Origin of the sequence: Anaerobiospirillum sp. NML120511 (assembly GCF_023050955.1) — a bacterium.
GTDB lineage: Bacteria > Pseudomonadota > Gammaproteobacteria > Enterobacterales > Succinivibrionaceae > Anaerobiospirillum.
Window position 1 is genome coordinate 1 of record NZ_JALKIK010000012.1, and the last position, 113,192, is coordinate 113,192.

A 113,192-nucleotide genomic window follows, 5' to 3' on the forward strand; every position below is an offset into this window, starting at 1 on the left:
TGGCATCATACGGTACTCTAGTGTTAGATAAACATATATGTCTAAATATGTATTGTTGATGTCCCAAGCATCTTACAGGCAAAAATGTGATGTCTATCACCTGTAGTAGGATAAGATAGTATATTTTATTCGCATTTGAATCTGTAAATATAAGCACATTTCTGTGTTGTTTTTTTCTTAAGGACCGAATTGTCGGTCTATATGAGATAACAAAGTAAAAATTTACGAGTTATGCAATTTCATTACTGAAGATAATGTAATTATTACGCTGGTGAGAACAGATTATTTCATACAAACATTGATTGGCTACGATGGAACAGCCAATTTTATTGCTCTTTCTGGCACAGAAATAAGCCAAGTAGCCACTTTACTTGCATATAAGCTTGTTTTATTAAAGCACAAAGAAAATGGATTAGATACAAAGCCGACAATAATAGTGGTCAGCGACAATAAACGGAAAGTGCGTAAGCTAAGAAAAAATGTCAAGCTTGCTCATTTCGATGATTATATATCCTTTCAGAGTGGACCTGACTCAAAAGCCACAAACCCATCACTTAAAAACGGTCTTAAGACTTTTGTTTGTTTCGACTTCTTAGGTCATATTGACGAGCTCAACAGGAAACTACGCCAGTTATCACAGACATTAATCAAGAATTTCAGCGGCTGCCGTGTCGGCATGATGCTGATGTTGAAAGATAAGTCTGATGAAAGGTTCGAACTGCATGAAGATCTCAAAAGATACCTTGTTCAATCCCATAACTTTAATCATGGGTTGCCAGAGGGAGTCAAGTATCTCTATGTGATGGTCTTTGATATCCCTGAAGGTGCAGCTGCAGAATACAAACGCAAAGCATCGCTGCAGAGCCTGACTCATACAGACGTCGTGCTAACAGCTGCAGGTGATGGCAGGCCATCAGAGTCCTCAAATGCATCCCATAACCATGACGGCCAGACCGGCAGTGATGCTACCCCCTCTGTCAGCCCTGATGAGGTGAAGAACCAGGACCAGGTTCATGCTGATACCAGTGAAGCAGGAGACAGTGCCCATGAGAGCACAGCGGGTGACCAGGCAGCTGCTTACGCTGCTGCTCCGGCTTCAGGCAAGGACGAGTCAGAGGCTGAGTCTGTATCTGCTGATGACTCTAATGAGTCGGAAGATAATGCCCGTGAGAGCACAGCTGATGCCCAGGCAGTTGATAACGCTGCTGCACCGGCTCCTGGCGAGGACGAGTCAGAGGCTGAGTCTGTATCTGCTGATGACTCTAATGAGTCGGAAGACAGTGCTTGTGAGAACATGGCTGATTCCCAGGCAGTTGATAACGCTGCAGCACCGGCTCCTGGCAAGGACGAGTCAGAGGCTGACTCTGTTTCTGCTGAAGCTCCTTATGAGTCGGAAGACAATGCCTGTGAGGGCACAGCTGATGACCAGGCAGGTGATAACGCTGCTGCACCGGCTCCTGGCAAGGACGAGTCAGAGGCTGACTCTGTATCTGCTGACAGCTCTAATAAGTCGGAAGACAGTGCCTGTGAGCTCACATCTGATGCCCCGACTGATACTGCCAACAGCATGGAGCAGTCGGCCGTTGAGGCTGCAGCCGCTTGCGGTGACCAGTCAGCAGAGCATGGCGGTGATACACCTGTCCCGGGCAGTGTCCTTGAAGGTCAAACAGACAGTGATGATGCAGCCATTGTCAGCCCTCAAGATGAGAGCTGCTGCAATGACAGTGCAGTCAAGGTCGATGTAAGCGGCTCTGAGGAGGTTTCAGCCTCTCATGAAGACAATGAACCTGATCTCGTTCTTGATGATGAAGTTCTTCAGAGATTTGCCACTGAGCTCAACTGTGACAGCAGCAATGCAAGGGACATCATCAGGTCCATAAGCGCCCTGGCAAGCGATCTGACAAACTACCATGATTTTGAGCAGGGCTCAGCATCCGCTCTGGCTCAGCTGCTCAAGTCCAGTTCTGACCAGATGCATGTCCATGTCCAGGGCCCGGGCCAGGACCAGAGCACCTGTGTAGACAGTGCCGCTGCCCCTGCCGTACCTGCAGCTGGCTGTGATGCTGACTGCGCTGCAGACGCCTATGTTCAAGGCGAAAGCGCACTGTTGCATGGACATACGGCCGGCGCTGATGCTGAAGTTAACGTTGATGCTGATGGCGTGTCCGCACCTGCAGAGGCTGCAGTTGAAAGCAGACCATTGAGTGCTCTGGAGCTGCTCAACTCGAGCAGACCGGTCAATGACGAGCAGTTCATGGAGTGCTGCCGCACTCTGAACGGCCTTCTGGAAAGACTGCTTGAACGCATGCCTGCACGTTCCCGCAAAAAGATATTAAGGAACATCAGGTCCAGGCTGCATCTTAATGAAGATCGCGCCACTGTTGTTTTCAACATCCTCTCCAGCATCCTGCTGCAGATGACCCTGCCGGACAAGTTCAATCCGGAAATCATTAACAATCTGGTCAGCCTGTGCGTACTCACCGCACAGGACGGCTCTGCTGCGCCTGCTGCTGCTCCTGCAGCCGCTGGTGAAAGAAATAACAGGGCAAGCGGCAGTGGTGCACCTGCAGCAGCTGCAGTCAGCTCTGACGACAGCTCATCAGGCACAGGCAATGCCGGGGACCAGAGCTCGGATACCCGTCCGGTCGGCTCTGACTCTCAGTCACAGGGTCATTCTGTCGAAACTGTCCGCTCAATACCTTCAGCCGAAACCCCTTCGGGCCAGAAGATTGTCGAAAAGATCTGCAGTGAGCTTGGCTACTCCCGTGGACTGAGCGTCAGACTGCTTGACCATCTGAACGCCCTGTATCGCGATATGATTCATCCAAACAGATTTGGATGCTCATCGCTTAAAAACCTTATTGACTCCATCATTGTCAATGAGGACAGACTGGACAAATGGCGTGAAACCGCATCCCGTGAGCTTGACCTTGGTAATAAAAAGTCCCAGCGCTTCAGCTCAGCCATGGAAGATCTGTGCAGATCGGCATATGGTCCTAACGGACCTGCCATCGCGCATGTCCTGGCTCTTTTCAAATCTCTGACCAGACTGCCAGAGGACATGATGAAGCAGCTTGCTCAAGGCATGCATGCCGAGCTCATCGAACTTGAAGAAATGAATGAGCAGCAGTCAGCCGTGCTGCGTGAGCAGTGTGATCTTCTATGTGACAGCATGGTAAAAATGGCCTTTGCCATTACCAGACCTGACTCTTTCTCACTCATCGACAGCTTCAGCCGGGTAGCTGAAAACGAAGCCCTGGCTCCGCTGTGGCCTCACCTGAACATTGCCTGCCCTGATCTTAAGGCTGATGGTCAGGCTGCAGCTCCAATGCGCCGTGAAGCTCAGGATGAGACTGTCAGAGGCTCGGCCGGGCAGGAGGCTGCCCGTGTCTGTGACAGCAATGAACAGCCAGCTCCTGGTGAGCCTGTATCACCTGCCACTGCAGATGCAGCCAGTGCCACTGCACCGCATCCATCTGCACAGGAGCCTGCTGTGTCGTCCACCAGTCCAGAAAACTCTGCAGCTCAGGCAGCAGAGACTGCTATGCCGGATGAGTCTTGCGTGCCTGTGGAGGCTGACATGCCAGAAGAGGCGGCAGCTCCTGAAGACCATTCATCTGCAGAGTTTACCGCAAGGGGCTTTGACAGCACTGTAATGGCTGCGCCATACATGGCTTCATCAGGCTTTGGTGATGCCGGAGCACAGAAGAGCTTTGCTTCTTTGAGCCTTGAACATGAGCTGTGGGCCGAAGGTGACAACAGTCAGAATCAGGACGGTACTCAGAGCAGTTCAGGCTCACAGAAACTGGCCGAGCCTGTCAGCACAGCCCTTCAGAACTATGGCTTTGTAGATGAAGCTCAGTCACACATACTCAGCTCTCTGCTCAATGCCGCTGCATTAATGGGCATGCCGGTACTGCTGGCCGGACCGGCAACAGGCCGCATCATCAGCACCTTCGGCGCTGCCAGCGGTTACGGCCGCCTGTCTACCATTACTCTGGGACAGAGCTGGAACGGCACTGAGTTCAAAGCTGCCCTCAGACAGTGCTCTGAGGTGGTAAGAATAGAGAATATCTTCTCTTCTGGCTACAGCAACTCAATGCTGACCTCGGCTGCCGAATCAGGCCGCATCGTGTTCCTTGACCACCCGGTTCGCGATGATATTGCCATGAACTCAAAGGGAATACTCAACTTCGCATTGCCGGTGATGACAGAGATGTATGTCGCAAGGCCTTTTATCCGCGCCGCACAGCTGCCACGTTCACCGCTTTGCCCTCTGAGCAATGCCGACATCAGAGCCCGGGCTGTGAAAATGCCTGACAGCTTTGGTCAGCTGGGTCTTGCAGGCAGCACTGTCAGCAATCTTTCCTACCTTATGGGCATTGCCGTCGAGCTTTATCGTCAGCTGCTGCCTGACAGCATCAGCAGTGATCAGGCCTGCTTTAACCTCATCACAGCCGGTGCCCTGGCACCTCTGGCTCTGTGCACTGGCAGGTCCGACCTGCTGCAGACGGCTCTGAACTCCCAGGATCTCTTCCCTGAGGTCAGAGACATGCTCAGCCCGCTGCTTTAGCTCAAATCTCCCAGCTCCCGCCCTGCCGCGCTGTGGCTTTCACTCCGCTGAAAGCCACAGTCGGGCATGCGCTGCGGGATGTCCCCCAAATTGACCTCATACAGCCAATCCCCCATCTGCAGTCAGGCCCCGTCCTGTCCTGCCCGGCAGGCTGCGTCCAGGCAGACTGCATTCGGGCAGCCTGCGTCCCGGCGGCCGGTGCTGCCTGGGCCATGGCCTGCCTTTGAGATGGGCTGCAGGTGCTGCTGCGCATTGATGGCAAGGCCGCATTTCCCGATGAGACACCACTGTGCCGGACGCATGGCTGCCAGCCCGTCTGTAAGATGAGGCTGCAGCTGCTGCATGGCCCACATTGGCTGTACAGCCATTGCGCTGGACGCGGCAGCTATGTTCACAGCTATAAGCTCAGCAGGAGCCGGGCTGATGTTATGCTACGGATGCATAGTGCTGTACATGAAAATCAAAGCTTGCCATAATGATTAATCACAACATATCATCTTATTGATATATGTAATCAAAACCGATTTATATGCCATTTTCGGCTGGACAGACATAAGGACGTACGGCAGTACTGCCGCTGCCGGCCTCAGGCCTGTTGCTCATATAGACCAGATAAACGGCCTGCCGCTGCCATGGGCCCCTCCGATGACGCAGTCTGCGGGCACTATGCAGCGCAGCAGGCCTGAGCTGCTGACGCTGCGGCTTAACATATGGCATGTCCAGTACCTGACACTGTGAAACAGCATAACAATGACCAAAAACCATACTTTCCTTGCAACCTGTAATGCTGCCTTTACCAACCTGCTCTGTAAGGAGCTTGAAAGTTATGTTGGCAAAAAATGCAAAACAGTAACCTCAGGTGTTGAGTTCAGCTGCGACACGACCATGGCCATAAAGCTGTGCATGTTCAGTGTCTATGCCGATGAGATCTACATGTATCTCAAAAGGATCAATCTGGACAATCGCGACTCTCTGGAAACGGCTGTCAAGTCTTTGCGCCTGCGCACCTGCTTTGTCAATACAAAATCCATCAGTGTCGGTGTAGTAAGTGATGACAGCACTGAGAAATGGCGCACCAAAACCGCCTCTGCCTTTGCCAAAGCCATAGTGTCCTATTTTGACGGTCAGGGCATGACTGGCCTGAAAGTCAAACAGAACGATGCAGACCTCCATATCAGAGCCATTTTCCAGGATAACACCCTGAGAGTGGCGATCAGGGTATCAGGCGATCCGGCCTGGACATACAGGGCCCGAAGGGACACGGCCGCCTTTGATATGCGCGAAAGCACGGCAGCAGGCATAGTCACCCTCTCAGGCTGCACTGACAGCACCAATTTCATCGATCCCTCCTGCTCAACACCGATAATGCTGCTGGCTGCGGCCACTCTGGCTACCAGATTCCCTGTGGGCCTGAGCCGAAAGTCCTTTGGCTTTGAGCACCTTGCGGGCTTCAACATGCATGACTATACCCGCATTCAGACAAGTGCAAAGAAGCTTGCAACTGAAAGGATCAATATTGCCAAAACCAGAAAGCTCGTAATCAGGGGCTACGCAGAAAGCAAATCAACTGTAGCCGAGCTTAACAGCTTCTTTGCCGATCACAGGCTCAAGGACCTCATCTCCATAGAGCAGACTCCACTGTCACGCCTGAGCTTTCCTTCCCTGGAAAACCAGAACCGGACCATAGTGGTAAGCACTGTCTCCGATAAGACATCCGACGTCAGCTGCCGCGTGCTCAACAACAGATACTCTCTGCTGTCCCAGACATTAACCAGTCAGTTTGGCGGCTGCCGGGTCGGCATGGTACTGCCATCAGAGCGTGCCTTTAACAACAGCGATCTCATGGGCGAGCTCAGCCGCTACATAGCCGTGTCCGTTGATCTGACCACGGAAAGCCGATTCTGCCGCCTGACAGTGCTTGAACTTCCGGCACGCGCTGCAGCTGACACCGACAGCACTGCCACAGGCAGCACCGCCACCGGCAGCAAGTCCCTTAAAGCTGACCAGGACAAGACCAATACCACTGCCAAAGCACAGAGCAAGGCCAATACCACTGCCACTGCGCAGAGCAAGACCAAAGCCGCTGCAGATGCAAAGACAGCTGCACAGGCCAGCTCCGCCAAAGGAGCCAAAGCTCAGGAAACGGCAGCATCTTCAGCTGCTGTCGCTGCTGCAGCCGCCGGAAAAACAGCCGCTGCCAGGACCGGTGCCGCTGCTGATTCCATGCCTGACCTCACAGCGGCCCAGGCTCAGAGCACAGCTCCAACTGGTAATGGCACTCATGCAAGCAAGAGCAATAAGTCGGCAAAGGCACAGGCCGATGCTGGAAGCAGCAATGCTGCAGCCGCTGCCAATGCCTCGGTAAAGGCCGATAAAGCCGCCTCTGGCAAGGATAAAACCGCAACATCAAGTGCAACAGCTGCAGCTGCAGCTGCAGCTGCAAGCAAGGCAACATCTGCAGCCACTACTGCATCAGCTGATAAGAAGGCGGACTCAGCTGCAGACAGCCTGAATGACGGCCGCGCTGACAGCAACCACAGCGCTGACAGCCGCGCGCCTGCGACTGCGCCTTATCTGGAAGCGCATGATCTGGAGCTGGTTCTGGATGATGATGTGCTTGAGAGCATGGCAGGTGAGCTCAACTGTGAGAGTGCCAATGCCCATGACATCATCAGCGCCATTACCACCCTGGTAAACGATCTCAAAAACTTCCAGGACTTTGAGCGCGGCTCCCTGAGCGCTCTGGCTCAGATGCTCAATGCCGGTACACAGCAAGGCAGGGAAGAGCAAAAACTCGCGGATGACAAAGATGATGAGGCAGAGGATGAGGCTGAAAACGAGCTCCTCACTGCCCTTGAGCTGCTCGACTCCAACAACCCCATCTCAGATGAGCAGTTCATTGCATGCAGTCGCACCCTAAACAGCCTGCTGGGCAGGCTCATGAAGCGCCTGCCGGCCCGCTTCAAACGCAATATCATAAGGAATATCACCTCACGACTGCATATTAATGAAGAGCGCTCATCTGCTGTTTTTGACGTGCTTACCAGCATGCTCCAGCAGCTTACTGTGCCTGACAAGTTCAACCCTGAGATCATCACCAATCTGGTCACCCTGGGCGGTCTTACCGCAGCAGGAAGCACGGCTGCGCCCGCTGCTCAGGCTGCGGCCGGCAATGCAGCCAGGGCTGCATCTGCAGGCGGCAGCGTCGCCACAAGGAGCGCCCAGCCATCAAAACCGCAGACTGCAGCCGAACCGGTCAGCTCCATTCCTGCAGCAGCCAGCACCAATGGCCAGAAAATTATCGAAAAGCTGTGCACCGAGCTTAAGTGCTCCCGCATGTGGAGCATTAATCTGGTGGAGCAGCTGCACTCACTGGGCCGGGAAATGTCCGATGCCAAGAACTTTGACTGCGCCTCACTGCGCAGCTTCATTAAAGCCGTCTGCCTCAATGACGACATGCGCCGCAGATGGAGCTCCACAGCTGTAGAGAAACTTGGTCTGAGCAATGACAGAGCAAAGCAATTCAGCATAGCTGTTGAAGAGCTGTGCGTTTCGGCCATGAGTCCTGATGGTCTGACCATCAATCAGGTACTGGCCCTGTTCAACTCCATGACCAGGCTGCCCCCTGAGATGATGAAACAGCTGGCTGACGGCATGTACGGCGAGCTTGATGACCTTGATGAAAGCGAAGAGCATCAGTCCAGCAGGCTGCGCACCCAGTGCAGTTCGCTCAGCCAGAGTCTGGTAAGAATGGCCTTTGCCATCACCAGACCTGACTCTTTCTCGCTGCTTGACACTTTCAGTGAAGTGGCAGAAAACGAAGCCCTCAGACCGCTGTGGCCGCACCTCAATCTGGCCCTGCCGACACAGTCAGAGCAGCCTGACCAGCAAGATCAGCAACCATCCTCCCTGAAGGAGAGCCCAGGGCCCGACACGGACAAAGCCGCAGATCCGGCCAGCTGGCGTGAACAGCTCCACATTCTCAGGAAAAACCTGCAGAACAGTCAGGACCAGGATACAGACAGACAGGCCCAGTCCGCCGGAGACGAAAGTGCCGTCCATGACCAGGACCAGTCTGCGACCTCGATTGTTGCCGCCTCTTCAGGCATTTCACCTGACCAGAGCACAGCCCCGTCGGCAGCGGTACCAGCCGCTCCGGAAGCTGCTGTTGCAGCTGAGAGCGTTGCTGCGCCCGCAGCAGTTGCTGCGCCTGATGTGCCTGCAGTGCCTGTGGCTGGTGCCGCCGTTGCGGCGCCTGCAGCAGTTGCTGCGCCTGTTGCAGCTGGTGACGACAGATCCAGGAAAAAGAGCTTTGATTCGCTGAGCATTTGTCATGAGTCATGGGCCGCCTCTGCGGCCGGTTCAGACAAGAGCACATCCAATATCGCCATGCCGGCCAGTGTGGCCTTGCAGAAGCATGGCTTTGTCGACCTTGCCAAATCGCGCATACTCAGCTCTGTTCTCAGTGCCGCAGCCATCATGGGCATGCCGGTGTTGCTGGCAGGTCCAGGAAGCGGCCGCATCATCAGAGCTTTCTGCTCGGCAAGCGGCTTTGACGGCCTGTCTACCATAACCCTTGGACATCAATGGGACGGAGCGGAGTTCAAGGCAGCTCTCAATGAGTGTTCGCAAGCGGTCCGTGTGGATAATGTCTTTTCACCGGGCTATAACGACTCGATGCTGATCTCCGCAGCTGAATCCGGACGCACAGTGTTCATTGACTATCCTTTCTGGGATGACATTGCCCTGCAGCCAAAGGGGCTGTTCAACTTCGTACTGCCGGTGCTTACCGACATGTATGTGGACCGTGTGTTTATCCGTGACAGTACCATGCTCAGGGCACCATCATGCCCGCTTGGAAATTTCGTGCTCCCGGATCAGCCCTTCAACCTGCCGGCTGACTTCTCAATGATGGGGCTGTCTTCAAGTACGCTGCGCAATCTTGAGCAGCTTCTTGGCATAGCCACAGTGCTTTACCGCAAACTGCTTCCGGACAATATAAGCAGTGATCAGGCTGGCTTTAACATCATGACCGCCGGAGCTCTGGCCCCTCTGGCCAGGTGCACTGACAATCTTGATCTTCTGGAACAGGCTTACAGCTCGGGCTTTCTGTTTCCTGCAGTAAAGGAGATGATAGAGCCTGTGCTTAAGGCCAGTGGCCTGCTGCCTGATGACTGTGTTCGGGGGATTTACACTGCAGGCACATCGGAAGGCACACCGGACCTGGCGTCTGCACCGGCTGCAGCTACATCATCGGTCAAAAGCAATGAACAACAGTCAGCCAGTGAAAGACTGAAAGCTTTCAAACCGGGACAGTCAAAAACGGTAAATGAGCAATCTGGACATGATCATATGAACAGCCCCATGAGCCGCCTGCTCGACCGGGTAAACTCAAGAAGAGGCTCCTGATGTCGCAGCTGTGGCTGCGGCCTGGCTGAGCGGCGTGGCCGGACAGCCGATGGGACGGCCTGCGGAATTCACCTGGCTGCCAGGCGCTGCAGCCTTAAAAGACCAAAGTATGAGTATGAGCACCTGCATTCTCGAGAGCAAACTTAAAAACAGGATACTCAAGGACACGGGCCTTGATGCCTGCATTGACCTGAACAACAACGACGAACAGTGGCTGTGGCGCCTGTGCATGACGGCTGCGGCTTTCCGTGCCCAGTATGCCCTCTTTGATTATGAAGTTCAGGTTGATTCACAGTGCCCTGATGAGTTCAGGTCCGGCCGGGCCGGCGATGGTGACGACCGCGCCGGCGGCCAGGCCGGCGGCAGCGGCCAGGCCGGCGGCAGCGGCTACGCCGGGGACGCAGGCGAGGACGACCCGCAGCTGCCGGGCACATCAGCCCGTCACTTCAAGTCTGTCATCAGAGATACTGTCAGCAACATACTGCACTGCTGCAGCATCTCAGGGGAGTCCACTGCCGGCCAGGACAGTGATGCTGAGCGCCGGGAGTACATGTTCAATCAGTATCCTAAGGATCTTATTGCGGACTTTATCGACCGCGTCTATGGAGCCTGCGGCTATCACCTCTCTTCAGGTCACAGGCGCATCAGCCCTCCATTTAGCTCGGCTGCCGTCGCCGGCATCACCATCATCAGAGGTGGCATCAGGCCTTACAAGATGTACTTCAGCGGTCTTGCGCCCCTGACCATGTCCGACGATACCGCAAGAACAGCCGATGATGAACATGTCAGGAAGCTGCTGGCCCGTCAGGGCGGCGGTGACGCCGCAGCCGCCGGAGGCGGTGGCGGCTGCGCCGCTGCAGGCAGCAGCACGGAAAGCGGGGCGGAGCAGGTGCGGCGCATGTTCTGTCTGGCGCCGCCTCTGCCTGAGGTGGCTGAGCAGCTCCATGAGAGCCTGGACAGTGCCGATGCCAGTCCCATTGAAAACCTGGAGAACTTTGTCTTTTTGCATACGGGCAAAAACATGGGCTGGGGCCCGATGCGCTCACTTGATGGCTGTACCCGCAAAGCCCCTGCTGCTGCATATCTCAAAAAGGACAAAGACATAGAACAGTTCCGCCAGTACTGCCTGTGCTTTGCTGAGAATGGACAGAACTTATTTGTGCCTGTGCCTGAGTTCATGCTGCAGATGCACAATCTGCCCGATTATCAGGACATCTTGCTGCCGGTCAATGCTCTTATGAATGAGCAGGGCTTGCGCCCGGCTTTCAAGGTCACCGTTCACGAATCAGGCTGTGAGCTGCACAGCAACATGCCTCTGCCGGCCGGCGATCGCTGTCTGTTCTATTTGCTGGCATGGAGTTACCAGAAATACAGCCTCAGTGACCACTATACCGATGGCAATCTGCGGCCGGTGCGTGGCTTTATGACCCATGCGGCCATGATTTTTTTCTACCATGTGATGACTTATGCCGGCTACCGCTTCGAGCTGACACAAAGCACGGCCTGACAGGCATGCGCCTCAGCGGCGCACGTGCCGCCGTGGGGCGGTCCGGGCCGCCGGACTGGCCGTACAGGCAGGGCCTGAGGCCGTAACGGCCCAGGCGGAAAACTGTTTTTTGATTTTGAAATTAGCGGGATGATATGACTCAAGGCGCCCATGCAACTCACCAGGCTCTGGTCAATGAGCTTTCCAACTACATTCAGTCCCAGTATTTTGGCCGCAATCCGGCCCTTTATGAGGCCGTACGTGAGCTCATGGTCCGCGAGGGCATGATCTACCGTGTGCCTTATATTGAGTCATCCCCGGCCTACTGCACCGCCCCTGGCGGCATTGAGGCATCACAGGTACTCGCCCCATGGCTCAAGGAGTTCTTTGAGCGCATGTGCAAGGCCGGCCTTGGCGTCTTTTCCGAGCCCTATGTCCATCAGGTACAGTCGCTCGAGCACTTCTACCAGGGCCACGATCTCTTTGTTTCCACCGGTACGGGCTCGGGTAAGACCGAGTGCTTTCTGTGGCCGCTGCTGGCCCGCATGGCCATGGAGGCTCACGACAGCCCCGAAAGCTGGCAGCAGCGTGCCGTGCGCTGTATTGTGCTCTACCCCATGAACGCCCTGGTTTCCGATCAGCTCAGCCGTATGCGCAGGCTTATGGGCTGCAAAGGCGACTTCCCGTCCATATTCAAAAGCCTTGGCTCTCATATACGCCGCCCTCAGTTTGGCATGTATACCGGACGTACTCCCTATCCCGGACGCCCCTCAAAAACTGAGGACAAAAGACTTGCCAGGACCTATATGGACATCACTGGAAATGATGATATCGAGTGGGTGAAGCGCCTTGAGCAGGAGGGCCGCCTGCCGGCCAGGGTCGATCTCAACCGTTTGATTACCCAGCTGCTCGACGGCATACATAAAGCCAGTATCGATGATGCCGAGCTGGTAACGCGCTTTGAGATGCACATGACCGCCCCGGACATTCTCATCACCAACTACTCGATGATCGAATACATGATGCTCCGTCCGGCCGAAGCTCCTATCTGGTCGTCCACAGCTAAGTGGCTCAGCCTCAACCCGGATCAGAAACTGCTCTTTGTGCTTGACGAAGCCCATATGTACAAGGGCTCTTCAGGCGGTGAGGTGGCCATGCTGCTGCGCCGTGTCATGAACAGCCTCAAGATTGATCGCTCCCGCATTCAGTTCATCCTGACCACGGCCTCCATGCCCGAGGGAGAGGAAGATGACCTCATAGTCCAGAAATTTGCCCGCAATCTCACCGGTGCGCCTGAAGGCCATGATTTTGTGCTGCTGCGTGGTGAGCGTCAGCAGCTCAGTCAGGACAATCTGCTTGAGCTTGATGACGACGCTGTAGCCAGTACACATCCGGCTGACTTTGAAGGCAGCCGTCAACAGCAGCTGCAGGCCCTCAATACCTTCTGGAAAAGACAGCCTGTCAGGGGCGACGAACCATGGCCATGGGATAAAATGGAACAGGCTGAAAACTGGATGTATGAGCATCTGTTTGAGTATGACCAGTTCAATGCCCTGGCCCGCCAGTGCCGTGGCAATGCCACTTCGCTCAAGGAGCTGGCCCAAAGGCTCTATCCTGAACTTTATGAGCACGACCAGGAGGCAGCACTGCACAGAATCAGCGTCCTGCTGGCCATAGCCCCGCTGGCCCGCAGCCGACAGGGCTCAGTGCTGTTGCCTGCGCGCATGCACATGTTCTTCCGTGGCATTCAGGGCGTGTGGTGCTGCACCAACAGCCAGTGCCCGGGCCGCCATGAAACCGCTGCCACATCCAGAGCCGCTGCCGGGGACGGCAGCAGCGCCGGCAGTGGTGCGGCCGGAGGCCCGGGCCGCGCGGCCAGGGGCCTGCGCGGCCTCAGAGGTCTGGCACGCGCGCCTGGCAAGGGCGTGACTGAGCCTGCGCATGCGTCTGCGACTGAGCATGCAAGTGAGAGACTGCCTTTTGGACGCCTCTTTATCAATGACCGCCAGAGCCACTGCCCTGACTGCGGCTCCTCAGTCCATGAGCTGATGCGTGACCGCCGCTGCGGTGCCCTCTTTTTCCGTGGCTATGTCTACACCAGTGAGCTTGAAAAAGGCATGTGCGGCAGTGGCAGCACCTATCTGTGGAAGCATCCTGGCAATATCAATCCAGACAGGTTATCTGAAATCTGCCTTTATCTGGCTCAGCCTGATGAAGTTCCAGATAACAACCAGCAGGTCTGGCTGGACAGCTCCAGCGGATGGCTGTACTTTGATGACAGCTGCACCGGTGCAGGCATGGTGCGCCTGTTTTTCAACAAAAATGCGGTCAACAGCATCTCACGCACCAGCTCCAAAGTGGTCGCCTGCCAGCCGGTACACTTCTCCACCTGCCCGCACTGTCAGCACCGTATCGGCAATGACGGTCTGATGAGCTTCAGCACCAGAGGTAACAATTCTTTCTTCAATCTCATCAAGGCCCAGTTCCTCTCACAGCCGCCAGTCCCGGGCAAGACTGTAAGTGAGCAGCAGCGCCGTCTGACTCTGGCCCAGGAGCGCGCCTATGGCCAGATCCCAATGCCAAATGAGGGCCGCAAGGTCCTGCTTTTCTCTGACAGCCGCCAGCGCGCAGCCCGTCTGGCCCGTGACATGTCTGTTACCTCGGACGATACCGCCTGCCGCCAGATTATGTGCGTGGCCCTCGACCTCATGGAGCAGATTGAGCGCCGCAAAGTACAGTCCGGCGCCGCCGACGGCACAGGCTCCGACGCAGGCGCCGGTGGCGGCGCTGATGGTCAGAGCGTACTTTCGCTGTACAACGTTTTTCCTTATTTTGCCGCCATTGCCAGGCTTAACAATGCGGCCATTTTCCATGATGACAGCTCGGAAAATCGCACCATTCTTTTCAATGCAGGCAATCGGATGATATCTTCGGCCCTGGCCCATAAGAAAAGCCGCCGCAGCGGCAACAGCGGCCTTGGTTCCCTGCTGCGCCGCAGCAGCCAGGCCGCTGCCGGCGGCAGCGACGGCAGCAGCAGTGCGTCCGGTGCCGGTGATGACAGCGCCAATGATGTGATCGACTACGATCTCATAAGCTCTGTTGATGCCCGCTATGTCAACAATGTGCAGATGCACAATGCTCCGAACAGCTTCAATGAGCAGCTGCTCAAGTTCTTCTGCGCACCATTTAACAATCTCATTGATACTGCCATGTGCTGGCTTGAGCCTGATCCTCAGGCCCTTTACAGGCTTATTGATGACCTTGATGAACAGTCCGTTGAGGAACTTGCCACCCTGATTGAGAAGCAGACAGGCAAAACTGGGGATGACCAACTTACTGAAGAAGACGTGCAGCAGTGGCTCCATGAGTTCTTCAGCGCATGGGCCATTGAAAGCCTTACTGACTATTACGCCCTGAGCGCTGAGATCAGTGATGAAACCAGAGCCAGAGCCTCGCCTGACTATGTAAAATTCGGCATTCCCGAAGAGAAAATCATCTCCGAACGCCTGCTAAGCCGTATTGAAATCGATCCCCTTGGCAATCTGGCCGGTTCCCTTGCTGCCGGTCTTAAAAACTACTTTCTTGAATCAGGCAGTGAGTCTACCGGGCGTCTGTATATCAATCCGCGCATGATCCGCGCCCGCAGCGGCGAGCATCAGTGGTATGTATGCAACAGCTGCTCTGATGTGCTGCCTTTTAAACTCCGTAACTGCTGTCCTAACTGTGGCAGGGACAGAGTGCGTGCCATGACTGATCTGGACCTTGAAAGTCTGAGCTTCTGGCGCCGTCCTTCGCTTGAGGCCATCAGCGGCCGGCGTATTCATGTTATCGACACCCAGGAGCATACCGCACAGCTTTCTCACAAGGATCAGCGCGATGACATGTGGTCCCGTACCGAAATGTATGAAATGCGCTTCCAGGACTTCTTATCCAAAGATGAACTGCCTGTGGACATACTCTCATCCACCACCACCATGGAAGTGGGTATCGATATCGGCTCTCTGGTAGCCGTAGGTCTGCGCAACATGCCGCCTATGCGTGAAAACTACCAGCAGCGCGCCGGTCGTGCCGGCCGTCGCGGCTCCTCACTGTCCACCATTGTGACCTTCTGTGAGGACGGTCCTCATGACTCTCTGTACTTCAATCATCCGGCTGACATGGTACGTGGCATCCCGCGCCGTCCTTTTATCGACATCTCAAGCAGCCGCATTATCGAGCGTCATCTGAGCCTGGTAATCTTCCGCGACTTTCTGGCTCAAATCAGCAGTACCATGAGCAACTCAGACAAAAAGGAGCTGCATGTCCATTACCACGATCGTGAACGGCTTGATCCGCAAAGGCGCATTGATCTCAGTCTCGACACTGTGATTGCCACGGAGTTTGTTGAGCGCCTGCGCCTTGATTTCATGGCCTTTGCCCGCAGCTGGCAGGCCGATGAGGTGCTGCTCCCTGAGGACAATAAGGGACTGCTGGAATCATGCATAATGCGCATGGACCAGAAGCTGACTGAACTTGGCAGGAAGATGAAAGCTCATCCGGATCTGTACTACAACCCTGAAGCCGGAGGCCGCAGCTCCTGCCGCTCGCTGCTGGACGTTCTGTACGATGAGAGCCTTATTCCTACCTACTCTTTCCCAAGAGATGTAGTGAGCACATGGATAGGCACCCGATCAGGGCGTGTACTGCATGAGGTCAGCCGTGGTCTTGATGTAGCCATCAGTGAGTATGCTCCGGGCCGATCCATTGTCGTGGACAAGGAGACCTGGCCGCTGGGCGCTATTTACCGCCCGACGCGCAAAAGCAACCTTGCTCCGGCCAGCTCCTACTTTTCAGACGGCTTTTATCTCAAGGAGATTCATACCTGCGGGCAGTGCCGCTGGTTTGGTCTTGCCGATGACAGTCAGGACAGGTGCCCTTTCTGCGGCAGCCTTGAGCTCAAGCGCAGCTCCCGTCCGATGCTGCGTCCCTGGGGCTTTGCCCCGCGCACCGGAGGTCCGGTTACCACCATGCGCGATCATGAGCAGTACTCGGCCGCCTCCGAGCCTCAGTACTCAACTCAGCCTGAGGCTGATGACATGAAGAAGCTTGATGAGTGCCGCCATATCAAAATGGCCGTACGTGACAATCAGCGCATCATCATGGTCAACCGTGGTCCTGACGGCCGGGGTTTCAAGGTATGCAGAAACTGCGGTGTAGCCATGCCCGGAGCCGAAAAGATTGAAAAGAAGCGTATCAACAGTCCGGTAACCGGCAGCAACGGCCGTCCGGCCTTCTGCCGCCATGAATTTGCCGATGTGGACCTGGGCTTTGATTTCATCACCGACATGCTGGTACTGGAGCTGAGCTTTGATCCTGATATTGTGGACACCGAGCACTGGCTCAAAAGGGCAGGTCAGACCATGGCCGAGGCCCTGCGTCTGGCGGCCTGTCATGAGCTTGATATCGAATTTACCGAGCTGGTTACGGGCATCCGCCGCCGCCGCGATCTCAACAGCCGTACCGAGATTCTGGACATATTCCTCTATGACAGCCTGTCATCAGGCGCCGGCTATGCCGTAAGCCTGCAGGACAGGATCATGTCCATGATCTCCTTTGTCCGCGATCTGCTCTCAGGCTGCCAGTGCCAGAGTGCCTGCTATGACTGCATCAAGCACTATTACAACCGCTTTGTGCACTCACTGCTTGACCGCCGTGCCGCACTGGACCTCATTGACTACTGTGTGTACAACAGACTGCCGCAGCCTCTGAGCACTAAGGAGCAAAGCCGTCTGCTAACTCCGCTTACCGGCATAATCAACGATGCCGGAGCCATGCTCATACCTCAAGCCCTGACGGTCACGGGTGTGGACTGCAACAAAAGGTCCATCATGGTCTATCCGGCTATGTACCGCTCTGAATGGGCCATTAATAATCTCGACCAGGCCGACATCATGATCTCAGCTCAGGATCTGCAGTACTCTCTGCCAGACGCTTTCAGAAAGCTTATCCACATCACCGATGCCCGCTGACGCGCACAGCGCGCCGAGCAGTAATGGCGCGCGGTGCCATCGACCGGCCGGGCCATTTCCGGCCCGTTCATAATGGCGCGCGGTGCGCGACGACCGACCGGGCCATCTCCGGCCCGTTCATAATGGCGCGCGGTGCCGGCGACCGACCGGGCCATCTCCGGCCCGTTCATAATGGCGCGCGGTGCCGGCGACCGACCGGGCCATCTCCGGCCCGGTCATAATGGCGCGCGGTGCCGGCGACCGACCGGGCCATCTCCGGCCCGGTCATGCGGCATAGGCCTTAAAGCACAGAACCCGGCTGCACCCTCTAAAGGGTACAGCCGGGTTCTTTTTCAGGCTGCCTGCAGCTGCAGGCAGATGCAGTGCCCAGGAGCGGGCGGCTGAGCCTGCCAGGCAGACAGCCTGCAGAGGCGGGCTCAGGTGCTGTTAGTGGCCGCCAGCCTTCTTCTCTTCATCCTTTGGAATCTGTACCGGGGTAGCATTGTCGCCAAATACCTGCAGCTCACCAATGCCACGGTCAGCAAAGACGCGCTTGCCACGGACGATGCTGCCTACATAGTTTTCGATAATGGCACGGGCGGCTGAATTGTACTCACCGGTAAGCTCGATGACGTACATGTTGTTGACCTCACCAATTATTATGGTAAAGGTGTTGGTATTGATACAGGAGGTGGTATAGAAGCCTTTGCCCTGCATTTCCTTGTCAGCGCAGGAGTGATTATGGACGTAATAGTCCATATATTTTGCTGCATCCATACTGGCGGTCTTGCGGGTATAGCGCATCTTGATGGCGGTGTTCTTCATCGGACCCTTGCCACTCTGATTGACGTAAGTGACAACATTGTCCTGGATGCCGACAGACCAGCCAAAAGGCACAGCAGGGAAGTATACAGGCACGATATTCATCATGTACTTGTAATGTGCCTCGTCAATGGACTTGCCGATGTTGATATCTGCCATGGCAGGAGCACCTGCACCGAGGGCAGCGGCACTTAACGCCACGACAGAGGCAAATCTGGATAATCTGCGTGAAAGTTTAGCCATTATTAAAGCCATCCTGTAATTCCCTATGAAAAGTTGTATTCCCTGACCTGAGATCGCATGAGGACTGCACGTGCCCTGCTCAGGGCATGTACTTGTCTTAATGCAGGTACTTGTCTGCAGCTGAATACTCGCAGAGCGTCAGCGTCAGGCAGGGTTGAACCGCAGTGATACAGCTCTGCCCCGGTTCCCTGCAGTTAACAGGGCCCTTACTGGCAGGAAAACTGAAAAGAAGAGTCTGACAATGCTGTCTGATTGTTACTGGCAAAAGGCCGGTGCCTGTCAGCTTCCAAAAACCGAATAACATAAGTGCACTGCTGACCGGGCGGTACCGGTACCGGGGGCGTAGACCTCGGAGTGCAGCAAAATGTGCACTGTATTGTAACGCCCTTTATGCAAGGGCGCTAAGTATTTGTGCCAAATGCGGGGCCGTGATCAGAAAAAGCCTGATATCTGCCCCGGATTCACGCTCCGCCGTGCGCCATGGCGGGGCATAAAGGCACGCGCCGCCGTGCGCCATGGCGGGGCATAAAGGCACCCGCCGGACCGCTCCCGGGGACTGCAAGGCGACGAGCCCGCGCCCCGGTTTTCGCACTGGCAGGCCCTGGCCTGCCCTGGCAGGGCAGGGCCTTGCCTGTGGCATAAGGCTTACCTGGCCGTAAGGCCTAAAGACCGAAAATCAGTGAGCGCTCCAGGCTGGTAACCTTGCGGCCGCCGGCGCCAGTGTCTGCTGCAGACGGGGCAGCTGCCGGAGCCTGAGGCTCAGGAGCAGCGGCACGCTGACCGGTGCAGCCCTCAGGGCACAGTTCATTGAGCTCACGGGCGCTGATGTCACCGGCTGCGCCTGCGGTGCCGACGGCGGCGGCAGCTGATGCTGCGGCGGCTGCCGGGGCTGCGGCGGCTACGGCTGCGGCCTGCTCGGCAGGTGAGGCGCCGACGGCGGCGGCCGGAATAATGCGCTCAAGAGCGGCCTGAGCAGCGCTGAGCTCATCGCTTTCTGTCGCCGAAGTGACATCCAGTGAGGCGCTGAACTTTTCAAGCAATTGCTGTGCCTCAAAAATGCTCTGAGAACGGCAGAAGATGCGGAAGAATGAAGTCCAGGCGGCATTGTATTTCTGGGCATAACCAAGGAACTGCTTTAGTCTGTCCATCACTGATTTTTCAGGATAGTTGCGTGACTGCAGCTCCTGACCAAGCTCAGAGGCTACGGTAATTACATGCTGCATGGAGCATGGCTGCTCCTCACCGCGCAGCACCTGAGGGATGTTGGGAATGGCAAAGAGAGCACGGCCTACCATCTGACGGTCAGTGCCGGTAATGCGGGCACATTCCTGAGAGGTCTCATAGGAGAGAATGTCGCCATTGGCCACTACAGGGATGTTGTTGCACAGCTCCAGCACTGATCCAATGGCAGGCCAGTTGAGGGCCTCTTTTTTGTAGAGATCCTTGCGGGTACGGGCATGCATGATGAGCTCATCCACACCGTCAACAGCAAGGGCCCTGACAATCTCAGGCAGTTCGGCGGCATCAGCAAAGCCAATGCGGAACTTGACTGACAGGTGAATGGAAGGGTCGAGCACCTCACGCACGCGGCTGACAATGCGGTGCAGCAGCTCAGGCTCCTTTAAGAGCATGGAGCCGCCGTGATGAACAAAGCGTGACGGACAGCCAAAGTTGAGATCAATGGCCTGAGCGCCCACCTCAACAGCACGCAGGGCAGTCTTGGCAACAGGCTCAGGCTCATCACCAAGAAGCTGCACACGGCATGGGCAGCCCCAGGCAGTACGGGCGTTTTCCTTAACCTCAGGAACATCGCGCAAAATGGTCTTATAAGGCAAAACCTCAGTGGTGACGCGGATAAACTCGGAGGTACACGCATCCCAGGCTCCATAATGGGTAAGAACCTTACGCATAGGGGCGTCTGCCACGCCCTCCATTGGGGCCAGATAGATTCGGTCAAGTTTATAAGCCACTTAATCTTTCCTCATAAAGAAAACACATATGCCTGCAGCCCCCTGCCGCAGCTGTTTACAGTCACTGCCTCAGGACACTTACGATACACCGCTGGTACTGTCCCGTTATGCTCAGGGCAGGCGGTGCAGCGCAGAATACTGAGCTTTAAGCTCCGGAATCTGTAAGCCGCAGGGTGCCAGGGCCCGGAGCGGCGCCGGCTGCGCTGCCGGCTCGGGCGCAGGTGGGCGCACTGTACGCAAGCCTGCGCGCTGTCCATGGCAGCCTGGCTGTTATGGCCGCTGCCCGGCTGCGGGCAAAAAGACCATGCATTGTACTCCAGATCGCCTCTGACAGCCATAAATATGCAGCTTTTAATCAATGCCCAGGCAGAGGCAGCCTGCCTGTCTGGCAGGGACAGGCTGCCAGTCAGGCCCCGGGCAGTCATGGTCCTGCCGGGCCGGGTCAGTACGCACTGGGCGCCCCGATCCGGCCGGAACATGCCCGGCCGGCGGGTCCGGCCATGTCGGGCCGGGCGTGCATGGCCTGGCTGTGCGGGGGTGGTGCATTTGCCTGACAGAGGTGATAAAAAATCGGCCCCTGCCCCAACAAAGGCTAATGAATGCTAAAATTAGCGGACCTGTATGCCTTAAATCTGTGTAGCATACAGAGCTGACTTTCAGGCCCGTCAGGACCGGTCAGATTGTGACTTTTATTTTGCGCAGTAAACCGGTGGTGGACTGCTAAGGGGAAGACTGTGTTAATTGCAACTCATGACGGTAGCTTTCACGCTGACGAAACACTGGCCTGCGCTGTAATTTCCTATATTCATGAGCGCTCTGAGGTCATTCGTTCCCGTGATCCTCAGCGTCTGGAAACAGCTGATATCATCATTGATGTCTCAGGCATCAATGATGACAGGCATTTTGATCACCATTCCAATGAGTTCAACCTCAGCCGCCCTAATGGCATCAACTACGCCACAGCCGGTCTGATGTGGCTCAAGTTTGGCGATGAGTACATGCGCAAGATTGCTCAGGACTTCATGACCTACGAGCAGCGCCAGCAGCTTACCGACGAGATCTTCCTTGCTGCCCGTGAGCGTATTGACCGTGAAGTGATGTATGCCGTTGATCTCAATGACAATGGTCAGCTCAACACCTGGCTTGCCGATAATGTGGCCGTCAACAATGAAGGCGAGCAGCGCGTCATGGATGAGCTCAACGAGTTCTACCGCTACTCCCCTGACATTGCCTATCTGGTAGCCATGCAGAATCTGCCCAATGTCTCAGGTGCCGAGCAGGACAGAAACTTCATGAACACAGTGAAGATGCTCAAGAACTTGCTCATAAATGCAGCTGTAAATGCCCTGTACACTGAGCTGGGAATTGCCCGCGTGATGTCTGTTTACGACGGCGGTGAAATCCTCATCATGCACGAGAAGCTGCCATGGACTCAGGCAGTGCTGGCCAACTTTGATGCCTTCAAAAACTGCATGCTGGCTGTCTATCCAGATCGCAAGCGCGGCTGGCGTGTGCAGTCCCTGCCATTTTCCAAAGCCGAGCGCTTCAAGAACAAGCTCACCGCCCCTAAGTCATGGCGCGGCCTTGATTTTGAGGCTCTGGACGCAGCTACCGGTCTTAGCGGCACTATCTTCGTTCACCGTGCCGGCTTTACCGGAGGTGCCATGGACTTTGATACCAATCTGGAAATGGCCCGCATCTGGCTGCGCGAAGGCGAGCGCTGCAAGTAAGCCGCCCTGCTGCGCAGTGCGCAGCCGCGTCGCGCTGCGCCCGGCCGGCCGGGCCGCCCGTGGATTTGCCAGGACCCTTGCCTGGGCCATGCCCCATGAGCCAGGTGGAGCTTGCGGCCGGGCCTGCCCTTGCCATAATGAACAAAGCCCTGACGGGAACAGTCCTGTCAGGGCTTTGTTTTTGCAGTCGCTGCCGGCCTTACTGGCTGATAGGACCGAAAGAAATCTGGGCAACGCCATTGGCTGCCACACCACGGACAAAGGATACGGAAGCGTCCGGACGGGCCTGATTCTGGCCATGCACATATTTGAAGGTGCGGTAGTAGACAGGCAGGTCGAGGCTGCCATTGCCGCCTGATACCTCGTGATTGCCCTTGAACTCTCCGTAGATATAGAAAATATCGTTGGAGCTGTCCAGTTCGATATTGGCACGGGCACCGGCATCAAGATTGTACCAGCCCTCTACCATCCAGGTCTTGCCATCGTAGTCAAGGTAGGAAACGGCCACGGAAATAGGGACATCGGCCACATTCTTACACTCAAGAACCAGAGCCTGGGCGCTGGTCATTACGGTCATTGTTCCAGCCAAAGCCGCAGCAGCTGCAATCTTGCGCAACACATTACCTCCAAACAGATAGATTAACTGAGCACCGCCCCGCTGAGCTGACTTATGGCTATCCATACCGGGCGGTACTGCTCCTCAGTTCTGTCAGCAAAGATCCTGCAGCCATGCCTGTACGGCCTCAGGGCATCTGCTGAACCTGGCAGCTCCCGTGAGGGGGACAGCAGGGCCATCATATGGGCAAATATTAACCTATGGCCGCTCAAAGCGCAAAATCTTTCTTGCCTGTCCCTGTCACAAAACCCTGTGCTCAAACCATGGCAGCACACCCGGCCATGCAGCTGCAGTGCAGCCGTCAGCGCTGCTGCAGCAGGGCGCAGCCAGCTGCAGCTGCATGGCAGAGCGCAGGCATGAAAAAGCCCGGCGGGGCCGGGCTTTTTGCAGTGAGCAACTGTAATTGATTAAGGGGTGAAGCTTGAATCCTCACCCTTGGCTCCGGAGCGTACCTGTCCACGCTCAGGAGCATTTTCCATGTGCTCCTTGAAGACAGGGTCATCAGCGCCGGTCTGATCGTTAAAAATATAAGGATTAGGAGTCTTGCCTTCCTGAGCATTGTGCTCACCCGGGCCGTCACTGTCATTGTCCAAGGAGCGGGAGTCATCATCAGGGCTGATACCTGTCTGATGAGGATGATCGTCATCATCCCTGCGGTCCTGTGGGGCGCCCGACCAGGAGTCCTGAGACTGACCTGACTGCTGCTGACCACCATGAGCGCCCTGTGACCAGTGACTGCCCATGTCGGAGTGGAAAGCAGAGTTTACTGTATGCTGGGCATTGTTGCGGAAAGAGTTTTGCAGATTGTTGCGGCGGCGTGCCTGATCCTCAGGTGACAGGCTCCAGTAATCTGGGCTGCGCTCGATATTACCGTTTTCATCAATACGGCTGCGGGCCTCAAACCACATGTAGAAAGGATTGTTCCTGTTAAGCGCGTAATCTACGCTGTTGACTGAATTGTCGAGCACACGGCGTACATTGCCAAGGAAGGACAGGCAGTATACGGCCGGCACGGCGCACAGCAGCAGATAGGACACGGACATGTTCAGGAAGAACTGGGCCAGCATAAAAAAGCCCACCACTGAACTGGCAAAGGCATTAAGACGCAGTACTACCGTAAAAGGGACACGCACTCTGACCACTACAGGCATGAAGACGCGGGTCAAAATGGCGGCGGCCAGCACCACAAAGGTCATGGAAAAGAGAATTCTTACGCCCACCACCAGCCAGACCAGAATTATACTGGCATTAAAGGCCTCATCAAGTACCTGAGCGGCAGCCAGAGGCTCAAACTGGGCACCTGATGAGCCATAAAGCGAGGTCCATGGGACACTTATGGTGCCATCGGTAGTATCGATAATGGCAGCATGAGAGGCAATGGTGATAGGGACGTGAATCGGTTCACCATCTATCCTTTTGTTTTCCAGATTCCATGCCATTACCACCTCACCGCTGCTGTTTTTGATTAAAAAGGGCTCGGTATTGGCAGGATCGGCAGGGGTCAGTACACCCTCAGGGGAGATATTGCTTGCCGGAATCTGAGCTACTACAGTTGACAGATCCAGAGTCTTGAAGCGGTTGAGAATTTCCTTGACCTGAAAAGAGGCAGGCAGGGCCAGAGCGAGGCTGAAAAGCAGCAGGTAGCGCAGGCCGGCTCCTCTCATTTTAATCAGGACATCATAATAAAATCGTCGTGAAAACAGGGCCAGAAAGGGCCAGGAGAGATACTCCAGTATTTTTACAGGCTGCATAAGCAAGTTGAGCTCACCATAGTAATTGCTAAAAGTCAGGTCATTATAGCAAGTCTAAATCCCACTGTCTGGACGCCCGACCGCATGCCTGTGCAGTGCACATACCATGGAACACAGGACTGTCAGGGCCGCTCCTGCACGCTGACAGCGCCCTGTTGACCCATAACACTGTCGCCTGCCGATCAGGCGCCCGCGCCTGCCACAGACCCTCACCTTCATACGCATAAGCCGCCATATTGCACCACCATAAAAAGCTGTCCGGGCATCCCCGGGTCAGTTATTCATTGCGAAAACTTACCACGTGAATGCCCGGACAGGGCTGAAAATAATCGCGCAGCGCGCTCTGAACCAGCTGCCGGCACCCGCCACCGACCTCACCGTCTCCCGCGCCCCTTGAGCATGAGGCCCGCAGTGAGCTCAGGCAGCGGGGCCGCCCCGAAGCATTGCTATACCATGCCAGCCGGCGCGGCCTGGGGCGCTGACCAGGCTGAGTCTGTGGGCTGAGCTGTGGGCCGTGCGGTGGGCTGAGGCTGTGGGCCGTGCAGTGGGCTGAGGCTGTGGGCCGTGCAGTGGGCCGTGCAGTGGGCTGAGTACGTGCCCGGCCTTTAGCTGTTGCGTACTGGCTCGGCCTTGCTGCTGTTAAGGCCCAGGTACTCAAAGGCACTTCTCAGGCCCTTAAGCACAGTGGCTCCACCAGGCAGCTTCTGGGCAGCTGCAAGGGCTGAGGCTCTAAAGCCGCCTGGACGCTCAGTGCCAGTTGCGGCAGCTGCAGTGACCGGCTCAGAGGCTGAAGCGGCAGTGGCTGGCTCAGCCATGGCAGCAGTGCCACTGAGGGTGCCGCTGCCAGTGCTGGCTGTGGTGGTACCTGAGGCAGAGGCTGTGTTACTGCCCATGCCCTGCCTGTCAGATGGGGCGGCACTGTCAGTGGCAGCCAGCTGGTCGTGGCCGCTGGTCAGAAGCCACTTGCCTGCATTTTCAGGAGCTGCGCCTGAGTTGAGGGCGGCGAAGATACTCAAGGTGTAATCAATACCGCTAAGGTCCAGCACTGTATTGTCAGTAAGCCACAGAGCAGAGCCCAGGTCGGCGCTGCTCAGGGTATGGCAGTTCTGGCAGCGGGTCTCAACGCCGGCGGCATGGTCAATAGCGGCCATGGAGCTGCTGTCATTGTTATCAGGCTGTACAGGCAGTGATGGTACTGCAGGCAGTGATGGGACATTGCCGTGGTCCGGCTGTGGCTGTGGTGCCGGTTGAGGCAGCGGCTGTGGCTGTGGCAGCGGCTGAGGTTCAGGCTGTACCGGTTTGGCAATGACACTTAATCTGGCATCGACTATGGTGATGTCGTAATTGCCATTGTTATATGAGGCGGTAATCTTGCCGGTCACAGGATCGGCCTTGAGGGTGAGATTGAGATCGGCAAGGCTGTCACCGTCAGCAAGTGAGGCACTGATATCACCAGGGTTTACCAGGGTATTGCCGCCGACAGTGAGATCAGGGAGCTGACCTTCGGTAATGACCTGATCCTTAAGGGCTATGGTCAGAGGCTTTTTGTTGATATTGAGGGTGCCCACACCGCCAATAGAGTCGACACGATCGTTACGTATCTGCAGATCGGCGCTGCCACCTGCTCCCCTGTCCCAGGTATCACCGGCATGAGCATAGGTGAAGAAGTAATCATGGCCACCGGCCTGATTGTCCTTGTGGGTGGTGAACTCAAAGCCCCACTGACCGGCATTTTTCTGATCCCAGGAGGTGCCATTGACAAGGGTCAGCACATTGTTAATGTCAAAGCCCTCGTTGTTGACCAGATCGGCATAGTTGTGGTTTTTGCCATCGTACATGAAGTTAAAGTCCTCAATGTAGAAGGCATTCATAAAGCCCTTGTCACGACCGGCCAGGGTACCGTCATGAGCTGATCCTGAGGTGGCCCATACAGAATGCAGACGGCCCAGAGCCTCGTCATGAGAAAGTCCTGAGGCTGTCATCTGCTCAAGGCTTTTATTCCAGGCCTCGGAAAATGATGAAGCCATACCATCAGCATTGCCCTCACCCACAGCTGCAAGTGCCCTGTTGCCAGTACCTGCGACCATAAGTCCCTGGACCATGCCGCTGTTTGAACCTGTTAAATGACCTGCCTTAAGACCATTGCGTGAGCCCAGCTGATTTGCTGTGTTATCACTCCATGAACTCATGACGGCTGTAAAGCTGTTATTGCCCTCAATGCGGCCGGCCAGAGCGCCCATATAATCTCCGGAACCTGCTGAGGCAGCAGAGATACGAACATCAGCCCTGTCTATCTCAACATTGGCAAGAGTGCTGTCCTTGATGGTTCCTGCCAGCAGACCAAAGTTGAAGTCCTGACCGCGAAGTGAGCTGTCAAGAGCAAGGCCGTCCGTCATGATTTTCATATTGCTGATCTCAGCGCCATCAAGGCTGGCAAAAAGACCGTGATTACGGTTGCCAGTCACAGTGCTGCCTGAGGAGTCCCTGACCTTTCCGGTCAGAGTCACAGTGTGGAAAGCACCGTCTAAAGTGCCTGAGAAGGATTTGTTAAGCGCGCCCATGCTGTCGCGTTCATAATCAAGGGTAATGTCATCGGTCAGCCAGTAGTCACCTGAGCTGTTCTTTGAAAAGGCATTGTAAAAACCATCGGCATTGTAAACAGCCTGCTGAGCAGAATGGTCGACGAATTTGCCACTGTCATGAGTGCCATTGAATTTGATATCACCCCTGGCAGCTGCCTTAAGACCATTGACCCTGAGCAGCTCGCGGTAGGTTACGGCATTGCGTCCCGGTGCAGTGCTGCCGGCAAGACTGTCCTTATTGTCAGCTGCGCCATTCTGCTGAGGACGGCTGTCAAGGCGCACACTGTCGATGTCACCGCCAATGTCGATACGGCCCTTGCCGCTGTGCAGCTCGAGCACGTCACCTGCAGTGGTGGACGGCAGCACCTTTTCTATCTCGCCAATGACAATCTGATCGCCATTGACCTTGATAGCGGCACTGTGCACGCTGCCATAGAGTTTGACATCGCCCATGGCCAGGGTTTCAGGCAGGGCATTCATGCCAACAGGAGCGGCATTACCGTCCTTGAACCTGTCCAGGGTCTGCTGACTGAGACGGGAGGTACCAAGATAGGTACTCTTCATTCCCTCAATAGAGCCTGTGGTGCCTACTCTGACACCATTGGGATTAACCAGATAGAAATTGATATTGTCATTCTGACCTACCACGTGACCATCGATACTGGTTCGTCCTGGTCCCTTGACCACATTGAGGAAGGATACAGGCTGGTCTCTGGCGGCCTTGAAGTAGACGTGACTTCCGGCAGCCACATTAAAGTCATCCCAGATAAGCAGGGCATTGCTCTTGTCTGAGACCACAGTCATGGCGCTCACTGAGGTGTCATTGCGCTGGATAGTGGCATTCCATGCCTTGTTGAGATCAGGCAGATTTACATTGGCGGCATGAGCCTGGCCCATGACCATGGTGCCCATGCCGGCGGCCACTACCGTACCCAGAGCACGGGCCAGAGGAGTGCGCAGCAGCGCCATGGCACGGCCCATCACGCCCTCACAGAGACCGCCTCTGCCCCTGCGGCCACCAGCTGCCCCACGGACCGCACGGGCACGGCCAGCGCTGCCTGCCCTGTCTGGCCAGCCGTCCAGGGCAGCGCCCGCACCACAAAGCTCATGGCCTGCGCCATGGCTCTGGTGGCCCTCATGGCCGGCATGGCTGTCATGGCCGGCATGGCCCTCAACAGCGGCACCAGGGCCCATGGCAAACTCAGAGTGATGATTGAAAGCAGATGACTTGTCCATTGGATAAACTCCTTGATTTGTTTGTTCGATTTTCAGGCCGTCGCTCAGACCTGCGCAGGAAGATGACTTTGCCGGAAGATGCGAATCTGCTCTGTCAGTGCTGCAGGCACTGAGATGAGCAGACAGGTTGATGGCAAAAGCCTGATCAGCGTCGTGACGCTGCTCCTTATGTACTGTTCTCTTACTGGACATAATTCCACCATGGAAATGATCGCTGACCGGCCTTAAGGCCCATCAGCATGCTGTTATCTCACCGACCGGCAGTAAAGCCCGGCCTGTATGCTGTTATCTGACTGACCTGCAGCGTGGCACGGCCAGGGTGCTGTTATCTCACCGGTCCAAGGCAAAGCCCTGCCAGGTTGCTGTTATCTCACCGGCCGGCAGTAAAGCCCGGCCTGAATGCTGTTATCTGACTGACCTGCAGCATGGCACGGCCAGGGTCCTGTTATCTCTCTGACCGGCATATGGCCCTGTCAGCCTGGCTGTCATTAATTACCTGCTCTGTCGGCAAAGCAGGTAAAGATCAGCTCTGCAGCTTACGCTTTGACTGTAGCGGCAGAGCACTGTGCTCATGCAGGGCCCACCAGAGATTATGGTAAGGCTGGCGGCACAAGGCACAGTTTGCTGGCTGCAGGTTGCAGGTGCAGATTGCAGAAATGGGAAAAGTGGTGGTCAGACTGAATAATAAAGGCTGACTGTTATCTCAAAGCCGCGCATCAGGCGGCAGGTTTTCAGGCGCTGCAGGCGCCCGGCTTTTCATATAGGGTCAAAGGTATAACCGGGAGATCACCTCTCACTGTAAGGTCATGGGCCATCAGGTCTCCTGCTTAACCTAATCTTAGCAGTGGTCCGCGCTGTTATCTTACCGCCAGGGACATTCAGGAGCTCCCGGCTTATGCCTGCACGCTCATGCGGCCAATACGGCTGCGCAGTGCTGAGGTGTTAATACCGGCACAGTCAGCAAGCAGGAGCAGCTTATTGCAGACTTTAAGTACTCCGCCCCACCAGCGTGAGCCTTGAAAGGAGCGACGACGATTAATAGCCGCAGTCTGCTCCTGTTCCGAGCCTGATGCGCTTGAGTTTGAGGTAAATGCCTGGGGAGCAAAATCAACCTTAAGGTCACTGGTGCAGGCACGGTCGGCGGCACATCCGCCATGCAGCGCTGCTGAGTGATGGGACTCCTTATTATCAGCTGTGAAATCAGCTGCATTGTCTGACTTTATAAAATACTTTAGAGCGCATGAGCTTTCTGTGTCAAGCACATTTTGTGTCTCTGCACAAAATTGTGTCTTCTCCTTATGCTCTGTTGCAGCGGTCCCGGAACAGCTGCCAGTGACAGGCTCAGTGAATCTGCCCTGAGCCAGGCTGTTATCACAGCTGTGCTCCAGCTGGCTGTCATGACTGTGGACACAACTGGCATCCCCGGCGGCGCTGTTATTGCTCTCAGCGTCGTTGACCAGGGCAGCGGCGCAGCCCTCATCCACACCAGACATTACCGGACAGTGACTTACGCTGCAGGCAGCATGAATCTGACGGCCAGTGCTGTCATTGAGATAGCGGGCGCATGAGGCAGTGCTTAAAGCTGAAGGGGAAACACAGCTGGCTGAGCACAGACCTTCAGGCAGCTGCAGCAGGACAGTGCTGTTTTCCCCTCCAGCAGCTGACTGATCCTCGGACACAGACACGGTCGCAGACACAGGAACTGCAAAGGCCCCAGTCACTGACCCTGCCAAGGCACCGGTCACTGCCCCTGCCTCTGTCACAGTCACGGACTCAGCTCCAGTCACTGGCTGTTGGCCCGGCTCACCTGAGAGCAGAGCACAGCCATAGAGCTCATCAACAGCAAAAAGGTCATGATCACTGTATGGATCAGCCGTCTGCAGTCCGTAAAAGTACGCATCACTGCAGGAGCTGATGAGATAAGACTCATCATCGGCCCCCAGAACACTGTCATGTAAGGCCTGAGAGCACTCAGTTACGCTATCCCTTAAGACGGCACTGTCCTCACAGTCCAGTGCAGACTCGCAATCATCATAATGCTCTATCAGAGCAACCTGTGCATCTTTGCCGTCTGCATCAGTAAGTGTACTGAGATCAAATGATGTTGCAGCCTCAGCGCACTGGGCTTTGTCAGCGCTCTCGTCATGCTGTTCCTGATCCGCACAGGCACAGGCACAGTCGCTGTCATCCGTCTGCGCAGCAGCAGACACTAACAGGGACACAGCTGCAGGCAAAGATGCAGACAGGTCAGCAGGTTCTGGTGCAGGCGAAGATAACTCTGCAGCTGCGGCAGCTGCCTCAGTGCCTGCGTCAATCAGGCACTCCTGGTTAAGGGTGTTGACCGTATCGGCTTTTGTCAGCTCAGAGCTGCTCCTGTCCTGCTCACCATTACATACAAATGTAAAATCACCATCAGCTGCAGATTTAATTGTAAGTTTGCTCTGGCTGGCTAGCCGCAGCGCAGCCGATAAAAAGCATTCCACAGCACCGACCTTACGGCCGCTCTCATCAAGATCAAGGTTCAGTTCACAGCAGTTATCAAGCTGTCCAGATATCAGGCTGTTGCGGCTGATGCTGAGCAAAGCCGATGAACTGTCAGCTGCTCCCACACTGCCGCCTGCTGATACACAGCCCCGCTCATGGCTCCTGCGCTCAGAGCCGGAAGAAACTGACATAAACAGGCTGTCATAGAGATCAGTAAGCCTTGCTATGTCCAGCTCCTGGTCCACGACCCCAGGATTTACGTCCTTGCTTTGTATATGGTCAGCCGCTGTCAGATAAGATAGCTCAACCTCAGCCTCTGCCTCAGACTCAGCTGCAGTACTTTGCCCGGCAACATGGTCCTGACTGCCACATAAATCAGAGCGAACGGCCATACTGCCTGAAGCAGGAACACAACAGGAAGGGGAGCGGCAAGATAGCCGTGACTCCAGAGATCCATCAGCTCTGAGGTCACTGGCAGAGATTTGCGCTTTACTGTTAATTGCTTTCATAACTGTTATCCAAAAAGAGCATGAGCCCGAGCTCATGCATTACTGTTATCCTGAACAATGGACCATGGCCCATTCATTACTGTTATCCTGAAACATGGGCCATAGCCAATGAACCCCTTATGTATTACCAGACGGACAAGACCCGTTGACTGTCAGGGAGGTCCTGACCATGTGGGCCGGCATCCTGCCTCCTTATGTTTGTGGAGCCTTAAAGACAGGTTATGGCACGCAGCTCTGAGCTGTGGCCTGACCTTACGGTCCGGCTACCAGCCTCCTTATGTTTGCTGCTCAGATAGGGCATCTGATGTCAGGCTGCTCTCTGCTGTGGTCATGGCTATGCAGTCAGTACAGAATCCCATGCTCACGTAGCCTGGGCTTTGGCGCTGACCTGACTGGAGCCGGACGAAGCTGTAAGGCAGCTGCCCCAGAGCCAGAATCAATATAGCAGTGCCAGCTGCCGGGGCGTTGCAATCATTATCCAAATTGCAGATCTACCTCGATTTACGAAACACGTTCTTTTCCGGGCAAAAATTTGAGCCATGTCACACTAAATTCGCCCCTGTTTTTCCCTGATGGAAAATTGCGTGTTAAGCACTGATAAACAGGCCCTTTTTCTTCTCCAGGCAAGCTTTTTCCAAAAATTTGATCTCGATCACAAACTAATTTTCGAAACGCCAGTTTGTGATGGAGTTCAAATTTTCTTTGAAATGTTACTAACAGATAATCTCACTTGAACTTTTAACCTGGATTTAAGCCCGTTTTGGCTGCAGCACTTTCCTGGTCCAGTACGGCAGCTCAGGCACTGCTGGCGCCTGATACGGGCTGCAGCGCTGTATGCGGGCTGCGGCGCTGTACGCTGGGTGCAGGCGATGGATGCTGGCTGCCGAATGCAGACTTGAGGACAGGTAACTGCGCAGAGGGGAGCGTAATTCAGGATGCGGGGGGACTGGGAACATGTGGACACGGGGACAGACTGTTATCAGGCAGGAGCTCAACCTGGCTTAGCACCTGGGCATGGCTCGTCTGGTTGATATGCTTTCGGCAGCTGCTGCGCAGCGTGACTTTGCCTGATTGTATGGAGACATTATCACTGTGCCTGATGTTGTGTGGGCATAATCACAGCCATACTGTTTTATAAAGCATTTATGATTATGACCCGCCGGTATTGCAGTACCTGGAGATGCGTGGTGGACTTAGAGTTTATGACCATGTACTGTGCAGCTTTTTGCTATGCCTGAAATGCCGGCTGTCAGATCCTGAGCTCAAGAAAAATTCAGGCAGCTCAAAGATGCAGTGTAAGAGGTTGCAAGACTATTGTGGCAATGCTGCAGATGCAGGGCAGGCGGCGAGATTAATAAGCATCACATTGCAATAACTAAAACAGTTTAGATAAAGACAGATCGGTACTGGCGCAGCAAGGTACTTTGACTCGTAAACAGCCAGTCGACAGGCTGTTGAGCATGACTGTGGTGATTAGCAGGCCAGGCTGCGATTTTGGGTGATGCAGTTTTTCTTTGCAGGCCATTATTTTGCCAATTTGAGTTTATAATCTAAGGTCACTTTCTCTCTTTATTTCTGAGGCTTTATTGAGCAATGCCTTTATTTATCTCTCTTTGTAAGGGTACTCACTCTGCCTGTGAGCCTGCCCCATGCTCTTATTCTTCCTCACAGTCCCGTACATACGGTGACGCTCATCTCAAGGCAGAAAAGTCCAGCTGTTTATCTGCGGATGCTTTTTCTGCTGTAAGATCCTCAGCTCTTTTAAGACGAGCCGCTGCTGCAGCTGCAAGACTTACAGCTGTGGGAGCCATGGCCCTTATGATCACTGCCTGCTCCTCATCAGCCCAGGATGAGGGCGAGACAGCCAGGGAATATACTCAGAGCATATTGCTCATCAAAAACCCTCCAGCCTATAACGACTTTTCTTCCCTGAGCCGTGCCCTTGAGCTTGCTACCCTGCAGGGATACAAATACCACGGACCATTTACTCCCTACACAGGATCCTCAACCCGTATTTACGGTACTACCTCAGCAGGATGTATTGCCGGTGCTGACATGCTCACTGATGAGCATCAGGACTTTCAGCTGCAGCGCTGGGCCAAAGGTCGCAACTACGGCCATCCTATGATGATGCAGTACCTTCAGGATCTGCGTGCCCGCACCACCCAGATGGGACTGCCACCGCTGCTCATTGGCGATATCTCCCGCAGCCTGGGCGGCCCGTATGGCCCACGATCCAACCATGCCTCCCACAATACCGGCATTGATGTGGACCTGCCTTTTGACTTTGCAGCCCCACGCAAAAGTGATGCAGAGCTGCGCAATCCCAAGGATGTCTACATAGTGCGTGGCAGCACTATCAAGCCTGAGTTTACCCGTGACATAGAGCTTTACATCAAGGCAGCTGCCTCTGATCCGCGCGTGGATCGTATCTTTGTGGCCCCTATGATCAAAAAGCGCATGTGCGCTGTCTTCGAGGGCGATAAAGACAACGGCTTCCTGCGCAAGCTGCGCCCATGGTTTGGTCACCAGGCCCACATGCACGTACGCCTGACCTGTCCTTTCGACAGCCCGGAGTGCATAACTCAGGCACCGGTACCAGAAGGTACAGGCTGCGGCTATGAGCTCGAGAGCTGGTTCCTGCCTCCACAGAGCCAGCCTAAGACCACAGCCAGGAAAAAGCAGCGCATCATGCCAGCCAAGTGCGCCAGCCTTCTCAAGGGTTACAGTAATTAAGCCCAGCCCCATCCCCTGCCCCACATCACTGAAACTGCCCTGACCCGAACCTCAGGGCCGTCAGTCCGCCCCGCCCGCCTGTGCGGGCGCTGCCAGATCACCTGTGCGGGCGCTGTCAGAGCACCTGCGCGGGCGCTGCCAGACCACGATATACGGACATCTGGCAGCTACAAGGGCGCGGGCGCTGCCCGCCTCATTCCGCAGCACAGGCTCTCCCCACCAGGCCATCCCCCAAAAGCCACCTCCACTCCCCCACTTGATGCTGATAAAGTGATCTGTATGAGCTGATCGCCAGACTCTTCTTTCAGCTCCTGCCTTTGGCCCTCACCCAGGGAAAAGTAAGTCACTGCCATCAGAACTCACACTCCATAATGACTCAGACTTCATACAGGAGTATTGCCTGTACCAGTAACAGGTAGCGTTTCTCTGTACTGTGTGCCGTACTGTGTGCCGTACTGTGCGCTGTACTGTGTGCCATGCTATGTGTGCCGTACTGCGTCTGGTTCAATGACTTTGACTGGTCTCAGCCGTCCGCGCATGCTGACATGAAACCAAGTTGAGCCGGCCAGCTTTATCCCTGCTGGCGCAACGCCATAAGTAGCAGCTCACATCCTGGGGAATACATTTAAGCCTGAGGCTTCTTAGCATGGCCAGCCCCTGCCTGGCCAGCAGCCCACTCGTTCTAACCATGGTGTGCAACGGGCATTAACTGCAGTCAGTTCAGCTTCAGGATAGCAAAGGTGATAAGAGAGGGGATAAGGAGATGCCATGCGTACCGAGCTGGTACGTTAAGACAGTCGAGACTGGCAGTGTTTGGAAAGGCAGACAGCCCAATGCCTGTTCCAGGAGCTGGACCTGGAGCTGGAGCTGCACAGGGCAGCTGGATTGAGAATACTGATGCGGGCTGCCGGGCTGGTCAGTATGACTATGCTGCTGTCTTGCTGGTAACAGCTGATGAGGCGGGATGTCGCTCACGCGGGACTGCGGGCCGGGGTCATGTTATGAGGTAATGGTACGATTTAGCGGGCGGTGAGCACCTGCTGATGCACCATGATGAGGTAGTGGCGCGCACAGCCCGTAGATAATGGCTTTTAAGCCATGACAAGGCTGGCTGCAAGGTCAGTCGCCGGGAACAGCCAGGGCGACCGCTTGCCGGGAGGGACATTTTTTGCCGAAAACGGAAATAACAGAGGCTGGCACCCCGTAAGGGATGTCAGCCTCTGCATATAGAGCACCGGCCCCGTTTTCAGGGCCTTTGTGCTTTAGAAAATTGTTGCGCTCTGGTTATTGGTGTGGGACAGAACCTGCATCAGAGCCATGTCGCTCTGGAAAGTGCTGTTAACCTCACGCTCAATGGAGCGCTCCTGTAAATCTGCGCCATTGGCTACGGCAATGGTGTTGCCGAGGCTGTTGCTCTCATTGCGCAGGACGAAGTTGTAGTCCTGAGCATTAAAATCTGCTGAATTAATCTTGGCAGCATTGAGAAGGCCGTTCATACGCTCGGTTAACTGAGAGCCGGTCAGGCTGGAGGTACCGAAGTAATCAGCAGCGTTCTGGCCGTGAGGACCGTTGTTGGAGCCAAAGATCATCTCATTTACGAAGTTGTTCAGCTCGCCCTTGCCACAGTTGAGGTCACTTAAAAATGATCTCATGCCCTGAGGGAGCATGGTGGAGAAATCAAGGGTCTTATCCTGAAGGTCAACTACGCTGTTAGCCTCCAGAGCTGCAATAGCCATGGCCTTCTGGCCTTCCATGATCTTTACGGAGTCGAGTGCACCGACGATCTGGGCAGCCTGAGCGGCAATGTTATCACCCTGGAAAGCTGCAGGAGCGGCAGCGGAACCAGCACCGGCTTCGGCACGCATCAGGGCATCAGTGGCTCTGACGGCAGAGGTCGAAACAGTCTGACCTGCAGGTGCAGTGGCACCGGCAGCGCTGGAGCTGGTAATAACCTGGCTGCTGGAAACAGTGGTCTCAGCTGCTCTGGCAAGAAGCTGCGCAAAGTGAGCACCGTTGTTGCCAAACAGAGCAGAATTAGCACGATCAACATCTGAAGCAGATGCAGCACTTACACCTCGTGCCCCTACAGCCTGTACTGGCTGAGGGTTAACACCCTGAATCTGCTCTACCCCACCAGCATTGCGCAAAATAGCGGCAAAGTCGCCTGGTCGGGAGGCAGGAGTATTCTGAGTACGGCTCAGGATATTGCCAAGACCGATAGGACTTGAGTGGGTAACGTTGCTAATGGACATAAAAAGCTCCTTCTAAGCAAGCCAGGAAAATAGAGCCGGAACCGGAATACTGCAAATTGCAGTCAGCTATTTTCATGCTTAGCACTTAGGACTTTGCAGTTAGTGTGCCAGAAATACATTGATAAATTTTTAGCCATAAAGGTATTGATGTATTGCCAGCTCAAGGCCCGTAGCAACGGGGCCATCACGTAGCTGCCATGCTCATGATAAATGCGATATGCATGCCATTGCAAGCCTTTTTACAACCGTGGCCAAGCAGGGCAGAAATGTGCACTTTCAGGGCTCAGAACCGGCCCGAAAAACACCTGCCCCAAGCCGGTTTGCACTCCCATGTCCGTTTTTATCTATCAGAGCGCTTCAAGCCTTAAAGAAACAAAGCGGACAAAATTTGCCGATCGATCGTTAAACAAGCAAAAGCACCCAGGCCTGCTTGCCAGGGGCGGCAAAAGATCCCGGTACTGCACTCCTGCCTCAAACTCCCGCAATCCCCATCACAGCGCCACTCTCTTCAATCCCCTGTGCCTCAGCCCCTGTGCAATGCAGCCTGCCCTGCCGGCCACTGCCAGCAAGCGCCCTGTCCCTCCTGGCATACTTGCCTGAAGCTGCAGCACAAACAAGGCAAGCAATGGGCTGACTCACAAACCTCAACCCTCACATCGGCAAGCATAACCACACGTCGGCAGCATCACCTGCCCCATAACCGTCCGGCAGCACCGCTGTTTGCCGAAAACACTGCCCGCCTTAATCCCAGACTGTCCGTCTCACCAGCCTGCCTCCTCGCATGTTTGCCTGCCGGTCTCACCTGCCAGCCTCACCTCCCTGCTTCCATGCATGTTTGCCTGCCTGTCTCACCAGCCAGCCTCACCACCCAGCCTCCTCGCATGTTTGCCTGTATGCGTTCATTGCTCAGCTCACAGGATCTGGACAAAACGAGCAATCAGACAGAGAGCTTGCCCGGCATCAGCGAAAGCGCATGTAACTGCTATCAGATGTGACATTGCTGCAGGAGTGTTTGCCGATGGCAGCCACAAGACTCATGTCTTATCCCCAAAGGTACTGCAGTTACGACTTATCCTCGTGGTAGTAAGCATATGAGCTGCCCCCTGCCTCTGGCTTTGCGCTGCAGATCAGAGAGGCAAAGCAAAGGACTCCCAGCGGGCACTGGTTCGGATATTAACCAGACCAGGTGCTCACGTGCTTAGGAAGAATGCTGTTCACTCTTTGGCTGCAACCAGGACACAGCCCGAATCTGAGCCGGGAGGAGGACCGTTACTGGGCTTGCAACCTCACATTTGCTGGCGGCCATGGCTGTAGTGCTGTGACAGATACCTGTTGTCTGTGCGTCCCTGAACGGGGCATGCGCCATTGCCCCATGTCTCAAGCGGCAAATCTCACCATCCAAGATGCTTTCGGGAAAGCCAGGCTCTGCCGAACCTCTGGCCGCTGCAGGCAGGTGCTGATCCTTGAAGCTGAGCGCATGCTGATGGGTGCAGGGTCTGAGCCCCGAAGCTGAGCGCATGCTGATGGGGGCAGAGCCAGATCCCCGAAGCTGAGCGCATGATGTTCGCCGTGGATGAGTGGCAAAGCAGCAGTGGTAGAAATCTTTGCCGCCATAACATGCCCGGCAATTCCCCGTGTATCCTGGCATGTCCCGGCGTATTGAAGTCAGTGGCCAGCAGTGAGGTCAACTCTTACCAGACGATCATATATATGCAGTAACACATTCATCGTTGCAGTGTGACTCTGTCAGCGGTGGTACAAGGCAGCGGCTGCGGCTATATGTACCAGTAAGTGATCTATATATAGCAGGGACAGCATGATGAGGCGCTCAAGTCATGCCCTGGACAGCTGGATGTATCTGCAGCTGGCAGGATCTGCGGCTGGGAGGAACTGCAATTGGTTTCCCTGACATAAGCGCAAAGATATGAGATGTGAACAGGCCGACTCTTACAGGGCAGGGATTAAAAGGACGCTGTTACGGGCACTTTATGGGACACATAATGGGGTACTTGATGGGGCTTGATGTGGCAATTGGCGGGGCTTCATGGGGCACAGACATGAGAAATCCACATTATTCATTTCAAATCGTTTTATGATGCATTTAGCAAACCGGCCACATATTTCATCTCTTTAACAGGTTAAGGTACTTTGAGTTAAAACCACATGGAGTGATCTACTGCACCTGGGGGCCAGAAGTGTCAGGCAATAACACTTTATAAAACATTACTGTATGTGTTGCTCTATAAATTTCAGCGGACAGCTTTGACGATGTACACGCGGAGAGCAGGTGCCGGTGTATTGCGCCAGCAGCGTGGGCACGGGCGTATTGCGCTGCCTGCAGCACAGATGAGTTTTGCTGGTGTATATATTTAGCGGACATGGTAACTTTATATACTTTCTAAAACATTATGTCATGAGCTTATAAGGCTGCACCAGTCAAAATGATTTATAAAGCATTTACAGGTTAACATGCAGGCGCCATTATGTTTGTGACGTTACTTTCGTACCGTGATGATCCACAGTTACAGGTATTCATCCTGTTATTTTCATATACGTGAAAAGTAAGTACTGCAGCAGGATGTCTGTGATTTATGAGGCTGTAAGAAGGGATTTGGTGTGATGCGCCTGCTGTGGGCACAGGGCAAGGCCTGCTGGACGCAGGTATGAACGGATATACTGATATGGCAGGGCTGGGGCTGCCTGGGAATGGCAGCGCATGGCCTGGATTGCCCGGGAATGGCAGCGCATGGCTCCGGCCTGCCAGGGAATGGCAGCGCATGGCCCGTATTGCCCAGGCAGGCTGGCATGACAGCATATATGGCTGTGAGGATTAAGCTGGTTGCTGGTTAAGTGATTTCCTGGGAAATAATAAGGCCGGGCAGCTATTGCTGTCCGGCCCTGGGCGCTTTGCCCTGAGACTGCCAGGGACCTGGAGGTACCCGGGCAGCTGTATTATCTGTTCTGGCGGCATATGGCAGCCCTGCTGCCTGCATGGGCGGCGGGGCGATTGGCCTTAGTGCTCTCAGCAGGAGCGAGGCAGAGTGGCGCGGATATTGTCGTCGAGGCGGTCATAGCAGGCCAGAACCTCGGTGGCAATGTCCTTAGGAGCCCAGAGTTTGACCTTGGCCTTGCTCTCTTTTACACGATCCATGACGCTCTGGTCAAAACCGGACATGGATACCAGCACGGCGTGTCCGGCGCTGTGGAAGGTCATCATGGTGCTCATAAGATCAAGGCACTGCTCCTTGAGAGGGCAGGCGTAATTCTGAATCTGGATGCCAACCTTTACCGCTCTGTTGGTTCTTGAGGAGGCAATTAAAGTGGTATTGCGAACATTGCCCTCGGAGCTGATTGAAGTGCTGAAGCCCTTGGCACGGATGATGTTCTCGATAAGGCTGGTGAGGTTTAACTCGTGGCTTCTGACCTTCTGGCAGATAAGGGAGGCAAGACGCTCCTCAAGGCTCTTGCGGCTCTCTTCGGCACGATCAGCGGCCTTGCTTGCCGAAGCTGCTGCAGCCTCTGCAGTGCGTACTGCAGCAGCACGCATCATCATCATTTCGCGTGCTGAAGCAATATCAGGAGCAGCATTGTACAGACGGGCAGCTGCAGCGCTGGTAGCAGTAGCACCACGCTCAACTGGAGCAATACGCTTCTTTGGAGCCTCAACACGTGGAGCAACAATGCGCTGGCTCTCTGGTGAGCCAAACTGACGGACACGCTCAGGTGATGAGCCGTCGGTATCAACAGTCAGGGCAAAAATCTCATCGGCGTTGGTACCGTCAAAGACAAGGCGACGGGTGGCGGCTGCAGGAATTACGTACTTGTAAGCATCGATAATGGTGTCGAGGAAAGCGTAGCCGTCAGCTTCGCTGATCTGCTCCTCAACATCAAAGAGCTCACGGCCCTTTGCAGACAGGGCGGCACGGGAAACCCCACGGGAAAACCATACTACAGAGCGCTCATGGCGGTGGCGGGCTTCCTGCTCTTCATTGAAATTGTACTCGCCGGTAATGCGGCCAAAATGGATATTGTCACAGCCATGGGTGATAAGGGCAACGTAATCGCCCTGGAACATGGAATGGGCAAATGGCCAGCACTGCTCGCTCCAGCTAAGAGCGGTAGCGCTGTCTACACCACACTCATCCTCAATATGCTGGGACAGATCTCTGGCGGCATAGAAATCAAGAATAGAGCACTGAACACTGTCCTCAGTGCAGCAGATGCGGGAGGAATTTATGAAGTACTGCTCTTCCTGAGCATCTTGAGCCTGAACTAACCAGAATGCCATTTGAATATACCTTTAGACTGGGTACTTTAGGACGCTGTGAACTGCAGGTTATGGCTTACTGCCCTGATATGCAGGGGGTGATATAAGCACGCAGCCACCATACACACTTAACATACGTCTGCAGACAAGCTGGATGGTCTGCAGGTCAATTAATGACGTCCTTATTTCTACTTCCAACTTCTTATCTCATTCCAGAATTTCTTATCGTTCCTGCAGGATGTTGTGCACGTAATACCCAGGAATCTTTGCACGTGCATCCGGTAAATACAGAATGATCTGTACTGTGTGTGAGTTTTTCGCAAACTTTTACAAGGATAGAGGCCGGTAAAAAAGACAGTAAAAAATGCTCTGAACTGTCACGGGACTTGCGCCTGCTGCTAGGCATATTAAAGCGAAGTCCGGTCTGGAAATACCTATCATTATAGATATGAATTGCGCTTATGATATAGCTCAATAGTATCTATTGCAACTGGTGTAATATAACTTTTTCCGTACTTGTGTAAATAAGTCTGTTTACAGCATATTTATGCCATTTGTTACAGTAACAGCCCCTGGCCCGAATACACGGGCACGAGGGTGTAAAAAAGCTTGATTCCATATCAGTGTTTAACAGTCATTTTGCCAACATAAGACTGCTACAAAATTTGATACAGATCACACATATATTTCTACGATCATAATGGTGCAGCGAATCTGAAAATTCCGGTAAATATATACCTGTTATCAACAGTGAAATCGCTTTCTCACGCATGAAATAGCCGTTCTGGTCCCTCCCCAACCGGCATTTATTTATCCCCGCCTGTACGACAACACAGCCCCCACTTTCTGATTGAGCAGCTGGCAAATTCACCACTGGCATTACCTGCCACTCATCAGCAACAAAACTTACACGCACACACAGCTGATGGCAGCTAAGCCACATCATCTTCTTTCCTCTGACAGCACAAATCTCAAAAGCTGCAGCTGACGTCCAGCCTGTGCTCTGGACTGAGCTGCCCCTGTATGTTCTGGCTCCGGAGCACTGAGGTTCATGTTATGGGGCAGTGGGCACTGCCAGGGTGCAAAACAGGGGTGTATGCCGCCTCTGCCAGCCCATGGCGGCAGTCAGGACACGGTCTGAAATGGGAGCTATAGCCTGCCCTGTTTGATATATATCCCCTTATGCCTGAAAGTTATAGCTCAGTATGCAAAGATAGAATTAGACTATGTCATGGTGCTCGGATACATTGAGTACACCATCAGTCATGACGATGCGTTTAGATTTTTACCGCAGCTTCAAGCTGCCAGACAGAACAGCCCCTGGTCCACAGGAATACTAATCCGCACAGACCCGGGGAGCGCAACCTTAACAGCCTTGCCGGGCTTTATGCCCAAGTGCATGGACTCATCCCTGTGCCATGCAACTGGCTTTACAGCTCCCAGGCAAAGCCCTAGGCATTTGAGGTTGTACCACTTCTGTCTTATCTGTCCCTGACAGGGAAAAGTCCCTGAGGGCGACATGCTGGACAATTATTGAGGAAAATCAAATGCGCAAGTCATCTCTTGTGGTGTGCTGCGTCAGTCTGTGCCTTTTTCTTACCTCATATACAGGTAATGCCCTGACTGTTGCTGTGCCTTTTCTGGTCAAACATTTCAATACCCTGCCGCAGTATGCCTCTCTGGCTCTGACCGGCTACGCTACCGCCCTGGCCTGCTTTTTACTGCCGGCCTCATTACTGGCCCGTCGCTTCTCCAACCGACGCATCTTTTTAACCGGTCTGATTTCCTGTGCCGCTATCACCGCTGCCATTCCTTTCAGCCCAAATCTGTGGGTCATGGTGGCAGCCCGTATCGCCCAGGGCGCTGCAGCCTCTTTATGTCTGAGCACTGCCATGGCACTGATTTCATCCCATGTTGAGACCAGCCGCCGCTTTATTGCCATTGGTATTGCCGTCTGCCTTACCTATACCGGTGTATCCTCATCACTGAGCTTCAGCGGTGTCATCATTGACGGTATTGGCTATCAGTACATGTTTTACGGCTCCGCCATCGCCATGGCTGCCCTTATTTTCCTTGCTGTACGTATTCCTCAGGAAAGTGCTGACAGCACTGTAAAGCTCCCTTACAGCCGCATCATAGTTTTCGCGTTTTCCATTGGCCTGTGCCTGCTCAGCCTGTCTTGTCTTGCTTCATGGCATTACGCCCGTTACGGCCTGATCCTGGGTCTTGCTCTGACTGCCGCTCTTGTCATCTACGAGTACAGTCTTCTGACCCGCAGCAGTGGCAATAAAGACATTACCAGCGATAAAGACATCTCCGGCCGTGCTCACAGCATTATCTCTCGTGATCTGTTGCGTCGCGCTCTGCGCCTTGGCCGTCGCCAGCATGCCTTTGAAAGTGAGGCTGGCCGTACCGGACTTAATTCCGGAGCCGCTCTGGCGCCTCTTAATTCAGGCTCTGCCCTGTCAGCTGGCCGTGCCCTTCAGGTCATCCCTGTGCAGCTCTTAATTGGCAACCGTCCTTTCACCTGGTGCTTCCTTGTCAGTATTGCCGCCTACGTCTCTGTTATGGCTGAGCCTGTTCTTTTGGCTCTGTTCTCCCAGTACACCCTTGGTATTTCAGCATCTCAGGCCGGATTTATCATAGTAGTACAGCCAGTTACCATTGCCGTAGTCTCTTTCTTCACCGGCCGTATAGCCCGTATCCTGGGAGGCAATCTTACTGTAACTATCGGACTAATCATTCAGACCATTGCCCTTGCAACCTTTACCATTATTGATGAGAGCACCACCGTAACCTCACTTATCCTGCGCCAGCTGGCTGTAGGTACCGGTTTTGCCCTGTTCTCCGCCCCTAACACCACTATAATCACCCTTACAGTGTCCAGACAAAACTATGCGCTGGCATCCTCAATGCAGCAGCTGGGCCGCTCAATCGGTCAGGGTACAGCCTATGCCCTGGTTACAGTAATCATCGCAGCGGTCGTCAGCGCCAAGCCAGGATCAGCCTCTTTCCCTGAGCAGTTTGCAGATGCCTCAGTAATCATCCTGTCCATCTCAGCTCTGCTGGGCATCGGCGGCATCTTCTTTGCCGCCCTGGGCACCATCGAAGACCGCCGCCAGGCCCGCACAGCCGCTGCCGACCACAGCACAAGCTCCACCACCAGCGGCGTGGCAGGTGGCACCTCTGCCAACGCAGCTGCCAATGCAGCAGCCGCTGCAGCTACCGTCGCAGTTAACAGCACAGCTGCAGAAGCAACCACCGATACAGAGGCAGACGCAGCTAATGCCCACAGTGCATCTTCAAGCTTCAATTTCGAAGCCGGTCGTAATGCAGTTGCAGCGACAGCAGCAGTAGCAGGCAGCTCCACCTGACCATACTTGCAGCGAGAAAGAGCAACAACAGCTGACTGACACAGTCAAACCTTAGTCAGGCAAGAGCACCACGTCAGTCGCGCTGCAGTCATGTCGAAGCCCGGAATGAGTGCTGTTTCGGTATCTCCATAATCAGCACTCAGTCCGGCCTGAACACCACGTCAGTCACGCTGCAGTCATGTCGCAGTAAGGCCTCAGAAACAGCCGGGGCACACTTAAGTAATGTCACTGTAGCCCTGCTGATATCTGAAAAGTTCTACCAGCTGTGACCTTCACTGCTCGAAGACCATGGCTTTGCTGCCACCTCAGAGCGGTGATCTGGCGTGCAGCAAGGGCTCAAACAGCATTAATCTACTGTTTCTGGCAGACTGCAGGCACCTTATGATTCCAGCAATGCCTCCCAGGCATGGATGTAGATCCGGGCAGCTGCCATATTTTTCCTGAAGCACATACATATAGAACAGCCCTTTAGTTGTGCGACAAGCTGCTCGATACAATTCTTGATACTGAATATTTCGGTGTTTCAGCCCTTAACTACTACAATATTCAGCCTGCCTCCTTGTCTGATGGCGCTGTAACAAAGCGCTTATACAGGCTAAAGCCGGTAGTATGCAGCCTGCTTTTTGCAGATTTCTTATTCTCAATCCTCAACTGTCCTGAAAAGGCCCTGCTCTGCAGGGCCTTTTTATTTGCTCTTTACTTAAGGACAGAGCCTGCATACATCTGCGCTCCTTAATGGTGCTTTTAATTTACGAGCAAAAGTGATCATATCCCGCTGTTTTATTTTGCACTTTGTACAGAAATCAAGCTTTGTTTGTAAAAGTAGTTCCCCAATAAAATGAATATTTACCCATAATTAAAATCGCATGCACAGCCATAAAACACTCTGAGAGTGTGAAAATCATTAATAGCAAGAAACTGCAAATGACGCGTCAGCCTGCACAACAAATCCAGTATTTAAGGGAATTTTAAATTTCATATACGCAAATACCAATTTTTTCTAAAATTGCTCATAAATTCTGCATTTATGACACTGGGAGCGCCTGCTTCCATATGGGATGGTTGTTCAGAATCTGATAAATAAGCGATCAGACTTTAAAATCTGGTACTTTTGGAGCAAAAATACGGATAATTTGACTTAGATACAAGTTTTTTAATTCAAATTGTAAAAGTTCGTACCCATTATTGTGTTTTTTTGATACACTGCATTCAATGGAGACAGAGAGTTGACCAGATTACCTGTAAATCATGGTCGTTTCGAAATTACGGGCTCCTTCAATCAGACAGATTCCTACTACATATATTTATGGCCTGTCTGACACGCCTTACCGGGCTGACAGAACCAGCCATGGCCAGCAAGTGGAGCTGATTGTTCTATCTGCAATGATTACAGAACGTCTGTATACCCTCCCAGCACCTTACCAGGAAAGAGACAGTAGACAATGTAATCTTACTGTGACCTCAAAAGGCACGCAGTCCCGGTCAATTACAGGCACAGGACTGTCCAGAATGATAAAAACAGGTGAGCACCAGTTATGTCATATACAAATCATCTTAGACCTGTACTCACACTGTAAAACCGCCATTAATTCCTTAACTGACGAGATCAGTCAACACGCTGAATATCAGCACAAGCCGTGAACTATGGATCAGGCCGGAGCGAGACCGGCATGATAAAAGCCCTGACAGGCCACTGCCTGCAGAGCAGGAACAGGCTCGACATGCAAACAGTAAACTGCAAAAGGCAGAATTAAGTGCTAAAGCCTGCAGACAGATAATCAGAACATGCAACCTGCTGCACGTGCAGCCCAGTCCTTGTAGTCTTTTATTTTGCAACCGTCCCCAGACACACACCCGGACAGGCTGACCGCAAACGGCCAGAACTGCATTAACACGTCTGTACAGCCCCGTAAACATGAGGCCGGACATTGCACATCTGAGGATAAGCGGAGTTCAGGCAACAGGCCATGCAGAAGCGGCGTATGACACTGACAAGCTGATTTAACAGTTTTTCCCATGGGCCTGACAGTGATTCTTATGGCAGGAACACCAGCCCAAACTTGGTTGAAATTAAGATGAGCGAGAAGTTTTATAACACCTTTGCCTCTGCCTCTGGAAACAGAGAAAGAGAGGCCAGCAAGACAGTTGTTGAGCTGACACCTGCCGTATGCAGAACTGTAGTTGACAAGTTCATCCCACAGATGAACATCACTGACCTCCGTCAGGGCGGTAAAATCCGCTTCTCCGGTATTTCCCTGATCGTTACCACTGTTCTTGCTTACATGTGCGGCTACCGTTCAGCCTGCGCCATTGGCAAATACTGGTCTGACTTCCATCAGGAGCTCAATCAGATCATTCCTGATTTCCCTGACAAGCCTGTCTCCCACGACACCATCAAGCGCACCATTGAGTACCTGCTCTTCCCTGAGTTCACCGTATTCATTGAACAGTTCTGCCTGAACCTGCTCTTTGAGTCCCTGTCCGAGCAGCACGCCAACAATCAGCTGCCTGACAATATGGTGCCTTTCTTCAAGCGTGTTCTGCTTGAGTACAACCAGGCAAGCCGTGACAACACCCGCAAGATCAGCGGCCGCAACTGGATGGGCTCTCTGGTTCAGGACGATGACTACAAGTTCATCGAAGATCGTGACAGAGCCTCTGGTGCAGCTGATCGCCGCTTCAAGGCAACCATTTACAGCAGCTCCATGAAGCTCAACATCATCAGCAAAGAAGAGCTCGAACAAAGCCGCGCTACCGGCTCTATCCTCAACCAGCTGCGCAGCTTCTCCTTCAAGGGCTGCTGCAACGATGTACGCTTCAAGATTAATCGCGATATCAACAAAGCAGGTATTGAAAACAGATCTGAGAGCATAGTCTCCAGCAACAGACCAGCTGCCAGCGTAAACAGCCGCTCTGCTGCTCAGGCCCGTAATCCGGCTCATTCTGTACTGAGTACCAGTCTCAAGTCACAGGAATCTGAAACGGGCAGCCTGCGCTGTCAAACACCATACATCAACGTTAACTCCGGCCGCTTCCCTAACTGACGGCCACGCCAGATTTACTGGCGGCAAAAGCATCACAGTCCCATGCCAATAACAGAGGCAGCGCGCTTTTGCCCTGTCAATCCGGTCCCTGCCATAACACAAATCGGCCGGGTTCTCGCCACTTAATTCACCTTACACGCAGGGTCGTATCTGACAGTACGACCCTGCTTTTTTGCCTCAAATCCCACCGCGCCATCCACTTTCCCGGCAACGAAAACAGCCTTCCTCCCCTGACACTTCCCAGCCTGGAAATAATACCCGGTACCGGCCGCGCAATCTCATCTCCAGCTCCGGCCACGCCCCATCAGCCGCGCCAGGCCAGGGAAGCTGCGTCACAGCCCACATCTTAATTTCATTAATGTACTTTACCTGCACTGCACTAATTGCAGCCCGGAAATGCTCGTCCCGCATGTTTACAGCTCATCGTCGCACCGGGAGCAGGCCCCACATCACTGGGTCCCAGCCGATGGCCTGCACATTAACATTTCCTGCAAGTGGTCACTGCGGTATTGTGTCCTTGCTTTACTCGTCACAGCACTGATAGTCCCGGCGGTTGCAGCTAAAGCCCGGCAAGGCCGGGCAGGGCAAGGCGATGTCATGGCACTGGTCTGGTTTTTCGCTGGCCAGTATTTCAGTCCATTACCGGCTTGTCCTTGAGCTGCTGTGCAAGGTCATGCCAGGTTATGGCCGCTCCTGTACTCTTGCCTCCCAGCGGTGGAGCCAGGCTCTGAATCTGCAAATAAGCTGTCCTGACTGCTCATGCCAGGTCAATGGCTGCATTTTTCGAGGGCTTCAGGTCCTGCGGCCATGGTGCAGCGCGGCATTTGTCAGTCCCTGATTTGTACTTTGTTAAGGGTAAATCATCGAGCGTAAATGGGGTGCATGTATGACAGGCTGGAGGTCAGTTACACATTGCTTTTAATTTATGTCCTGACTTCATTTTTTCATGCGGAAGCCCATGGGTGCGTGCACCAGGTCAAAATTTAAATAAAATGCCATAAATCTGGCATTTTTCGGCATATTTAACTGTGTCAGCTCCAGGTCAAAAGTAGTAAAATCGTTATATGCCAAAGTGGCACTTCATATACATCGTACCTATGCAGGTACGGTCCAGTTCATGCTGCAGAAGCTGACCTTTCGTCAGTGCTGCGCCCTGCGACCCGTACCCGTACTGATCTCAGGTGATGACATGGCTATAAATGTAAATACTAATGTCTCAGCGCTTAATGCGGTCAGACAGCAAGACAAGGTTCAGAACGTTGTTCAGACTTTGCAGCAGCGTCTGGCCTCGGGCAAGCGCATCAATTCTGCCAAGGATGATGCTGCCGGCCTTATTATTTCTGACCGTATGACCGCTCAGATCAATGGTCTCAATCAGGCCTACCGCAATGCCAATGACGGCCTTGCTCTGGCTCAGACTATTGAAGGCGGCATGAGTGAGGTCACCAACATGGTTCAGCGTATCCGTGAACTGTCTGTACAGGCAGCAAACGGTACTCTGGACTCTTCCTCACGCGATGCCTTAAAGCAGGAAGCTGATGCTCTGGCTCAGGAAATCACCCGCATTTCCGAGCAGACCACCTTTGGTGGCAAGACTGTTCTTAACGGCTACGATGCCAAGAACGGTACTTCCATTTACCAGACAGGCTCTGCCGCACCACAGCAGGGTAACCCTGATATCCGCTCTACCGGCCGTCTTGACCTCCAGGTAGGTCCAAACGCCGGCGATCAGGTATCTTTCGAGGTTGACTCCACCAGGTTCAGCGGCATGGTTCCTGATACCATCTACGACGCCAACACCGGTCTGGCCTTTGGCAGTGCTGACGATGCCTCCTCACTTATCGAGGTTATGGACTCAGTTCAGGCTACCATCGACAGCAACCGTGGTGACTTGGGCAGCGTCCAGAATCGACTTGAAGCCACACTGCGCTCCAACTCCGTTTCAGCCGTTAACCAGGCCGATGCCCGCAGCCGCATCAGTGACACTGACTACGCAGAGGCCACCTCCGAGTACGCCCAGCAGCGTGTCATTGAGCAGGCCGTAATCGCCATGATGACTCAGGCCAACACCCGTCCTAAGTTTGCAGCTCACCTGCTCAAGTAATACTCAAAAACCCTTTACTGAGCACAGTGCAGCTCACGTGGCCGGGCCGCGCAGCCTCGGGCTGAAGGTCCGGCCACCAGCTGTTTTGCTGACAAAAAGAGCTTATCCCTTTAGTGGGATAAGCTCTTTTTTATTGTTCACTTTCAACCCCTGGCGCCAGCCTGTTACTGCGGATCTGCATGATCGACATGCAAGGTCAGGCCATATGGGCCCTGCATACCCCAGCCACAACTGGCCTGGCCTGGCCCGGCCATGACTGGAATTGCCCGGACATAACTGTAATTGCCCGACCAGGACTTGCCAGTCCCTGTGCAGCTTCAATGGGTGTCGGCTGCATCAATTAGACAGGGCCTTACAGTCGCGGCGGGCATATCCAGGAGGTTTTTGCTGTCCTGCTGGTATTGTGATGCATTTCTGGCTGTGACTGCATGCAGGAGAAAAAGCAGATAAACTGAGCTGCTTTATCTGGTCTGCACCCGACAAACAGCCATTGGACGGCACTTTCCTTAGCATTGCCGTGTCATTTGGGGTATTATGGAGACTCGCTCCGGAGCGTACACCGGCCTGCAGAGCTTGCATACTTTCAGGCATTAAGCATCTGAACTGCTTTCTTACAGCGACACTTGATTTGTGCCTGACTGCTACCAGCTCTTCAGAAGCAAAGCCATCCACCTCATCAGCAGCTACCCGTGTCTGTATTCAGTTTGTTGTGGCACCTGTGCATACAGGTTACAGCCAGCTGCAGACCTGATTTACAGCTGGAGCAATACAGGCCATGACATGGATGTATACAGTATCTGAACCGCCAGGACAGGGCGCTGACCAGAATTTGCGCCGGCCGGGACAGGGCGCTGACCAGACTGTGAACCGGCCAGGACAGGGCGCTGGCCAGAATGTGAGCAGGCCAGGACAGGTCGCTGACCAGAATGTGAGCCGACCAGGACAGGGCGCTGACCAGAATGTGAGCCGGCCGGGACAGGGCGCTGACCAGAATGTGAGCCGGCCGGGACAGGGCGCTGACCAGACTGTGAGCCGGCCGGGACAGGGCGCTGACCAGACTGTGAACATAAGTGCATCACAGAGTCTGTACGGTCAGACTGTGCAGTCAGTACGCACCACTTACCTTCTTTATAAGCCCGCCACCGGGCTCAGCCTGCTTTGAGCATATCAGCTGAGCACGCTGTGCACATAATCAAAGCAGACAGAAATCATTAATGCAGGAACTGCCTCCTGCCCTCTGGAGAATCTGAGCCAAATGGAAGAGCAATCCAAACTCCCAGTCAACAGCAACTTCATCAGCTACATCAGGGCTTTTGGCCCATGGCCGGGATCTAACGGCCTGTACAATGAGTACAGCGAGGATCTGCTGGATAACATCCAGAATCCTGACTTCAACTATTTCTTTTTCGATATTGAAGAGCAGAACCTTTTTGCCCAGGAGATTGCAGACATCATTAACAGCCGGACCAGCAAGGTGATCTTCCTTGCAGGCAAGGCAGGTGACGGCAAAACCCACTTCCTGCGCCGTATCTGTACAGCTGAGCAGCCTGTAGGTATGGGCCGTGTTTTCTGGAAAGAAAACAAATCAAACTCAGTCATCAAGTTCACTGATACTCAGCGCAATATCAAATACACTATTGTAAAAGATTTTACAGAGCTTTCTGTCGGCAGTCCCGAGTACAATGATCTCTTTGAGACTGTCAGCCGTATCATGGACACCGGAAATCAGGACGAGAGCAGCAGTACTGACGACAGCTGTGAGATTGCCATTATTGCCGCCAACAATGGCAAGATTCTCAAGGAATTCCATAACCACTACAGCGGCAGCAGCATTATCTCCAAAGACATACTCAACAGCCTTGAGGACTATCTGCTGCGCGGCAACGAGCTCAAATCAGACAGCATAATCTGCAAGAATATAGGCTCAACTATCGACAGTAATGCTATCGTCAACATGTTCCGTCATGTGCTGGAAAATGCGGCATGGAGCAAGTGTCAGAAATGTCAGCATCATGAAGTATGCCCTGTATTGAGCAGCCGCAATGAGCTCAATAACGAGATCTTCTATGACCGTATCAGGGAGATCTTTACCATCCTTATTGATGACGGCACCCACTTTACTACCCGTAACATTCTTCAGCTCATCAGCAACACCCTGCTCGGCTGCAAGGCTGAAATTCCTGAACAGTCTTTCTGGACCTGTGAGGATGTATTTGCTCAGGTTGAGTCAGGAATCGGTACCGGTTTACGAAGCGCCTGCAGTGATGCAGCGGCCAGGCAGTATATGAGTCCTTATGACGGCTTCATGGGTGTTAACGTCAGGAACATGCGCTCCCGTGGTGACGGTAATGCCGTTTTCCGCTTCCTTGAAAACATGCAGCCAGGTGAGCACACTACCAGCCTTATTGATCAGTTCCTAATGTTCGGAGACAGCCCTCAGTTCAGCACCCTCAATGAAGCTTTCTCCACCATGTCCAGTATGCCGTCTTTTGGCGACCAGGGCAGAGTCAGGAACATCCTTGAAGATCTGGCTACCCACAGCGATGTCAAGAGCGTACAGGAAGACAGTGACAGCAGCGCAGATGGCTCTGATGAAATAACTTTGCTCAGCGAGCTCAGGAATATCCTGACCACACGTCGCCGCAGTCTGTTTTTCAGCATGGACGAGCGCCGTTTTTCCCCCATGCCTTTTGATCCGTACAGCCTTTGCGCTTTCAAGTTTGGCCATAAGTACCTTGAGCTTAAGGAACTGGTTTACAGCGGCAGGCTGAAGAACTCCCCGGCCATTGCCGGCACTATGATCAATGGCCTTAACCGCGCCTTTACTTCGCTGATGACCATAGCCGAGACCAGCAAGGTAACGGTCTCTACCAACAACATCATCAGCCCGGCCGATCTGTGCATGATTTATGACAAGGACTATGAAAAGCCTTGCGACTTTGACCAGAAGATAGTCAATGACTGCATCCGTCTTATCCCGTCAAAAAAAGCCGGCAACTGCTCAGGCCTGATATGCATTGCCTACTACGGCCCTGGTGATGGCACCAGCGATTTGGACGAGGAAATCAGGCTTGTTAAAGAAGAGCGTGATGAGTTGTTTAAAAAAGAACAGTATAACGATCTCAAAAAGCTTACAGATAAGATCGAGGAGCTCGAGGCCAGGAAAAACAGCAGCAATCAGATTGTTTCCTATCTGAGCATTACTCCCAAGATCTTTGAGTATCTGATGAGTCTGTCACACGGCATGGTTGGAATCTCATTCTCTCAGGAGTGTGCCTACGAAATCATGACCTTCAAGTCCTCTCTTGAGGCCTTTATTGTCAAGAACAGAAAGGTAGAAAGGGACCATGATGAAGATATTGGCAAACTCATCAACAGACTGCAGTTCTGTATGGTCAATGATGACGGCTGCATAAGAAAATAAACCTGCTGACAGCCAGACTGACGGCCCCCTGTGGCCTGCACTGCAGGCCCTGGCCGACTGCCCGCTCAAAGTCCGCCATGGCGGCTGCAGGACGGGCAGCACCTGCCCACATTACTATCATGAGCCAGGCATCTGCCCCTGCTCTTTACAGGCTTAAAACTATGAGTACTGATACCAGATTAGTGGAAACTGCTGCTGACAGCGTTGCTTACGGCAGCAGCCAGGAAGACAGCATTGATACTTTCAGGCGCCAGCTGGCAAGCTCAGGTGAGGTCTTCAACTCTATTGAAGAGTTTGTTGACGGTATTGGATCACCTGACTCAGCAAAAGAAATCAGCCAGTGGCTCAAGCCTCATGCAGAGTCTGAGAAAGTTCTTGAGGATCGTATCCTCGGCAAACGCTACGACTCGTCGGAGTATTTCAAAAACCACCGTCAGAACAAGTTCATGGTCGAAGAACTGGTCTTTGGAGACAGACTCCATCAGGCTGAAAGTAAAGACTACGCCATGCTCACTTTGCTCAACGTGCTGCTGTCACAGAACAGTTCCAATCCTTTTGAGCAGAATCTTCAGGGCCGTAAGGACAAGTTCCCGGGCAATGTCGATGATTTTGTATTCATCAAGCCCAAGCGCCTTCTGCTGCGTCATATTCTGTTCAACAGCCCTTTTACTGACGAAATAGCTCTGATGTCGGGCACAGATAACAGCCGTCAGTGGCAGGTATGGCGCCGTCATTTTGAAACCAGCAATCAGTGGGACAGCTCCAAGTCAACTGACCAGCATGTATCAGATGATGACGAAGAGAGCAGGGGCAAAACAGGCAAGTCCTCAAAGAAAAATGTCAGCTCCACTGCCAGAGGCTTTGACAGATCGGTGCTCAAACAGATTGAGACCGTTTTTCAGGACATTACCACTTTTGCCAGTGCAGTACGCATGCTGCGCGCCTGGACTCTGGATAACAGCGCTGAGCGTCAGTGGTGTTACAAATTCACCTTCCCTTACGGTCCTGAGGGCATTTTCTGGGAGATGACCAAGGAGCACTCACTCAAGGCCAACTTCATGCGCGGCAGCGGTCTGGTGGCTTTTAACATGCTGGCCCGCTCCTGGCGTAACGCCATGACTGACAGTAAAACGGCTGCCAATCTCGGTGCTGAGTTCTATGATTACTTCTTCACCCGCGCCGACGAGATTAATGAAGTCTCCCGAATTATCTGCAAGATCCACCCTGATGATGTGGCAGAAAGCCAGAACATTGCAGACCTGCAGAACTGCCATCCTGAAGCCATTAAAAATGCCGGTTCGGCTATTACAACTACAGGTTATCTGCCCTACCGTCATCTTGATGTTTATGATCACTTAAGCCGTGCATGCTCCAATATCATGCAGCTTAACCTCAACAAGCAGGAGCGCCTGTCAGCCCTTAATAACATCATCTTCCTGGCCATTATCTGCTATATGCTCGAGCAGCAGCAGAAAATGCTCAGGCTCAACGGCTGCCGCTGCAATATCGACATGATTGTCTGCATGGATAACCTTATCACTCAAGATCTCAAAAACGCCTCACGCAAGTCTTTTAAGGACAACAACGAACTCTTTGATGAGTCTATAAAAGCTTTTATCAGCGCCCGCACCCGCAACATGACTGCCATGGCCGCCCCTTTCCTTCTGGACAGAGAAAACTGGAGGGATAAGGGAGGGGAAAGAGTGCTCAGCGCCCAGGAGCAGCTGTTGCTGGTCTCAATCATGCGTCACGCTTTTTCCATCAAGAGTGATTTCATGCTGGATCTGAGAAAGAACCCTGACGGTGATCATGAGCCGGGTGTCTTTACCGTTGCTGGCAGCGAGGAAGATGAGGTTACCTACAGCGCTGTTGTGGACCACTTTACCTCTCTGGCACTGGCCCGTGACAAACATATGGACCGCCTGCACTACACCTATGCCCGTGAAATAGGTCTGCTCAAACAGAACCCACGCTCAGGTCACCAGTATCAGATCAACGATGATCTGCTGCGCACCCTGATTTTTGCAGTTATGGGCAACCGCTCCAACATGATGCTCGATCATTTCCTTGAGAGAATCTATGAGGACTGGCATCTGATCATTGGACCGGCCGAATACAGCCGCTCTGCTGGAACTGATTGCAGCTCAGGTGAGAGTGGTCCTGCCAGGCTCAAGAGTCAGGTGCTTGAGCTCAATGTAAGAGCCCTCAAGGAAAGACTGAACCGTCTTGACATGATAGTCAGTCTTTCCGACGGCTGCGACTATGTGCGCAATCCATTCTCCAACGATTTACAGCAGCAGTAATGCTCATCAGCCCTTTGATACCGGAGCTACAGGCACCGGTATATGCAAGGACAGGTCACTATGAAAGCAAATTCCTTTGTCAACATGGGCAGCAGATATGAGCTGTTGCCTCATCATGCCCGCAACGCCTTCAGTCTGGATGCTGAGCGTTTTTATACAGCTGCTCAACAGCGTGGCGCTGAATGCCACATAAGCTATGACTATACCTCCGACCTGCACGGCGCAGGCTCTGCTCCTGTGCAGGCTGATACGCCGACACTGGCTGATGCGCTGATGTCTGCTGATGCACCGGTGCTGGCTGATGCGCTGGGACATGCTGATGAGCCGACACAGTCCCGTGCCGCAGCTGACGGCGTCCCAGCTGACGGCGCCGCAGGCAGCGATGCCGGTGGCCAGGCTGTCCAAAAGGCTCTGGATCTGCGTCTTACTCCCAAGGAGGAAGAGGAGCTCAATAAATATTTTGGAGAGTATCTTCCCGTAATCAGGAAAGAGCGTGAGCAGATTGCTCAGCAGCTGCTGGGCTTTTGTGGCATGCAGCTTATTGAGTCCCTGCTTCCGGCCAGCAAGAAAGATTACGACAGTCGCTCCTCCCGGGGAAACACATCCCTGGGCTTTTTCATCGTGGCCGGCCTTGATGCTGCTGACATCGATACCATCATCTGCCAGATAGACGCAGAGCACCAGAATTTCACCCGATCTTTCAATCACTGGAACTTTCTAAACATCATTGTAGAGCAGTCAGGTTACAGAGAGGATCTTGAGGGCCGTTCAAAAAGCTTTACCAGCCGTGTAGCTCAGAAAAACTCAGCTCACCTGCGCAATCACCAGCTGAGCGGTTACCTTACCGTGCTCTTTACCCGTGAGACTGCCAGTATCGACACCCTGGGTGATGTAACCCAGTTTACTGAGGAGTCAATTGCCGGTCAGTTACATAAGAGCTTCAGAGACTTTACTGAAAGCAGATACCCTGAGATCAGTCATTCCATTTTCCCGGACTCGGAAAAGAAGAGTGCCCTGATTTTCTTCCTCAAGACCCTGTCAGATGGCTACTTCAGTGAACTTTTCATCGACATGCACCTTCTTATGTCCTATGCAGCCGAGATCGACCGTGCCTTTATTGCTCTTGATAAAGCCGGTGGCGAAAAGGACACTATCCATGGCATAGCAGGAAAATCCCTTCCTGTACTGGGAGTGCCGGCTTATGATGGCCTTTTCTATCAGAACAGCGCCAAGAAAAAGGACTCACGTTATAAAAACACCTTTGAGTCCTGGCTTACCCATGTTCAGCCTCTGCAGAACCGCTTCCTGAGCTCAGGCAGTGGCCCTGATGTCAATGAAATTACCGCCTGCTTTGAAGGCTATGTCAAAGACAGCCAGTATAAGAAGATTAAGGACAGCTGGGTCTCAGCTGTGCTTAAGAACTTCGTGCGCACTTCTGCCAGTGACAGCCGCAGCTCAGGCCAGATCTATGACCAGCTGTGTCATGCTGACTGGGAAGTGATACGTGCGGCCCTTTTTACCAGGGTTGCCCGCAAGGCTGAAAAGAAATCCCTTTTTGACCGCACCATGGAGCTGTTCAGGCAAACGGTCAGTGACGCTCATGAAAACATGAGTGATGCAGACGAAGCTCTGGCAAGTACTATTCTTAACAAGTCTGCAACCGCCATCACTGAGCAGGAGCGCAATGATCTGTACCGCCTGTACAGTCAATACCGCAACATACTCACCAAGGACAGGTCTATTAATAACAGCTGGGAAAAGCTCATTTACACAGGTGAGCGCATTAACAGCGACAACTTCCTGGTATCTTTGCTGCGCGTTATCTCCCAGCATGCCGACACCCATGATCAGGAAATCACCAGGGTTACGGTCAAGCTCAACAAAAACGTCAATGACGCACTCAAAATCAACTACCAGTGCGCCATGCAGTTCAGTATTCTCTACGGTCCTTTTCTCAAATCTCTTTCAGAGACTCTGGGCAACCGTATAGTATTTACCTGCAACAGTGCCGATGACAAAGCCGGGTTCCCGCTGTTTAACTTCAACGAGTTTCTGCGATCCCGTCATGGGGATTCTTCGGCCAGTGACACCTCGATGCGTTCTACTGTCAAGGACCGCAGCCGTACCACTCTGGCCTTTACTGTTCTTATCGAAACCAGCGATGACAAGTCTCCTGCCCCACGTATTATCGAGTGGACAGGCACACCTGGCAGCGCCGGTCATCTCATGCCTGTGGATCTGGAGCTGCTTGCCTCCAAAAAGGTTAAAGCCATGCAGCTGGGCACCTATACCAGAAGCAGTGAGCTGCTCAGAGGCAATGCCCAGTCAGTAAAGCTTGAGAGTATCGAAGGCGCAGGTATGAATTCCGGCTTTTTCAGACCTGATGCCAGTACCGAAGCCTGGTGCAATATCCATGGCTGTGTTACCAGTGCTCTTAAGAGTATTGAAGAGCGCATCCCTAAAGACAGTCAGAGCGATGCTGATGAAAAGATGCTCAAGGATGTACGTGACATCAGACGCACTTTAAAAGATTTTACAAAGCAATGGAAAAGCTGTCTTGCCAGCATGTTTGCCTGCAGCCTGAACATTACAGAGGTTCGGGCTCTGTCAGTGCTGTACGGCAAACTGCAGTGGCGCATCATGAACTCATCACTGATAAGCTCATCTGAGCAGACAGTTTCCCAGCTTGCCCTGAGCATGCTGGAACTTATCAGTATGACCGGCATGGCTGTACCTGAAAAGGCCGCCCATCTGCCTGCCCGCTATCTGCTTGAGAATGAAATTATTGAAAGCGACAGCAGCTGGGCTGATACCATCTTCCCTGCCGGTATGCGTACTGCCGCCATTGCCACACCTTTCCATCCTGACAGCATGCTCAGCCTGTTTTCACGCAATGAGGGCCTGTGCCGCATGATACGCTCTGTGGTGATGTACAAGTCATCTCTGAGCGATCACAAGCAGTTCAGCAACTTTATCGAAAACAGCGAGGATCGCTGCTGGGGCCCTGAGACCATTGCCATGACACTGGTGCGCAACACCAGACAGAAAGGCAGCACCATGGACAAGTCTGTGGTTACTGCCTGTGCCTGGCAGCGTGGCTATACCCTTTATGATGAAATTGCCGGTCTGCAGATGCAGTATGGCGCCATTCACGGCGTCGACAGCCGCTCAGGCAGTTTTGCCATTACCACCGATGGCAGCTCGGCAAGCCAGTACACCATCAGACTCAAACGCTACCGCGAAGCCTTTATCCGCTATCTGCAGAGGTATATCAGCAGCCGCCCATACTATATGGAAAGCTGCACTGTGATGATTTACTGCTGTGGCATGCTTGATCTGCCTCTTGAGATTTACGAGGCCATTGCCGAAAGTGAAGAGCTCAGATCCTGCAGCTTCCGTCTTATTGTCGTCAACAACAGCCTCTATGACGCTCAGGAGATTTACCGCTCCTTTGAGAAGAAGCGTGTACAGCTTTCACGCAATGACAATGAAGGTCACTTCAACCGTCAGGTCCAGGTATCAGTGCTGGCCAGTACCGCCCAGTCTGCCCGCAGCAATGACAGCGTATTCAAGATGAATACCTACAAGTCTACCGGTACCTACGACAAGTGGCTGGATCTTGAGATTCTGCGCACCAGCAATGGCGAACCTGATGAAGAAATGAGACGCATGGTGGATATCTGCCTTATGCCTCATGTATTTGACAGCCGTGCCCAGTACCGCCTGACCTCTGGCAGTGTTGATGTAATTCCGGTCAGTGATGAGTTCAACTACTGTCCGTCGCTGATTTCTCATGTCGACTTTGAGCATAACAGCGGCCTCCAGGCCGCCCGTTTCCTTACCACCCCGGTGCTGCCGCTCAATCTCATTATCCAGAATCTCAGCTCGGTATGTATTGTTGAAAACAGCAATGAGCACTTCGCCGTATCATCAGATACGCTCAAAAAGATGCTCGAACAGTATGATGCTCAAAGCTCTGATGGCGCTGCTGCTTTCCACTACGATGCCCAGTTTGTCAAAACCCCTCTGATGCGTCAGTTCATCAAAGATGCCGTACGCGACTCAGGTGAGGTGGCCAGCCTGCAGAACTATGCCCACAATGTCATCTATATCGATGACCTCATGTGCCGCCAGAGCATAGACAGCAACAGTCATCTTATCTACTTTGACCGCTTCAGAGACTGTCCGGTCAACTTCATGGTTACTACCCGCAAGCTTAATGTCCGTGACATGAAGTTTGCCCATGAGATGCTCAACAAAATTTCCATTACCGAAAATGACAATAACCAGTGCTGCAGCCTGATCAGCCGCGATGCCACTGTTGTCTCGGGCAGCATACTCATGCGTGCTCTGCTGCGCCGCAAAAACACCTATGAGATGACAGGTCTCGTACTCAGCCGCTGGCTGATGATTAAGCTGATGAGCAGACTGGCCGCCAGCATCAACGCCAGCCCAGTACTCAAGACTCCGTCCTTTGTCAGCCTTGACGAGTTCAGTGCCCTGTTCAGCTCCGGAGCTGCCAACAATCAGCTCTCCGATCTGATGGGCATCCAGGTTCTTGAGTACAGGCAGGGCCAGGCCGCTACCGCCCCTGACGGCATCACCGCCGCCTCAGCCGGCTCTGCCAGCAGCGGCGCTGCCCGCAGCGGCACCGGCGGCACCAGGCACAGCACCGGCGGCACCTGCGCCAACAGATATGCGCTCATTTTGTACATTGCTGAATCCAAGTTCCTTGACAAGGCCGATGGCGGACTTGCCAAAAAGTCACGCGATCAGTCTTTCAGCACTGCCCGACTGGTATATCAGTCACTGTCCCAGCAGGAAGATGAGTTCAACCTCTCTCAGCGCCAGTGGCTGTGCCAGCTCATGGACATGGTAAGTAACAGCCAGACTTTCAGTGCTGCCCAGCTCAACCTCAAGTATCCTGAGTTTGCCCGCATTGCTCAGCTGATACGTGAAAATCAGGTTGATATATACCTGCGCAGCCTTTCATGTGTCTTTGCCCTGCATGAGAACTCCTCAGCTCAGAGCAATGTCATTTTCAATGCTCCTTCGGGCAGTTCAGGCGCTCCGCTGCTGCAGATGCGCATCTCAGGCTACAGCCTCAGAAATCTGTTCATGTCCTATATCTCGGAGCAGTCAGGTTCTGACGAGACCCTGAACAAGCTGCTTGACCATGACACCGAGCGCAATCTCGAGACCTTCATGGAGGATCGCTCCTACATAGCCCTGCATCCACTGCGTCTGTCCTAGACCGCCCATACCGTACCGCACCGTACCGAACTGGTCCGAGCCCTGACCGCAACGCGCTCAGGGCCGTGACCTGCCCGCTACGGGTACACCAGGTCAGCGCAGCGGCCGACCGGTCGCTGCGGCCGCGCCGCAGCTCTCATTACCATGAGAAGATATAAGAGCCTTTTCCAGGACCAGCTCCCGGCAAAGGCTCTTTTACTTTTAACAGAACAGGGCAGGCTCAGCGCCCCACCGCCCTGCACCGCGCCCGGCTCCCCACATCTCTTCATGGCCGCCAGACACGATATTTCCGCCTCCTGGCTCAGGCAAGGGGCCCATACAGGGACAGACAAGAGCGCAGTCAGTGACCAGTCAGGGCCCATACTGGGCGCAGCCAGAGCGCAGCCAGGCCCCAGTCAGGGCCCATAGTGGGCGCAGCCAGGTCCCAGTCAGGGCCCATACTGGGCGCAGCCAGAGCGCAGATTAAGGATCGCCTGCATCAGGCAGCCAATGACCAGCCATGCTCCATGGTATTCAGCGCTCCAGCATGTGCCCTGCATTCCCTTTATATGCATACCAGCACTGGCAACAGCCACAGCCACAGCCACAGCCACACCGGTACCATAACCGTGCACTCCTGCAACGTTTACGGTGCACGGCAAGACCGCTCTGCTCCCCGGCTGGTGGCCTGAAAATCATGGTGGGTCGCATGAGCTTATGAGCGGTATCCGGACCGATCTTTGAAATCAGACCGGCCCACCTGCGTGCCTGCTTACGTGCGGTAATTACTGGCTTTATCAGGTAAAAAGCCCGCCGTGCCAGGCAAAGTAAGCCCGGTAATCAGGGCATTATTCTGGGGCTTTAAGCCCGGGGAACAGACAGGAAAATCCAGGTGACTGGGCCAGCAGGAGGGACAGAGATTTGCGGGCGCCGGGCTTTTTGGCACACAGTGTGCCGTGCACGTGCATTAGATACAGCGCTGATACTGAAAATTGCGCATTTTTCAAAAGCATGGGGTCATAAGTGGGGCCCGTAACGACGGGCTTTGACTGGGATCCTGCAAATGCTGTAAATATCTGACCACATTGGCAAATATTGCACATATGAGCCCTGCATCCGGTACCATTGGCTGGAGAAAAGTTGTATTATGACTTCAGGCGTAGTCTTAACTGTGTCATCTGCGCCTGCTATATTTTCCGGATACACAGCTTAAAATACCGTCACATTAGAGTATATTGACAGTAACTTTCTGACAAATCCGGAGAGCATTTTCATCACCAGGCGTGTACAAAGCGCTTTTTGATGCTATTTTGAAAACAGGATTATCTGCCTTTTCACTAAACATCCTGATCTTTTTGTCCCGCAAAGCTCAGCAAACAAACCGGGCAGCTACTGCTGCAGGAGAGACATACCTTCCATGATGGAGTCTGTAAGCCCCGCATTCAGACAGGCTTTCTTACCTTTTGTACCATGATGACCTCAGGGGCAGTGCTCCCCTGTGGGCAGCAGCCTGATAAGCAGGAGCTCTTACGAGCATGGCAGCTCACGGTGCAGCAAGGATAAACCGCCTCTGTTACAGTGCGTTGTGAACCTGAAGTGGCACGTTAAATGCCTGCAGTATTGCATACCCCTAAAGGGACAGATAAGAGACAGCGATCAGCTCTCAGAGCATATGATCCTGCTGTGCAGGGCACGGCTTATCGGCAGTCTGTTCATCAGGCCTGAGGCCCATGGCAGAGGCTGCTGCAGTCACCCTGTCAAAACTCATGAATCCATTGGCCACACTGATATGTAATAGCCTTATTACAGCATTTAGGGTAACGTGCCAGACGTTGGCAGGAGAGATCATGAACATCCTTGCGATGGCCATGAATGCCTTTTGCTCACAGCCTATGGACAGTTATAGCGTAATATGTGCACCCTGCAGACGGCACAGACCGCAGCAGACCACTGTTACAAAGACTAAATAAATCAGGCAGCCGTATGGCCTGTACATGGCGGCAGCTCACGATTAAGGTTTGAATTATGGTTAAGCCACCTTCTGACAGCACTATCAGCTGGTTTGTAAGTCAGTGTCATATTCACAAGTACTCACAGAAAAGCACTATTATCCATGCCGGAGAAAAGGCTGAGACCCTGTACTACATCGTCAAGGGCACTGTAGTGGTCCTCATCAAGGATCATGACGGCCATGAGATGATTCTCACCTATCTCAACCAGGGCGACTTTATCGGCGAGCTTGGTCTTTTCAATGAGTCCGAGGAGAATCCGGTACGTACTGCCTGGGTTAAGGCCAAGACCAGCTGTGAGATTGCCGAGGTTTCCTATAACAAGTTCAAGCAGCTCGTACAGGTAAACCCTGAGATTCTGATGCGCCTTGCTTCCCAGATGGCCGTTCGCCTTGCTGATACCTCCAAGAAGGTAGGCAACCTTGCATTCCTGGACGTTACCGGCCGCATTGCCAAGACTCTGCTCAACCTGGCTCACCAGCCTGAGGCCATGACCCACCCTGATGGTATGCAGATTAAGATCACCCGTCAGGAAATCGGCCAGATTGTAGGCTGTTCCCGTGAGACCGTAGGCCGTATTCTCAAGATGATGGAGGAAAACCACCTCATCCACGCCCACGGCAAGACCATTGTGGTTTACGGCACCCGCTGATAAACGTCAGCGTCTGCTCGAAAAAAGCCCGGCTCATTTTAGCCGGGCTTTTTTTTCTGACCAGGAAACCGTCCAGGCCCGCAAGGCCGGGCTGGTCGGCCTGCAGGGCGTGCTCCGCCATGGCACCATACCCCACCTGCCCTGCGATGCCAGGGCCCGAACCGCCACGAAACGCTTGAGCCCGACCATGGTCCTGCAACCTGGCCGCACCTGGCTCATCCCGCCCCTGCTTATACTCATGCTCATAACCATGAATGCCCATGAGGGGACAGGCCGGGCATAACAGAGATCCTTTGTGACCGCGCAACACGTAAAAGCGACTGATGACAGTGTCTGCCATACAGTCGTAACTGCTGAAAAATGCCCAAAATGTGCACTGGGGCCTAAAAATCAGGCCTAATTTACAATACTGCAGCTATTTGTGGCGCGCATACTAGCTAATTTCAGGCCAACCAGTTATAATGCCAATTACTATTAAGAACTGAAGAAAAAACTTCCGTTCGTACTCAAAAATTAAAACCGTAGTGATTGTGTCGAGAGTTACCCACATCTCAGTGCCTCCATGGCGCGCCAGCAGATGAGGAGTGACTCTCGATTTTTTTTGCCCAGACAAAAGTACCACGCGGCTGCAACCTGGAAATTCCCGGCCCCGCCATGCCAATCATCCCATCCCATCCCGGCGGCATTGCCACAAGCCCCATCCATGCCCGCTTATGAGCACCCGCCCCATGCTGTGCCGCCAGGACTCTCCTGCACAGTTCTCTTTCCACGCCACAACAGTCCGGGCAGCAAGGGCTTATAGCAAAGCTCCTTTGCAGTACTTTCCAGTGCCAGTCCAGGTACAGCCCCGATCCCAGTGCTATTGAATACCTGCCTGTCCATGAGACTCCATGGGACCTGTGCTGCCCTGCAGGTCAGTAGCGTCCCGGCGCGTCCACGTAAGTCCCATCTATCAATTTCGTCTTAATAACCAGAATCACAAACCTGGCGCATGATCTAAGAGAACAGAACCCAAACCTGATGTCGCCCCGGAAAGCAGCCGAGCACGGCCAGCCGCACACGCATGCCATGTTGGCAGCCCGGCAGATACCAGTGCAGATACCTGGCATCAGCCTGCGGCGCAGCACGGAGTTGCAGGGAGGGCACGACGTGCTAAGCCGTGGCAGGGCCCGGCTCGATCGTGCCGTGCAAGGCTGGGCGTGGCACGGCTGGTAACAGCTGTGTCGTCTTACCTTGTGGTGGTGTCTCCGGGCATAAGGTGCGTTGGGTGCGGTACCTGAAACTGCTGACAGATAAGGGCGGGGCGTGCAATTTGTTTAAGTGGCGGGCAGGGCTTGTGCTATACTGTTTGAGTTTTTTGCGTGAGCCTGCCCGGGGCTGCTCAGAGCCATAAAAGCCTGATACAGGCGCTTTTAGACGGGCTGACAGACCATGGTACAGGCCGGTCGTGTATGAGGCAGCCTCCTGCCCTGGTCGCTTACTGAATACTGAGCTTTGTGTCAGTAAGGCGGTATTGACGGTGCGGTGCACCGGGTCGGCATCAGCCGGCCGGACCGGGACACGCAATGGTTATATATCCGTCTGCCAGCATGCTCCGCGTCTGTGCTGGAGCTTAATTAAAGCGGATATGGAGTCGTGAGACTAACAGGAGTAACAAATGGCATCACTGCTTGAACGTGGCGTTCATTCCTTTTCCAAAGAAGATCTTTTAGCATGCTCTCGTGGCGAATTATTCGGTAAGGGCAACAGCCAGTTACCAGCTCCAAACATGCTGATGTTTGATCGCATTACCTCTATCCGTGCTGATGATGGCGAACATGGTCTCGGTCAGATCACTGCCGAACTCGACATCACTCCGGAGCTGTGGTTCTTTGAATGCCACTTCCCAGGTGATCCAGTTATGCCTGGCTGTCTGGGCCTTGATGCCATGTGGCAGCTGGTTGGCTTCTTCCTGGGCTGGCGCGGCGGTCCGGGCAAGGGTCGTGCTCTGGGCGTAAAGACCGTAAAGTTCAAGGGTGAGGTTCTGCCTGACTGCAAGAAGGTAACTTACATCATCGATATGAAGCGCATTATCGAGCGCGGCAAGCTCATCATGGGCGTTGCAGACGGCAAGGTACTGGTTGACGACCAGCTTATCTACACTGCCGAAGATCTCCAGGTAGGTCTGGTTCCTCCACAGAAGGACTAAGCTTTAAGCTCCCGTTTCACGCAGGCCGCTGAGCTCACGCTCAGCCGGCTGCGCCGCACACAGCCCCGTAATGATTCCGTTGCGGGGCTGTGGCATTTATATGCACGGCAAATCCCCCTGGCCCCGCCCAGGACAGCAAAGGCTGTCCCGGCAGGCCCGGTACCCGGCACTGCCTGTCTTTCGTCCCGGCACTGCCCCAGCAGATTACCATGACCCTGTCTGCCTGGCCGGCGCGGTACCGCCAGGCTGACAGCACACTATGCGACCGCCACGGCATTGCCCGCCTGCTGACAAGGCAGCCGCATACGGCAGCAGCGCCAGCTGTTCCTGCCTGCAGGTCCGGCTTCAGTAAGGGCTTCGGGCATGGCACATTCAGCATAACGGGCCCTTATAGCCGGATAATTTTCCGCTGTCAGCGCCCGCGCCGGGACATAAATCACCCCACAAGTGCCAACACTACCACCAGTACCAGGAAGAACGTATGGATAATTCTGAACAGCACAATTGCCCTTGCTCCGCTACAGCCTCCAGCACGGGATCAGCCACGGCAGCGCCCCAGAAGGACAAATCTGAACGCAGCACCGGTGAAAACATGCGCCTTACTTTTGATCACAGGCCGGTAGTAGCTTTTGTCTGCGTGCACAATTCCTGTCGCTCCCAGATAGCCGAGGCTCTGGGAAAACTGCTGGCCAGCGCCAGCTTTGAGTCCGTAAGCGCCGGCACTGAGCTCAAGGACAGGATTAACCAGGATGCCGTACGCCTGGTCAAGGCACGCTACGGTATAGACATGGAGGCTAAGGGGCAGCGCAGCAAGCTGGTAGCAGAGCTTCCTGCCATTGATATTGTCATTACCATGGGCTGCAATGTGGCCTGCCCATCAGTGCCGCATAAGTATCTGTTCGACTGGGGTCTTGAGGATCCTTCAGGTCATGATGACGCCTTCTTCAACCGTACTATTGACAGTATTGAGCACAAAATAAGACAGCTGGCCGCCTCCATTGTCATCACCAGCCCATAGGGTTTAAGGCCCCAGCGTCAGACAAACTCTCATGGGACAAGAGAAGAGCAAGGGCAATGGTGCTGGGGAGGATCGCGGAGCGGCCAGAAAGCAGGCCTGCCAGGTGGGGATGAGCTGGGAAAAACAGTGTTGTGAAGTGAGTGCGGGGAATTGGCCTTATGGCCTTGAGTGAACTGCAGGAGTGCCGAAAAAATCGCGTAAATATCAGGAACGACGGTCCTGAGGGCGGGAAAAGGGCACAAAAAAAGCACCTTTGCGGTGCCCTTAATGCGAAATGGTCGGTGATGTAGGATTCGAACCTACGACCCACTGCTCCCAAAGCAGTTGCGCTACCGGACTGCGCTAATCACCGATCTCATTGTCTGTCCCTCATGAAGAACTGGTCGGTGATGTAGGATTCGAACCTACGACCCACTGCTCCCAAAGCAGTTGCGCTACCGGACTGCGCTAATCACCGATCTTATTGTCTGTTCACTCATGAAGAGCTGGTCGGTGATGTAGGATTCGAACCTACGACCCACTGCTCCCAAAGCAGTTGCGCTACCGGACTGCGCTAATCACCGATGGCGCACATTATAGGTAGGTGATATCAGACTGTCAACAACAAGAGCTTAAAAAATATTTAACCTGGCGTCCGCCGTAACGGCCTGCCTGCGCGCTTTGCGATATTTTTCAGCATCAATATGGCCCCTAACCACATTCCCGGTCCTGCCTGGCCTGTCCCATTACTGCCCATGCCACCTGAATACAGCCCACAGAACACCATAGTGGCAGCCATAGAGGCCGCGCACATCACGGCTTCGCTTAATTCCCAGCGGCTCCATCAAACCGCAAATTCCAAGCAGGCTCCATTAGACCGCTTAACTCCCAGCCTGCTCCATTAGACAGCTTAATTCCCAGCGGCTCCATTAAACCACTTAACTCCCAGCGTCCTCCATTAAGCCGTATGCCCGCCGCTGCATGGCATCGACCCAGCCTTTGGGCTGCCTGACCAAAGGCGATTTGGTCACTGAGGGCTTAAGCCTCCATATATTGCAAACAGTCAGATCTACCCTTAATTGCAGCCCTGACGTAATGTACTTTTCCTTGCTGTACTTTTCTTTTCCTGCCGTGCCGTTCCTTCTCTTTACCTGCCGTAGCTTTCCTTTCTTTTCTTTCGTGTCCTTTCACGGTCGTACAGTACTATTCTTTTCCTGCCTGTCTTTTCCCTGACGTACCTTTACTTATCCATTCCTGACCTGACTTCAGTACCGCCGCACCAGGCGTCAGCCAGCAGAGTCACACTCATAGAGGCACGCTCAGCAATGCCTGGCCTGCCTTAACAGCCGATCTTAAGGCAGGTGTTGATCCGCCCCATGATGGTCTTCAGAGAGCTGCGGTATGCATATTTCAACTAAGCTCAATTTAGCTATTAAGTAGCTGAAATATTACCTGTGAACAAGTGAAAATCTCCCAGTGTTAGTACTGACTTAATCATATTATTTACTTAAGTCCCAAATTTTTCCTTATGGCTTTAAAACCAGCACCCGCACATGGCAGCGGGCTGTCACTGGCCTTTCTGCACTGATATAAAGCTGATATTTACGTTATTTATAACTTATATACAGCTGTATTGACACGCACTTTGTCCTGCTGTTCCAGGTGAATGGCGTTTTTAAGCCTTTATCATTCTGAAATGATAAAGTCACAATTTTTCAGTTGACATAAGCCCGGTAATGTTGGATATTTGTATCACATCATGAGAACTGATCAGCCGCCCTGGCATCTGTCCACGTCAGGATCTGTCAATGGCTGTCAGTTCTTAACTTTCAGGATCTGTAAAGCATATGCTGCCTGAGCCTCCCGGCTGGCCTCTGCCCTGACTGTCCTGTGCAGGGTTATGACAACGTTTGCCGCAATACAGCCAGGGTCAGGATGCATATATGACCGGAATTCATCAGCCGCCTGTAAGCAGTAACCTGAGCAGGTCTGCGGTTCAGCCCTGGCCTCACCTCAGAGGGCAGCTGATACCACGAATGTGCTGAACCTGTATCCGCCCCATGGCGTACTGGCCGCACAATGACAGAGTCATGCACGCAGGCCATGATATGCCTGCAGCATGCAGGGCACTAAGCTTATATTCCGGAGGTACGGGCTCTGCCTGTACTGATGATTGACAGCCTGAATACGTCGGTCTTTAGTAAGGAGAGTGTTATGCCAAGCTTAAAGGGTACTCAAACTGAAAAGAACATCTTAACCGCCTTTATCGGTGAGTCTCAGGCCCGTAACCGCTACAACTACTATGCCTCCGTAGCCAAGAACGAAGGCTATGTTCTGATTTCTGCAATGTTTGAAGAAACCGCCAATCAGGAAAAGGAGCACGCCAAGCGCCTCTTCAAGTTCCTCGAGGGTGGTCACACTGAAATCACTGCCACTTTCCCTGCCGGCGTAATCGGTGACACTGCAGCCAACCTCAAGGCTGCCGCTGATGGCGAAAACGAGGAATGGACCGACATGTATCCAAAGTATGCCGCCATTGCCCGTGAGGAAGGCTTCCCAATGATTGCTGCCGTAATGGAGAACATTGCCATTGCTGAAAAGCAGCACGAGAAGCAGTACCGTGATCTGCTGGCTCACCTTGAGGCCGGCACCATGTTCCGCCGTGATGACAAGGTTATCTGGCGCTGCCGCAACTGTGGCTTTATCCATGAGAGCACCGATGCTCCTAAGGTATGCCCTGCCTGTAACCACCCACAGGCCCACTTTGAAGTACTGCGCGCCGACTACTGATTCAGCTCCAGGGCCATGAGATAAGGGCTGCGGGACTGACCCGCAACATGCTCAGATTTACAATTCCATGGCCCGCTCATGGCCCTGTAACCTGCAACCATGACTGCCTGACCTTAAGCCATTGATGAACAGACAGCCATCAGGTCGAACCCTTGCTGAATTATAAAAGGCACAGCTTACTGTTCCCTCAGGACAGCAGGCTGTGCCTTTTGTTTTCCACTCTCCCAGACATGCCAGGGCACGACTGGGCCAGCCCCCGAGCCTGGGCCTCAGCCCAGGCCGCCGCCCCAGGCGGCCACAGATCATCATCCCAAAGAGTACCAGGGCAACATCCAAGGGCAGCTACAGATGCCATGACCTCAGCCCATGGCCGCCACTTAGTACCTCTGAAAAATCCCCTGCCCCACTCAAAGAAATCCTCTGGTAAAAGCTCCTTGCTTACCGGCTGACAAGCAACTTTCAGAGCGTACAGCTCACTGCAACCCAACTCGCCACAATCAATGTTACTGACGTGCAGTGAGCTCCATGCAATTAGCACCCAGCCATTATGAACAAAATACAGGTATTTTACCGTTGAAAACCCTGTATTTATCAGCTTCTCCAGCAAAAGAACTAGATATAACACAATTTGACCAGGTAATACCGCTTTTTTCTATCATTACTGTGTCTTTTTTCATGCCTTGTGACCAGAGACGCAAAATTTGCAAAACCGATAAATATCATCAAATATTTAGCTTGCATGATACAACATAAAGCGGTATTCTAGATACCACTAAACCGAAGAACAGACTGAGGGGCTTTCTCCAACCAGACAGGCCCCTTACTTTTTTCCGGCATCAAAAAAATCGGGTGCACACAGCCCGTTTCTCAATGCAGAGTTAGCCTGCATCTCAATAGAATTTCCGACATAATTCCCTCCTGAAAATACCATTCCCAAAGCAATCTGTTGACATCAAAGGGCCAGTGCCGGCTTGCGCATCATGCGTTACCATGGCATATACCTGCTTTTCTTTGTCTTTTAGCAAGCATCTGACATCATCACCCAATCTGACAGCATAACCCGATCTGACGGATCTGCTGCTTGCCTTATCATTTCTGCGTGATGGGCTGTAAACCTTTCCAGCCATACTGTACCTGCCAGCCTTTTCTGTCATATTTTTCCTGTCATCATTGTTTCCATATCTTCCAGTACATCCTGTCCTGCTGTCTCTTGCATACTTACCAGCCCCTGCAGTCAAATCGACCAAGATCTGGCCATGATCTGCGACCAGGTTGCAGGCCGCACTGTCAGGATCCGTGCAGCCACTGACAACTCTCCAGGTCACAATGGCCCGCAGTGCAAGAGGGGCCCTACACTCATGGTCATTACCTCTTGCCCATGCACACTTGCACTGCCCACTTAGCATGCCCAGGCACAGCAGGCGCCTGTTTTGAGCAGACGCCTGGCTTGAATATCAGGAACATGAGCCTCAATGATGAGAGTTGATGAGCTACATGAAGTTATCCTTGCTGTGGTGATAAGAGGCAGTCTGCAGTGAGCAGAAATACGCGTAAACACATGCAATGGGATCTTCTGGCGCGCTCTGAGCAGTCTGCCTTACGAGCTTTACGGGCAGGATCAGGTCGGGATTGCCTGCCTTCACGGGCTTCAGGGAGGAGTTAGGACCGTGTTGTCAGCCTTCTCGGGCCTCAGGGAGGGATTGGGTGCGTTTTGTCTGCCTTCACGGGCCTCAGAGCGGGATTATGGGGGGCGTTTTATGCCTTACTGGCCTCTGGGTTGGATTGGGTCAGGATTGTCTGCCTTCACGAGCCTCTGGGCGTGATTATGGCGGGGTTGCCTGCCTTGCGGATCGGCAGGGCCTGGTGCGGGCATGAGATGACGGCCTGATCGGGCGGCAATAAGTCGCAACTGAGATCTTAGTATGCCAGTAATAATATGGGCCCTTGTCAGGCAATGTCGGTGCGCTGCTGCGTGGTGATGAGAGCGTGAGCGGGCCTGCCTGGATAGATGGATGGCTGGATGAACTGGGGCTGCGGGGGCTGATGCCCGGTGCTGGCGTATGGCCCGGAATGTAAAAAGGCAGTGCATCGGGGCACTGCCTTAAAGTACAAGGAGATAAACGCATTTGAGCCTGCGTTGGGGCAAAATCTGTAGTCCGCTCCTGCGGTCAGGCTGATGCCTGATGTTCCGGGTCAGTGCCGGCCTGTGATGGCTCAGTCGCGCTGATTGCGGGTGAGCAGCCAGTGAACCAGCAGGGCTGAGATCAGCATGAAGAGTACGGTTATGGAAAGCTGATCCATGGTGTTGAGTATAACACTGCGCTCTCTGTCCCAGGAAAGTTTGCGATATGCAGCTGACAGTACAGCCCAGTAACCTGGTGTGAACACCTGAGTAAGGCCGTTTATGGCAATGAGAGTAAAGCCGGCCATGGTAAGACGGGCAGGAGTGAACAGGGCCATTGCACCTTTACGGACATGAGGCAGATACTCATTGAGCATGTTCAGGAAGCGGGTCAGATAGCAGCCAAGGTGCAGACCGGCAAAAATGTAGGTATAGACGGCGGCAGTAGTATGGGTCTGTCTGGCAAAGCTGCGCTCAATAGGCAGCAGGCCTGGGTACAAATGCTTGGACAGGGCAATGCCGCAAATTACAGTGATAATAAAGGAGACGGCCAGACCGATAATGACGAAATTTCGGTAGTAGAAAAAGGCTCCCTTCTGCTTGAGCATACTGGTGAAATACGAGCGCATCAGCACTATATGCACTATCACCACTACAAAGAGTATGGTTGCAATGATCTCATGGTAGAGCTTGGAGGTTACCTTGGGAAAGTAAAGCTGGGCAAAACCGGCTACAAGCAGTAAGTAGACAGCAAGGGCGATGATAAATGACTTGATATATGGTCTCATGGCATTACCGAAAACAGACTGGACCACTCATTAGAGCCTCATCAGGCTTCAGGATCTGAGCTGGAGCTTATGCCCTTTCAGTCATAGTCTGCTGTTTGAGGGGCTGAAACAAACCCCATGTGATGTACTGAATCCCTGGACATTAATGTCATCTGTCCATTGCCAGCCATGATAGGCCCGAAAAATTTGGAATAACCTGGCAAAATATATTTTGCCCCACAACGATATGAGTGCTTTTCTCAACAAGCTCTGTTCTCAAGTTCAGGCAGCCAGGCCCAGCCACCGCCTCTGGTAGCTGTCATGCTCAAACAAAAGCCCCGGCCTGGTCATTACACCATGGTCGGGGCTTTTGCTGTCATTACTCATCTGCGATGCCTGTGACTGCGTAAGTTCCGGTGCCTTTTACTGATTGAAGTGGTAGCGGCTGAAAAAGGGAAAGCGCATGACTCTGCGGCTTAACAATGTCCTTGAGATGATATAGGAAACTGTAGCTCCCAGCAGGGCCACGGAAATGCTGTCTACAGGGCCAAAGTTGAGTATGGCGCGCTTATAAAGATAGTACTCAGGGCTGGAGGTGATGATGAGATAAGGCTCACCACTGAACACATAAAATACGCCATAGGCCGAAGCTGCAGCCATGATAACAGTAGCCACTGTTGCCGGACTTGCGACCTTGAAGAGCCTGATGTCCATGTCGCGGGCCAGATATGCTGCGGTCAGAACCAGACGCTGGAAATAGCAGCCCACCAGCAGGCCAATGAAGATAAAGGTATAGAGTACGGCTGTTACGTGAACAGAGTAGACATGCTGGTTGTCGTTAAAACCGGCACCTTTGAAGACATTGCCCAGTACCTCAATACCGGTCACGGCTGTGGAAACGGCTGAGAACACCAGCGAGAGCGTGATGAGGTGGCGGTACCAGAAATACAGACGGCGACCTCTGCTACGGTACCTGTCATAGTTGCCCATGAGCTCGAAATTGGTCAGCATGATCACAATCAGTGAGCAGCCCAGAATAACAGTCAGGGAGGTATCGGAGAGCACACAGAAATAATACTGGGAGAACAGCACTGTCAGACCGGCATATATGCTCAGAGCCGGGATAAAGTTTCTGAAGATACTTCTCATGGTAGCTCACTTACCCTGCCTTGCAGGGTGATGATTCAGGCCAGTGACTCTCTGACTGTCCGTCTCAGGTGAGCCTGATGAACAGTGGGGATTAAATCCTGTCTTAAGGCGTTAACACACTGACAGAAAAAGGCCCGCAAACCGGAATCATGGGCAGTCGTGAATCACAGTGACTGCCGTCATGCCCGGCAAGGACCAGCAGGTAAATGCACTTAATAAAAGGACAGGGATAAGAACATGCCTGCGAAAAACTGCGACACAGTGCAGGACGGAAGAGAAAATCAGACGGCGCAGCAACAGGAGCTGATATAAAGAGCATGCCTTAAGCTGCTGCAGTGCTGACACCACAGCTGCAGAGTTTAATCACTCCTGCAGACAGCTGCGGGGCATATACAGACAAAGCTGTAGACAAGCTATGAAACCGGGCTGTTCCTGCACTGCAGCAGGTCCGGTCTTTCCTTATGCTGTAAGCCAGAGCCGGGCTCTGGTGATTTTCCGGCTTTCAGGCGACTGAATCAGCCATCATGCTCTTCGTTTTCCGTAACCTCACAGGTCTTAACTGATACTAGCACAAAGTGCCTTATTTATGGCACTTTGCGTCCTGTTCAGTCGGGCCCGAAGAGCTTAATAAAACTGTCAGATTGTCTGTAAAGCCCATAGATATTAGCTGGCATCCAGATTTGACGGCTGTTGAGATTATTGTTCATAAGCCATCAATTTGTGAGTTAGCTCACAAAAAGCACTGAAGGACGGTCTTTAAGGCAGAGCAAACGCTGCCATACCAGACCTCTGAGTTCCATCATACTTACGCTCCCACAGAACTTGCTTAGGCACTTTTGCAGTGCACGGCACGGTGCACGCTACCACCACAATAAGCCACTTTTAAGCCATTTATAAAGTACATTACCGGGCTTTGTGCGCTGTAACAGTTTACGCACAGGTCTGTAGAGTGAAGTGGACTGCTCCTGCTCCGGCCCGGCCCTCTGCGCTGCACGGCCAGGCCCATGCCCTGCCAGGCACTGCCTTGCTCTGCAATGCAGGGCCTGGCAGGGCAGGCAGTGAGCGGGCCGCTCAGTCAGGTCTGCCATGGCCTCCACTATGCTGCGGCCTTTTGCCTGGGCCCAAATGAACAGCGGCCGTCAGTTATGGTCCTGACGGCCGCCTGAGTGTGGGGCCGGGCTTGATGCCCGTTATGGTTTGCCTCTGATCGGGCTGCCAGTCTGCCTGACAGCGCAATTTATATCAGGCCTATCTGATCTGATTGAGGGCCTTTTCAAAATAGCGCCTGATCTGGCGATCGGTAAGCTTTAGCAGCTCACGACCTCGCAGATCCATGAAAGGAACTACTGTGGCACCATGCATTTCGGTACGGGCCTCTTCAAGGGAGCTGCCCCAGCCGGACTCGCCATATGATGTAAAGAGAAAAACCCTTTTTGCAGTGAAGTTCTGCGATTTAATCCAGGTTGCCACAGGACGGGGATAGGCACGAAACCAGATAGGATATCCGACAAAGACAATATCATATTTGCTGATATCAGGGGTGGTTGCCAGGTTGGGAAAGGCATTGGTCTCACGCTCTTTGCGGGCAATGGCTGCTGTCTCTTTATAGCTGGTGCCATAAGGCTTTTCCGCTATGATTTCCATGACCGGAATATTGAGCTGATTGCCCAGCTCCAGAGCCATACGCTTAACAGCACCCATATATTCGGGGTTGGCATCAGGAACATTGCTCATGGTGGTGAAATAGACCACAGCGGCCTTTGAAAAATCCTGAGCCATGGCAACAGGAGCGCACAGGGCACTGACAAGGGTCAGCACCAGGGCTGCTGCTGCACTGTAAAAACATTTGAACATTGTTAACCCCACTTTGATTGTCAGCTCAGACTGTCAGAGGCAGGACATTGCAAGCCCATGCCATGCCGCTCATACCCGGAATTGCTGGTGATGCGGTCATCGCCTGGGCAGTACGCACATACCCGGAATTGCTGGCCATGCGGTCAATTGCAAGGCCATAACAAGCCGCTCATACCCGGAATTGCTGGTGATGTGGTCATCGCCTGGGCAGGCCGCTCATACCCGGAATTGCTGGCCATACGGTCAACGCCGGTACAGACCGAACATGCCCTGAAAATGCCAGCCATGCGGTCAGCGCCTTGGCAGTCCGCACCCTCCGTGGAAATGCCGGGCTGCCGGTCTGAGGGCTCGATGGCTGCCTGTCTTGCCTGATGGCTCAGGGTGACAGTGCCTCATCATTCAGTTCTTCTGCGGTTATGACTGCTAAAGTCCCCCTTGAGATACTGATGAGCACTGCTCTGATAATTTGCGGACAATAACTGACTGAAGTTCAGGCCTTCCGGGTCTGACTGCAGTACCACACATTTAAACAAGGTCATAAAACAGGGATATAACACAGGCAGCGATACACAAGCCTTTCAGACTGTAATAAGTGAAGTATCGGCTTCTGTGCAGGGTGCAAAAAAGCATAACATCATTAGCGCTGTCGCGACAATTACTCCCGGGGCGCTATACGCGTGAACTTTGAGCCGCTTCACAAGACCACTTCAGCCCGGCTAAGCCACGTATGCAGGGATACTGGAGAGGAAAAATGCGCTTCCAGCTGACGCTGACACTCAGAAGGCGCCCTTCAGGACAGCTTTTAAGGCTGATAGCCGACAGACGGGCCGGGAGCGGGGGACAGGACCAGTCTGGCTGCCCGGTGCAGGCCTGAGGGCCGGGATAGCTTTTATGACAAAAGAATATGCTGCCGCAGGGGACAGCTACTACAGCCTTACTGGCTAAATTAAGGAAGAAATCAGTGCGGGTCTGGCTGCAGCGACACTGCGCTCTGACAGAGATCACGCGGCGTGCAGCAGGTATATTGCGGTGGCGCCGTAAATGGCGGCCGCTGACATGTGACAGGACAGCCTGTGGCCTCGTGCCTGAAAAGTATGGGCACTTGATGAATTGCAGGTCCTTAAGAGCTGTGAGGCTTTGTACAGACCATGAGGGCATGCGGCTGCTGATGGGGCTGTGGGCGTTCTGCCATGGCAGGGCCATAAGCCCGGGGAGGGTGGGATTAACTGTCAGGCCGTGTCCTGATGTAGCGACGGACAGATCCGCCTGTACTCAGATGCGCGCTGGTGCAGTTATTAGTGCTGCCCTTGAATCAGGCAGTTCAGGGAGGGGAAGGTCCGGCTTTAACATTTGCATAGCGGACCATGGCCTTCGGACTCCATATCCAGGTCCTCAGGCACACTGCAGCGGCGTTCCTGTAAGTCGCCGTGAAGCTGCAGAGATGACGGGCATATAAATCACAGCTGCGCCGCAGGTTACAACGCCTGTACTCAAGACAGTGCTGTATGCCATAAGCATTATGGCCGTCGGCAGGGGCACATCGTGGTGATGTATTGAAAATAATTGTCCAGTATTTCCAGAACAGAGGAGCTCCTGAAAGCAACTGTATGGAGCTCCCTCCACATTCAGGAATATCCCCTTTGATGCGCACCTGAAGCAAGATCTTTCTGCTGCCTGAATTTAACAGCAGGTAATGGAGTTTTTGAGGTGCTGCTCCAGGGCTTCCCAGCATCAGGGGAACAGCTTAATTAAACATCTAAACTGTGACCTCTGTCAAACACTTTCTTGCACCTGTGTGCATATTTTTGAGCTCATTGTTACGTAACATCAAAAAAGACTGTAAACAGGCCATTGTTACTCATTAACATTTGACAGGATTTTGCTCCATTTTTAACCTGGATTTTGCCATGGCATCTCCAGGGTGATTTTTTGCTGCAAAATTAGCAGTTCCGCTGCAAAAATCTGACAAAAGCCCATAAAAAAAGCCAGTCATACCCGGAGCAGACTGGCTTCTTCATGAAAAATGATACTGTGCAGGCCCGTACTATGGCACTGTGAGGCTGCCCCATGGCCGCCCTGCAGACCTGGTCAGGACGGCTGGGCTCAGGCCATGCTCTGGCCAGGGCATGGCCTGTGGGTTATGTCAGGTAAGGGCATTGCGGCGGCGACGCAGGGCACGCAGCTGCATCAGGCCCAGAGCAACGACCAGCAGCACTATGCACTGCAGCTGCCCCATGCTCAGATGGCCAATGATATAACCCAGCTGAGGATCAGGCTCGCGGACAAACTCACATAAGAAACGGGCCACAGAGTAGCCTGCCAGATAGGTCAGGGTAATAGTGCCAGGATGCAGACTGAAAGAGATCTCACTGACGCGGGCACGGGCGGTAACAAAGCGTGTCAGGGAAAAGCCCTTGTCACCATGATGAGCATGATGAGCGTAGTAGCTGTGCAGGCCGTTGCTGTGACTGGCGCTGCCGCTCAGTCCTGCAGTGGCGTCAGCTGCGCTGTCAGCCGGGCCTGCTCTGTCAGCCGGGGCTGCGCTGTCAGAGGATGAGAGCATGAGGCGGCGCAAATTGGCTATCCATGCTCTGAAGTATACAAAGCCCAGCAGCAGGGCCAGCAGCGGCCCCTCGGCTATGGCCTCGTAAAGCTGCACAGGGTGACGCGGCTGGAGATCGGCTGTGGAGAAAATAAAGGCCCATGGCAGATCACTTGGGGTACCGTAGAGCTCGGCATTAAGGAAATTGGCTATGCGTCCCAGAGGAATGATGACCAGAGCAGTAATAACAGCACGGTCACAGTAGTGGTAAAAAAGTGACATACGGCTGCGCAGTGGCAGGTTGGCACAGGAGGTATGACTCATGAAGTCTACCGAGCTGCCTGCCCTGTTATTAAGGCGCATCATGACACGGCTGATGAGCAGCAAAGCCACGGCAATACCGGCTACACCGCCCATATAGGACATGCCGCCCAGATCAAGGCGCACAATCATCTCAGGATGGGCAAGGTAATAATGAGGATCGTAGACCACCACATAGCCAAGGCGACCTCCGACAATGGCGCCAATAGCCGTATACAGAGCCACATTAAAGCGCATCAGCAGGGTCTCGCGGGGCCACAGGGCCGGAGTACGCGGCCAGGGCATGAACCAGAAGAGCACAAAGCCCATCAGATAAACCAGGCCGTAATAAGAAAAAGAAAAACCTGGCAGGTCAAAAATCATACATTTTGTCCTGAAAACCGAGAACATAAAACAGTGCCGGGCCTGCAGCCGCACAGCACGGGACAATCCCACAAAAGCCGTCTTCAGGAGAGCAGCTCTCCTGCCAGGCGCCATGCCTGTCCAGCCATTGTGTCCGTGCTGGCTTACTTTCCGGGCTGGCAGCGCGCCATAAGCATAAAGCCGGCTACCTTAGCATGCGTAAGCCGGTGCCATGAGCATGCGTAAGCCGGTGCCTTGACGGCAAAGCGTATAAGGCAGCAGGAGGGCCGGCGGCAGCTGCGACATGATGCCTGAGTCTTGTCTGAGCTGAAACGGCTGCTCAGTGCAGTGCAGCTGACACAGGTATGCTGCGCTGCGCAGCAAAGCTGCACTGTACAGCTGACAGACGGGGATTATCTTAACAGCTGACCGGCCGGTCAACAGTCCCGGCGCTTATAAATTTCATCTGCGCTCAACTCAGTACCAGGCCTGCTGGCCTGCAGGCCGCCCGAATCATACTGCCCGCCAGGGCAGCCTGAATCGGGCGCCCGCCATGGCAGCTGACGGGAAAAACAAAGCCCGGGGCAAGACGGGCTCGCTTCCGGGCAGGATGATGGGCGCGGCGCAGGCAGCTGCGCCAGACCGGCACGGCCGGGCGCACGGCCGGGGCCATCAGCGATCGAGATTGGCCCTGATTTTAATAATGGTTTCAGTGATGAAATCAGGGACATTGTCGCTCAGCTGTCCGGCCAGAGCCTGATAGGCACGCTTGATGGCGTGATAGCCCTGACGTACCGGCTGCTGACAGACCACGAATTTGATGATGCCGGCACTGACCAGCTGGCGTGTGGAGTAGAGATCATCAAAGCCAATGGCAAAGATATCCTTGTTGCCATGGGCAATAAGAGCAGCACCCACGCCCTGTACGGCGGCACCTGAAATGTAGACGCAGTTGATATCAGGATGCTCGGAGAGCACCTTGAAAGTAACCTGCTGGGCAATGATGTCTGAGTCAAGACTTTCTACGGTCTCAACAATTTTAAAATCGATGTTCTGGCGGGTCAGCTCGGCCTTGAAGCCCTCAATACGCTGATTGTGACCAAGCAGCAGGTGCGAGCCGGTAACTACCAGCACTCTCAGGCTGTCCTGGCGGGCAAGAGAGAGCATGCCGGCACAGGTGGCACCGGCTGTCATGTAATCAGAACCCACATAGCAAAGACGGCGGGTGTGCTCGACATCGGTATTGAGCAGCACTACTGTGATTTCACGATCAGCAAGCTCATTGATGCGGTTTCTTACTTTGTCAGTATTAACGGTTGAAAGGCACAGAGCACGGCAGCCCTTGCGCAGCAGCTCGTCAATGGCGTGCAGATGGACATCCTCATCAAAACCCTCAACTTCACGAACCACCACCTCAAGGCCCAGGTCGGCAAATTCCTCCTGAGCCTCACTGATGCCCCTGATAATCTCCTGATAGAAGGCATTGCCCACGCTTGGCATCAGGGCACCAATCTTGATTGGGGTCTTATAGGCAGCCAGCGCACGGCCGGCACGGTTAGGCACGTAACCCAGATCCTTGGCCAGCATGCGGATGCGTTTGGCCACATCCTCGCGTACTGCACCACGGTTATGGAGTACACGGTCAACAGTGCCGCGTGAAACACCGGCGGCCTGAGCAAGGCTCTTTACAGTAACCTTCATGATGTACAAATCCTCAATAATCTAATCTGTGCACCCGGTGCGATCAGCTCTCCAGCCTCATGGGATCGGTGCCCGGCCGGGGTTGGGGACATATGCTGCAGTCCTGGGCAGAGTCTGCGGCCCGCAGTCTGCGGCCAGGGTGAATGCAGGCCATAGTCTGCGGCCAGGGTGAATGCAGGCCATTGCCTGGTCACGGGCGCTGCCCGGCTCTGCTGTGAGCAGGCAAAGGGCCCGGTGATACTGATCTCATGTCATAAACCACGCTCTGTCCTGCGTGCTGCACAATATGACATGGCGTCTGGTGCCGTGGGGAAGTTCAACGTGGTGCAGGTAAGCACCGCCTCCTGGCTGCACTGCAATGCAGTTAATGGATGGGAGCCTGCTTGCCTGGCGGACACCTTCCGCCCGGGTTGAAAATCAAAAGGGCCGCACATGGCCCATGGCAGCGCACTGCCCGACCTGTGGTCCGTGCGGCGCTGCTGTCACCTGTTCCTGCCAGTGCCAGCAGCCCGGGCCCTTATGTCAGCTGCATACATGGGCCGGACCTTGACCTGCGACGCCATGGAGGGCCGACCTGTCGGAGCGCCCGGCGCTGCGCACTGGCGCAGCCGGACGCTGCACACGCAGGTGTGCAGGGCAGTGGCCATGCGCTCCTGTCCCTGGGATATGGGGCGTCAGTCTGTTTACAGACATTCAGGGTTGGGGGTAAAAGCACAGTGGGCAAGTGGGGTGCTTAAGAAATTCCTTAGTTAATAATTCGTCTGATCCTGAAGACCTTAATTGCCGGGCTGCAGCCCGGATATGGGACTGCCTGCAGCTGCAGGTAAGGTACTGAAAACGCCCAAGGCATACAGCAAACGTTTTCATTATCCGTGGGCCGTGATGATATCAGATCGGGATCATGTGTCATGATCTGATACCGTGAGGTAATTTTTCATACCACCATAAAGTGCACAGGGTTGTCATTTAATAAAACGGTGCCGTGCTGCTGGAGGCACTTACATTTAGTAAACCCTGTCTGCGACAAAATCCTGAGCTCATGAAAACTAATCTGCCGTGACTGCTGGCAGTTTCTGATAAGCATGTGGCTGACGTTTTCAGACAGGAGTCCTGTCCGGCATGGTAAAACAGTCAGTTTATCGTTAAGGCCAGGATATCTGTGTCCTTACCTGCAGCAGGGCCTGATACTGTCACAAAGGCACAGCCTTGCGTGTCGGCAGCGTGCGGCATTCAGCCTGCATCGTGTCGGCTGCGTGCCTGAGGCGTGCACATTTGTCCGTGCACTGTCAGGCAGGTGCCTGATGTCATGAGGGCAGTATGCCCTCATGAGAGCCTGGTGCCGGCAGCGTGCCTGCGGCGTGCACTTTTGTCCGTGCACGGTCAGCATGGGCCTGCTGCCATGAGGGCAGCTTGCTCTAAGGACGGCCTGCGTCCCTGGCCACTGCACGGGAAAAGTCTGGGAGCGCGCTCACGACTATGGCACAGCATAATACCGGTCTGAACGGACTTTTTGAAGTAGTGCAATGCACTTTTATGTACAAAAGGTGCCAAAATGTCGGTATTACTGGCTGCAATATTTATTGTACCTGTAACGGGCGCCGTGCAATCTGGCACGTGACAAAAGTTTGAGGTAAGTCGCAATTACGGGCCTCTATTGTGTATTCCTGCGGGCCGCTGTGCCCAAAAGTGCGACTGTATGACCCTTTATGTACCAGTGCACTGTCGGTTTACTGATGCACGCCCGGCACAGTGCACGCATTTAAATGCACAAAAGCGACAGGCCGCACAGTCAAACTGCACAGTCTGTCGCCTTTTGATGGCCCCGGCGGCTTGCCTGCATGCCCAGCAGGGCCGGCTGGCCGCTGCCTGAGAGCACAGCCGCTCAGGCTGGCGGTCAGGGCCGGGGCCTGCCTGCCGTGTCAGTGGCGGGCAGGGCGGATGGGGCCTGCCGATCAGCGGCTGGCAAATGGGTTTTCGGTTTTGTAGAGTACGCCCTTTGGCTGATTGTAGGAGATCTTCTCAATACCGAGCATGGCAAAGACATCAAAGAGGGCCTTGCCGTGGTGACCAAAGGCTACGGCACCGTGGTGAGGGTAGCGGTCAGCAATCAGCACGTGACGGTAGAAACGGCCCATTTCGTTGATGGCAAAGACACCGATACCACCAAAGGAGCGGGTAGCAACAGGCAGAACCTCACCTTCGGCAATGTAGGCCTGCAGCCTGGTATCAGGGGTAGTCTGCAGACGGAAGAAGGTGATTGGACCGGCGGCAATATCGCCCTCGAGGGTACCACGGGTGAAATCAGGCTCATCCTGACCGGCCTCGAGCAGACGGTGCTGAATGATCTGATAGTTGATCTTGCCACAGGCCTGGTCACAGCCGCAGTCCTGGTTTAACTTGCAAAATGGAGTATTGCCGCAGTGGAAGCCCATGAATACATCAGTTGAGGAGTACTGAGGGAACTTTGGCTTAATGCTCTTTTCGTACATGTCAGCAGGTACGGAATTGTTGATGTCCAGAATGGTTACGGCATCTTTGGTAATGCAGGCGCCGATATACTCGGACAGAGCGCCGAAGATATCAACCTCACAGGCTACAGGAATACCACGGGTGGCAAGACGGGAGTTGACATAGCAAGGCTCAAAACCAAACTCCTCAGGGAAGGCAGGCCAGCACTTGTCAGCAAAGGCCACATACTTGCGGGAGCCCAGATGCTCTTCGGCCCAGTCAAGCAGGGTCAGTTCAAACTGAGCCATGCGCTCGAGCAGATCAGGGTAGGTATTACCGGCCCCCAGCTCCTCTTCCATTTCTTTGATAACCTTTGGAATACGCTCATCGCCCTTGTGCTTGCGATAGGCTACCAGCAGGTCAAGCTCGGAGTTTTCCTCAATCTCAACACCCAGGTCATAAAGGCCCTTGATAGGAGCGTTACAGGCAAAGAAGTCCTGAGGACGTGGACCAAAGGTAATGATCTTGAGATTTGACAGGCCGATCAGGGTACGGGCAACAGGAACAAACTCGGAAATCATGCGGGCAATGCCATCGGCAGTGCCTACAGGGTATTCAGGAATAAAGCCCTTTAACTGACGCAGACCAAGGTTGTAAGAGCAGTTGAGCATGCCGCAGAAAGCATCGCCACGGCCGTCGATAAGATCATCGCCGGTCTCTTCGGCAGCAGCTACGAACATGCATGGGCCGTCAAAGAAGCGGGCAATGAGGGTCTCAGGGGTTTCTGGGCCGAAGTTGCCAAGGAAGACCACCATGGCATTACAGCCGGCGGCCTTTGCCTCCTCAACGGCTTTCTGGGCATCGCGCTCATTTTCCACGATGACAGAGATCTCGGTGATGTCAACACCGGCCTTGCGGCACTGGGCCACTACGGCCTGACGACGGCGCTCGGAAAGAGTGCGGATAAAGCAGTCACGGGAAACAGCGATAATACCGAGACGGGCATCTGGGATGTTGTACATTTCCATGATTTTTCTCCAATGTGTGTGCACATAGTGCCTGACAGCAGCCGCTGCAGGGCCGTCCCTGACGGCAGGCAATACAGGGCATTGCCCTGCCGTCAGCCGGGGCCGGGCACGGGCACGCTCTTAACTTTTCTTTGCTGTGCCGGTACCGGGCAGCTGCCAGGGGAAATTCTTAATTAATCTGTGTGAAAAGGCCGCCTCTGGTCAGACGGGGCGCGGCTGCGCAGGGCGCAGGGCGCCACGCCGTGCCCGGGGCCTGCGCATCATGGCCAGAGGCATGGCCCTTGAGGCCACAGGCGCCTGCATGATTAAAGGGTGATATTGGCGCCGGTAAGCACACCTGTTGAGATGTGGTTGCGGCCTTCATTGCTGTCAGGGTGGGCCAGCAGCCACTTGTTGCGGGCGGTGAGCATGCCGCTTTCGGCATCGCCACGGGCATCGATGTGCTCAGGCTTTTGTGTGTTTGTGGAGCGTGGCAGCACTACGGCTACGCGGAATACTGCATTGTCAGAGCTGCTGCATGGGGCATAGTGCAAGGTGGTCTCATAAAAGAGCACAGCAGTGCCGGCCGGGCAGAAGAAGGTCTCTACAGCTGCCGTGTCCATAATGCCATCCCTGATGGCGGTTATTGGAGCAAGCATGAAGATGGTATCAGTGCCGACAATATTGACCTCGCAGTTGCGGTGATACTCAATGGCATTGAGCTTGCGGTTATGACCTGAGCAGTAGCCAATCTGAATATCAAGGCCGCCAAAGACACGATCGCGCAGATCGGCCATCAGATCATCTGTCTGCAGCGCTGGCTCGGAGGCCACGTAGGTGACGCTGTCAGCCGGGCATGGCAGGCTCTCTAGAATTGAGCCCACTTTGGCCGTATCCACAGCAGGAATGACCTTGCCAAAGCGCTCAAATTCCACTGAGTGCACTGAGCTGAAGTGCTGAGCCGAACCGGCCTGAGGAGCACAGCTGCAGCCGCAGCTGTCGGTGGCGCTGCCGGCGGCGCTGGCGGCAGCATCGGCAGCAGAGCTGTCGAGGCGGTCACGCAGAGCGGCAAGCTTGTGGAAAGCCGGACGCATGGTCGGATAGAGGCTCTGGTAGAGCTGGTAAATGTCGTCATAGCGGGAGCTCTGCAGGGCATCAGGCTGAGCCCAGGCTTCACCGCGCTTGACCATGACGGCTACGGCCTGCTCCACTGTTGGATAAATGCCGGCGGCTACGGCAGCCAGAATGGCAGCGCCCAGAGCAGGACCTTCCTTTGATTCAATAGTGGTTACCTGACACTTGAGCACATCGGCCAGCATCTGGCGCCAGAAAGATGAACGGCCACCGCCGCCACAGGCTGCCAGAGTCTCAGGGACAATACCCATCTGATGAAGCACCTCAAGATTATGGCGCTGGGAAAGAGTAATGCCCTCAAGCACGGCACGGGTCAGATGAGCCTTTTTGTGACGGGCGGTCAGACCAAAGAAGACGCCACGGGCCTGGGCATCGAGCACAGGGGAGCGCTCGCCCATCAGATAAGGCAGATAGATAAGTCCGTCAGCTCCTGATGGTACAGAAGCAGCCTCAGCTGTCATGACATCATAGGCATCGCCTCCCTGAGCCTGACAGCGCTCATGCTCGGCTGTATAGAGCTCATCACGGGCCCAGCGCAGGGACAGACCGGCAGCCAGGGTGCAGGACATGGCAGTCCAGGAGCCAGGTACGGCGGCACAGAAAGTGTGTACACGGCCCAGCGGATCGACAGCTGGGCGGGTGGTATGGGCAAAGACCACACCTGAGGTGCCCAGGGTCACAAAGGCCTGACCTTCGCTGCATACGCCTGTACCCAGAGCGGCAGCGGCATTGTCACCGGCACCGCCTGCTACCGGTGTACCCTCAACAAGGCCGGTAGCGGCAGCAGCCTGAGCACTGATGTGACCTGCAATGGCTGACGATTCAATAAGCTCAGGCATGAGACGGGCGTCAATGGAGAGCTTTTCGAGAATCTCTTCAGACCACTGACGGCGGGTAATATCAAGCAGACTGGTACCGGAGGCATCGGAAATTTCCATGGAAGCCTTGCCCGTTAGCATATAGCGCACATAGTCCTTAGGCAGGAGAATGGTGGCGCAGCGCTGATAAAGCTCAGGCTCATGCTCACGTACCCAGAGAATCTTCGGGGCGGTAAAGCCGGTCAGGGCCGGATTGGCATTGATTTCAATCAGGCGCTTCTTGCCTACCAGAGCAGTAATTTCATCACACTGCTTTTGAGTACGGGCATCGCACCATAAAATGGACTTGCGCAATACCTGACCCTGCTCATCGAGCATGACCAGACCATGCATCTGACCTGCTATGGACAGGGCAGCCACCTTGTGAGGGTCAATGCCTGAATCCTCAAGCACGCCCTTAATGGTGCTTACCGCTGCGTTATACCAGTCCAGAGGATCCTGCTCAGCCCAGCCATTGTGGGGCTGATAAAGAGGGTATTCCACTGTTCTTGAGGCAATGGCACTGCCCTTTTCATCAAAAAGAACGGTTTTGGTACCAGAAGTACCCAGATCAACACCTAATAAATATTTCACGATCCGCTCCTTCCAAATGTGCGGCGCTGCCAGGATTTCCTGTCAGCATCTGCCCGGCCTGTCAGCAGCGCCTGCGGCGCTGAGCGCCAGACGCGGCAGCTGTGTGCTGCGTGACGCGCTGCTGCATTGCTAAAATGTTTTACAGAGCACCATGAACTTGCAATGCTCTTTTCACAGTCCGGGGCGCCTGAGCAGCTCCGGGCTTACTGCTATGAAATCTGTGGTTATCTGCATGGCCAGGCGGCGGCCTGGTAAAGCCCATGCTGTCTGTCGGCCTGGTAAAGCCCATGCTGTCCGCCGGCCTGGTAAAGGCATGGCTGCCGCCATGGCCCAGCCGCTCAGCGGCCCGTCCCCGGGTTCAGGGCGCCATGCGCGCTGCCCGCGCGGAAGCTGTGGGGAGTTTTGTCTTATGTTTTTGTGTGCCTGTGCTTACTGCTTGACGCGCTTTTTGGAGAGCACGTCGATAACTACTGCCAGTAAGAGCACCATGCCCTTGACGGTACGCTGCCAGTTGGCGTCGATACCCAGAATGGACATGCCATTGTTAAGTACGCCCATGAATATGGCACCGATTACGGCACCACCTACAGTGCCCACACCGCCGTAAGCTGAGGCACCGCCGATAAAGCAGGCGCCGATAGCGTCCAGCTCGTAGCCGTTACCGGCAGTTGGAGCTGCAGAGTTGAAGCGGGCTACACATACCAGAGCAGCTACGGCTGACAGGAAGCCCATGTTGACGTAGGTCATGAACAGAATGCGGCTGGTGTTAACGCCTGAGAGGCGGGCAGCCTTTTCATTACCGCCCAGAGCATACAGGCGGCGGCCTCCTACAGTGTTATTGGCATAGAAGCTGTAGGTCATGACTATAATGGTCAGCAAAATAAGGATTACAGGAATACCCTTGTTACTGGCCAGCAGCATGCCAGAACCGATGAGGGCTGCTTCCACTACTGCAGTGGTGATAATAAATGTGGTGCTGTCATCAACCTGATAGCCCTTCTTCATCTTGCTGATGCGATCCCATACTACATAGCAAAGGTAACCAAGGCACAGTACGGCGGTAATCACAGTGGTAGTGGCAAAGGCATCGGCACGGGCCTTTGGCACAAAGGAAGTGAAGTAGCGCAGATACTCTGGCGGAAATGGGGATATAGTCAGACCATCAAGTACCAGCAGGGCAAGACCACGGAAGAGCATCATACCGGCCAGGGTCACAATAAAGGCCGGAATGCGCACATAGGCAATCCAGAAGCCCTGCCAGGCGCCAATGAGCACGCCTGTCAGCAGACAGGTGGCAATGGCCAGATAAATATTCGTCTCCCAGTTAACCATCATCACGCCGGCTATGGCACCTACCAGAGCCACAATAGAGCCGATGGACAGATCCACGTTACCGCAGCCGATAATGCAGAAAAGCATGCCTACGGCCAGAATAATTACGTAGGAGTTCTGGGAAATAATGTTGGTAAAGTTGGCCGGTGAAAACATCGAGCCGTGACCTGTGGCTCTGATGGTGATTTCAAAGAGCACCATGACCACCAGTAAGGCCAGCAGCAGAGAGTTGCGCTTGAGAATATTGGTAAATTGTTCCATGACAGCATCCTTCCATGCCTGTCATCTGTCTGCCTGTCCTGACAGCCTCTCATGCGCGGCTGCACCTGCGCGGCCGCACCTGCTGTGCGGCAGCGCCTGCACACCGTAACCTGCGTGCCGCTCCGGCGGCGCAGACGCTCAGTCTGCTGTCGGCAAAAGTCCATAAATATGGATTTTTCAATTGCGTGCACGTGCACGGCTCATCATAATCCAGGGCCTTTAATGAATCAATGACAAATATTTCATTGTTCAGGCTGGCTCACAGTAATGGAGCCTGTTTTATGGAGCTGATGAGGCTGAGGACATATTGCTGAGCCTGATGGGACTGGTAAGCTCCTGAGGGCTCAAAAGAGCCAAGGGGCTTGACTGTCCTGAGGTCTCGTTGCTGCGCTGCGTTATATGCCTCTGGCGCTGACCCTGGCCATATTTTGCTTGCCCCTGAGTTGGGGGCTTGAGCTTTGGCTTTGGCTTGAGCTTTGGCTGCCGGAGCTGGCTTTGGGATCGGGCCTGGGCTTTACAGCTGCTGTTACGGCAGTTGCTGCAGCAGTTGCTGTACTTTATGTTTTGCAGCGTGCCTTTGTTGTCAGGCGGACAGATGAAAATAGTTAAGCGGTTTTAGCCTGTTAAGCTCAGATATCCTGTGTCTGACTGGTATCAGCCCTGTCAGTACCTGCTGCGGCCTGTTGTGCCGCTGTCAGTTCTGACTGTCTGTGCGGATATCAGCTCTGGCCTGATGATTTTAAAATCGCGGCCATAATGCTTTCCTGAGAGGCCTCAGAGCGTGGCATCTGGGCAACAATGCGACCTTCATTCATGACATAAATGCGATCACACATGCCAAGAACTTCAGGAAGTTCCGAGGAAATCATGAGCACTGCCTTGCCCTGAGCAACCAGGGAATTAATGATGCAGTAGATTTCGTACTTGGCGCCCACGTCGATACCACGGGTAGGCTCATCGAGTATCAGAATATCCGGGTCAGCATACATCCACTTGGCCAGCAGCACCTTTTGCTGATTACCGCCTGAAAGATTGCCTACTTCCTGCTCGACACCGGCACATCTGGTCTTGAGCTGTACACGGTAGTCATCTGCCACCGTGGTTTCCCTGTTCTGGTCGATAATGCCATTGGCCGATACCTTGTGCAGGGCTGCAAGAGTGGTATTGCGGGTAATGGAGGTAGCAAGCAGCAGTCCGTCGCCCTTACGATCTTCAGTTACATAGGCAAGACCGTGATTAATGGCACTCTGAACGCTGTTAAGATGTACTTCCTTTCCATTTATGTAAAGCTGACCGCCCAGGAAATCACCGTAATAATGACCGAAGACAGACTGAGCAAGCTCGGTTCTGCCAGCACCCATCAGACCTGACAGACCTGCCACCTCACCACGGTGAATATTGAGGTTGACCCTGTTGCACACCAGACGGTTGCGGTTGAGCGGATGGGCTACAGTCCAGTCCCTGACCTCAAGCAGAACTTCATCTGAAGGCTTTGTATCACGAGGAGGGAAGCGACTGGTCAGCTCACGGCCCACCATGCCGGCTATGATTCTGTCCTCGGAAATATCGTGACCTGAGTTGTCCATGGTCTCGATAGTGGTACCGTCACGGATAACGGTAATGGAATTGGCAATACTGGAAATTTCGTTGAGCTTGTGCGAAATGATAATGGCTGTCATGCCCTCATCGCGGAAGCGGGCGATAAGATCAAGCAGGGCCTGACTGTCAGTTTCGTTAAGCGATGCTGTAGGCTCATCAAGAATGAGCAGTCTTACGTTTTTGGCAATGGCCTTGGCAATTTCCACCAGCTGCTGCTTGCCTACGCCAATATCCTTAATCAGGGTTCGCGGGTCTTCATGAAGACCGGTAAGCTCCAGCAGTTCACTGGCGCGCTGCCAGGTACGTGGCCAGTCTATGACCTGGCCTGAAAGTGAGGAAGTGCGTTCATTACCAAGGAAGAGATTTTCGGCAATGGACAGGAAAGGCACCAGAGCCAGCTCCTGATGAATAATTACAATGCCCTTGCTCTCACTGTCTTTGATACCGTTGAAATGGCAGAGCTCGCCATCGAATTTGATATCACCCTCATATGATCCGTAAGGATAAATTCCCGACAGAACATTCATCAGCGTGGACTTGCCCGCGCCGTTTTCACCTACCAGAGCGTGAACTTCACCCCTTTTGACCTTAAGGTTTACGTTACTCAGTGCCGTAACCTTGCCAAAACGTTTGGTGATGTTTTTCATCTCAAGCAGGATGTCATCTTTTTCAGTCATCTTGCCACCACCTGAAATGACCTGCTCCGACTGCGCCTTTGACCTTGACGCAGCCCCTGTCCTGGGTCAGGACAAGCGGCCGCGACTGCGGCTGCCGCTGTCAAACCCTGGGTCAGGACGGCTGCCGCAACTGCAGCTGCGGCTGCATGAGCCGACCTGCTGCACCTGCCTGACTGCAACACCTGGCCACAGGCATGGGCACGCAGGCCTGGGCATGCAGTCCTGGCCTTGCTTTATGGCCTGCCCGGGCGGCTGCGCTGCCGGAGCTTTATTTTCACTATTGTCCTAATGTCATTCGGCTTACTGTTATCCCGGGCCTTATTGTGCAACCGGGCTCACAGGGTCCAGCACCTGCTGGCCCCTGTGGCCCGTGTACGGCCGTCGGCCCTGTCAGTCCCGGCCCCGGGGGCACGGGACCGGCACTGTATGGACAGTGCTTAGATCTCGTTGGCCTTGTAATAGCCTGAGTCAATCAGCAGGGCCTTGTAATTGTCCTTGGTGGCAGCAATAGGCTCACACAGATAGGAAGGAATTACGCCAGTGCCATTGTTATAGGTGGTGGTATCGTTAACCTCAACTTCCTCACCCTTGTCGATGGAGTCAACCATGTTTACCACCATCTGGGCCAGGGTACGGGTGTCCTTGAACACGGACATGGACTGATAGCCACGGACAATGTTCTTGACTGCTGGCCTGTCACAGTCCTGACCGGTAATTACAGGGATATTGGAGGCGTCATAACCGGTAGCCAGCAGGGCGTTAACTACACCTGAGGCCAGGGCATCGTTCTGAGTGAGAACAGCATCGAGCTTGACATCATCAGGGCCGTAGGAGATGGAGGAAATGATGTTCTCCATGCGCTTCTGGGCTTCCTCCAGGTTCCAGTTAAGGGTAGCGCACTGCTCACGGGTGGTCTGACCGGACTTGACTACCAGCTTGCCGCTGTCGATATAAGGCTTGAGAACTTCCATGGCGCCGCCAAAGAAGAAGTTTACATTGTTGTCATCGGTAGGACCGGTGAAGATTTCCAGGTTCTTAGGCTCCTTGGCGTTTTCAAGGTCAAGGCTGTCAACAATGTACTGGCCCTGAAGCAGGCCTACACGCTTGTTATCGAAGGTGGCGTAATAGGAAACAGCGTCGGAGTTCATGATGAGACGGTCATAGGAGATAACAGGAATGTTCTTTTCCTTGGCGCCCTTTAATACTTCAGTCAGAGCTGATCCGTCGATGGAGGCGATAACAATGATGTCGCAGCCGGAGGCGATCATGTTTTCAATCTGATTTACCTGAGTAGGAATGTCATTGTCACCGGCATACTGCAGATCAACAGTGTGGCCTGACTCCTCAAGCATGGCCTTCATATTGGAGCCATCCTGGTTCCAGCGCTGCAGGGACTGAGTAGGCATGGACACGCCAACCTTGGCGGCACTGGCGGTAGAAGCCATACAGGTAGCGGCCAGAACGGCGGCACATAAAGCACTGATAGTAGTCTTGATCTTCATAGCATTTCCTCACAGTAACAGTATGCGACCATCTGTCAGACAGCCTGCCAGGTAAAACCTGACCACTACAGCTGCCTTAAAGCGGTCTGCTGAGCAGGCGAACACCACATTGCCGCTTCAGCCTCTGTATTCACAACAAATCTTTTCCTGATATCCGCAGGCCCTGCCCCTTCAGGGCAGTCATCTGAGCGCAGGTCAGCGCATCAGCGCAGTCAGGCGCCAGTCAGAGCGGCGCGGCGCGTCCGGCGCGTCCGGCGCATCAGCACTGCTCAGTTAGGTCAAATCCAGTCCTTAACGTCGGGTCTGCAGCCTGGGCTCCTTTGGCCACATGGCTCTGCCTTGCGCCTGCCCGGACCCTGGTCATAGTACGGGACTTACGGGCCTTGCACCTGCCTGACTGCATCTTATGCATCCTGCTGTGCCATGCTCCTGAGATTCCCCTGAGGCTCCTGCCAGACAGGGCTGCAGCATGTGCACTTTCTGCATCTGCATTGCTGCATCTACACTTGCTTCATATGCAGCTGCATTACAGCCGCTCATGGCAGCCTGGAAGTTCAATCTGTTGCTTTCAGCCTTGCGGAATCAGATATCAAATCTTTTGCAAACGGGCATCACCAGTCCCTTTTTTAGGCTGTGTGCCCGGGCACAGTTTCATATTAATCCAAACGCTCTCTCATTTGATAAAAATTTATCAAAAATATGTCCAAACTGTGATCCACATACAACTTATTTCTCTTCTCTATAAGAATCCTTTAAATAAGCCATTTTTGAAAACAATCTTGCTGCATCAACCCGTCCCAGATACAGCAAAATGCCCCTTACACATGAAGATAAACCACGGAAATATTCACTTTGTGCCGCTTTTGTGCTGCCTGCGTATCAGGTGAAATGTTTTTTCATATGTGCATTTTTATATGCGTTGTGCTGCCCTAAAACAGGCTCTACCCAGCCGCCAGAGCATACGCAGGACAAACTAAATAATCCGCACTGTCTGCAGCATAAACACTGCTGTCCCATAAGCAGACCATTTCTATCCGGACATTTAAATAAATCATAAAGTAGCCCCGGTCATTACCGGTAAAACCCCACCAGCCGCTCCGGCTGAAATCGCAGCAGACATTCCGTGTTCCGTAAACGCTTACGGGAAAACCAGCACTTTGGACAAATTGAGCATATGCTCAACACTTTTTGAAACAAATCAGAATGACCACGGGCAGAATGACCACGGGCAGCGACCGGAGGAAACGCCACGGGAACTATTCACAGGCAGTGAAGGCACATAAGCCAGGTACGGCTAATCGCAGCCCTCAGCTACAACTGCTGCCATCGACTGATTAAGGCAGGGGACAAAGGGAGACACAAGCGGTGAACAGGCCTTGCCAGAGTTGGGTGCGGGACATGACCACGAACCGGCACTGGCACTTGCAATTGCAGGGTACTGAGACTGAAATTCGCCAGCGACGGGTGAGCTTGTGCAAGGAGCGGCCAGAGCCGGGGTGAGTTGTAGTCCCTCACCAGTTTTGCCTGCGGACGGATAGAGGCCGCCCTTACAGGGCAGGTTCAGGCCTTCTATGGCTGTTATCAGTTCAAAGCTGCCCGGACTGGACTGAGGTAATGCTCTTCGGACAGGTACTGGCTATATATGCTCAAAGAATGTGCTCCTGATATGTTTCAAGGAGATGTGTGGTGGCTGATGATGAGCTGCGTTGAACCACTTTTATGCGGTTTTTATGCGGTGACCTGTAGAGTAAGGAGCCTGACGGAGTAGGGGCAAGATTGGCTTATGGATGGAGCAGTCATGCCGGGCATGGCCTCATACTTACTGATCGACGCGGCTGATCAGTTCCAGGGCCATGATGGGCGCTGTGTCGGGCATGCCATTTGAGCGGCGGAGAGCGTTTTCTGTGGGCACAAAAAAGCACCCGTTCAGGGTGCCTTTGCTACTTTGTAATGGTTGCGTCCTGACGGCCTTAAGGTCAGCAGCCTGCCGGGCTTTTACCATGCCCTGCGGGATTTGGCAGCCGGCAGGGCTGGCCGCCGGGCGGAGGCCGGGTTCTCTGGCGGCGTCCAGGCTGCCTGGCGGGCCGGACGATCTAAATGATTACTTTTTGTAATCCTGAACGGCGGCCTTGATGCGTTCGGCAAACTGGAAGATATCGTCTACTGATTCAATCTGGACAGCATCCTGATTTCTCTTGCCATCCTCACCGGTATCGAATACGGCTACCTTGTAAGGGAGCTTGTTGAAGTACAGACGGACAATGATCTGAGACTTCTTAGCGTAGCAGATGTTGCAGAAGCCCTTGAAGTCATTGAGGATAACCTCATCACCACCGGCAATGCCATGCAGAATGGACTTGATGATGTAGTAGGCGGCCTTTTCGTCCTCAGTGGTAACAATACCTTCCTCGGAGTTGCTGTCGGCAGCTGCAGCATCATCAGCAACCTTGGAATCAGCCTGAGCCAGGGCCTCCTTTTCCTTGCGGTTAACATCATCAAAGGCACTGGTCAGACGCTCATTGACGCGGTCCTTGATAAACAGACCCAGGGCCTCTTTAAGCACAGGAGTAAAGCGCTCCTTGACGTTCGAGGTAATAGGCCCGTCATAGCACTGCTTTAAGAAGAAACGCAGATAATCCTCATGAGGGGATTCCAGCTGCTCAGCCATGATGCGCTTAAACTCACGTGTGTACTTGAGCTGGCTTGCTGAGGAGATAGCGTCCTCGAGGTTGAACTTGCCCTTGCTGAGCTTCTTGAGTTCCGGAATCAAAGAGGTATCAGGCTTGTCGACGATCAGCTCCATGTATGGCTTGCTGTCCATCTTGTTTGGCTCTTCGAGATCAGAGAAGAACAGGTAGCGGTTGCCGTCAGTGAGCACTGCCACTCTGGCTGGACAGCCATTGAAATAGCTGAGCAGCTGGCTGCACTTCTTGCTGTTGAGCTCATCTCCATAGGTCTTGCACTCAATAATCATAATAGGCTGACCTTCGGACATGATGGCGTAGTCAACACGGGCATCTTTGTACTCGCCTACAGGAGCACTGTATTCAGGCACCACCTCATTGAGATTGAAAGGGTCATAGCCCAGCATCTTAATGAAAGGCATTATGAGGGTATTCTTGGTTGCCTCTTCACTCTTGATGTTAGGGCCGTACTCACGGACACGTTTGCCCAGAGCCTGAATCTCGTCCAATAATTCCATTGAAAACTCCTTGTGTGACTGAGGTCAGAAGGGTGCTGAACCATTGTCAGCCGCTTAAGTGAGGCAGAAGTCGATATTCTCTGAAAAGCGCATAGCAAAGAAAGACTGCTCGGGCTGACCCATAGAGGAGCTGAACAGCTGAATATGCCTGTGAAATGATACTCAGGGAGAGGTCAGATATACATTGAGCTCAGCCAGGACGCTCACAGCGTCTCTGTGTATTCAAATGCAAGCCAGCGTCGTATCACATGGCCCATAAGAAATGACCTTAAGTACAGGTGCCGTGCGGCCCATATGGCCGACATGAAGGCCTGTTGCCATCATGGCGCTGTCTGAGCAGCACGCAGCTGCCATGCGCGACCTGGAGCACAGCATGACAGGCCGGTGCTCAGCATGGCTGGGCAGGCGGGCGGGCGCCGCCAGGTGTTGCTGCACTGACTGGCGCAGGCTTTTCTTAAGGCATATGCTGAGGCAGGAAAGCCCTTATATCAAAAACTGATAGCGCAGAGCTCCTGTTATGCAGGGTAGTGATCCGGGCTGACATACGCCCCCTGGGGCTTCTGTCAGGTTCTGAATAATTTTATCCATGACCCGCATAAATAATATCAGATTGTTTGCAAAGAAACATTGTTCAATGCACGAAATACAGCACATTTTAATTTATTGCTTACGAAACGATAAACAGAAACTCTGAGTCTTTAATTTCTGAATACAGCTTATATACAGGCTTTACGACAGTATTTCCCGCAATTTCACGACAGAATAAAACACAAAATGTAATTTATTTCAGACAGACATTTCCAGAGTTCTTGAAAGAATAATACCTGCTGCTCGGTTGTGTTTTTATATATCAAAAGACATAAAAAAATGGGGATCAGCGATGATCCCCATTTAAGACGATGAATAATCAGAGTAGCGCTCTTTGGCTTGCGTGAGCGCTAACGCTTTTTGCTTATATGAACTTTGTGACCAGACCCTCACTGACAGTGTGACCGGCAAAGCTGCATGAAACTGTCACGACTCTTTGTTACTGCTTTTACAGTCAGCATGACAGCTGTCTGTCCTGCAGCCCCCTGGCCTTTGCCATTGGATAAGGCCGGGCATGACCATCAGCATGCTGGTGACTTGTGACCATGACCAGGCACTGACGGCTGGCAGTGACTGCTGGCGCAGATGCGGGCCACGGCTTCTCTGCTGTGCAGAAAAATCCGTTGTGCAGGGAGGCAGGGAGTGCGGGCGGAGCAAGGTGATGCGGCGCTATGTGGTAAGGGCCTGGTGAATTCTGGTTTTAGACCTCAAGCTCGATGTTCAGGCCGCGCCTGTGAGCCTTGAAGTAGTGGCTCATGATGGACAGACCAAGAGCAATCATCAGCACAGCCATTACCAGCAGGAACATGCCGGAGATGACCAGGATGTAGTTCTTGCCCCACTGCTGGCCTACTACCTGGATAACGCCCCAGACGCTCATGACCATCATGAAGAGCATTGGGACAAAGGCAATGTACCAGCGTGAGCCCTTGGCCAGCAGGTAAATAGTAATGCCCAGCAGGGTCAGGGCTGCCATCAGCTGGTTGGAGGCACCAAAGATTGGCCAGATAGAGCCGGCTGAGCCGGTAACAGCCATTAACAGGGAGGTACCTACTACGATAATGGCGGCAACATAAGGATTGGTGATCTGCTTGCGCCAGGCTGACAGCTTACTGGTATCTACCTCAATCTCATGACCATCCTTGTCAAGGGAGCGTGGGAGGAAGATTTCCTGCCATAAGAAGCGGCCCAGACGGGTAGCTGTGTCCAGAGAGGTCATCATGAAAGCTGAGATGGCCAGGGATATGAACACACGGGCGTAGGTTTCGTTAATGCCCAGAGCGGTAGAGAAGGAGCCGATAGCAGTAGCAAAGGCCATTGGCTGGTTGGTACCGATCTGCTTGAATACGGCAGGGTCCAGACCCATTACGGCAACCAGAGCCATAACGCCCAGTACGCCTTCCATAATCATGGAGCCATAGCCAATCTTGAGCATGTCCTTTTCAGAGCGGATCTGCTTGGATGTGGTACCTGAAGCTACCAGAGAGTGGAAACCTGAACAGGCACCGCAGGCTACAAAGATGAACAGAGCCGGAATCATATCGGTCATTTGACCGTCAGCAGTCACAGCCTGCCAGCCTTCAAAGGCAGGCATCTTAATCTCAGGGTTGTAGAAGATAATGGACAGGAAGCCCAGAGCCAGCATGCCGTAGAGCAGATAGCTGTTGAGGTAGTCACGAGGCTGGAGCAGCCACTGTACCGGTACGATGGAGGCGGCAAAGATATAGACAGCCAGCACAGCAAGCCAGAACAGACGGGCACCTTCAGTGCTCATGCCAAAGAGGGCAGTCATGTCCAGAGGGAAAAGGGCACCGAGGTAAACACTTAAGAACACCAGAGGAACGAAAATCAGAGAGCCATGAGTAAGTCTCATGCCCAGCTTCATGGTACAGAAAGCAAAGACCGGGGCCATAAGGATAAAGAGCACTGAAGCAGTAGCAACCTCTGGCAGCTGTACGAACATGCCGGCAATCAGAATGGTGAAGATACCAACGACGAGAATAAGGCAGGCAATGCAGAAGATTAAGAACAGCTGACGTCCGGTAAAGCCCATAAGCTTTTCCATGAGGAAAGAAATACTGCGGCCACGGTTACGCACGGACATTACCAGGGAGGCAAAGTCGTGGAAAGCACCGATAAAGACGCAGCCTACCAGGATCCAGATCAGGGCTGGCAGGAAGCCAAAGTAGGCGGCCATGATAGGGCCTACAATAGGGCCAGGACCTGCAATGGAGGCAAAGTGGTGGCCAAAGAGCACAATGGCTGGGGTTGGAACATAGTCTACGCCATCGTAATTGGTCTCAGCTGGAACTGGACGCTGAGGGTCTACCTTGAAAACACGAGATAAGAATCCGCCGTAGATGTAGTAGGCAACTACAAAATACGCCAGACACATACAAAACAGTAATGAGCCAGTCATGGCAGAAAACTCCCATGCCGGTGTCCCGTGCCGCTGCATTGTCTCTGGCAGCCTTACGCAGGGAATGAGCCCCGTTCTGTCGGTCAAATGTCTTTTTGTCTGTGACACCCCCACCCCCAGCTGATATGACTGATAAAGCCTGCAGCATGCCTCCGGGCAACACTGCCAGGGCAACAATGCGCTGACTGCGCAATGATGAACGCAGGAGAGCTTAACAGCAATAATGCAGTCATATCCGGCAACACTCTGGCTGACCTGGGGTCGGTTTTCAGCCTCGCTGCCATATGCTTTTGCATGATGAGCCTCTGAAATACCTCAGCTCCTCCGGACGGTTCAGCCATAAACCAGACCAGGACACCGTCATCGCCACGGAACAGAGCTGCAGCTGGCACCGTGTATCAATTGGAGACAGGTATCCTGTCCCGTTATTACAGGCCGGCTGAAAAGGAAGATCAGGGATTGTTCTGAGCAAAAAGCACATGGCAGTGAGGTCGAAGCGCCCATGGGGCCAGAGAGGCCTCACTGTTAAAGGATCAGGGCGGACATTTTCCGCAAACCGGTGAGCCGCACCGGCCGATATCTGGAAAAATAACAGCCTTGTCCCCAACAGCCATATCAGAAAGCAGAAACAAAGTATCTGTCTGCCCGAGCATTGTTACCGGACAGATCCTTACGGTCTTTCCAGCTTAAGGCCGGTGGCCTCACAATGCTCTCAACTGACGCTGCAATTTCGCGCAGGGGGTAAATGCGAAAATCCGGTTGCCAGGCTCCCGGTAAGGAGCAGGCGGGGGCAGCCGGAAGTACTGTCTGTACCGATAGGCACATCAATACTGGGCAGCATGGCCGTTGATAACGGGATACAGTTTGCCGGGAAACAGTCCGGGCCTCAATACATTCTTGTATAGAAGTGTGGCACTGCACAAAATAAATACGCTACACAGGCCTATATCACCTTTTTGATCCAGTACTGCACGATGAATGCACTTCAATCAGGCACAAAATTGCAGTAAAGCTGCAAAAACAACAGGAAAACACCCCAAATCAGATCCATTTTCACTCAACCACCCAAAAGCCGGCCTGAAGCCTCCCTGGCAAGCAGCAACTGAAGGGGTCACCAGGCGTAGCGACAGAACCATAGCCGGGCACTACAGCAGAGCATCTAAAGCATTTCAGTCATTATCCCCACGCACGGGCATACTTCTCCAAAGCATTGCTGACGGAGCACGGTAATGCTTCCATGTTTGTTATCGTCTCAGATGCTTCTGCTACGTAGGCTGATATCCGCAAGCCGTCCAGTGGGACGGCATATGATACACTCACAACGCTGCCTCACGAACGGGGCAAGCTCAGCACAGGGGCGCATCAGCCTGAGCTCAATAAAGGGACCGGAACATGACCAAAGACATTAATAAGCCAGACGGTAACTGGACCGGCATGGCACGCAGTGCTCTTATGCAGGTCTATGAGCCAATGCTGGCTAAGCTTGAGCGCTATCAGGCTGACAGCAGCATGGATGTTTGTCCTTTTGTTATGCAGTGGGGAAAGGGACTCATACCTGCTAATGGTACTGCCATGCATACTTATGGGTTATCTGGCGCGACTTGTGGTGTGGGCGCTGATGCTGCGCACAGGGCCACAGAGTATGGTGCGGGCGCTGATGGTGTGTACAGGGCTGCCGACTATGGTGTGAGCGCTGATACTGCTCACTGGGCCGCAGCATATGGTGCCGGGGCAGCACACACAGCAGATGCAGGTACGGGTACAGAGGCGGGAGCTTACAGCTGTGGCCAAAATAAGGACAGAATACTCAATCAGACGGTGAGGCCGCGTCTGCTGTTTTGTGGACGGGCAACCAATGGCTGGTTAACAAGCTGCCTTGATCCTGAGGCGCTGTTTGATACAGAGTACGGCCCTGACTGCATCTTTAATTTGCCCAGTCAGATAACATGGGTTGAGAGGGATATGCGCAGCAACTGTAAGCGCAGTGCAGGAAATTACCGATGCAACAGCTCGCCATTCTGGCGTGTTATCAGTGCTACAGCCGGGCACTTTTACTCTGACCCGGATCCTGATGACGGCCTTACCTGGTCTCATCACACAGGCTGGACCAACCTGTATAAAGCAGCCCCCATGTCTGGCAATCCACCTCCAGGAATGAAGAGCCTTATCTTTGCTGACTGCCTGCAGATACTCAAATGCGAGCTGGATCTGCTAAGTCCTACTCACTTGATAATGCTGGCAGGATCCAGCTGGTATGAGCCCTTTGTTAAGGGACTGATTAAATGCTGGCATCCAGGCTCTTGTCTCAATGATCACTTTGCAGCAGTGGAGCTCTGGGACAGCTACTGCGCTCATGCCTGGCAAGTTCAGATACCCGGTAAGAGTCATTTGCTTACCATCATTGGCAGCGAGCACCCGCAGCGCAAGGCAGAACTGCCCCATATCAAGGCCCTTACCAGTCTGATTGCTGCCACCATGACACAGGCACCAGAGTAAGAGCATACAGGCTAAAGGTTAAAGAGTAAGAGCGTGCCTGCCACAGCGCTGCGACTGTAAGAAACCGTACAGAAGGGATGCAGCCGGCCGTACCACGGACGATACGTGCAGACCGGTCGCAATCCCATAATTGCAAGTGCAGTCTTTACCAGCGTCCCGAAACAGTCAGGGCTCCTTTCCCGTATGGAGAGGAGCCCTGATTGTTTGCAGGTCATTGACATGCCTGGATGGCTACTGCTTGTAGTAACGTGAGAAGTAAGAGCTGGCATCAGATGCCTCAGTATTGCCCAGAGGTTCATGATGAACCTGAGTGGCCTTGAGCGCTGGATTATTGCCATTGAGCTCATCTGCCACGCTTCTGCCGCCAGAGGTACCTGTGGCCGTGCCTGCAGCAACAGGAGCATCCCTGCCAGCAGCTGCAGCTTCGCGGGCGGCCACTGCAGCTGCTGCGGCTGCCGCAACAGCAGCCTGCTTTTCAGCCTCACTGCGCAGCACTTCTTCCTTGGCCTCCTTGATGGCGCGTTCTGCAGCGCCCTGCTGAGCCTCAGGGGACGTCTGCTCAACTGCCTTTTTGAGATCGTGACGGGTCTGTCCCCAGTCTTCATCTTCATCATCGTAAGGCTCAGGAGTCATACCGGCCCTTTTCTCAAGAAAGCCCTGCAGCTTGCCCTTTTCCAGCTTGCGCTGGTCTTTGACGGCGTTATTGATAACTCCTATGACAAAGAGAAAAGGTACTGCTATGGCAAGGATAAGCAACCAGTTCACGACAACTCCTTAATTATCATTGAGCGCGGGCGCCGCCCATTGAGCAGCCTCAGAAACGCCAGTCAAACGGGGCGACGCAGGAACATCTGCCAGGCATGCGGCGCCTGATGCGCCGACAGCACACAGGGTACGCAGGCCGCAAATTCAGGGACCTGGCCTGTAGTTACTTGCTTTTGGCCTCTTTTTCAGCCTGCTTGATGATCTCCTCAAAGACTGAGAAGTCCTTTACAGCACCACGGATAACCTTGCCATCAAGAATAAAGAACGGAGTGCCCTGCAGACCGATCTGCTGGCTGATTTCCATGTTCTTGCGCAGAGTGTCTCCAACAGCAGGATCGTCAGTTGCTATGGCGTTGATCTTGTCATAGTCAGCACCGGCCTTCTTTACAGCAGCCTTGAGCTGATCTTCAGAGGTGATGCGGGACTTGGGATTCATAAGCTCATCCTGATAGATGAGGTACTTCTCAGGATCCTGCTTGTAAAGAGCAAGACCAATGGCAGAGGCACGCATACTCATAGGAGAAAGGATAGGGAGCTCAACATAATGAATTGCTACCTTGTACTTTTCCTGGAGCTTCTTGGTAAATGGACGTACTACCTTGCAGTAGCCGCAGTTGTAATCAAAGAACTCAATGAGGTAGTGCGGAGACTTGCGGTCACCACGGACAGGAGTGTTCTTGTCATTACGGAAGTGGGTAATGGCAGCATCAAGAGCCTGCTCCTGGCTTGCCATCTTGCGTGACTCCAGAGCCTGAGCAGCCTCGACCAGAACTTCAGGATGGGACACGATATACTCATGCACCATGGTCTCAATTGCCTTTTTCTGCTCTGCAGTAAAAGGCTCTTCAGCAGCGTGACTTAATGGAGAAAAGCTGAGCAGGGCTGAAGCGGCCATGCATGCAGCAGCAGTGGATAAAACTTTCTTGGAGCTGGAGAAATTGAGCATAACTACCCCTATTTAAAAAACCGTGCCCTCTAAATTATCACCATTGGGCTGTTGTTTCTACAGTCTTAATGCCAAAAGGTGCACTTTGTGCACTGCACACGCCAGAAAGGCCAGCGCTGCCGCACCAGCACCAATGCCAGGACTGCCCGAAGAGCTTAACACCGATTGGACAGCACAGGCACAGCTGCACAATTAAGCCCGATAAAACCGTAACTCCAGCAAACCTGACTAACGCCTCCCCTGCCAAAAGAAACAGCATCCTGGCCCTGCCAGACGCGCCCCGTGTCTGACAGCAAATAACAGGTTGACCCCGGCCAGTTGTGAATTTACAGGCCCTGAAATGCGAAAAGGCGGACCTGGGGTCCGCCTTATTGCCAAGAGAAAAGTAATTTTCTCTGGAGATTACTGGCCTAAGAGGCTCAGAGCGATAGTTGGTCGCTGGTTGGCCTGAGCCAGAACAGTCTGGGAGGCCTGCTGAATAATGTTGTTCTGAGTCAGGGCAGCGGTCTCAGAGGCGAAGTCTGTGTCACGAATTCTGCTGCGGGCATCAGCCTCATTTTCAGAGATGGAAGCCTGGTTACGGATAGTACTTTCCATTCTGTTTTGTAAAGCACCCAGCTCGGCGCGACGTGAATCTACAGCCTGGATTACCTTGTCGATGTTTGCCAGGGTGTTGGTAGCTAATGATGCTGAAGAAATAGTCCAGCGCACCTCTGACTTGGCTGTAGCATCAATTACAATACCCTCAGCTGCTGCCTTATTTTGAGCTATATTCTTAGCCTCACCCAAACCCGCCATTTTAGCCAGGCCAGACAAAGTGAATGGATCGGCCCAGTTGAGGGTAAGAGTATCGTGAGCATTGGCGCCAACCTGGAAAACCATCTTTCCATCAGTCGGAATAAGACTGTTTTCGACCTTTAAGTGACCGGTGCCGGTTGGGTTGTTCTTACCATTGATAACAGTGGCGCCTGCGAAGGTGGTCTGGCGGGCGATACGGTTGATTTCCTGGGAGAGCTGGGTAACTTCTTCCTGGAGGGCCTTACGGTCGGATGCTGAGTTGGTACCGTTGGCAGACTGAACAGCCAGCACACGGATACGCTGCAGCATGTTGGTGGTTTCGTCCAGGGCGCCTTCAATGGTCTGGGCCAGAGCGATACCGTCGTTGGTATTGCGGTTGCCCTGGTTGAGGCCGTTGATCTGGGAGGTCAGACGGTCGGAGATCTGAAGACCAGCTGCGTCGTCCTTGGCAGAATTAATTCTCAGGCCTGAGGAGAGGCGCTGGTAGCTTGTATTCAGGCTCAGGGTTGCATTGCTCAGCTTTCTTTGAGCATTAATTGAGCTTACATTCGTGTTTACATATAAGGCCATATTGCTTCTCTCTTGATCAGGTGTCCTCTAACGGGACTTTTGCATAGCCCTGACCTGCAAATAATAATACTGTGGGAGTACGAGACTCTCCTGCTTTCATTTTGCACTAAGCGTGCCAATGCACATCAACACGACATAAATCACCTGCCTGAAAGCGGTATACACTTCAACACAACACCAGGCCCGACCCCGTGTCCGGCAGCACCCACCATTATGATTTCCTGCAAGTTGTAGATTTACAGGCCCACAAACGCGAAAAGGCGGACCTGGGGTCCGCCTTATTGCCAAGAGAAAAGTAATTTTCCCTGGGGATTACTGGCCTAAGAGGCTCAGAGCGATAGTTGGTCGCTGGTTGGCCTGAGCCAGAACAGTCTGGGAGGCCTGCTGAATAATGTTGTTCTGAGTCAGGGCAGCGGTCTCAGAGGCGAAGTCTGTGTCGCGAATTCTGCTGCGGGCATCAGCCTCATTTTCAGAGATGGAAGCCTGGTTACGGATAGTACTTTCCATTCTGTTTTGTAAAGCACCCAGCTCAGCACGACGTGAATCTACAGCCTGGATTACCTTGTCGATGTTTGCCAGGGTGTTGGTAGCTAATGATGCTGAGGAAATAGTCCAGCGCACCTGTGACTTATCACCGCCATCAATTACAATACCCTCAGCTGCAGCCTTATTTTGAGCTATATTCTTAGCCTCACCCAAACCCGCCATCTTAGCCAGGCCAGACAAAGTGAATGGATCGGCCCAGTTGAGGGTAAGAGTATCGTGAGCATTGGCGCCCACCTGGAAAACCATCTTTCCATCGTTCGGAATAAGACTGTTTTCGACCTTTAAGTGGCCCTGACCCTGAGGATTGTTCTTACCATTGATAACAGTGGCGCCTGCGAAAGTGGTCTGGCGGGCGATACGGTTGATTTCCTGGGAGAGCTGGGTAACTTCTTCCTGGAGGGCCTTACGGTCGGATGCTGAGTTGGTACCGTTAGCGGACTGAACAGCCAGCACACGGATACGCTGCAGCATGTTGGTGGTTTCGTCCAGGGCGCCTTCGATGGTCTGGGCCAGAGCGATACCGTCGTTGGTGTTACGGTTGCCCTGGTTGAGGCCGTTGATCTGGGAGGTCAGACGGTCGGAGATCTGAAGACCGGCTGCGTCGTCCTTGGCAGAGTTAATTCTCAGGCCTGAGGAGAGGCGCTGGTAGCTTGTATTCAGGCTCAGGGTTGCATTGCTCAGCTTTCTTTGAGCATTAATTGAGCTTACATTCGTGTTTACATATAAGGCCATATTGCTTCTCTCTTGATCAGGTGTCCTCTAACGGGACTTTTGCATAGCCCTGACCTGCAAATAATAATACTGTGGGAGTACGAGACTCTCCTGCTCTCTATTTAGCACTTAGCGTGCCAATGCACATAAACACGATATAAATCACCTGCCTGAAAGCTGTCTGCACTTCCATACAACTTATATCTATCAACCCTTGCCACAGGCGGCAAAAAGCCCGTAGCTACGGCAACTGCACAGTATCCCCATACTTGCAAAATCACAAATATGACGTTATGCGTACAGTAACCGCAAACGTTTTCAAAAGCTCGCGTGCACGTACCCCAGGTGCACGTAAGTCTGAGTTACCTGCGTACAAATAAGAAAGGCGGGTCAACTGACCCGCCTCGAGATTAAGAGAGAAGAAGAAACTGGTATGAATTACTGGCCTGCGCTGAGCAGATTGATAGCGATAGTAGGACGCTGGTTTGCCTGGGCCAGTACGGTCTGAGAAGCCTGCTGGATAATATTGTTCTGAGTAAGGGCAGCAGTCTCAGCAGCGAAGTCTGTGTCTCTGATTCTTGAACGTGCATCAGCTTCATTTTCAGAGATAGAAGCCTGATTACGGATAGTACTTTCCATTCTGTTTTGTAAAGCACCAAGCTCAGCACGCTTGGAGTCTACAGCCTGAATGTACTTGTCAATATTATCGAGGGTAGCAGTTGCCAGAGCAGCAGTGGAAATGGTCCAAACATACTGACCATTGGACTTGTTTAGTCCGTGAGTTCCAGCCACTACAGCTGTTTGACTAAGAACCTGGGAGATGAGGCCAGTCATGGTGAAGGCCTGGGACCAGTGCATCTGCAGGGTGTCGTATGCGTTAGCGCCTACCTGGAACTTAAGGACACCATCGGCCGGGATGAGGCCGGTCTTGGCGCCGTCGAGGATTTCCTTGCCGGCAAAGGTGGTCTGCTTGGCAATACGGGTAATTTCCTGGGACAGCTGGCTTACTTCTTCCTGAAGTGCAGCGCGGTCACTGGCAGAGTTGGTACCGTTAGCAGACTGTACGGCCAGCACACGGATACGCTGGAGCATTGCTGTGGTTTCGTCCAGAGCACCTTCAATGGTCTGGGCCAGAGCAATGGCATCGTTAGTATTACGGTTACCCTGATTAAGACCATTAATCTGGGAGGTCAGTCGGTCAGAGATCTGAAGACCAGCGGCATCATCCTTGGCTGAATTAATGCGCAGACCAGAGCTCAGTCTCTGGTAGCTGGTGTTAAGTGCAAGGGTCGAGTTTGCTAATTTACGCTGAGCATTGATGGAGCTGACATTGGTATTTACGTATAAAGCCATGATTCTTCTCTCATGTCAGGCTTACCTAAACGGTTTTGCAAATCGTCCTGACGACTGATAACTAACAACTAAAACAAATGGGTTATCCCCACATCAACATAAGGACATATTGCAGCTGGCGTGCCACACCTGAAAAATAATTTATAAAACAGCATATTTACTTCATTTGTTTTAGTGAGCATTCAGATCCGTCCCACTTCAGCTGTCAAAAATAATTGTATCGTGTTACCAGATTATGCCCCTGCCGGACAGTCATGCGCCATAACGGTAATCACTGCGAGCAAATACGTCAAAGACTGCGCAAAGCGGCTTAGACATGCCCCTGACCGGCCACTTATCGGGCTTTAATGGCACAGTTGGCGCCTAAGTGGCAACTTGTTTACATGTACGGCAGATTCATACTTATGATGGCAAAAGACAAAATCGCCTGCACTTCGATCAGTTTTCGACAAAACATCAACCAGGAGCAATGAGTTATGCTTCGTTCTGTAAAGCACAAGCAAAATCACATGTCCTTCAAAGCAAACTGACAAAGATAAGTATTTGTAAAGTATTTGTCCGACTGCGGCAGGTGCACAACAGCCGTAGTTGTTTTGCTATTACGAATTTTGTTTTGCTTTCTAAATGGGATTAAAGCTCATACCTGACAATGCAGCCAATCTTTTCATGGTCAAATGAGGTCAGACCTTGCAGCAAGGCGGGTATGGCTGGCCACGCTGCTTACAGTAGATGATCAGGAGGTGGCAGGTTGTGGGCTGAGCTGATGAGTTGTGGGCACATGTTACCGTGTGGCGGTGCGATTTCGATCCGGGATGGGTCTGGGAACAGATCCCGGTTTGAGGTAGCCACAAAGAAAAAGCCACCTTGGCACTGATGCACCAAGATGGCTTTGCTTTGTCTTCTTATCAGAAACTTGTATTAACGTTTTATCACCAGGAAAAATGCCTGTAAGGTCAGGCGGTGGGCCTATGCTGGGCCCTTACTTACTCCAGTGGCCCTGCTTTGAGCCAGGATTACTGGAGTGCTGGTGAGGTCGTTAACAAATCTTAATTCTTAAACCGGAACAGACCGTATCCTTATAATTGTTCACCTGCTCAGAATATGCGTGACCAGACTTCGCTCCCGGCATGGCGGTTCACGGCATGTCATGGCATTTGACAGCACGGCCCTGGGTTACAGGGCACGGCATGACATGGCATGGCGATGAATGACCGGAAAGATCAATGGCTGAATGTCTGGCAGCATGGCTGAGCGATAAAAGAGCTTTTCAAACTCTTTTAGTTTCGTTTTAGTGTTGATGTTAATGCTTTTAGCACTGTAAAAACTGTAAGTACCTCTCCCTGCTCAGCTGCAGCTGCTGCACAGGTAAAACCCTGAACTGGCAGGCATTGCTGCCTGGCGCTGGGCCCATGAGCTTGGCAGGGCTGGCCGACAGGTCAACCTGCCGGGCTGTAAATTGCCATTTCCGGTGGCAGTGGCGAGGTACCTGTTAAGGTCAATCTGTGAGGTTTTACCTATATTCTGTTCTGGCGCTGAGCGTCCTGAACTTCGGCCTCAACAGTGGCGCAGGCCGGAACTGCGTCGGCTGGCACACAGTCAGCTGGAGCCTCGGCTGCTGCGGCAGCCTGGGCACGCTCACGGGCCTCGTTTTCAGCTTCGTGATCAGCAAGAGAGCTGTTCTTGCAGCGGCTTGCAGTGATGAAGCATACGTAAGCCATGATGGTGCAGACAAACATGGTCAACAGTGTCGGGACCATGGAGTCCTCTCCCATCAGACCTACCAGAGGTGTGGTCAGAGCACCAAAGAAGAAGGTAAGAACACCAAAAATTCCTGCTGCAGAGCCCGAACCTCCAGAGCGAGAGCCCATTACTATGCCGAAACCGGCTGTCTGTGCAACGCCCATCATGGACACGAATACACCAAAGACAGCGGCAATGTTATAGATATTGGCATATGAGGTAATCAGGATGCCTGCAAAGACCAGGCAGCAAATAAACTGAACGACAATGGCTGTAGTAACAATAGCTCTTTCTTTTACAAAGCGTACTGCGCGACCTGCAATATTGGCTGCCACGGTAATGGCAAAAGCATTGATACCAAATACCAGTGAGTAGCCTGAAGGGCTCAGCCCAAAGATAGACTGAAAGACAAATGGCGAAGCTGCCAGATAGGCGAAAAATGAGCCCATGATGAAAGACAGTGCCATGGAGTAAAGCAGGAAACGGCCATTGGTAAGCTCATTGAGCATTTCTTTTAAAGTAACCAGCAGATGGCTTGATCGTTTCTCCTTTGGCAGAGTTTCAGGTACGTTCTTAACCGTACCTCCTATCAGAGCAACACCCCACAGGGCAAGGAATACGAAAACAGCAGGCCAGGTAAAAACAGCTACAATGCCTGAGCCGGCTATTGGTCCAAGAATAGGCGCCAGTGCATTGATGGTCATAAGCAGTGACATAAAACGGGGCAGATCGGCTCCGCTGTAAAGATCACAGGCAATGGTACGGCACAGAACAATGCCTCCGGCTCCTGCAAGACCCTGGAAAAATCTGGCGGTGATCAGCTGATGAACATCAGCGGCAAAGGCACACCAGACTGATGAAATAACGAAAACTACCAGGGAGGTAAGCAGCGGTACTCTGCGACCATAAGCATCTGAAAGCGGTCCGATAATCAGCTGTCCCAGAGCAAGTCCCAGAAAGGAGGTGGTCAGGGTAAGCTGCATACTTGCGGCGTCTGTTGCCAGATCACGGGTAATCTCAGGAATGGCCGGAAGATAGAGGTCTGTTGTAACAGGACCAAAGGCGGCCAGCATTCCAAGGAGGATAATGCCTCCCACACTGAGTTTGCTAACCTTGCCAGGCATGTCCTGGGCAGCTGAAGCACTGGAGCTGCCGTTGTTGCTGATTCTGTCAGATGACTGGCCTGATACAGACGGATCGCTGTTGTTTTCGACAGCGGCTGACTTCTTGTCAGAACTTTCTTGCATAAATCATCACTCGATATCTGGCAGAAAACAGCTGAGTGCAGGCTGTTAATGGACCGAAGCAGAGCCTTATGCTCAGAGGCACTGGATGCATACAGGTCCAGGCCTCAAAAATACTAAATTTCAAGGCTTATTTATTCGTGTCTGGTTGTTAACAGCTGAAAATACAGGAACTGTTCTGAAAGGACCAACTACAATATCCGGTAACCGACTGTCTTAAATCTGGTCACTGAGCTTAATCAGAGAATCATTTTGTTCTGCAGCCTGATTTCACACGAACAGACTGCTTTACTGCCAGCAGTACAAAGAAATTTGAAACAAAGTATAAGGAGACGGCCACTGACCAGGAATAATCTCAGGGGCAATTAAGGAATTCTGGCAGGCTTTGTTTTGAGCTTAAGGTATGGCAGGGAGCTATACACTTTCCAGATAACATTGATGCCCTGAGGCATAATGTCAGGTCCTGATATTGACCTCGATCATCTGTCCCTAAAGGATTGCCTGCCTGAAATTTCCGGACCACAATAATGCGGTCAGTATACAGTCAGGGCAATGCATGGCCTTTTTGGAAGTACCTTAGCAGGTTTTTGAACTGCTGTGGTGGTCAGGGACGATTTGATACCGGAAGGTGCTCGAACTCTGTACGGGAAACGGTGTGTGACACGGATTAAATCCGAAAGATCCGTTAGATAGGTATCATTACACAGGCGTAAACTGGACGCTCAGTGTATACATTGACTTCCTGCGCCCTGCAGGCCCATAGACTGTGCTTTCACTGAAACACTGGTATGGTAGTCAATGATTTCGCATTATATACAAGATTGCTGGTTTTTGGGATCCAAGCTTCAGCATTTACGTGAACTAATGCAAACGGTTGCATAGAATTACGATTGTTGATGTTGTATATATGATAATTATAAAACGCCTGATATTCAAGAAAAATTCAATCAGGTATTTAAAAAATTTTTTGGGCAGCACAGCAAACCGTGCCTTTTCGCAAAAGTGCACACTGTTAAATTTTCACCAAAACAGTGAACATATGATCAGGGGTCTGGCCTTAAAAAATGACAAAACCCCCAGCAGAGAGGCCTCTTTTGGGGGCTGTATACAAGCTTCAGATCATTTGTAAAAGTCGTGGGGCTTCCTGCAAATGCACGCAAAACAATTGCGAACTAAAACGATTGATGATCATTAACACCATGCTGATTAACAGGCGCTTCCATCGCCCACAACCGATTAAAATCATGTTACCTCAATGGTTGTGACGACCTCTCATCTCAATGCCTGGATCAGACAGGCTCTCCTGCGGTGTGGCATGCTGACACTGAGCGGCCTGTGTTCCCAGCCACCATCGCTATTGGAAGAGACAAAAGAAAGCTCAGCAATTCCTGCAAAGCTTAATACCGTACAACTGTGATTAACCGCAGGCGCGTCGCTATAACACCGTCTCAATCAGCTGGGGAGGCGTCGCTCCAACGTGGGCTCAATCAGCTGGCGGAGCGTCGCTGCCGCACCGTCTCAATCAGCTGGATGTGCGTGGCAGCGGCGCGGACTCAATCAGCTGGAAGCGCGTGGCAGCAGCATTGGCTCAATGAAGCGCACGCGGTGGTCATTGCGCTTGAGCATCTCGTAGGCAAGAGAGCCGAGCTCCTCCTCAGGCAGCTTGACTGTAGTAACAGGGGTTGGGAAGAAGCGGCACCACTCAGGATCGCCAATTGATACCAGAGCCATGTCCTTAGGCATTGGAACATTTCTCAGGCTCAGGGCATAGGCTACACCTGAGGTGATGGCGTTATTGGCAGTCAGGATAGCTGTAGGACGATTGGAGTGGCGGGTAAGCATGATGTTGGCTATTTCAAAAGCCTTGGTGTACAGATCGTTGTACTCCAGCGCATCAAGCTCAATGCATTCTACATTGTCGTATGACTGAGCAGCTGCAAGGCGCTCCTTGAAGGTGTACAGAGAGGATTTGCCAGACAGATAGACAATATGCTTGTGCCCCCTGGAGTGCAGATGCTCAACTGCAATCTGAACCACCTTCTGATTGTTAATCAGAGCACACTTGGTCTCCCGGCCCATAAAAGGACGATCGACGGCAACGACATTGCGGCACTCGATGAGAGGTACGGTACTGATACCTGTAGGCATGGCAATCAGACCATTTAAGGAGAACTGATTGAGATCAGAAATAATCTTGCGCTCAACAGTAGGGCTTTCATTGGTTACACCAAGGAGAATCTGCAGACCGTCAGCCTGAGCAAGTTCAGTAACAGATTTGAGGATGCCTGCAGAGAAGTTGTTACTCAGATCAGCAACGATAATACCCAGAAGTCGCTGGCCCTGGCTGATGCTGCGCGCCATTGGCACATCTATGCCCAGCTCCTTGGCCTTGTCGAGAATACGTTCACGGGTTGCTCTGGCAACCATCTCGGGACGAGACATTGCTCGTGAAACGGTAGCTGCTGAAATACCCAGCTCTTTGGCAATCTGAGAAACCTTGCCCATCTAAACGACCTCTGACAATACTATTAATCTAACTGACCCGGACCTTAACCATGGTCCTGCTTACAGTATGCACCCGGCTCCTTGCCCGTAAGTAAACGGCTTACAGAGCAGAATCCTGCTATTTACAGCTGCCATCCTTTGTCATGGCATAAACTGCTATCAGGCCAGCGTGCCCTCATGCCCGGGGCATATTACGTCGTGATCTGGCCAGCAGCATTGATATCCCTGGTTAAAACTGTGTGCGACTGCACTCAGGTGTTGTTCTGTTCCTGTTAATTCATCTTTTATCAATTTGAAGAGGTTATGTGAACCTGTCAACTGAAAACGCTCAGGTAACGCTGACATACGCAATAGCCGATTAAACAGCTGCTGTATGCAGAAGCAAACTGGTTTGCAGGAAAGACACCAGGGAAGGTCAGATCTTTTCCAGTTACTTATGAGGCATTATATACGCTAATTTTGCATAGAACCGTGAACAATTACAAAGGATACTACTTTAATTCTCATATAAATTTACCTGGTTTTCAAGATAAATAAAGTATTTTTTATATAATAAAACACTTGAAATATTACATTAAAATATGCTAGAATATTTTCACGTTCCGTGAAAATTATCCTGGGCATATTTATGGGCTATATTTATCGAAACCTGCACGAAATATCTGTACCTGACTTTGCTACGCCTGACAGAAAAACTAATGAGGTCTCTGTCTACTACAGGGACGCCTCTGGCAAGAGGCGTCGATACATCATTGGCCAGCTGCTTTCCAATGGCAACATGCATCCAAACGATAACTTTCGCAGGATGCACAGTGACCTCTGGGAGGCTCACTATGGCCCCGATAAAAAGCAGGATCAAAGCCTGTCATTAGGTCTTTATGCGTCTGCATTGGCAGTTTCAGAGAGCAGTGGTCTATATCAGGCTGTTCAGGCTGCATTTGGCCCAGAGAAAGGCAATGCCTTCATGGACTACGCCCTGTTCAACATTAGCGAGAACACAAATGCTCTGACTCACTTCCCTTACTATGCCCGAAAGAATGCAACTTTCTCAATCAAGCCTAAGGATGATGCATGGTATTCACGTGAGTTCAACTCAACTGACAGTGATGAGATAACGACTCTAAGAGAACAGTGGTTGTATGCCTGCCGTGACAGGTTCTCTATCAAGAAGGTATGGCTTGCAGTCGACGGCACTAATGATGACTGTAAGGCCACGAAATCTGAGCTTGCTGCCCAGGGTAAGTCAAAGTCGGGTACCTCATCCAACATTGTTGCCCAGATATGGGCTGTTGCAGCCGGGATTAACATGCCTGTAACCTGGCTCGTAAACCGTGGCAACATGACAGATGCAACTGCCTTTGAAAAGATCATCAAGCTTCTTGCACAGGCAGGCATTGAGGTTGAGGGCGTCATTCTTGACAGAGGTTTCAATGGTGATGAGATTATCAGCCTGGTTGAAAGCCTTGGCTATAACTGGATCATGATGCTCAAAGGCGAGACTTATGCACATCAGAGCATGATGAAAGATCACTCTGCCGAGATTTACTTCAAGGTCAACACCCGAGTTAAAGAGGGCGGACTGTTTGGTGTTTCTTCGAAACAAAAGCTGTTCAGAGGAAGCGATAAGGAGTCCTATGTTTCCCTGTTCTTTCATGGAGTTAATGGGGCAGAACGCTTCATCCATCATATGGATAAGGCAATGCTCGAGTATGAGCGGGCCAAGGGTCTTATCGCCAATGGCAAGACCAGTGTTTCAATCAATCCTAAGTTCAGTCAGGTTGTGCAAATTGTCAGCAATGACTCTGGCGGTTATGAGGTGTATCTGGATCGCGAGCAGCTACAGAGAGATTGCGGATCCAAGGGGTATTTCTCCATTGCCTCCTCCGTACCTTTGGATGCGGCAGAAGCCTATGCCATGTACAGCACCCGTGACTGTGTTGAGAAGACTTTCTCTGTTAAAAAGTCCCAAATTGGCCATGACACTCTGCGCTCTCATTTTGACGAGGGCATAAATGCACGAATTGCCTGCAGCTTCATAGCATGCGTTATTCGCTCACTTATCGGATACGCAGCAGACACTCCTGCATCTAACATCAACTCGATTATTAATGGTCTGAAAGAGGTTCAGGTTCATATTGGTGAGGAGGGAAAGCTCCCAACCATCACGCGAGCAACGTTCAAGTCTGCCAGGAAAATCCTTGATGATCTTGGTATAACCACTGTTTGTCTTCAGGCAATGGCTAATGAGATTGCTGATTTGCGCGTAAATTCCGCTATTTCACAGGTAAGGAAGCTGCCTCATATCGATTCTCTGTTTGGCAAGAAAAAGA

At 53.1% G+C, this 113,192-nt stretch carries 45 protein-coding genes and 3 tRNA genes; 18 read left to right on the forward strand and 30 right to left on the reverse strand.

Annotated elements, in window-relative coordinates; genetic code table 11:
• Positions 1-685 precede the first annotated feature (685 nt).
• The 4 genes from MXE39_RS05010 (at position 686) to MXE39_RS05025 (ending at position 17,476) form a co-directional block, all read left to right on the forward strand.
• Positions 686-4,573: a hypothetical protein gene (locus MXE39_RS05010; RefSeq protein ID WP_246978769.1), complete on the forward strand. Its 3,888-nt coding sequence runs from the start codon at positions 686-688 to the stop codon at positions 4,571-4,573.
• Between the two features lie 750 nt (positions 4,574-5,323).
• Entirely contained in the window at positions 5,324-9,982 is a 4,659-nt protein-coding gene (locus MXE39_RS05015) for a hypothetical protein (RefSeq protein WP_246978768.1), read from the forward strand.
• A gap of 115 nt (positions 9,983-10,097) precedes the next feature.
• Entirely contained in the window at positions 10,098-11,489 is a 1,392-nt protein-coding gene (locus MXE39_RS05020) for a hypothetical protein (RefSeq protein ID WP_246978767.1), read from the forward strand.
• Positions 11,490-11,623: 134 nt separating this feature from the next.
• Positions 11,624-17,476, forward strand: a complete 5,853-nt coding sequence (locus MXE39_RS05025) for a DEAD/DEAH box helicase (protein WP_246978766.1) — start codon at positions 11,624-11,626, stop codon at positions 17,474-17,476.
• A 426-nt stretch (positions 17,477-17,902) separates the two neighbouring features.
• Here MXE39_RS05025 and MXE39_RS05030 read toward each other — a convergent pair whose 3' ends face one another.
• Positions 17,903-18,520, reverse strand: a complete 618-nt coding sequence (locus MXE39_RS05030; RefSeq protein ID WP_246978765.1) for a hypothetical protein — start codon at positions 18,518-18,520, stop codon at positions 17,903-17,905.
• A 662-nt stretch (positions 18,521-19,182) separates the two neighbouring features.
• Positions 19,183-20,490: a tRNA-dihydrouridine synthase family protein gene (locus tag MXE39_RS05035; RefSeq protein ID WP_246978764.1), complete on the reverse strand. Its 1,308-nt coding sequence runs from the start codon at positions 20,488-20,490 to the stop codon at positions 19,183-19,185.
• 734 nt (positions 20,491-21,224) lie between these two features.
• Here MXE39_RS05035 and MXE39_RS05040 point away from each other — a divergent pair.
• Positions 21,225-22,220 carry an MYG1 family protein gene (locus MXE39_RS05040; RefSeq protein WP_246978763.1) on the forward strand — a complete coding sequence of 332 codons (996 nt, stop codon included), beginning with the start codon at positions 21,225-21,227 and terminating at the stop codon, positions 22,218-22,220.
• A 199-nt stretch (positions 22,221-22,419) separates the two neighbouring features.
• Here the strand turns inward: MXE39_RS05040 and MXE39_RS05045 are convergent, their stop codons facing one another.
• From MXE39_RS05045 to MXE39_RS05060, 4 genes are all read right to left on the reverse strand, one after another.
• A complete protein-coding gene (locus MXE39_RS05045; RefSeq protein ID WP_246978762.1) occupies positions 22,420-22,902 on the reverse strand; it encodes a DUF1036 domain-containing protein in 483 nt (160 codons plus the stop codon).
• A 341-nt stretch (positions 22,903-23,243) separates the two neighbouring features.
• Positions 23,244-24,500 carry a hypothetical protein gene (locus MXE39_RS05050; RefSeq protein ID WP_246978761.1) on the reverse strand — a complete coding sequence of 419 codons (1,257 nt, stop codon included), beginning with the start codon at positions 24,498-24,500 and terminating at the stop codon, positions 23,244-23,246.
• A gap of 692 nt (positions 24,501-25,192) precedes the next feature.
• Positions 25,193-28,597: a filamentous hemagglutinin N-terminal domain-containing protein gene (locus tag MXE39_RS05055; RefSeq protein WP_246978760.1), complete on the reverse strand. Its 3,405-nt coding sequence runs from the start codon at positions 28,595-28,597 to the stop codon at positions 25,193-25,195.
• Between the two features lie 701 nt (positions 28,598-29,298).
• Complete coding sequence (locus tag MXE39_RS05060; RefSeq protein WP_247073833.1) at positions 29,299-31,281, reverse strand: hypothetical protein; 1,983 nt, start codon at positions 31,279-31,281, stop codon at positions 29,299-29,301.
• A gap of 1,710 nt (positions 31,282-32,991) precedes the next feature.
• On the opposite strand from MXE39_RS05060, the gene MXE39_RS05065 reads away from it, so the two are divergent.
• Positions 32,992-34,134, forward strand: a complete 1,143-nt coding sequence (locus tag MXE39_RS05065) for a penicillin-insensitive murein endopeptidase (RefSeq protein ID WP_246978035.1) — start codon at positions 32,992-32,994, stop codon at positions 34,132-34,134.
• A 1,262-nt stretch (positions 34,135-35,396) separates the two neighbouring features.
• Here MXE39_RS05065 and MXE39_RS05070 read toward each other — a convergent pair.
• Both MXE39_RS05070 and MXE39_RS05075 read right to left on the reverse strand, forming a co-directional pair.
• Positions 35,397-36,386: a hypothetical protein gene (locus MXE39_RS05070; RefSeq protein ID WP_246978036.1), complete on the reverse strand. Its 990-nt coding sequence runs from the start codon at positions 36,384-36,386 to the stop codon at positions 35,397-35,399.
• Positions 36,387-39,408: 3,022 nt separating this feature from the next.
• Positions 39,409-40,674 carry a restriction endonuclease gene (locus MXE39_RS05075; protein WP_246978037.1) on the reverse strand — a complete coding sequence of 422 codons (1,266 nt, stop codon included), beginning with the start codon at positions 40,672-40,674 and terminating at the stop codon, positions 39,409-39,411.
• 1,526 nt (positions 40,675-42,200) lie between these two features.
• On the opposite strand from MXE39_RS05075, the gene MXE39_RS05080 reads away from it, so the two are divergent.
• From MXE39_RS05080 to MXE39_RS05120, 9 genes are all read left to right on the forward strand, one after another.
• A complete protein-coding gene (locus tag MXE39_RS05080) occupies positions 42,201-44,027 on the forward strand; it encodes an MFS transporter (protein ID WP_246978038.1) in 1,827 nt (608 codons plus the stop codon).
• 2,075 nt (positions 44,028-46,102) lie between these two features.
• Positions 46,103-47,071, forward strand: coding sequence for a transposase family protein (locus MXE39_RS05085; protein WP_246978039.1), 969 nt, complete (start codon positions 46,103-46,105; stop codon positions 47,069-47,071).
• A gap of 1,189 nt (positions 47,072-48,260) precedes the next feature.
• Entirely contained in the window at positions 48,261-49,175 is a 915-nt protein-coding gene (locus MXE39_RS05090) for a flagellin (protein ID WP_246978040.1), read from the forward strand.
• A 1,255-nt stretch (positions 49,176-50,430) separates the two neighbouring features.
• On the forward strand, positions 50,431-52,599 hold the full coding sequence (locus MXE39_RS05095; RefSeq protein ID WP_246978041.1) for a hypothetical protein: 2,169 nt from the start codon (positions 50,431-50,433) through the stop codon (positions 52,597-52,599).
• Between the two features lie 161 nt (positions 52,600-52,760).
• Positions 52,761-54,902: a hypothetical protein gene (locus MXE39_RS05100; protein ID WP_246978042.1), complete on the forward strand. Its 2,142-nt coding sequence runs from the start codon at positions 52,761-52,763 to the stop codon at positions 54,900-54,902.
• A gap of 60 nt (positions 54,903-54,962) precedes the next feature.
• On the forward strand, positions 54,963-60,155 hold the full coding sequence (locus MXE39_RS05105; RefSeq protein ID WP_246978043.1) for a hypothetical protein: 5,193 nt from the start codon (positions 54,963-54,965) through the stop codon (positions 60,153-60,155).
• 2,004 nt (positions 60,156-62,159) lie between these two features.
• Positions 62,160-62,795 carry a cAMP-activated global transcriptional regulator CRP gene (crp, locus tag MXE39_RS05110; RefSeq protein ID WP_246978044.1) on the forward strand — a complete coding sequence of 212 codons (636 nt, stop codon included), beginning with the start codon at positions 62,160-62,162 and terminating at the stop codon, positions 62,793-62,795.
• Positions 62,796-64,452: 1,657 nt separating this feature from the next.
• The gene (fabA, locus tag MXE39_RS05115; protein ID WP_246978045.1) at positions 64,453-64,983 is read left to right on the forward strand and encodes a bifunctional 3-hydroxydecanoyl-ACP dehydratase/trans-2-decenoyl-ACP isomerase; all 531 of its coding nucleotides are present in this window, start codon (positions 64,453-64,455) and stop codon (positions 64,981-64,983) included.
• Positions 64,984-65,575: 592 nt separating this feature from the next.
• On the forward strand, positions 65,576-66,001 hold the full coding sequence (locus tag MXE39_RS05120; protein WP_348647468.1) for an arsenate reductase ArsC: 426 nt from the start codon (positions 65,576-65,578) through the stop codon (positions 65,999-66,001).
• Between the two features lie 275 nt (positions 66,002-66,276).
• On the opposite strand, the gene MXE39_RS05125 is transcribed toward MXE39_RS05120, so the two are convergent.
• From MXE39_RS05125 to MXE39_RS05135, 3 genes are all read right to left on the reverse strand, one after another.
• A tRNA-Pro gene (locus MXE39_RS05125) sits at positions 66,277-66,353 on the reverse strand.
• A 28-nt stretch (positions 66,354-66,381) separates the two neighbouring features.
• A tRNA-Pro gene (locus tag MXE39_RS05130) sits at positions 66,382-66,458 on the reverse strand.
• 29 nt (positions 66,459-66,487) lie between these two features.
• Positions 66,488-66,564 (reverse strand) — tRNA-Pro (locus MXE39_RS05135).
• A gap of 1,630 nt (positions 66,565-68,194) precedes the next feature.
• Here MXE39_RS05135 and rbr point away from each other — a divergent pair.
• Together rbr and MXE39_RS05145 are read left to right on the forward strand one after the other, a co-directional pair.
• Positions 68,195-68,770 (forward strand): rubrerythrin, encoded by a 576-nt coding sequence (gene rbr, locus MXE39_RS05140; protein WP_246978047.1) that lies wholly within the window; start codon positions 68,195-68,197, stop codon positions 68,768-68,770.
• Between the two features lie 525 nt (positions 68,771-69,295).
• Positions 69,296-69,523, forward strand: coding sequence for a hypothetical protein (locus tag MXE39_RS05145; protein WP_247073835.1), 228 nt, complete (start codon positions 69,296-69,298; stop codon positions 69,521-69,523).
• Between the two features lie 1,461 nt (positions 69,524-70,984).
• On the opposite strand, the gene MXE39_RS05150 is transcribed toward MXE39_RS05145, so the two are convergent.
• From MXE39_RS05150 to MXE39_RS05240, 19 genes are all read right to left on the reverse strand, one after another.
• A complete protein-coding gene (locus MXE39_RS05150; protein WP_246978048.1) occupies positions 70,985-71,707 on the reverse strand; it encodes a DUF4405 domain-containing protein in 723 nt (240 codons plus the stop codon).
• Positions 71,708-72,082: 375 nt separating this feature from the next.
• Positions 72,083-72,808, reverse strand: a complete 726-nt coding sequence (locus tag MXE39_RS05155; RefSeq protein ID WP_246978049.1) for a hypothetical protein — start codon at positions 72,806-72,808, stop codon at positions 72,083-72,085.
• A gap of 1,248 nt (positions 72,809-74,056) precedes the next feature.
• Positions 74,057-74,662, reverse strand: coding sequence for a flavodoxin (locus MXE39_RS05160; RefSeq protein WP_246978050.1), 606 nt, complete (start codon positions 74,660-74,662; stop codon positions 74,057-74,059).
• A 2,143-nt stretch (positions 74,663-76,805) separates the two neighbouring features.
• Positions 76,806-77,888 (reverse strand): prolipoprotein diacylglyceryl transferase, encoded by a 1,083-nt coding sequence (locus tag MXE39_RS05165; RefSeq protein ID WP_246978051.1) that lies wholly within the window; start codon positions 77,886-77,888, stop codon positions 76,806-76,808.
• Positions 77,889-78,539: 651 nt separating this feature from the next.
• On the reverse strand, positions 78,540-79,568 hold the full coding sequence (locus MXE39_RS05170; protein ID WP_246978052.1) for a LacI family DNA-binding transcriptional regulator: 1,029 nt from the start codon (positions 79,566-79,568) through the stop codon (positions 78,540-78,542).
• Between the two features lie 1,952 nt (positions 79,569-81,520).
• The gene (locus tag MXE39_RS05175) at positions 81,521-83,044 is read right to left on the reverse strand and encodes a fucose isomerase (protein ID WP_246978053.1); all 1,524 of its coding nucleotides are present in this window, start codon (positions 83,042-83,044) and stop codon (positions 81,521-81,523) included.
• A gap of 305 nt (positions 83,045-83,349) precedes the next feature.
• On the reverse strand, positions 83,350-85,608 hold the full coding sequence (gene xylB, locus MXE39_RS05180) for a xylulokinase (protein WP_246978054.1): 2,259 nt from the start codon (positions 85,606-85,608) through the stop codon (positions 83,350-83,352).
• Between the two features lie 429 nt (positions 85,609-86,037).
• Positions 86,038-87,201: a multiple monosaccharide ABC transporter permease gene (gene mmsB, locus MXE39_RS05185; RefSeq protein WP_246978055.1), complete on the reverse strand. Its 1,164-nt coding sequence runs from the start codon at positions 87,199-87,201 to the stop codon at positions 86,038-86,040.
• 719 nt (positions 87,202-87,920) lie between these two features.
• Positions 87,921-89,477 carry a multiple monosaccharide ABC transporter ATP-binding protein gene (gene mmsA, locus MXE39_RS05190; protein WP_246978056.1) on the reverse strand — a complete coding sequence of 519 codons (1,557 nt, stop codon included), beginning with the start codon at positions 89,475-89,477 and terminating at the stop codon, positions 87,921-87,923.
• 437 nt (positions 89,478-89,914) lie between these two features.
• Complete coding sequence (gene chvE, locus MXE39_RS05195; protein ID WP_246978057.1) at positions 89,915-90,979, reverse strand: multiple monosaccharide ABC transporter substrate-binding protein; 1,065 nt, start codon at positions 90,977-90,979, stop codon at positions 89,915-89,917.
• A gap of 2,101 nt (positions 90,980-93,080) precedes the next feature.
• A complete protein-coding gene (locus MXE39_RS05200) occupies positions 93,081-94,181 on the reverse strand; it encodes a type I restriction endonuclease (protein WP_246978058.1) in 1,101 nt (366 codons plus the stop codon).
• Positions 94,182-95,469: 1,288 nt separating this feature from the next.
• Positions 95,470-97,227: a carbon starvation protein A gene (locus tag MXE39_RS05205; RefSeq protein ID WP_348647467.1), complete on the reverse strand. Its 1,758-nt coding sequence runs from the start codon at positions 97,225-97,227 to the stop codon at positions 95,470-95,472.
• Between the two features lie 2,688 nt (positions 97,228-99,915).
• The gene (locus tag MXE39_RS05210) at positions 99,916-100,449 is read right to left on the reverse strand and encodes a hypothetical protein (protein WP_246978061.1); all 534 of its coding nucleotides are present in this window, start codon (positions 100,447-100,449) and stop codon (positions 99,916-99,918) included.
• Between the two features lie 163 nt (positions 100,450-100,612).
• Positions 100,613-101,395, reverse strand: a complete 783-nt coding sequence (locus MXE39_RS05215) for a DsbA family protein (RefSeq protein ID WP_246978062.1) — start codon at positions 101,393-101,395, stop codon at positions 100,613-100,615.
• A gap of 402 nt (positions 101,396-101,797) precedes the next feature.
• Positions 101,798-102,763, reverse strand: a complete 966-nt coding sequence (locus MXE39_RS05220) for a flagellin (RefSeq protein WP_246978063.1) — start codon at positions 102,761-102,763, stop codon at positions 101,798-101,800.
• Positions 102,764-103,075: 312 nt separating this feature from the next.
• Positions 103,076-104,041: a flagellin gene (locus MXE39_RS05225; protein ID WP_246978064.1), complete on the reverse strand. Its 966-nt coding sequence runs from the start codon at positions 104,039-104,041 to the stop codon at positions 103,076-103,078.
• 417 nt (positions 104,042-104,458) lie between these two features.
• Positions 104,459-105,373 (reverse strand): flagellin, encoded by a 915-nt coding sequence (locus MXE39_RS05230; protein ID WP_246978065.1) that lies wholly within the window; start codon positions 105,371-105,373, stop codon positions 104,459-104,461.
• 1,514 nt (positions 105,374-106,887) lie between these two features.
• On the reverse strand, positions 106,888-108,360 hold the full coding sequence (locus MXE39_RS05235; protein ID WP_246978066.1) for a multidrug effflux MFS transporter: 1,473 nt from the start codon (positions 108,358-108,360) through the stop codon (positions 106,888-106,890).
• 1,554 nt (positions 108,361-109,914) lie between these two features.
• Entirely contained in the window at positions 109,915-110,862 is a 948-nt protein-coding gene (locus MXE39_RS05240; protein WP_246978067.1) for a LacI family DNA-binding transcriptional regulator, read from the reverse strand.
• 628 nt (positions 110,863-111,490) lie between these two features.
• Between MXE39_RS05240 and MXE39_RS05245 the strand changes: the two genes are divergently transcribed.
• Positions 111,491-113,192: transposase (locus tag MXE39_RS05245; RefSeq protein WP_247073839.1), on the forward strand; the 1,702-nt coding region annotated here is incomplete at its 3' end.

What these genes read in the sequence shown, in the direction of transcription:
- crp (WP_246978044.1), top strand. Translation starts at nt 62,160, where the DNA reads ATGGTTAAGCCACCTTCTGACAGCACTATCAGCTGGTTTGTAAGTCAG.
- MXE39_RS05010 (WP_246978769.1), top strand. Translation starts at nt 686, where the DNA reads ATGTTGAAAGATAAGTCTGATGAAAGGTTCGAACTGCATGAAGATCTC.
- MXE39_RS05145 (WP_247073835.1), top strand. Translation starts at nt 69,296, where the DNA reads ATGCAATTAGCACCCAGCCATTATGAACAAAATACAGGTATTTTACCG.
- MXE39_RS05025 (WP_246978766.1), top strand. Translation starts at nt 11,624, where the DNA reads ATGACTCAAGGCGCCCATGCAACTCACCAGGCTCTGGTCAATGAGCTT.
- MXE39_RS05045 (WP_246978762.1), bottom strand. Translation starts at nt 22,902, where the DNA reads ATGGATAGCCATAAGTCAGCTCAGCGGGGCGGTGCTCAGTTAATCTAT.
- MXE39_RS05065 (WP_246978035.1), top strand. Translation starts at nt 32,992, where the DNA reads ATGCCTTTATTTATCTCTCTTTGTAAGGGTACTCACTCTGCCTGTGAG.
- mmsB (WP_246978055.1), bottom strand. Translation starts at nt 87,201, where the DNA reads ATGGAACAATTTACCAATATTCTCAAGCGCAACTCTCTGCTGCTGGCC.
- MXE39_RS05100 (WP_246978042.1), top strand. Translation starts at nt 52,761, where the DNA reads ATGAGTACTGATACCAGATTAGTGGAAACTGCTGCTGACAGCGTTGCT.
- MXE39_RS05205 (WP_348647467.1), bottom strand. Translation starts at nt 97,227, where the DNA reads ATGCAGCGGCACGGGACACCGGCATGGGAGTTTTCTGCCATGACTGGC.
- MXE39_RS05230 (WP_246978065.1), bottom strand. Translation starts at nt 105,373, where the DNA reads ATGGCTTTATACGTAAATACCAATGTCAGCTCCATCAATGCTCAGCGT.
- MXE39_RS05155 (WP_246978049.1), bottom strand. Translation starts at nt 72,808, where the DNA reads ATGAGAAGTATCTTCAGAAACTTTATCCCGGCTCTGAGCATATATGCC.
- MXE39_RS05080 (WP_246978038.1), top strand. Translation starts at nt 42,201, where the DNA reads ATGCGCAAGTCATCTCTTGTGGTGTGCTGCGTCAGTCTGTGCCTTTTT.
- MXE39_RS05055 (WP_246978760.1), bottom strand. Translation starts at nt 28,597, where the DNA reads ATGTCCAGTAAGAGAACAGTACATAAGGAGCAGCGTCACGACGCTGAT.
- rbr (WP_246978047.1), top strand. Translation starts at nt 68,195, where the DNA reads ATGCCAAGCTTAAAGGGTACTCAAACTGAAAAGAACATCTTAACCGCC.
- chvE (WP_246978057.1), bottom strand. Translation starts at nt 90,979, where the DNA reads ATGAAGATCAAGACTACTATCAGTGCTTTATGTGCCGCCGTTCTGGCC.
- MXE39_RS05170 (WP_246978052.1), bottom strand. Translation starts at nt 79,568, where the DNA reads ATGAAGGTTACTGTAAAGAGCCTTGCTCAGGCCGCCGGTGTTTCACGC.
- MXE39_RS05220 (WP_246978063.1), bottom strand. Translation starts at nt 102,763, where the DNA reads ATGGCCTTATATGTAAACACGAATGTAAGCTCAATTAATGCTCAAAGA.
- MXE39_RS05075 (WP_246978037.1), bottom strand. Translation starts at nt 40,674, where the DNA reads ATGGCATTCTGGTTAGTTCAGGCTCAAGATGCTCAGGAAGAGCAGTAC.
- MXE39_RS05095 (WP_246978041.1), top strand. Translation starts at nt 50,431, where the DNA reads ATGGAAGAGCAATCCAAACTCCCAGTCAACAGCAACTTCATCAGCTAC.
- MXE39_RS05015 (WP_246978768.1), top strand. Translation starts at nt 5,324, where the DNA reads ATGACCAAAAACCATACTTTCCTTGCAACCTGTAATGCTGCCTTTACC.
- MXE39_RS05215 (WP_246978062.1), bottom strand. Translation starts at nt 101,395, where the DNA reads ATGCTCAATTTCTCCAGCTCCAAGAAAGTTTTATCCACTGCTGCTGCA.
- fabA (WP_246978045.1), top strand. Translation starts at nt 64,453, where the DNA reads ATGGCATCACTGCTTGAACGTGGCGTTCATTCCTTTTCCAAAGAAGAT.
- MXE39_RS05085 (WP_246978039.1), top strand. Translation starts at nt 46,103, where the DNA reads ATGAGCGAGAAGTTTTATAACACCTTTGCCTCTGCCTCTGGAAACAGA.
- MXE39_RS05240 (WP_246978067.1), bottom strand. Translation starts at nt 110,862, where the DNA reads ATGGGCAAGGTTTCTCAGATTGCCAAAGAGCTGGGTATTTCAGCAGCT.
- MXE39_RS05235 (WP_246978066.1), bottom strand. Translation starts at nt 108,360, where the DNA reads ATGCAAGAAAGTTCTGACAAGAAGTCAGCCGCTGTCGAAAACAACAGC.
- MXE39_RS05200 (WP_246978058.1), bottom strand. Translation starts at nt 94,181, where the DNA reads ATGGAATTATTGGACGAGATTCAGGCTCTGGGCAAACGTGTCCGTGAG.
- MXE39_RS05070 (WP_246978036.1), bottom strand. Translation starts at nt 36,386, where the DNA reads ATGTCCATTAGCAACGTTACCCACTCAAGTCCTATCGGTCTTGGCAAT.
- MXE39_RS05120 (WP_348647468.1), top strand. Translation starts at nt 65,576, where the DNA reads ATGCGCCTTACTTTTGATCACAGGCCGGTAGTAGCTTTTGTCTGCGTG.
- mmsA (WP_246978056.1), bottom strand. Translation starts at nt 89,477, where the DNA reads ATGACTGAAAAAGATGACATCCTGCTTGAGATGAAAAACATCACCAAA.
- MXE39_RS05030 (WP_246978765.1), bottom strand. Translation starts at nt 18,520, where the DNA reads ATGGCTAAACTTTCACGCAGATTATCCAGATTTGCCTCTGTCGTGGCG.
- MXE39_RS05105 (WP_246978043.1), top strand. Translation starts at nt 54,963, where the DNA reads ATGAAAGCAAATTCCTTTGTCAACATGGGCAGCAGATATGAGCTGTTG.
- MXE39_RS05090 (WP_246978040.1), top strand. Translation starts at nt 48,261, where the DNA reads ATGGCTATAAATGTAAATACTAATGTCTCAGCGCTTAATGCGGTCAGA.
- MXE39_RS05160 (WP_246978050.1), bottom strand. Translation starts at nt 74,662, where the DNA reads ATGTTCAAATGTTTTTACAGTGCAGCAGCAGCCCTGGTGCTGACCCTT.
- MXE39_RS05175 (WP_246978053.1), bottom strand. Translation starts at nt 83,044, where the DNA reads ATGGAAATGTACAACATCCCAGATGCCCGTCTCGGTATTATCGCTGTT.
- MXE39_RS05020 (WP_246978767.1), top strand. Translation starts at nt 10,098, where the DNA reads ATGAGCACCTGCATTCTCGAGAGCAAACTTAAAAACAGGATACTCAAG.
- MXE39_RS05165 (WP_246978051.1), bottom strand. Translation starts at nt 77,888, where the DNA reads ATGATTTTTGACCTGCCAGGTTTTTCTTTTTCTTATTACGGCCTGGTT.
- MXE39_RS05225 (WP_246978064.1), bottom strand. Translation starts at nt 104,041, where the DNA reads ATGGCCTTATATGTAAACACGAATGTAAGCTCAATTAATGCTCAAAGA.
- MXE39_RS05050 (WP_246978761.1), bottom strand. Translation starts at nt 24,500, where the DNA reads ATGAGAGGAGCCGGCCTGCGCTACCTGCTGCTTTTCAGCCTCGCTCTG.
- MXE39_RS05060 (WP_247073833.1), bottom strand. Translation starts at nt 31,281, where the DNA reads ATGGCCGTTCGCTCTGATTTATGTGGCAGTCAGGACCATGTTGCCGGG.